Annotated in this window: 102 protein-coding genes, 1 pseudogene and 1 riboswitch (1 of these 104 cut by a window edge); of the genes and pseudogenes, 52 read left to right on the top strand and 51 right to left on the bottom strand. The window is 67.0% G+C overall.

Annotated features, from left to right (window positions below):
* Window positions 1-574 carry the 3' portion of a hypothetical protein gene (locus AC1DXI_RS09755; RefSeq protein ID WP_476938422.1) on the top strand. The gene continues 86 nt to the left of window position 1, outside the view, so only the last 574 of its 660 coding nucleotides appear in the window; the start codon falls outside the window, past its left edge; its stop codon occupies window positions 572-574.
* Between the two features lie 42 nt (window positions 575-616).
* Here the strand turns inward: AC1DXI_RS09755 and AC1DXI_RS09750 are convergent, their stop codons facing one another.
* The 9 genes from AC1DXI_RS09750 to pdxT form a co-directional block, all read right to left on the bottom strand.
* Window positions 617-2,935, bottom strand: coding sequence for a RelA/SpoT family protein (locus AC1DXI_RS09750; protein WP_476938431.1), 2,319 nt, complete (start codon window positions 2,933-2,935; stop codon window positions 617-619).
* Between the two features lie 215 nt (window positions 2,936-3,150).
* Window positions 3,151-4,170 (bottom strand): protein translocase subunit SecF, encoded by a 1,020-nt coding sequence (gene secF / locus AC1DXI_RS09745; RefSeq protein WP_476938421.1) that lies wholly within the window; start codon window positions 4,168-4,170, stop codon window positions 3,151-3,153.
* Window positions 4,171-5,946 (bottom strand): protein translocase subunit SecD, encoded by a 1,776-nt coding sequence (gene secD, locus AC1DXI_RS09740; protein ID WP_476938420.1) that lies wholly within the window; start codon window positions 5,944-5,946, stop codon window positions 4,171-4,173.
* Window positions 5,947-6,051: 105 nt separating this feature from the next.
* Entirely contained in the window at window positions 6,052-6,474 is a 423-nt protein-coding gene (yajC, locus tag AC1DXI_RS09735) for a preprotein translocase subunit YajC (RefSeq protein WP_476938430.1), read from the bottom strand.
* Window positions 6,475-6,736: 262 nt separating this feature from the next.
* A complete protein-coding gene (gene ruvB, locus AC1DXI_RS09730; RefSeq protein WP_476938419.1) occupies window positions 6,737-7,861 on the bottom strand; it encodes a Holliday junction branch migration DNA helicase RuvB in 1,125 nt (374 codons plus the stop codon).
* Window positions 7,854-8,498 carry a Holliday junction branch migration protein RuvA gene (gene ruvA, locus AC1DXI_RS09725; RefSeq protein ID WP_018773177.1) on the bottom strand — a complete coding sequence of 215 codons (645 nt, stop codon included), beginning with the start codon at window positions 8,496-8,498 and terminating at the stop codon, window positions 7,854-7,856. The genes ruvB and ruvA overlap by 8 nt, the downstream gene beginning before the upstream one ends.
* Window positions 8,499-8,623: 125 nt before the next feature.
* Window positions 8,624-9,211, bottom strand: coding sequence for a crossover junction endodeoxyribonuclease RuvC (gene ruvC, locus AC1DXI_RS09720; protein WP_476938418.1), 588 nt, complete (start codon window positions 9,209-9,211; stop codon window positions 8,624-8,626).
* 48 nt (window positions 9,212-9,259) lie between these two features.
* Window positions 9,260-10,015: a YebC/PmpR family DNA-binding transcriptional regulator gene (locus AC1DXI_RS09715; protein ID WP_018773179.1), complete on the bottom strand. Its 756-nt coding sequence runs from the start codon at window positions 10,013-10,015 to the stop codon at window positions 9,260-9,262.
* Between the two features lie 3 nt (window positions 10,016-10,018).
* Window positions 10,019-10,720 (bottom strand): pyridoxal 5'-phosphate synthase glutaminase subunit PdxT, encoded by a 702-nt coding sequence (gene pdxT / locus AC1DXI_RS09710; protein WP_476938417.1) that lies wholly within the window; start codon window positions 10,718-10,720, stop codon window positions 10,019-10,021.
* A 102-nt stretch (window positions 10,721-10,822) separates the two neighbouring features.
* Here pdxT and AC1DXI_RS09705 point away from each other — a divergent pair, with 102 nt between their 5' ends.
* The 3 genes from AC1DXI_RS09705 to AC1DXI_RS09695 are packed head-to-tail and all read left to right on the top strand — an operon-like array spanning window position 10,823 to window position 13,400.
* On the top strand, window positions 10,823-12,112 hold the full coding sequence (locus tag AC1DXI_RS09705) for a MurT ligase domain-containing protein (RefSeq protein ID WP_476938416.1): 1,290 nt from the start codon (window positions 10,823-10,825) through the stop codon (window positions 12,110-12,112).
* A complete protein-coding gene (locus AC1DXI_RS09700) occupies window positions 12,109-12,906 on the top strand; it encodes a type 1 glutamine amidotransferase (protein WP_476938415.1) in 798 nt (265 codons plus the stop codon). The genes AC1DXI_RS09705 and AC1DXI_RS09700 overlap by 4 nt, the downstream gene beginning before the upstream one ends.
* A gap of 5 nt (window positions 12,907-12,911) precedes the next feature.
* Complete coding sequence (locus AC1DXI_RS09695) at window positions 12,912-13,400, top strand: GNAT family N-acetyltransferase (protein WP_476938414.1); 489 nt, start codon at window positions 12,912-12,914, stop codon at window positions 13,398-13,400.
* Window positions 13,401-13,551: 151 nt separating this feature from the next.
* On the opposite strand, the gene AC1DXI_RS09690 is transcribed toward AC1DXI_RS09695, so the two are convergent.
* From AC1DXI_RS09690 to AC1DXI_RS09680, 3 genes are read right to left on the bottom strand one after another with little or no spacing between them, the layout of a single operon-like run.
* Window positions 13,552-14,136, bottom strand: coding sequence for an alpha/beta fold hydrolase (locus AC1DXI_RS09690; protein ID WP_476938413.1), 585 nt, complete (start codon window positions 14,134-14,136; stop codon window positions 13,552-13,554).
* Between the two features lie 12 nt (window positions 14,137-14,148).
* Complete coding sequence (locus AC1DXI_RS09685; RefSeq protein WP_476938412.1) at window positions 14,149-15,003, bottom strand: alpha/beta fold hydrolase; 855 nt, start codon at window positions 15,001-15,003, stop codon at window positions 14,149-14,151.
* An 11-nt stretch (window positions 15,004-15,014) separates the two neighbouring features.
* Entirely contained in the window at window positions 15,015-16,319 is a 1,305-nt protein-coding gene (locus AC1DXI_RS09680) for a CapA family protein (protein ID WP_476938411.1), read from the bottom strand.
* Between the two features lie 82 nt (window positions 16,320-16,401).
* Here AC1DXI_RS09680 and AC1DXI_RS09675 point away from each other — a divergent pair, with 82 nt between their 5' ends.
* The gene (locus tag AC1DXI_RS09675; protein WP_476938410.1) at window positions 16,402-18,414 is read left to right on the top strand and encodes a M3 family metallopeptidase; all 2,013 of its coding nucleotides are present in this window, start codon (window positions 16,402-16,404) and stop codon (window positions 18,412-18,414) included.
* A gap of 233 nt (window positions 18,415-18,647) precedes the next feature.
* Here AC1DXI_RS09675 and pdxS read toward each other — a convergent pair whose 3' ends face one another.
* The 6 genes from pdxS to AC1DXI_RS09645 form a co-directional block, all read right to left on the bottom strand.
* The gene (pdxS, locus tag AC1DXI_RS09670) at window positions 18,648-19,574 is read right to left on the bottom strand and encodes a pyridoxal 5'-phosphate synthase lyase subunit PdxS (protein ID WP_026266390.1); all 927 of its coding nucleotides are present in this window, start codon (window positions 19,572-19,574) and stop codon (window positions 18,648-18,650) included.
* A gap of 209 nt (window positions 19,575-19,783) precedes the next feature.
* Window positions 19,784-20,422, bottom strand: a complete 639-nt coding sequence (pgsA, locus tag AC1DXI_RS09665) for a phosphatidylinositol phosphate synthase (RefSeq protein ID WP_018773189.1) — start codon at window positions 20,420-20,422, stop codon at window positions 19,784-19,786.
* Entirely contained in the window at window positions 20,415-21,068 is a 654-nt protein-coding gene (locus AC1DXI_RS09660) for an HIT family protein (RefSeq protein ID WP_476938409.1), read from the bottom strand. Before AC1DXI_RS09660 ends, pgsA begins: the two co-directional genes overlap by 8 nt.
* A 19-nt stretch (window positions 21,069-21,087) precedes the next feature.
* A complete protein-coding gene (gene thrS / locus AC1DXI_RS09655; RefSeq protein WP_476938408.1) occupies window positions 21,088-23,097 on the bottom strand; it encodes a threonine--tRNA ligase in 2,010 nt (669 codons plus the stop codon).
* A 158-nt stretch (window positions 23,098-23,255) separates the two neighbouring features.
* Window positions 23,256-26,768, bottom strand: coding sequence for a DNA polymerase III subunit alpha (locus tag AC1DXI_RS09650; RefSeq protein ID WP_476938407.1), 3,513 nt, complete (start codon window positions 26,766-26,768; stop codon window positions 23,256-23,258).
* Window positions 26,765-27,100 (bottom strand): DUF6504 family protein, encoded by a 336-nt coding sequence (locus AC1DXI_RS09645; RefSeq protein WP_476938406.1) that lies wholly within the window; start codon window positions 27,098-27,100, stop codon window positions 26,765-26,767. Before AC1DXI_RS09645 ends, AC1DXI_RS09650 begins: the two co-directional genes overlap by 4 nt.
* 178 nt (window positions 27,101-27,278) lie before the next feature.
* Between AC1DXI_RS09645 and AC1DXI_RS09640 the strand changes: the two genes are divergently transcribed.
* A complete protein-coding gene (locus tag AC1DXI_RS09640) occupies window positions 27,279-27,665 on the top strand; it encodes a hypothetical protein (protein ID WP_476938405.1) in 387 nt (128 codons plus the stop codon).
* Between the two features lie 21 nt (window positions 27,666-27,686).
* Here the strand turns inward: AC1DXI_RS09640 and AC1DXI_RS09635 are convergent, their stop codons facing one another.
* On the bottom strand, window positions 27,687-28,013 hold the full coding sequence (locus AC1DXI_RS09635) for a chorismate mutase (RefSeq protein WP_018773195.1): 327 nt from the start codon (window positions 28,011-28,013) through the stop codon (window positions 27,687-27,689).
* Between the two features lie 14 nt (window positions 28,014-28,027).
* Between AC1DXI_RS09635 and AC1DXI_RS09630 the strand changes: the two genes are divergently transcribed.
* Window positions 28,028-28,450, top strand: a complete 423-nt coding sequence (locus tag AC1DXI_RS09630; RefSeq protein WP_476938404.1) for a VOC family protein — start codon at window positions 28,028-28,030, stop codon at window positions 28,448-28,450.
* Window positions 28,451-28,507: 57 nt separating this feature from the next.
* Here the strand turns inward: AC1DXI_RS09630 and AC1DXI_RS09625 are convergent, their stop codons facing one another.
* A complete protein-coding gene (locus AC1DXI_RS09625; RefSeq protein WP_476938403.1) occupies window positions 28,508-29,254 on the bottom strand; it encodes an SOS response-associated peptidase in 747 nt (248 codons plus the stop codon).
* Between the two features lie 162 nt (window positions 29,255-29,416).
* Here AC1DXI_RS09625 and AC1DXI_RS09620 point away from each other — a divergent pair, with 162 nt between their 5' ends.
* From AC1DXI_RS09620 to AC1DXI_RS09595, 6 genes are all read left to right on the top strand, one after another.
* On the top strand, window positions 29,417-29,674 hold the full coding sequence (locus AC1DXI_RS09620; protein ID WP_011692168.1) for a mycoredoxin: 258 nt from the start codon (window positions 29,417-29,419) through the stop codon (window positions 29,672-29,674).
* 145 nt (window positions 29,675-29,819) lie between these two features.
* Window positions 29,820-30,905, top strand: a complete 1,086-nt coding sequence (locus AC1DXI_RS09615) for an S-(hydroxymethyl)mycothiol dehydrogenase (protein ID WP_018773198.1) — start codon at window positions 29,820-29,822, stop codon at window positions 30,903-30,905.
* Entirely contained in the window at window positions 30,902-31,564 is a 663-nt protein-coding gene (locus tag AC1DXI_RS09610) for an MBL fold metallo-hydrolase (RefSeq protein WP_476938402.1), read from the top strand. The genes AC1DXI_RS09615 and AC1DXI_RS09610 overlap by 4 nt, the downstream gene beginning before the upstream one ends.
* A gap of 67 nt (window positions 31,565-31,631) precedes the next feature.
* Entirely contained in the window at window positions 31,632-32,132 is a 501-nt protein-coding gene (locus AC1DXI_RS09605; protein WP_476938401.1) for a DinB family protein, read from the top strand.
* 774 nt (window positions 32,133-32,906) lie between these two features.
* A complete protein-coding gene (locus AC1DXI_RS09600; RefSeq protein ID WP_476938400.1) occupies window positions 32,907-33,668 on the top strand; it encodes a VOC family protein in 762 nt (253 codons plus the stop codon).
* Between the two features lie 57 nt (window positions 33,669-33,725).
* The gene (locus AC1DXI_RS09595) at window positions 33,726-35,168 is read left to right on the top strand and encodes an AAA family ATPase (RefSeq protein WP_476938399.1); all 1,443 of its coding nucleotides are present in this window, start codon (window positions 33,726-33,728) and stop codon (window positions 35,166-35,168) included.
* Between the two features lie 28 nt (window positions 35,169-35,196).
* Here the strand turns inward: AC1DXI_RS09595 and AC1DXI_RS09590 are convergent, their stop codons facing one another.
* A complete protein-coding gene (locus AC1DXI_RS09590; protein ID WP_476938398.1) occupies window positions 35,197-35,985 on the bottom strand; it encodes a GNAT family N-acetyltransferase in 789 nt (262 codons plus the stop codon).
* Window positions 35,986-36,079: 94 nt separating this feature from the next.
* On the opposite strand from AC1DXI_RS09590, the gene AC1DXI_RS09585 reads away from it, so the two are divergent.
* On the top strand, window positions 36,080-37,711 hold the full coding sequence (locus tag AC1DXI_RS09585) for an FAD-dependent oxidoreductase (protein ID WP_476938397.1): 1,632 nt from the start codon (window positions 36,080-36,082) through the stop codon (window positions 37,709-37,711).
* A gap of 54 nt (window positions 37,712-37,765) precedes the next feature.
* A complete protein-coding gene (locus AC1DXI_RS09580; RefSeq protein ID WP_476938396.1) occupies window positions 37,766-39,025 on the top strand; it encodes a cytochrome P450 in 1,260 nt (419 codons plus the stop codon).
* A 182-nt stretch (window positions 39,026-39,207) separates the two neighbouring features.
* On the opposite strand, the gene AC1DXI_RS09575 is transcribed toward AC1DXI_RS09580, so the two are convergent.
* On the bottom strand, window positions 39,208-39,696 hold the full coding sequence (locus tag AC1DXI_RS09575; protein WP_476938395.1) for a hypothetical protein: 489 nt from the start codon (window positions 39,694-39,696) through the stop codon (window positions 39,208-39,210).
* Window positions 39,697-39,728: 32 nt separating this feature from the next.
* The gene (locus AC1DXI_RS09570; RefSeq protein WP_476938394.1) at window positions 39,729-42,275 is read right to left on the bottom strand and encodes an AMP-binding protein; all 2,547 of its coding nucleotides are present in this window, start codon (window positions 42,273-42,275) and stop codon (window positions 39,729-39,731) included.
* Between the two features lie 214 nt (window positions 42,276-42,489).
* Here AC1DXI_RS09570 and efeO point away from each other — a divergent pair, with 214 nt between their 5' ends.
* The 3 genes from efeO to AC1DXI_RS09555 are packed head-to-tail and all read left to right on the top strand — an operon-like array spanning window position 42,490 to window position 45,460.
* Window positions 42,490-43,416, top strand: a complete 927-nt coding sequence (gene efeO / locus AC1DXI_RS09565; RefSeq protein WP_476938393.1) for an iron uptake system protein EfeO — start codon at window positions 42,490-42,492, stop codon at window positions 43,414-43,416.
* Entirely contained in the window at window positions 43,413-44,807 is a 1,395-nt protein-coding gene (efeB, locus tag AC1DXI_RS09560) for an iron uptake transporter deferrochelatase/peroxidase subunit (protein WP_476938392.1), read from the top strand. Before efeO ends, efeB begins: the two co-directional genes overlap by 4 nt.
* Window positions 44,804-45,460, top strand: a complete 657-nt coding sequence (locus AC1DXI_RS09555) for a hypothetical protein (protein ID WP_476938391.1) — start codon at window positions 44,804-44,806, stop codon at window positions 45,458-45,460. The genes efeB and AC1DXI_RS09555 overlap by 4 nt, the downstream gene beginning before the upstream one ends.
* Before the next feature lie 18 nt (window positions 45,461-45,478).
* Here the strand turns inward: AC1DXI_RS09555 and AC1DXI_RS09550 are convergent, their stop codons facing one another.
* On the bottom strand, window positions 45,479-46,012 hold the full coding sequence (locus AC1DXI_RS09550) for an N-acetyltransferase family protein (protein ID WP_476938390.1): 534 nt from the start codon (window positions 46,010-46,012) through the stop codon (window positions 45,479-45,481).
* Window positions 46,013-46,268: 256 nt separating this feature from the next.
* Between AC1DXI_RS09550 and AC1DXI_RS09545 the strand changes: the two genes are divergently transcribed.
* Both AC1DXI_RS09545 and AC1DXI_RS09540 read left to right on the top strand, forming a co-directional pair.
* A complete protein-coding gene (locus AC1DXI_RS09545; protein WP_476938389.1) occupies window positions 46,269-46,526 on the top strand; it encodes a hypothetical protein in 258 nt (85 codons plus the stop codon).
* 336 nt (window positions 46,527-46,862) lie between these two features.
* Window positions 46,863-47,408, top strand: a complete 546-nt coding sequence (locus tag AC1DXI_RS09540; protein ID WP_476938388.1) for an N-acetyltransferase family protein — start codon at window positions 46,863-46,865, stop codon at window positions 47,406-47,408.
* A gap of 35 nt (window positions 47,409-47,443) precedes the next feature.
* On the opposite strand, the gene AC1DXI_RS09535 is transcribed toward AC1DXI_RS09540, so the two are convergent.
* Complete coding sequence (locus AC1DXI_RS09535; protein ID WP_476938387.1) at window positions 47,444-48,769, bottom strand: carboxylesterase family protein; 1,326 nt, start codon at window positions 48,767-48,769, stop codon at window positions 47,444-47,446.
* A gap of 6 nt (window positions 48,770-48,775) precedes the next feature.
* On the bottom strand, window positions 48,776-49,483 hold the full coding sequence (locus AC1DXI_RS09530) for a FadR/GntR family transcriptional regulator (RefSeq protein ID WP_476938386.1): 708 nt from the start codon (window positions 49,481-49,483) through the stop codon (window positions 48,776-48,778).
* A 124-nt stretch (window positions 49,484-49,607) separates the two neighbouring features.
* On the opposite strand from AC1DXI_RS09530, the gene AC1DXI_RS09525 reads away from it, so the two are divergent.
* The 3 genes from AC1DXI_RS09525 (at window position 49,608) to AC1DXI_RS09515 (ending at window position 53,963) form a co-directional block, all read left to right on the top strand.
* Window positions 49,608-51,017, top strand: coding sequence for an SLC13 family permease (locus AC1DXI_RS09525; protein WP_476938385.1), 1,410 nt, complete (start codon window positions 49,608-49,610; stop codon window positions 51,015-51,017).
* Between the two features lie 85 nt (window positions 51,018-51,102).
* On the top strand, window positions 51,103-52,356 hold the full coding sequence (locus AC1DXI_RS09520) for a CaiB/BaiF CoA transferase family protein (protein WP_476938384.1): 1,254 nt from the start codon (window positions 51,103-51,105) through the stop codon (window positions 52,354-52,356).
* Complete coding sequence (locus tag AC1DXI_RS09515; protein WP_476938383.1) at window positions 52,350-53,963, top strand: carboxyl transferase domain-containing protein; 1,614 nt, start codon at window positions 52,350-52,352, stop codon at window positions 53,961-53,963. Before AC1DXI_RS09520 ends, AC1DXI_RS09515 begins: the two co-directional genes overlap by 7 nt.
* Here the strand turns inward: AC1DXI_RS09515 and AC1DXI_RS09510 are convergent.
* Window positions 53,936-54,682: a lipoate--protein ligase family protein gene (locus AC1DXI_RS09510; RefSeq protein WP_476938382.1), complete on the bottom strand. Its 747-nt coding sequence runs from the start codon at window positions 54,680-54,682 to the stop codon at window positions 53,936-53,938. The two genes, AC1DXI_RS09515 and AC1DXI_RS09510, sit on opposite strands and share 28 nt — an antisense overlap.
* 16 nt (window positions 54,683-54,698) lie before the next feature.
* On the opposite strand from AC1DXI_RS09510, the gene AC1DXI_RS09505 reads away from it, so the two are divergent.
* Window positions 54,699-55,088: a DUF2177 family protein gene (locus tag AC1DXI_RS09505; protein ID WP_476938381.1), complete on the top strand. Its 390-nt coding sequence runs from the start codon at window positions 54,699-54,701 to the stop codon at window positions 55,086-55,088.
* Here AC1DXI_RS09505 and AC1DXI_RS09500 read toward each other — a convergent pair.
* Window positions 55,085-55,888, bottom strand: coding sequence for a thioesterase family protein (locus AC1DXI_RS09500; protein ID WP_476938380.1), 804 nt, complete (start codon window positions 55,886-55,888; stop codon window positions 55,085-55,087). The genes AC1DXI_RS09505 and AC1DXI_RS09500 overlap by 4 nt on opposite strands.
* A 176-nt stretch (window positions 55,889-56,064) precedes the next feature.
* Here AC1DXI_RS09500 and AC1DXI_RS09495 point away from each other — a divergent pair, with 176 nt between their 5' ends.
* The gene (locus AC1DXI_RS09495; protein WP_476938379.1) at window positions 56,065-56,784 is read left to right on the top strand and encodes an endonuclease/exonuclease/phosphatase family protein; all 720 of its coding nucleotides are present in this window, start codon (window positions 56,065-56,067) and stop codon (window positions 56,782-56,784) included.
* Window positions 56,785-56,827: 43 nt separating this feature from the next.
* On the opposite strand, the gene AC1DXI_RS09490 is transcribed toward AC1DXI_RS09495, so the two are convergent.
* Window positions 56,828-57,943, bottom strand: a complete 1,116-nt coding sequence (locus AC1DXI_RS09490; RefSeq protein WP_476938378.1) for an alkaline phosphatase family protein — start codon at window positions 57,941-57,943, stop codon at window positions 56,828-56,830.
* A 151-nt stretch (window positions 57,944-58,094) separates the two neighbouring features.
* Between AC1DXI_RS09490 and AC1DXI_RS09485 the strand changes: the two genes are divergently transcribed.
* Window positions 58,095-59,135 carry an isopenicillin N synthase family dioxygenase gene (locus AC1DXI_RS09485; protein WP_476938377.1) on the top strand — a complete coding sequence of 347 codons (1,041 nt, stop codon included), beginning with the start codon at window positions 58,095-58,097 and terminating at the stop codon, window positions 59,133-59,135.
* Window positions 59,136-59,206: 71 nt separating this feature from the next.
* Here AC1DXI_RS09485 and AC1DXI_RS09480 read toward each other — a convergent pair whose 3' ends face one another.
* The 3 genes from AC1DXI_RS09480 to AC1DXI_RS09470 all read right to left on the bottom strand — a co-directional run bounded on the left by AC1DXI_RS09480 (window position 59,207) and on the right by AC1DXI_RS09470 (window position 62,002).
* Window positions 59,207-59,674 (bottom strand): SRPBCC family protein, encoded by a 468-nt coding sequence (locus AC1DXI_RS09480; protein ID WP_476938376.1) that lies wholly within the window; start codon window positions 59,672-59,674, stop codon window positions 59,207-59,209.
* Between the two features lie 79 nt (window positions 59,675-59,753).
* Window positions 59,754-61,439 (bottom strand): DUF5671 domain-containing protein, encoded by a 1,686-nt coding sequence (locus AC1DXI_RS09475; RefSeq protein WP_476938375.1) that lies wholly within the window; start codon window positions 61,437-61,439, stop codon window positions 59,754-59,756.
* A complete protein-coding gene (locus tag AC1DXI_RS09470) occupies window positions 61,436-62,002 on the bottom strand; it encodes an LpqB family beta-propeller domain-containing protein (protein ID WP_476938374.1) in 567 nt (188 codons plus the stop codon). Before AC1DXI_RS09470 ends, AC1DXI_RS09475 begins: the two co-directional genes overlap by 4 nt.
* A gap of 104 nt (window positions 62,003-62,106) precedes the next feature.
* Between AC1DXI_RS09470 and AC1DXI_RS09465 the strand changes: the two genes are divergently transcribed.
* Window positions 62,107-63,561 carry a DUF5129 domain-containing protein gene (locus AC1DXI_RS09465; RefSeq protein WP_476938373.1) on the top strand — a complete coding sequence of 485 codons (1,455 nt, stop codon included), beginning with the start codon at window positions 62,107-62,109 and terminating at the stop codon, window positions 63,559-63,561.
* 54 nt (window positions 63,562-63,615) lie between these two features.
* Here AC1DXI_RS09465 and AC1DXI_RS09460 read toward each other — a convergent pair whose 3' ends face one another.
* The gene (locus tag AC1DXI_RS09460; RefSeq protein WP_476938372.1) at window positions 63,616-63,810 is read right to left on the bottom strand and encodes a DUF1918 domain-containing protein; all 195 of its coding nucleotides are present in this window, start codon (window positions 63,808-63,810) and stop codon (window positions 63,616-63,618) included.
* 295 nt (window positions 63,811-64,105) lie between these two features.
* On the opposite strand from AC1DXI_RS09460, the gene AC1DXI_RS09455 reads away from it, so the two are divergent.
* The 3 genes from AC1DXI_RS09455 to AC1DXI_RS09445 are packed head-to-tail and all read left to right on the top strand — an operon-like array spanning window position 64,106 to window position 70,906.
* Entirely contained in the window at window positions 64,106-67,300 is a 3,195-nt protein-coding gene (locus AC1DXI_RS09455) for an efflux RND transporter permease subunit (protein ID WP_476938371.1), read from the top strand.
* Window positions 67,297-67,764 carry a hypothetical protein gene (locus AC1DXI_RS09450; RefSeq protein WP_476938370.1) on the top strand — a complete coding sequence of 156 codons (468 nt, stop codon included), beginning with the start codon at window positions 67,297-67,299 and terminating at the stop codon, window positions 67,762-67,764. Before AC1DXI_RS09455 ends, AC1DXI_RS09450 begins: the two co-directional genes overlap by 4 nt.
* A gap of 1 nt (window position 67,765) precedes the next feature.
* Window positions 67,766-70,906: an efflux RND transporter permease subunit gene (locus AC1DXI_RS09445; RefSeq protein ID WP_476938369.1), complete on the top strand. Its 3,141-nt coding sequence runs from the start codon at window positions 67,766-67,768 to the stop codon at window positions 70,904-70,906.
* Window positions 70,907-70,917: 11 nt separating this feature from the next.
* On the opposite strand, the gene AC1DXI_RS09440 is transcribed toward AC1DXI_RS09445, so the two are convergent.
* Window positions 70,918-72,000: a serine hydrolase gene (locus AC1DXI_RS09440; protein ID WP_476938368.1), complete on the bottom strand. Its 1,083-nt coding sequence runs from the start codon at window positions 71,998-72,000 to the stop codon at window positions 70,918-70,920.
* Between the two features lie 153 nt (window positions 72,001-72,153).
* On the opposite strand from AC1DXI_RS09440, the gene AC1DXI_RS09435 reads away from it, so the two are divergent.
* From AC1DXI_RS09435 to AC1DXI_RS09415, 5 genes are all read left to right on the top strand, one after another.
* Window positions 72,154-72,711 carry a dihydrofolate reductase family protein gene (locus AC1DXI_RS09435; RefSeq protein ID WP_476938367.1) on the top strand — a complete coding sequence of 186 codons (558 nt, stop codon included), beginning with the start codon at window positions 72,154-72,156 and terminating at the stop codon, window positions 72,709-72,711.
* A gap of 121 nt (window positions 72,712-72,832) precedes the next feature.
* Window positions 72,833-73,642, top strand: coding sequence for a phosphatase PAP2 family protein (locus AC1DXI_RS09430; RefSeq protein ID WP_476938366.1), 810 nt, complete (start codon window positions 72,833-72,835; stop codon window positions 73,640-73,642).
* 2 nt (window positions 73,643-73,644) lie between these two features.
* Window positions 73,645-74,388 carry a DedA family protein gene (locus tag AC1DXI_RS09425; protein WP_476938429.1) on the top strand — a complete coding sequence of 248 codons (744 nt, stop codon included), beginning with the start codon at window positions 73,645-73,647 and terminating at the stop codon, window positions 74,386-74,388.
* Window positions 74,389-74,393: 5 nt separating this feature from the next.
* Complete coding sequence (locus AC1DXI_RS09420) at window positions 74,394-75,071, top strand: response regulator transcription factor (protein ID WP_476938365.1); 678 nt, start codon at window positions 74,394-74,396, stop codon at window positions 75,069-75,071.
* Window positions 75,064-76,071: a sensor histidine kinase gene (locus tag AC1DXI_RS09415; RefSeq protein WP_476938364.1), complete on the top strand. Its 1,008-nt coding sequence runs from the start codon at window positions 75,064-75,066 to the stop codon at window positions 76,069-76,071. The genes AC1DXI_RS09420 and AC1DXI_RS09415 overlap by 8 nt, the downstream gene beginning before the upstream one ends.
* A gap of 145 nt (window positions 76,072-76,216) precedes the next feature.
* Here AC1DXI_RS09415 and AC1DXI_RS09410 read toward each other — a convergent pair whose 3' ends face one another.
* The gene (locus AC1DXI_RS09410; protein WP_476938363.1) at window positions 76,217-76,900 is read right to left on the bottom strand and encodes an NlpC/P60 family protein; all 684 of its coding nucleotides are present in this window, start codon (window positions 76,898-76,900) and stop codon (window positions 76,217-76,219) included.
* 4 nt (window positions 76,901-76,904) lie between these two features.
* Window positions 76,905-77,107, bottom strand: a riboswitch (cyclic di-AMP (ydaO/yuaA leader).
* A 201-nt stretch (window positions 77,108-77,308) separates the two neighbouring features.
* Between AC1DXI_RS09410 and AC1DXI_RS09405 the strand changes: the two genes are divergently transcribed.
* A complete protein-coding gene (locus AC1DXI_RS09405; protein ID WP_476938362.1) occupies window positions 77,309-77,557 on the top strand; it encodes a hypothetical protein in 249 nt (82 codons plus the stop codon).
* Window positions 77,554-78,759 carry a cation:proton antiporter gene (locus AC1DXI_RS09400; protein ID WP_476938361.1) on the top strand — a complete coding sequence of 402 codons (1,206 nt, stop codon included), beginning with the start codon at window positions 77,554-77,556 and terminating at the stop codon, window positions 78,757-78,759. The genes AC1DXI_RS09405 and AC1DXI_RS09400 overlap by 4 nt, the downstream gene beginning before the upstream one ends.
* A gap of 89 nt (window positions 78,760-78,848) precedes the next feature.
* On the opposite strand, the gene AC1DXI_RS09395 is transcribed toward AC1DXI_RS09400, so the two are convergent.
* Complete coding sequence (locus AC1DXI_RS09395; protein WP_476938360.1) at window positions 78,849-79,568, bottom strand: DNA alkylation repair protein; 720 nt, start codon at window positions 79,566-79,568, stop codon at window positions 78,849-78,851.
* Between the two features lie 344 nt (window positions 79,569-79,912).
* On the opposite strand from AC1DXI_RS09395, the gene AC1DXI_RS09390 reads away from it, so the two are divergent.
* Complete coding sequence (locus AC1DXI_RS09390) at window positions 79,913-81,007, top strand: glycoside hydrolase family 16 protein (protein ID WP_476938359.1); 1,095 nt, start codon at window positions 79,913-79,915, stop codon at window positions 81,005-81,007.
* Between the two features lie 87 nt (window positions 81,008-81,094).
* On the opposite strand, the gene AC1DXI_RS09385 is transcribed toward AC1DXI_RS09390, so the two are convergent.
* On the bottom strand, window positions 81,095-81,748 hold the full coding sequence (locus AC1DXI_RS09385) for an aspartate/glutamate racemase family protein (RefSeq protein WP_476938358.1): 654 nt from the start codon (window positions 81,746-81,748) through the stop codon (window positions 81,095-81,097).
* A gap of 322 nt (window positions 81,749-82,070) precedes the next feature.
* On the opposite strand from AC1DXI_RS09385, the gene AC1DXI_RS09380 reads away from it, so the two are divergent.
* Window positions 82,071-82,391: a hypothetical protein gene (locus tag AC1DXI_RS09380; RefSeq protein WP_476938357.1), complete on the top strand. Its 321-nt coding sequence runs from the start codon at window positions 82,071-82,073 to the stop codon at window positions 82,389-82,391.
* 9 nt (window positions 82,392-82,400) lie between these two features.
* Here AC1DXI_RS09380 and AC1DXI_RS09375 read toward each other — a convergent pair whose 3' ends face one another.
* The 3 genes from AC1DXI_RS09375 to AC1DXI_RS09365 form a co-directional block, all read right to left on the bottom strand.
* Window positions 82,401-83,174: a glycoside hydrolase family 16 protein gene (locus AC1DXI_RS09375; RefSeq protein WP_476938356.1), complete on the bottom strand. Its 774-nt coding sequence runs from the start codon at window positions 83,172-83,174 to the stop codon at window positions 82,401-82,403.
* A 42-nt stretch (window positions 83,175-83,216) separates the two neighbouring features.
* Window positions 83,217-84,188: a dienelactone hydrolase family protein gene (locus AC1DXI_RS09370; RefSeq protein WP_476938355.1), complete on the bottom strand. Its 972-nt coding sequence runs from the start codon at window positions 84,186-84,188 to the stop codon at window positions 83,217-83,219.
* 122 nt (window positions 84,189-84,310) lie between these two features.
* A complete protein-coding gene (locus tag AC1DXI_RS09365) occupies window positions 84,311-87,823 on the bottom strand; it encodes a choice-of-anchor D domain-containing protein (RefSeq protein WP_476938354.1) in 3,513 nt (1,170 codons plus the stop codon).
* 283 nt (window positions 87,824-88,106) lie between these two features.
* On the opposite strand from AC1DXI_RS09365, the gene AC1DXI_RS09360 reads away from it, so the two are divergent.
* Window positions 88,107-88,802 (top strand): maleylpyruvate isomerase family mycothiol-dependent enzyme, encoded by a 696-nt coding sequence (locus tag AC1DXI_RS09360; RefSeq protein WP_476938353.1) that lies wholly within the window; start codon window positions 88,107-88,109, stop codon window positions 88,800-88,802.
* Between the two features lie 106 nt (window positions 88,803-88,908).
* Window positions 88,909-89,949, top strand: coding sequence for a Gfo/Idh/MocA family protein (locus AC1DXI_RS09355; protein ID WP_476938352.1), 1,041 nt, complete (start codon window positions 88,909-88,911; stop codon window positions 89,947-89,949).
* A gap of 49 nt (window positions 89,950-89,998) precedes the next feature.
* Here the strand turns inward: AC1DXI_RS09355 and AC1DXI_RS09350 are convergent, their stop codons facing one another.
* Both AC1DXI_RS09350 and AC1DXI_RS09345 read right to left on the bottom strand, forming a co-directional pair.
* On the bottom strand, window positions 89,999-91,117 hold the full coding sequence (locus AC1DXI_RS09350; RefSeq protein ID WP_476938351.1) for an aminotransferase class V-fold PLP-dependent enzyme: 1,119 nt from the start codon (window positions 91,115-91,117) through the stop codon (window positions 89,999-90,001).
* Window positions 91,118-91,130: 13 nt separating this feature from the next.
* A complete protein-coding gene (locus AC1DXI_RS09345) occupies window positions 91,131-91,646 on the bottom strand; it encodes a mycothiol transferase (RefSeq protein WP_026537180.1) in 516 nt (171 codons plus the stop codon).
* Between the two features lie 205 nt (window positions 91,647-91,851).
* On the opposite strand from AC1DXI_RS09345, the gene nicT reads away from it, so the two are divergent.
* On the top strand, window positions 91,852-92,961 hold the full coding sequence (gene nicT, locus AC1DXI_RS09340; protein ID WP_476938350.1) for a Nickel transporter NicT: 1,110 nt from the start codon (window positions 91,852-91,854) through the stop codon (window positions 92,959-92,961).
* Between the two features lie 22 nt (window positions 92,962-92,983).
* Here the strand turns inward: nicT and AC1DXI_RS09335 are convergent, their stop codons facing one another.
* Entirely contained in the window at window positions 92,984-94,306 is a 1,323-nt protein-coding gene (locus tag AC1DXI_RS09335) for a right-handed parallel beta-helix repeat-containing protein (protein WP_476938349.1), read from the bottom strand.
* A gap of 423 nt (window positions 94,307-94,729) precedes the next feature.
* Between AC1DXI_RS09335 and AC1DXI_RS09330 the strand changes: the two genes are divergently transcribed.
* The 4 genes from AC1DXI_RS09330 to AC1DXI_RS09315 all read left to right on the top strand — a co-directional run bounded on the left by AC1DXI_RS09330 (window position 94,730) and on the right by AC1DXI_RS09315 (window position 99,758).
* Window positions 94,730-96,949: a transglycosylase domain-containing protein gene (locus tag AC1DXI_RS09330; RefSeq protein ID WP_476938348.1), complete on the top strand. Its 2,220-nt coding sequence runs from the start codon at window positions 94,730-94,732 to the stop codon at window positions 96,947-96,949.
* Between the two features lie 38 nt (window positions 96,950-96,987).
* Complete coding sequence (locus AC1DXI_RS09325; RefSeq protein ID WP_476938347.1) at window positions 96,988-97,638, top strand: hypothetical protein; 651 nt, start codon at window positions 96,988-96,990, stop codon at window positions 97,636-97,638.
* Between the two features lie 2 nt (window positions 97,639-97,640).
* Window positions 97,641-98,189, top strand: coding sequence for a hypothetical protein (locus AC1DXI_RS09320; protein WP_476938346.1), 549 nt, complete (start codon window positions 97,641-97,643; stop codon window positions 98,187-98,189).
* 270 nt (window positions 98,190-98,459) lie between these two features.
* Window positions 98,460-99,758, top strand: coding sequence for a wax ester/triacylglycerol synthase domain-containing protein (locus AC1DXI_RS09315; protein WP_476938345.1), 1,299 nt, complete (start codon window positions 98,460-98,462; stop codon window positions 99,756-99,758).
* Between the two features lie 89 nt (window positions 99,759-99,847).
* Here the strand turns inward: AC1DXI_RS09315 and AC1DXI_RS09310 are convergent, their stop codons facing one another.
* The 4 genes from AC1DXI_RS09310 to AC1DXI_RS09295 form a co-directional block, all read right to left on the bottom strand.
* Window positions 99,848-100,372 carry a hypothetical protein gene (locus tag AC1DXI_RS09310; protein WP_476938344.1) on the bottom strand — a complete coding sequence of 175 codons (525 nt, stop codon included), beginning with the start codon at window positions 100,370-100,372 and terminating at the stop codon, window positions 99,848-99,850.
* Between the two features lie 204 nt (window positions 100,373-100,576).
* A complete protein-coding gene (cls, locus tag AC1DXI_RS09305; RefSeq protein ID WP_476938343.1) occupies window positions 100,577-102,043 on the bottom strand; it encodes a cardiolipin synthase in 1,467 nt (488 codons plus the stop codon).
* Window positions 102,044-102,523: 480 nt separating this feature from the next.
* Entirely contained in the window at window positions 102,524-102,712 is a 189-nt protein-coding gene (locus AC1DXI_RS09300) for a hypothetical protein (protein WP_018773281.1), read from the bottom strand.
* A gap of 75 nt (window positions 102,713-102,787) precedes the next feature.
* Complete coding sequence (locus AC1DXI_RS09295) at window positions 102,788-103,258, bottom strand: MarR family winged helix-turn-helix transcriptional regulator (RefSeq protein ID WP_476938342.1); 471 nt, start codon at window positions 103,256-103,258, stop codon at window positions 102,788-102,790.
* Between the two features lie 81 nt (window positions 103,259-103,339).
* Between AC1DXI_RS09295 and AC1DXI_RS09290 the strand changes: the two genes are divergently transcribed.
* Window positions 103,340-104,050 (top strand): hypothetical protein, encoded by a 711-nt coding sequence (locus AC1DXI_RS09290; protein WP_476938341.1) that lies wholly within the window; start codon window positions 103,340-103,342, stop codon window positions 104,048-104,050.
* Window positions 104,051-104,072: 22 nt separating this feature from the next.
* Here AC1DXI_RS09290 and AC1DXI_RS09285 read toward each other — a convergent pair whose 3' ends face one another.
* Complete coding sequence (locus AC1DXI_RS09285; protein ID WP_476938340.1) at window positions 104,073-104,537, bottom strand: hypothetical protein; 465 nt, start codon at window positions 104,535-104,537, stop codon at window positions 104,073-104,075.
* Between the two features lie 179 nt (window positions 104,538-104,716).
* Window positions 104,717-105,097, bottom strand: coding sequence for a DUF7793 family protein (locus tag AC1DXI_RS09280; RefSeq protein WP_476938339.1), 381 nt, complete (start codon window positions 105,095-105,097; stop codon window positions 104,717-104,719).
* Between the two features lie 163 nt (window positions 105,098-105,260).
* On the opposite strand from AC1DXI_RS09280, the gene AC1DXI_RS09275 reads away from it, so the two are divergent.
* Both AC1DXI_RS09275 and AC1DXI_RS09270 read left to right on the top strand, forming a co-directional pair.
* Window positions 105,261-105,563, top strand: coding sequence for a DUF4193 domain-containing protein (locus AC1DXI_RS09275; protein WP_018773286.1), 303 nt, complete (start codon window positions 105,261-105,263; stop codon window positions 105,561-105,563).
* A gap of 306 nt (window positions 105,564-105,869) precedes the next feature.
* Window positions 105,870-107,348, top strand: coding sequence for a M1 family metallopeptidase (locus AC1DXI_RS09270; RefSeq protein ID WP_476938338.1), 1,479 nt, complete (start codon window positions 105,870-105,872; stop codon window positions 107,346-107,348).
* A 12-nt stretch (window positions 107,349-107,360) separates the two neighbouring features.
* Here AC1DXI_RS09270 and AC1DXI_RS09265 read toward each other — a convergent pair whose 3' ends face one another.
* A complete protein-coding gene (locus AC1DXI_RS09265) occupies window positions 107,361-108,095 on the bottom strand; it encodes an NUDIX hydrolase (RefSeq protein ID WP_476938337.1) in 735 nt (244 codons plus the stop codon).
* A gap of 107 nt (window positions 108,096-108,202) precedes the next feature.
* Between AC1DXI_RS09265 and AC1DXI_RS09260 the strand changes: the two genes are divergently transcribed.
* Complete coding sequence (locus tag AC1DXI_RS09260; protein ID WP_476938336.1) at window positions 108,203-109,264, top strand: SPFH domain-containing protein; 1,062 nt, start codon at window positions 108,203-108,205, stop codon at window positions 109,262-109,264.
* 9 nt (window positions 109,265-109,273) lie between these two features.
* Window positions 109,274-110,173 carry a diacylglycerol kinase catalytic domain-containing protein gene (locus AC1DXI_RS09255; RefSeq protein ID WP_476938335.1) on the top strand — a complete coding sequence of 300 codons (900 nt, stop codon included), beginning with the start codon at window positions 109,274-109,276 and terminating at the stop codon, window positions 110,171-110,173.
* Between the two features lie 50 nt (window positions 110,174-110,223).
* On the opposite strand, the gene ggt is transcribed toward AC1DXI_RS09255, so the two are convergent.
* Window positions 110,224-112,050, bottom strand: a complete 1,827-nt coding sequence (gene ggt / locus AC1DXI_RS09250) for a gamma-glutamyltransferase (RefSeq protein WP_476938334.1) — start codon at window positions 112,048-112,050, stop codon at window positions 110,224-110,226.
* 336 nt (window positions 112,051-112,386) lie between these two features.
* Between ggt and AC1DXI_RS09245 the strand changes: the two are divergent.
* Window positions 112,387-113,083, top strand: a pseudogene (locus AC1DXI_RS09245) (HNH endonuclease signature motif containing protein); the annotation flags it as partial.

Genomic DNA, 113,083 nt, shown 5'->3' with positions numbered 1-113,083 from the left:
AAACTGCGAGCTCTACTCCCCCGGCGCACTGTTCTCCTGGCCCGAGCTGCAGGCCATGGCGGCCGACGGCGTGCTGACGCAGCTGTATCAGCGCGGCTACCTGCCACCCGGGGCCGATGCCAGTCCGCAGCTTCGCGCGCGTGCCGCGTCCCTGGCGGTGGCGCCGGCGATCCGGCAGCGCGTCGTGGCGGGCCGGATGACCGCGGCATGGATCTATGCGTGTGCCCCGGAGCCGGACCGTCTGGCGCTGCTGGTTGACGCCAACCGGCGGATTTCCAGCCTGCGGTCCGTGCGCGGCTGCACCTTCCACGAAGTTCGGCTGGGGCCGTTCGACGTCGTGAGCATGGGAGGCCTGATGGTGTCCAGTCCGCTGCGCACGGCCGTGGACGTGGCGATGCACGTGGATGAGGAACGGGCCCTGCCGGCCCTGAGGGCGCTGCTGGCTCGTCCCGAGCTGGGCGTGCGCCTGCGGCTGCTCCGGCTTGCCGTTGACGCGAGTCCGCGCGTCCCGCACAAACGGGCGGCCCTCGCGAAGCTCGCCGCCCTCCTGGCAGAGCCGGCGGCGCCGGATTGACCCCGTCCTCTAAAGGGTCGGGCCGAGCCGTGAATTGCCGGGTCAGCTGCGGCGGCGGTTTCCGGTGGTGCGGTACACGTCGAAGACGCCGTCGATCCTGCGGACCGCGCTGAGCACGTGACTGAGGTACTTGGGGTCGCCCATCTCGAAGGCAAACTTGGAGATGGCCACCCGGTCCGTGGACGTGTGGACGCTCGCCGCCAGGATGTTGACGTGGTTTTCCGAGAGCACCCGGGTGACGTCGGAGAGCAGCGATTTGCGGTCCAGCGCCTCGACCTGGATCTCCACGAGGAACACGCTGGACTGTGTGGGCGCCCAGTCCACCTCCACGATCCTGTCCGGCTGGTCCATCAGGCCGCTCACGTTCGTGCAGTCGGTCCGGTGCACAGAGACCCCGGAGCCGCGCGTGACGAAGCCCAGGATCGGATCCGGCGGGACCGGCGTGCAGCACCGGGCCAGTTTCACCCAGACGTCGTCCACGCCGCGGACAACAACACCGGAATCGGAGAAGCGGGCCTTGCTGACCTGGGTCGGGATGGAGACCTCGGTGAGGGCATCGTCCGGGTGCTCGTTCCCGCCGAGGCTCTCCACCAGGCGTTCCATCACGGACTGCGCGGAGGTGTGGCCGTCGCCCACACCGGCGTAGAGCCCGGAGATGTCGGCGTACTTGAAGTCCTCCGCGATCGCCGCGAGGGCGTCGTGCGTCATGAGCCGCTGCAGCGGGAGGTTTTGCTTCCGCATCGCCTTGGTCAGCAGGTCCTTGCCGCGGTCAATCGCTTCCTCGCGGCGTTCCTTGCTGAACCATTGCCTGATCTTGTTCCGTGCCCGGGCACTCTTGACGAAGTGCTGCCAGTCCTGGCTGGGGCCGGCGCCTTCGGCCTTCGACGTGAAGATCTCGACCCAGTCGCCGTGGTTCAGTTCGCTGTTGAGCGGAACGAGCTTGCCGTTGACGCGCGCACCGATGGTCCGGTGGCCCACCTCGGTGTGCACCGCGTACGCGAAGTCAACGGGCGTGGACCCGGCGGGAAGGGCCATGACCTCGCCCTTGGGGGTGAAGACGAACACTTCCCGGGCATTGATCTCAAAGCGCAGGGAGTCAAGGAATTCGCCGGGGTCCGACGTCTCCTGCTGCCAGTCCACGAGGGACCGCAGCCAGCCCATGTCGCCGTCGCGCGGGCTGCCCGGCCCGGCCGCCGTCCGGTTCGGCTGGTCCTTGTACTTCCAGTGCGCGGCGACGCCGTACTCGGCCCGGCGGTGCATCTCGTGGGTGCGGATCTGGATCTCCACCGGCTTGCCGCCGGGACCGATCACCGTGGTGTGCAGCGACTGGTACATGTTGAACTTGGGCATCGCGATGTAGTCCTTGAACCGCCCGGGCAGGGGGTTCCAGCGCGAGTGCATCGCACCCAGGGCCGCGTAACAGTCCCGGACTGAATCGACCAGGACGCGCACGCCCATGAGGTCGTTGATGTCGTCGAAGTCTTTGTCGCGGACGATCATCTTCTGGTAGATCGAGTAGTAGTGCTTTGGCCGTCCGGTGATCGTGGCCTTGATCTTCGCGGTCCGGAGGTCCTCGGTGATCTGGTTGCGGATGACCGCCAGGTTCTTCTCGCGCTCCGGGGTCCGGTCCCCCACCATGCGCACGATTTCCTCGTACACCTTCGGATAGAGGGCAGCGAAGGACAGATCCTCCAGCTCCCACTTGATGGTGTTCATGCCAAGCCGGTGGGCCAGCGGCGCGAAGATTTCCAGCGTTTCGCGCGCTTTCCGGGCCGAGGACTCGGCCGAGACAAAACGCCAGGTGCGGGCGTTGTGGAGCCGGTCGGCGAGTTTGATCATCAGGACGCGGATGTCCTTGGCCATGGCGACGACCATCTTGCGCACAGTCTCGGACTGGGCCGCCTCACCGAAGCTGACCTTGTCCAGCTTTGTGACGCCGTCCACCAGCATGGCCACTTCCGGGCCGAACTCGGTCTTGAGGTCGGCAAGGGTGTAGGAAGTGTCCTCGACGGTGTCGTGCAGCAGGGCCGCGGCCAGCGTGGTGCCACTGAGGCCGAGTTCGGCGAGGATGGTGGCCACTGCGACCGGGTGGGTGATGTATGGGTCACCGCTCTTGCGCTTCTGGCCCCGGTGGCAGCGCTCTGCAACCACGAAGGCGCGCTGGATGAGGTCGAAATCCTCTTTGGGGTTGTTGGCGCGCACCGTGCGCAACAACGGCTCCAGGATCGGCGAGTATGCCGGGGCACCGCGGCCCGTCAGCCGGGCAAGGCGGGACCTCGTGCGTTCGCGACGGCCGGGGAAGGTGGGCCGGGCACCGGAATTGTCAACCGGCACGGGAACATCGGGGCGTCCGGGAACCACCAGGCCAGTCTGTGACCCCTGGCCTTGGCCCTTGTCCGCTGGTGCCTCCGGCACCGGCGTCGAACGTTCTTCCAATGGAGCACCTCTCGCGACCGGTTAATTATTCAAGTGTATTCCCGCAGCAGGATACTTCGATAACCGGCGGGGATACGGCGACGGGCCGGAGGCCGTCGAAAGGGACGGTCTCCGGCCCGTTTGTGGCCGCTTGGGACGGTTCAGGCCGTGGCGGGCGATGCCGGCGACGCGGTCTTGGCTGCCGCTTCGGCGCGCCTCTGCTCCACCCGCTTGGCCTGTTTGACCAGGTCGGGTTCGCCCTGCCGCAGCGCGGCGTACAGCGGAGCCGCGATGAAGATCGTGGCGGCAGTGCCGACCAGGATGCCCACGAACAGGGCCAGGGACAGGTCCCGCAGGGTTCCGGCACCGAGCAGCCCGGCCCCGATGAAGAGGATCGCGCCGACCGGCAGGATGGCCACCACCATGGTGTTGATGGACCGCACCAGGGTCTGGTTGATGGCGAGGTTGACCTCTTCGGCGAAGGTCCGCCGGGTGGAGGCCTGCATGTCCGAGGTGTTCTCCCGGATCTTGTCGAACACCACCACGGTGTCGTACAGCGAGTAGCTGAGCACCGTGAGGAAGCCGATGATGGCGGACGGGGTCACTTCGAAGTCGCTGAGGCCGTAAACACCGGCGGTCATGAACATCGTTACGGCCATGCCGACAAGTGCCGAGAGCGACATCTTCCAGGTCCGGAAGTAGAGCGCCATCAGGACCGCGGCCAGGCCCACAAAGATTGCCAGGCCCATCAGCGCCTGCTTCGTGACGTCCGCACCCCAGGTGGGGCCGACGAAGGTTGACGTGACTTCGTTATCCGTCACGCCGTAGGCCTTGGTGAGGCCTTCCTTGATCTGCAGCGTCTCGTCGTCGGAGAGCTTGTCCGTCTGGATCCGCATGGTGGTGCCGGCGACATTCGCCACGCGCGGCACGGACCCCGACACGACGTCCTTGACGGCCTTCTCGCCGAGGGAGGCCTCGGTGGTCTTGACGTTGGAGACCGTGAACTCGGAGCCGCCGCGGAACTCGATGCCGAGGTTGAATCCACCCTTGGCGACCGGGATCAGGATTGAGAGCGCGACGGCGATTCCGGCGATCAGGAACCAGATCTTCCTGTAGCCGACGAAGTCGTACGAGCGCTTGCCCGTGTACAGCTCATTGCCGAATGTTGAGAAGTTGACCATTTACTTGCCCTCCTTGGACGCGCTCTTGGAGGTACCGGCGAGCTGTGCCTGTTGTGCCTGGTCCTGCTTTTCGGCGAGACGGCGTTCTGCAATGGTCATCCGGCGCTCTGCCTCGGCGGCGGCACCGGTGTTCTTCGCCCGCACTACTGCCACGGGCTTGTCCTCCGGGGTACGCATCCGGCCGGCACCGCGGTACAGCGGGACGGCGCCGAGGCGCTTCGGGTCCAGGCCCGAGAACCGGTGGCCTTCGCCGAAGAACTTGGTGCGGGCCAGCAGCTGCAGGGTGGGGTGGGTGAACATGAAGACGACGATGAGGTCGGCGATCGCGGTGAGGCCGAGGGTGAACGCGAAGCCGCGGACGTTGCCCACGGCCACAAAGAACAGCACGACGGCGGCGAGGAGGTTCACGGCCTTGGACGCGAGGATGGTGCGCTTGGCCCGCTTCCAGCCGTTTTCGACGGCCGAGACCAGGCCGCGGCCTTCGCGGAGCTCATCGCGGATGCGCTCGAAGTAGACGATGAACGAGTCGGCCGTCTGGCCGATGGCCACGATCAGGCCGGCGACGCCGGCGAGGGAAAGCCGGTAGTTTTCGGTCCAGCCGAGGATGGCGATGGCCAGGAACGTCAGCACCCCGGCGATCACGAGGGAGGCCACGGTCACAAGGCCAAGTGCCCGGTACTGGAATAGCGAGTAGACAAACACCAGCAGGAGGCCGATCACGCCGGCGAGCATACCCATGCGGAGCTGCTCACCGCCGAGGGTCGCCGAGATCTGCTGTTCGCTCTGGATTTCGAAGCTGATTGGCAGGGCACCGAAACGGAGCTGGTCCGAGAGGGCCTTGGCCGACTCCTCGGTGAATCCGCCGGTGATCTGCGGCCGGCCGTCGGTGATGACGGCAAGGGAGCGCGGGGCGGAGATGACCTGGTCGTCCAGGACGATAGCGAACTGGGATTTCGGATCCGAGCCGGTCTGGCCGCCGCCGGCGGCGTAGAACTGGTACAGGCGCTCGGTGATTTCCTTGAACTTGGTGGTGCCCGCGTCATCGAACTGGATGTTGACGGCCCATTCATTGGTCACGGCGCCCTGGGCGCCGCGCTGCAGCTGGAACGAGGAGGACTTGATGTTCGAGCCCTTGACCTCCACCGGACCGAGGATGTACTTGATGGCCGGCGAATTGGCCGACGCCGGCTCGCAGGTCACCAGGGGCTTGGTCGGGTCGGAGCGCTGCTGCTTGTCCTGGGAGGGGTTGTCGCAGTCGAGCGCCTCGAACTGCTTGTAGACCTCGGGGGTAATCCAGTTCTCGTCACTGCTGTTGGCGGGTGCGGCAGTCGGCTTCGGCAGCTGGGCGTCCGGGGTCCTGGACGCGGCGGGGACCGCTGCGCCGGGACCGGTCTGGATGACCGGGCGGAAGTTCATGTCGGCGGAAGCCTGGATCAGTGCACGGGTTTCCTTGGCAGGGGTTCCCGGGAGGCTGACGACGACGTTGCGGCCGGACTGCGTGCTGATTTCCGCTTCCGCAACACCTGAGCCGTCCACGCGCTGGCGAATGATCGCCACGGCCTGGTTGAGCTGGTCTTCGGTGATGCCCGAACCGCCCTCAACCTTGGGCGCCAGGATCATCTGGGTGCCACCTTCAAGGTCCAGTGCGAGCTTTGGAGCCCAGCCCGCCTGGCCGGCCATCGTGCCGCCCGCCAGGACAGCCGTCATGGCGGCGATGATTACGCCAAGCCAGACCAGCATCCTGATGGCTGAGTATTTGGGGCCAGTTCGTGCCATTGTCGATCTTTCTATTATTTACGGCGGATCCGCCAGCGCGGGCTCTGGGCCCCCGCCGGCGGATGCCCGCAACCGTTGCTTCGCGGGATAGCTCAGGAAGGCAGACTAGCTGTCTTTTTTGCCTTCGTCGTTGAGGCGGCGCAGGGTTTCCTCGGGCGTTTCGGTGCGCGGCGCGTCGAGGACCGGGGCGCTGGCGTCCGTGCCCTCAGCACCCAGCTTCTCGGTGGTCAGCGAGGACGCGTCGTCGGGAACGACGGTGGGCTCTTCGGCCGCGACAACCGGCTCCACAATTTTGGTGACGGCCTGGCGGTGCACGGTGGCGGTGTTCCCCGGGGAGAGCTCCAGCGTGACCTTGTTCTCGGCCTCATCGATGTTCACGATCCGGCCGAACAGCCCGAAGCTCGTCATGACCTCTACACCGGGCTCGAACTTGGACTGAAGCTGTGCCTGCTGCTGCTGGGTCTTCTTGTTGCGGCGGAACATCATGAAGACGAAAAGTCCGAGCATGACGAACAGGAGAATCGTCATGATGTCGATGCCGCCGCCGGCCTGCGGCTGGGTCTGGGCAGAAATAAGTCCGAACACAGGGATTGTTCCGTTCTGTACTTGCATAGCTGTTTTTCAGCAACGTCCGTTTGCTCCGGGCGGCGCGGGCAGGGGTCTGCGCAGCAAACTGGCAGCGAGACCGTCCCCCAGACCGCCGGCGGCTACCTGCTCTCCGCCCACGGAAACAAAACCCGAACGTGCCGAGCGTCATACCAGTCTAAAGGGAAAAGCTGAAAGAACGGTGCTAGCGGCTGTTTGGGATCCATTGAGGATCGGTTTCTTCGCCAAGATCCCCGCCGGGCCCGCCCATCGGGCTCTGGCCCAGCTCGTCGGCCTGGAACAGCTCCAGCGGGTCCTGGCCGAAGGCGCCGGCTGGAACGGCGAAGCCCAGGTGCGTCCATGCCGGCGCCAGGGCAATGCGGCCGCGCGGCGTCCGGCCGAGCAGTCCCTCCCGCACCAGATAGGGCTCGGCGACCGTTTCCACGGTCTCCGTTTCCTCGCCGACGGCGATCGCGAGCGTGGACAGGCCGACCGGCCCGCCGCCGAACTTGGTAATGAGGGCCTCGAGAACGGCACGGTCCAGACGGTCCAGGCCGCGCTTGTCCACCTCATACATGTCCAGGGCCGCAGACGCCGCCCGCGCGTCGATTTGCTCAATGCCGTGCACGAGCGCCCAGTCCCGGACGCGGCGCAGGAGCCGGTTGGCGATGCGCGGCGTGCCCCGGGACCGGCCGGCGATCTCGCTGAATCCGGCGGAATTGACCTTCAGGTCCAGCAGGCCGGCGGAACGGCGCAGGACCAGTTCGAGCTCCTCGACTGAGTAAAACTCAAGGTGGCCGGTGAAACCGAAGCGGTCCCGCAGCGGCCCGGGCAGGAGGCCCGCCCGCGTGGTGGCGCCGACGAGGGTGAAGGGCGGCAGCTCCAGCGGAATGGCCGTGGCGCCGGCGCCTTTGCCGACGACGATATCAACGCGGAAATCCTCCATCGCCATGTACAGCATTTCCTCGGCCGGCCGGGACATGCGGTGGATTTCATCCAGGAACAGGACCTCGCCCTCAGAGAGCGAGGAAAGGATGGCCGCGAGGTCACCCGCGTGCTGGATGGCCGGGCCGCTGCTGATCCGCAGCGGGACGTTCATTTCGGCCGCGATGATCATGGACAGGGTGGTCTTGCCCAGGCCGGGAGGGCCCGACAGCAGCACGTGGTCCGCGCTGCGGCCACGCATACGCGAGGCCTCCAGGACGAGGGAGAGCTGCTTGCGGACCCGGTGCTGGCCCACGAAGTCGTGCAGGTTCTTGGGCCGCAGGGCGGCTTCGATGACCCGCTCCTCCGGCTCCTCTCCCCCGGCGACGATCGACGGCTCAGCCACGCGCGCCTACCCGGTTTCCGGCGCGGGCGCCGTCCTGGCCCAGCCAGCGCAGCGTCGCGCGGAGAATCTCCGCCACATTGCCGTTGGCGGCAAGGTCCGGGGAATCGGCCAGAGACTTGTCGATGCTGGCCGTGGCATCCTTTTCGGACCAGCCCAGGCTGGTCATCGCGGCCACCACCTGTGGCTTCCAGACTGATTCCGCGGACACGGCCGCGACGGGCGCGCCGGCAGTGCCGTGCGGCACAAGCTTGCCGGCGAGTTCGAGCACGATCCGGCCGGCTACCTTCGGTCCGATGCCGGGGACTTTCGTGAAGGCCTTGCCGTCGCCGGAGTGTGCGGCCACCCGGATGGCTTCCGGCTCGTGGACGGCCAGCACGGCCAGGGCGAGGCGGGGACCGACGCCGCTGACGCTGAGCAGCACGTCAAACACCTCGCGCTCGTCATCGCTCGCGAAGCCGAACAGGGTCAGCGAGTCCTCCCGCACGATCAGGGACGTGAACAGCTTTCCCTCCTCACCCACCCGGAGGCCACTGAGGGTCTGCGGTGTGGCGTTGACGCTCATGCCGGCGCCGTTGAGGTCGATCACGGCGGAGGACAGGCCAACATGCGCAACGGTTCCGCGAAGAAAACTGATCAAGGCCGGGCTCCTGGTCTAACTGGCGTCTACAACTGGGGGACTAAAGAAAGTACGGCCGGGCACGCCGGCTATCCGAACATATCTACGAATACCCTACCAAGCTCCGCGGCGCCACAGCCGGACATTCAGCGCGCACGGCGCGCTTTTGCCTCCGCGTCCGCCCACGCCCGCTGGGCCGGAGTGAGGGACTGGCTGCCCGGCCCCGTCGTCACTGCATCCTTGGTGGAAGTGCCGCCGCCGGACCGCCAGGCGTGCGTGATGGCCAACGCGAGGGCGTCGGCGGCGTCGGCCGGGCGCGGGGGCGCGTCCAGCCGGAGGATCTTGGTCACCAGCTTGGTGACGGCGTCCTTGTTCGAGGTCCCGCTTCCCGTCACGGCGGCCTTGACCTCCGACGGGGTGTGCAGCGCCACCGGGATGCCACGGCGCGCGGCGGCGGCAATGACCACGCCGGAGGCCTGCGCCACCCCCATGACCGTGCTGACGTTGAGTTGGGAAAAGACCCGTTCCACGGCGAGGACGTGCGGCTCGTACTTGTCCAGCCACTCATCGATGGATGTGGCGATGACCAGCAGCCGCTGGTCAAGGCTCTCCTCGGGGGAAGTTCCCACGACACCGAAGGCCACCATGGTGGCCCGCCGGTTCCGCTCGACGTCGACGACGCCGATCCCGCAACGGGTGAGGCCCGGGTCAACCCCCAACACGCGCAGCGTCACGATTGGGCCGTCAAGACCGGGCCTCAACGTCTCGGCGAGTTGAGCGCGTCACTCAGCTTCCAGTGCGGCCTGCACTTCGTCGCTGAGGTCGGCGTTGCTGTAGACGTTCTGCACGTCGTCGAGCTCTTCCAGGGCGTCCACAAGCTTCATGAACTTCTTGGCGGCGTCGAGGTCCAGCGGCACCTGCATGGACGGCACAAACTCGGCCTCGTCGGTGTCGTACTCGATGCCGGCTTCCTTGAGGGCATCGCGGATGGCCTGCAGGTCGGTCGGCTCGGAGTGGATCTCGAAGCTGTCGCCGTTGTCCTTGACTTCCTCTGCCCCGGCGTCGAGGACTGCCATCAGAACGTCGTCCTCGCTGAGGCCGTTCTTCGGCAGCGAAACGACGCCCTTGCGGGAAAAGAGGTAGCTGACGGAGCCGGGATCGGCGATCGTGCCGCCGTTGCGGGAGATGGCGAGCCGGACCTCGGAGGCGGCACGGTTCTTGTTGTCCGTGAGGCACTCGATCAGCAGCGCCGAACCCTGCGGGCCGCGGCACTCGTACATGATTTCGGTGTAGTCGACGACCTCGCCGGTGAGCCCGGCGCCGCGCTTGATGGCGCGGTCGATATTGTCAGCGGGCACCGACGTCTTCTTGGCCTTGGTGACGGCCAGTTCCAGGCTGGGGTTGCCGGAGAGGTCAGGGCCGCCCATGCGCGCGGCGACTTCGATGTTCTTGATCAGCTTGGCGAACGACTTGGCCCGGCGGCTATCAAGGATGGCCTTCTTATGCTTGGTCGTCGCCCATTTGGAGTGGCCTGACATGCTTTACGCTTCTCCTCTGATCATTCGAATAAACAGTTCATGCACGCGCTTTTCCCCCGTCACTTCCGGGTGGAAGGAGGTGGCCAGCAGCTTGCCGGAACGCACTGCAACAATTCTAGCCGTCCCGTCCAGGGATTCGGGGTGGCCGGCTTTGGACGGTTCCACCTGGGCGAGGACTTCGACGCCGTCGCCGACGCGCTCCACCCAGGGCCCGCGGATGAAGACGGCGTGGACCGGGGCCACTGCCCCGCCGGCGGCGCTGAACCCGAGCCCCCTGAAGTCCAGGTCCGTCTCGAAGGATTCGCGCTGCCGGCCGAAGGCGTTGCGGCGCACTGTGATGTCGAGTCCGCCGAACGTCTGCTGCGGGTTTCCGGCAAGGTCCGTCGCCGGGTCCGCGATCTCGTCCGCCAGCAGGATCATCCCGGCGCACGAGCCGTAGACGGGCAGGCCGGCCTGGATGCGTTCGCGCAGCGGATCCCGGAGCCCGAAGATCCTGGCGAGTTTGTCGATCGTGGTCGATTCGCCGCCGGGGATGATGAGCCCGTCCAGGCCGTCGAGTTCGGCGGGACGCCGGATCCCGACGCCCGCGGCACCGGCGGCTTCCACGGCATGCAGATGCTCCCGGAAATCGCCCTGGAGTGCCAGGACGCCAATCCGGAGGCCCGAACCCGCGCGGGATTCAGGGGAAAAAGAGGGGGTGGTCATCCCCACAGCATAATGCGCTGCGCTGCACTGTACGCATGGAAGGCGCATGCGACGGCCCCGGGCGTCCGGGTTCCATGCCGCTGCTGGGATATATTACAGAGCATGCTTTACTTCAGCGTTCCGCTCGGCAAGTTCGTCCGCCGGGTCTCCCGGCTCAGGGGCGGAGGCTCGGCCCTCCCCGGGCTTGTGGTCGAAAAAATCGACCCCGATTTCATGCGGCGGACGTTGTCCACGCTGCCGCTGGGGGTCGCCGTCGTCAGTGGCACGAACGGCAAGACCACCACCACCAAGATGGTGGTGGAACTGCTCGAGAGCCAGGGGCTGAAGGTCTTCACCAACCGCACGGGCAGCAACTTCACCCGCGGCGTGGCCGCGGCGCTCCTGGGCGAGGTGGACTGGCGGGGCCGGCTCGATGCCGACGTCGCTGTCCTGGAACTGGATGAGGCGCATGCCGTGCACTTCGTCAACAAGGTCCCGCCGCGGTACAGCCTCCTGCTCAACGTCCTCCGCGACCAGCTGGACCGTTTCGGCGAAATCGACAAGACCGCCGAGTTGCTCCAGCACATCGCATCCAAGACCACCGGGACCGTGGTCCTGAACCGGGAAGACCCGCGCGTCGCCCGGATCGCGCTCACCCTGGACGGGCCGGAGGTGCTCTACTTCGGGCTGGATGATTCCCTGCTGAGCACCTTCCCCAACGACGACGACATGCGCGCCGCCCCGGGCAGCCCGGTGCCGGCCGCCCCCGCCCGGCCCGCCGCCGACGTCGTGTTGCGCCGCGTGGGCGCCGACGACGCCGACTTCGAGTACGACGGCGCGACGGTCACCACGGGAATGAAACTGCGCGGCGTCTACAACATCTTCAATGCCGCCGCCGCGCTGACCCTGGCCCGCGGCGTCGCGGGCGCCCGCGGCACCGGGACCGACCAGGCAGGCCTGCTCACGGCACTGTCCAAGGTGGCGCCGGCGTTCGGCCGCGGCGAAAGCCTCGTGGTCGATGGCCTCCCGCTGGAACTGGTCCTGGTCAAGAACCCCAGCGGTTTCCGGCTCGGCCTCAAATCCTTCCCGGCCGCGGGGTACGCCACGATGATCGCGATCAACGACAACTACGCAGACGGCCGGGACATGTCCTGGCTGTGGGACGTCGAATTCGACACGCTCCGCGACGGCGGCGTGGACCAGCTCACGGGCTCCCGCGCGTATGACATGGCGCTGCGGCTGCAGTACGACGACGTCGCGATCGGCGCCGTCGACACGGACATTGCGCCGGCGCTGGCAGCGTTCATCCGCGGCGGCGAGGGCAAGCCCAAGAGGATTTTCTGCACCTACACGGCCATGCTGGCCATCCGCCGCGAGCTGTCCAAAATCACCACAGTGGAGGTGGTCTCATGACCCCCCGGTCCCCCGAAACCCCGCACGAGCTGTCCTTTGGGCACGAACTTCCGCCCGAAGATTCCGCGGCCCCCAGTAAGGGAAGCATCCGGGTCCTGCAGCTCTACCCGCGGGACATGAACATCTACGGCGACTGGGGCAACGCCCTGGTCCTCGCGCAGCGGCTGCGCTGGCACGGCTACACGCCGGAACTGCTCGAATACAACGTTGGTGACCCGTTCCCGGCAGACGTGGACCTGATTGTCGGTGGCGGCGGACAGGACAGCGGACAGCTCGTCATCCAGGACGACCTCCTCTCGCGCGAGTCCACCCTGAAGCAGATGGCCGACGACGGCACCCCGATGCTCGTGATCTGCGGGCTGTACCAGCTGTTCGGGAAGTTCTTCAAGACCCGGCTCGGGTCCGTCCTGCCGGGCATCGGCATCCTTGACGTGGAGACCCACGGTACCGATGAGCGCCTGATCGGGAACGTCACGGTCTCCTCCCCCGAGTTCGGCAGCATCCTGGGCTATGAGAACCACAGCGGCCAGACCACACTGGGACCGGGCGTCGAACCGCTCGGGACCACCGCCAAAGGCACCGGCAACAACAGCACCGACGGCCAGGAGGGCGCCCGCTACCGCAACATCGTGGCGAGCTACCTGCACGGCTCGCTGCTGCCCAAGAACCCTGCCCTCGCGGATTTCCTGATCCGGACCGCCGTCGAACGCAAATACGGCAGCTTCACCCCGGGCACCCCGGACGACTCCTACGCGGTGCTGGCGCGCGAACACGCCGCCCGCCGGCCCCGCTGACCCGGATGGCAGGCACCGGCGGCGGCACGATCCGGATTGGGCGCGACACCCCGGGGCGGGAGGACGTCCTGCAGCTGCTGGGCGAGCACCTCGCCGACATGTACGCGACCTCCCCGCCGGAAAGCGTCCACGCCCTTGATCCCGCCGCGCTGGCCGGCCCCGACATCAGCTTCTGGACCGCCCGGGCGGACTCACGGCTGTTGGGCTGCGCGGCGCTGAAGCACCTGGCTCCCGGCGACGCCGAGATCAAGTCGATGCGCACCGCGAATGCAGCCCGCGGGCGCGGTGTGGCCTCGGCACTGCTCCGCCACCTTCTGGCGGAGGCCCGGGACAGCGGCTACGAACGCTTGTTCCTGGAGACGGGCAGCCAGGAGTTTTTCGCTCCCGCGCGGCGGCTGTACGAACGGCACGGCTTCGTGGGCTGCCCGCCTTTCACCGGCTACGAACCCGACCCCAACAGCGTCTTCATGAGCCTGCACCTCGACGCCGGGTAACAGCCCGGCCGCTTTCCACAGGCCCAGTCTGCCGGTACCGGCCCCCATTACCGGCTCCGGACGAAGGCCAGGACGTCGCGCGGCACCCGCCTGCTCGATCCCGCCCGGAGATGGCCCCACCGCTCGTAGACGATCAGGGTGCAGTCTGGAATCAATCGCGCGGTCTCCTCCGCAACCGTCTTCGGGAAGAACGCGTCCCGCCCGCCGCAGAGCAGCAGGACGGGCGGGCGAATGAGCGGCAGCACCGCCCGCGCATCGAACGCCAGCTCGGCCCGCGGGCCGCGACGGCGGCGGCCATCCGCTCGTCCACGTCCTTGCCCCACGCGCTCAGTTCGGCCGCCGTGACCACCATCGCGATGTGCCCGAAGGACCGCGGATGGCGGGCGGCCAGGTACTGCCCGATCATCCCGCCGAATGACTCGGCCACCACCAGGTCAACCCGGCCGCCGAACTCCTCGGCGATCAGCCGGGCATAGTCAGCCGCCATGTCGGCGCTGGTGTGCGACTCCGGCATGTTCCGCCGGCGGGTGACAATCCAGATGGCGTACCCGGCCTCCTGATAGGCGGCGAACTCCCGACGGAACACCCCGCGCAGCACCCCCTGGGGCACAAAGCTCCCCGGTCCGCCCTGGACGAACAAGAGCGTCTTCGGGCCCGGGCCCCACGTCAGGTAGTCCATCCCGTTGGGGAACGTCCCGCTCCGGGATTCCCGATCCCGCCGGCCTGCCCGCGCCATGACGAGGCCTGTCTACGGCGTCGTCGTGGGCTGCGGCTGCCGCAGCAGCTCCGCGAACTCCGCCGGCCGGGATGCCGGCCACCAGTGGCCGCTGTCCACCCGGATCACCGTGAGGTCATCCACCCAGGATTCCAATCCTTCCACGAGGTCCGGCGACAGGAAGGAATCCTTCAACGGCACCACCACCTGGACAGGCAGCGTCACGCGGCCGCCTGGCGGCCAGTTCACGGCCGAGAAAAAATTGGCGCGGTAGAGGGCCAGGCCGCGGATGGGATCATCGCCGACGTCGCGCTTCGCCGTCTGCGCGTAGCGTTTGGTGAGGAACAGGCGCCAGGCGGCCTCCGGCAGCGTCGGCACAAGGAACGCAGCGATGTACCAGCTGCGGGCCAATTGCCCGGCCAGCTGGGGCCACGCCCGTGGACGTGCATACCGGCTTCGCACCCAGCGGGCGAAGTGCCGCAGGTCCGGGCCGGAGATGGACGTGTACCGGCCGATCAGGCCCGCGGCCCTGGGGTCCTGGACTGCGGCCCAGCCCTGGATCGATCCCCAGTCATGGCCCACAAGATGGACGTCCCTGGTCCCGACGGCGGCCAGCACGGCGAACATGTCATCCACGAGCGTCTTCAGGGTGAAGTCCCCGGGGAGGCCGGTGACGGACGCGCCCGCGTTCCGGGTGTCGTAGGCGACCACGTGGTGGCTTCGGGCCAGATCACGGATGGCCGGCAGGTAGACCTGATGGTCATCCGGATAGCCGTGTACCAGCAGCAGCGTCGGCACGTCCGGTCCCGGCTCCCTGCCATACTCAAACACGGCAAGCTCGGCCCCGTTGGACGCGACGGTGCGCCGCCGTTCGTTGATCATCTCCATGCCGCCCAAGCTTAGGGCCCCGGGGTGAGAATAAGCTCATGGGCGCCCGCCGCCGCGGCGCCCATCGACTCCAGCACGGCCGTGGTGCGCCGGCGCGTGGCCGCGTCCGCCGCCGTTCCGGCACAACGGCCCTGCGGCGCGTCGGCCGCCACCGAACACCAGCGGTAGGGTCCGCGGACCATCACCGACGGCGCCCAAGCCAGGTCTGAGGCGGCCCAGGACCCGGCCGCGTCCTGGCTGAACTGCACCCGGACCAACAGTCCCTCGTTGTTGACGACGAACGACGGCGAGAGCTCGGTGATGCCGTTCCCGAGCCCGTACACAATCCAGGTTCCCTTGTACTTCTCGATCGGCAGCACCGAGTGGCTGTGGTGGCCGTAGACCAGGCTGAACAGGCCGCTGTCCACGAGCGTATGGGCGACGTCGCGCTGCTGGGCGTTGGGCCCGTTTGAGTACTCCTGGCCGGCGTGCATGACCCCCAGCACGATGTCCGCGCCCAAAGCCCTGGCCTTGCGTGCCTTGGAAATCATGGCAACGGGATCGAGCAGGTCAACCTGCCAGGGCTGCTCGGCGCGCAGCCCGTTGAGGCCGTATGTGGCATCAACGACGGCGATTTTGGCCGCGGCAGTCTGCAGGACCAGGATGCCCTGCGACTCCGCCTCGGTCCGGTACGAGCCCGTGTGCCGGAGTCCGGCGGCGTCGAGCGCGTCCAGGGTGCGGATAAGTCCCGCGGTGCCGCGGTCAACGGTGTGATTGCTGGCCGTCGTGCAGGCCCGATAGCCCACGCCCCGCACGGCGGTGATGATCTGCGGCGGAACGTTGAAGGAGGGATATCCGGAGAATGGACCGTCCGGACCGGCCACCGGTGTCTCCAGATGGCAGATCGCCACGTCGCTCTGCTCGATGTAGCGCCGCTGGCCCGCCAGCAACGGCCCGAAGTCCAGCCCCGCCGCGCCGGCAGCGCGGGCGTCCTCGCTGGCCTGCCGCCAGAGCTGGGGGTGGACCAGCATGTCCCCGCTGACGAGGACGGAGGTGCACCGGGCGGCCGCACAGCCTGGCCCCTTCCCGGGCGTCGGGGTGCGCGTCGGCGTGGGCGTCGGTGTGCCCGACGGCGGCTGCGTCGGCGTGGGCGTCGGTGTGCCCGACGGCGGCTGGGCAACGTCAGCCGCTCCCCCGGTACCGCCGGCTCCCGCCGTGGGACCCGGGGGGTTATCCGGCCCGGCAAAGAGTCCGCAGGATGCCAGCAGAGACGCGAGAACAACGGCCGTGGCGACAGCCAACATCCGGCCCCGCTGCCTTGCGGTCGTGTTCCCCATGCCGCTCATCCTATGGTGGGCGGCATCACAACACACGGAGGCGATCGTTGAGAAGCGGCCGCCTGCATGAAAGAGTCATTTCATGACCAATCCCCTCCTGAGCCCCAGCACCCTGCCCTATGGACTGCCGCCATTTGCGGATATCGAAGACGCGCACTACGCCGAGGCCGTGGAGGCCGGCCTGGCCGAGCACCTTGCCGAAATCCAGGCCATCGTGGACACCCCGGCGGCCCCGACCTTCGAAAACACGGCTCTCGCCATGGAGCGCTCCGGCCGGCTCCTGGACCGGGCCGCCGCCTCCTTTTTCACCCTGGTTTCCGCAGACGCCTCGGACACCATCCGGGACCTCGAGACCCGCCTGTCCCCGCTCTTTGCCGCCCACCAGGACGCGGTCTACCTCGACCGCGGGCTCTACGAGCGCTTCGCGGCGCTGGACGCAACGGTCCTGGACGCGGAGTCCGCCCGGCTCGTGGAGGAATACCTCAAGGAGTTCCGGGCCTCCGGCATCCAGCTTGACGGCGCCGGCCAAGAGCGCCTCAGGGACGTCAACGCCGAGCTTTCCCGGCTTGGCACCGAGTTCGGCCAGCGCGTCAAGGAGGGCATGAAGTCCGCTGCCCTGCTGCTGGATGACGCCGCCGACCTCGCCGGCCTGCCCGCCGACGACGTCGCCAGCGCCGCCGAGGCTGCCCGGACCGCCGGGCACGAGGGTAAGTTCCTGCTGACCCTGATCCAGCCGAGCAACCAGCCCGCCATGGCCGCGCTGGCGAACCGGGAAATCCGCCGTCGCCTCTATGAGGCCTCCATCGGCCGCGGCAGCGACGGCGGCAGCTTCGATGTGCTCGATCTGGTCAAGGACATGGTCCGGCTCCGCGCCGAGAAGGCCAGCCTTCTGGGGTTCGCGAACTTCGCCGAACTCAGCGTGGACCGGCAGACGGCACCGGACTTCCAGGCCGTTCAGGCGATGATGAGCCGGCTGGCCCCGGCCGCCGTCCGCAATGCCGACGCGGAGGCCGAGGCGCTGGCCGAGGCCGCCGGCCACCCGCTCGAGGCCTGGGACTGGGCGTACTACTCGGCCAAGGTCAAACGGGAGCGGTATGCCGTGGACGAGCAGGCCCTGCGCCCCTACTTCGAGCTTGACCGGGTTCTGAATGATGGCGTGTTCTTCGCGGCGAACGCCCTGTACGGCGTCACCTTCCACGAACGCGCCGACCTCGCCGGCTACCACCCGGACGTGCGCGTCTGGGAGGTGAAGAATTCCGACGGAACGGACCTGGGCCTGTTCCTGGGCGACTACTACACGCGGGAGACGAAGCGCGGCGGCGCGTGGATGAATTCCCTCGTGGAGCAGTCCGGGCTGCTGAACACCCGTCCTGTGGTGATCAACAACCTCAACATCTCCAAGCCGCCGGCCGGCGAACCCACCCTGTTGACGCTGGACGAGCTGCGCACCACCTTCCACGAGTTCGGCCATGCCCTGCACGGCTTGTTTTCCGCAGTCACGTATCCGCGGTTCTCCGGTACGAACGTGCCGCGGGACTTTGTTGAATACCCTTCGCAGGTCAACGAAATGTGGATCATGTGGCCCGAGGTCCTGGCCAACTATGCCCGGCACCACGCCACCGGCGAGCCACTGCCGCAGGAGACCGTGGACAAACTCAACGCCGCGCAGCTGTGGGGCGAAGGCTTTGGCACCACCGAATACCTCGGCGCTGCGCTGCTGGACCTTGCGTGGCATGTCCTGGACGGCTCCGACATCCCGGACGACGCCGTCGAGTTTGAAGACAAGGCCCTGGCTGCGGCCGGCGTGGCGCATAGCCTGATCCCGCCGCGCTACCGGACCGGCTATTTCCAGCACATCTTCGCGGGAGGCTGGTACGCCGCGGGCTACTATTCCTACATCTGGAGCGAGGTCCTGGACGCCGACACCGTGGAATGGTTCAAGGAAAACGGGGGCCTCAGCCGCGCCAACGGCGACTACTTCCGCGCCGAACTGCTTTCCCGCGGCAACAGCCGGGACCCGCTGGAGTCCTTCCGCGCCTTCCGCGGCCGGGACTCGGATCTCGGGCCGCTGCTGAAGCGCCGCGGCATCGACTGACCCCGCATCGATTGCTCCGTGGATGCCCTTTTGAACGCTCAAAACGTCGGTTACGGAGCAACCGACGGGGAAAACGTACGACGCCGGGCGGCCACCCAAGAAGGTGACCGCCCGGCGTCGTGGTTATTGCTCTGGCGAGAATCGCGCCCAACTCTCTTGGCTTAATAAGAGAGGGCGCAGAGGCTCAACGTTCGGGGCGCCCAGCGCCACGAACGTTGAGAAGCGCCCGAACGTTACCAGCCGCGCTCGGCGAGGCGGTGCGGCTGCGGGATCTCGTCGACGTTGATGCCGACCATGGCCTCGCCCAGGCCGCGGGAGGCCTTGGCGATCTCGTCCGGGTCGTCGTAGAAAGTAGTGGCCTTCACGACGGCGGCGGCACGCTGGGCCGGGTTGCCGGACTTGAAGATGCCGGAGCCGACGAACACGCCGTCGGCGCCGAGCTGCATCATCATCGCGGCGTCGGCCGGGGTGGCGATGCCGCCGGCGGTGAACAGCACCACCGGGAGCTTGCCGGTCGCGGCTACTTCCTTGACCAGTTCGTACGGGGCCTGCAGTTCCTTGGCCGCGACGTAGAGCTCGTCCTCGGCCATGCCGGCGAGCTTCTTGATCTCGGCGCGGATCTGGCGCATGTGCGTGGTGGCGTTGGAGACATCCCCGGTGCCGGCCTCACCCTTGGACCGGATCATCGCCGCGCCCTCGTTGATGCGGCGCAGGGCCTCGCCCAGGTTGGTCGCACCGCAGACGAACGGAACGGTGAAGTTCCACTTGTCGATGTGGTTGGTGTAGTCGGCCGGGGTCAGGACCTCGGACTCGTCGATGTAGTCCACGCCGAGGGACTGCAGAACCTGCGCCTCGACGAAGTGACCGATCCGGGCCTTGGCCATGACCGGCACGGACACGGCCGCGATGATCTTGTCGATCATGTCGGGATCGGACATGCGGGACACGCCGCCCTGGGCGCGGATATCGGCCGGAACGCGTTCCAGCGCCATCACGGCCACGGCACCGGCGTCTTCGGCGATGCGGGCCTGCTCGGCGTTGACGACGTCCATGATGACGCCGCCCTTGAGCATCTCAGCCATGCCGCGCTTGACGCGGCTGCTGCCCGTGACGTTCTTCGCGGACGCGCCGGCTTCGCTGCTTACATCAGGTGTAGACACAAAAACCCCTATGGGTAGATAGATGACCTCGCCGGGGGCGCGGACGGCACGTTCATGCCGTGTCTCGCACACACCGGATTACCGGATCCATTGGCCGGTAAGGCTAATACTATCCCCCGGCCGGGGCACGGCAGAATTCGGGTTACAGCAGTCGAATCTCGCGCGGGGACAGGGATTCGGCGCGGCCGCCGGGGCACCGCGTGGCGCCGTCAGGCGGGACGTTCCGTGGCGGTACCTTCGGGTTCCCCAAGCGACTGGCGGTGCACTGTCACGATGCGCTGGATCACGGTCACCAGGCTCGCCGTCGCGAGCAGGCACAGCGTGACCAGCAACACCACGGAGGGCAGGCCCAGGCCGGTGAGTCCCGTGACCACCAGCACGGACACGAGGCGCTCGGCGCGCTCGGCGATGCCGACGTTGGCGTGAAAACCCAGGGCTTCGGCCTTGGCCCGCGCATAGGAGACCACCATGCCGAGCACCAGGCAGAGAATGGCGGCGACGGCGATCGCCGGGTTGGCGCCGCCGGTGAAGAACCAGACAGCGACGCCGGCGAACAGGGCGCCGTCAGCCACGCGGTCAAGGGTGGAGTCCAGGAAGTTGCCCCACCGGCCGCCGCGCTGCTGCATCCGGGCCATGATGCCGTCGATGACGTCGGAGAAAATGAACGCCGTGATGAACACGGTCCCCCAAAAGAGCTGCCCGAGCGGGTAGAACACGAGGGCGCCGACCACGACGCCGAGCGTGCCGACCACCGTCACGGCGTCGGGAGAGACCCCGATCCTCAGCAGCCAGCGGGCAACCGGGGAAAACAGGGCGGTGAAGAAACCCCGGGCGTGCCTGTTAAGCATCCTTCTCCCCGGCTGTTTCCTGGTGCGCTGGTATTTGCTGCTTTGGTGTTTCCTGCGGCGCGGGCGTTTCCTGCGGCCATGCGTCGGCGACCTGTTGGCGGACCTCGCCGAGGGTCTGCGTGACAGCCTTGGTCTGGGCAATGATGGGGAAGAAATTTCCGTCCCCGCCCCAGCGCGGCACCACGTGCTGGTGCAGGTGGCCGGCGATGCCCGCCCCGCCGGTGACTCCCTGGTTCATGCCCAGGTTGAAACCGGAGGGGTTGGCGACTTTGCGCAGCACCCGCATGGCCGTCTGCGCCAGTTCGGCGAATTCCGCCGTTTCCTCGACCGTGAGATCCGTGTAGTCGGGGATGTGCCGGTAGGGGCAAACCAGCAGGTGGCCGGGGTTGTACGGGAAGAGGTTCAGCACCACGTAGCTGGTGCGGCCCCGGTACACGATCAGGGAGTCCTCGTCCCCCCGCTCGGGTGCGGCGCAGAACGGGCAGTCGTTGGGGTCCTTGAACTGGTGCTGGCCACCCTTGATGTACGCCATCCGGTGCGGGGTCCACAGGCGCTGGAAAGCGTCCGGGACCCCGGCCAGGCCGAAGTCGTCCGTCACGGCGTGGTCGCCCGGATACTCCGGCCCGGCCCCTGTCGATTCCTGCACGCGCTGCCCTTCCGTCTGCCTAGCTGGTCCGGTTGCGGACGGCGTCGACGATCCGCTGGACGGCCTCGGCGACGGGCACACCGTTGTCCTGGCTGCCGTCGCGGAAGCGGAAGGACACCGCTCCCGCCTCGGCATCGTCCCCGCCGGCGATCAGCACGAACGGGATCTTGTCCTTGCTGGCCGTGCGGATCTTCTTCGGGAAACGGTCCGAGGAGATGTCCACCTCGGCGCGGATGCCGGCCGCCTTGAGCTGGTCCACGACGTCGAACATGTAGTCGTTGAAGGCCTCCGCCACCGGGATCCCCACCACCTGGACGGGTGCCAGCCAGGCAGGGAAGGCGCCGGCGTAGTGTTCGGTGAGCACGCCCATGAAGCGTTCCACCGAGCCGAACAGGGCGCGGTGGATCATCACGGGCCGTTGCCGGGTGCCGTCGGCGGCCTGGAACTCGAGTTCGAAGCGTTCGGGCAGGTTGAAGTCCAGCTGGATGGTGGACATCTGCCAGGTGCGGCCGAGCGCGTCCTTGGCCTGGACCGAAATCTTGGGGCCGTAGAACGCGGCTCCGCCCGGATCCGGGATGAGCTCGAGCCCGGAGGCTTCGGCCACCTCGGCAAGGGTGCGGGTGGCTTCGTCCCACGCGGTGTCGTCGCCCACGAACTTGTCTTCGTTCTTGGTGGAGAGCTCGAGGTAGAAGTCGTCCAGGCCGTAGTCCTTGAGCAGGCCCAGGACGAAGTTCAGCGTGCTGGTGAGCTCGTCCTTCATCTGCTCGCGGGTGCAGTAGATGTGGGCGTCGTCCTGGGTCATGCCCCGGACGCGGGTCAGGCCGTGCACCACGCCGGACTTCTCGTAGCGGTAGACCGAGCCGAATTCGAAGAGCCGCAGGGGCAGTTCGCGGTAGGACCGGCCGCGGGAGCGGAAGATCAGGTTGTGCATGGGGCAGTTCATCGGCTTGAGGTAGTAGTCCTGGCCGGGCTTGCGGACCGTGCCGTCCTCGTTCAGCTCCGCGTCGATGTGCATCGCCGGGAACATGCCCTCCTTGTACCAGTCCAGGTGGCCGGAGACCTCGTACAAGTGGCCCTTGGTGATGTGCGGTGTGTAGACGAAATCGTAGCCGGCATCGACGTGGCGCTGGCGGGAGTAGTCCTCCATGGCCTTGCGGATGATGCCACCCTTGGGGTGGAAGACCGGCAGGCCCGAGCCGAGCTCGTCCGGGAAGGAGAACAGGTCCAGCTCCGCGCCAAGCTTGCGGTGGTCACGGCGCTCGGCTTCGGCAATGCGCTCCTGGTAGGCCTTGAGCGCGTCTTTGGTGGGCCAGGCGGTGCCGTAGATGCGCTGCAGCTGCTGGTTGTTCTGGTTGCCCAGCCAGTAGGCCGCCGAGGACCGGGTCAGCGCGAAGGCGTTGGAGATCAGCTTGGTGTTCGGCAGGTGCGGGCCGCGGCACAGATCGCACCAGACGCTGTCCCCGCTCTTGCGGTCCACGTTGTCGTAGATCGTGATGTCGCCGGCGCCGACCTCGACGCTGACGCCCTCGCCGGCCCCGGCGGCGTCATTCTTCTTGCCCAGCAGTTCGAGCTTGTAGGGCTCGTCCTTCATCGCCTCGCGGGCCTCGTCCTCGGACACGACGCGGCGCACGAACTTCTGGTTCTGGTTGATGATCTTCTGCATCATCTTTTCGAGCTGGCGGAGGTCTTCCGGGGTGAAGGGTTCAGCGACGTCGAAGTCGAAGTAGAAGCCGTCCGTGATGTAGGGGCCGATGCCGAGCTTCGCGTCGGGGCGCAGCTGCTGCACGGCCTGGGCCATGACGTGGGCCGTGGAGTGGCGCAGGACGTTGAGCCCGTCCGGGGAATCAATGGTGACGGCCTCAACATTGGCGTCCTCCGGAAGGGGCTGGTCCAGGTCCTTCAACTCGCCGTTAACGCGGGCCACAACGACGTCGCGGCGCTCAAAGAAGAGTTCCGCGCCGGTGGTCCCGGTAGTCACCTTGGTCTCTTCGCCGTCGACGAGAAGGGTGATCTGCTGGGCATCTGACACGGGTGTCTCCTATTCAAAGTTAAGGCTTCGTAGCTTGTGGCGTACGGGGACCACAGCCAGCCTCGTCCATGCTATCGGTTTCTCCAGAGGCCAACCAACGCGCCACGGGCGCAGCGGCGCCGCAGGCGCAACGCTATTGCGGCCCCGCCGCGGGCCGGTCAGCCGCCCAGCCCGGTGATGGCGAGGTTCCTGCTGATACCGTCCAGGGGGCTGGACAAGGGGCTGGACAGATAAGGCTCCTGCTGGCCGGCGACGCCGGATTCCGGCTCCGGGAACGGCAGGGTCTCCGGGCGGCTGAGGTCCCAGGCCATGGAGGCGCTGATACTGATCCCCCGCGGCCCGGTCCGGCGGGTGGTGCCGCGGATCAGCAACAGGCGGGTGCCGAACAGCAAGGATCCGGACTGCTCCTGTGCTTCGTGGAAGAAGACCGAATCCACGCAGCCCGTGCCGTCGTCGACGCTGATGAACACCACCCGCCGGCCGCCGCGCATGGGCGGGGTCTGGGTGGCCACCCGGACACCGGCAACCAGCACCTCCGTGCCGTTGCGCAGGCCCAGCAGCTTGTCCGCGGTGGTGACGCCGAGCCGGTCCAGCAGCGGGCGGTGGCTGGTCATGAGGTGCTCGCTGACGTCCACGGCCATGAGGTCCAGCTCCGCGCGGACGTTGTCCACCATGCTGGGTGCGGGCAGCGCCGGCAACAGGTTCGTCAGCTCCACGTCCCCCAGCGGCAACGCCAGCTGGCCCTCAATGACCTCCACGCCCTTCCGCAGGGGGCGGGCCTGGAGTTTCTGCAGGTGCTGGACCAGATCCGCCCGGTTGGCGTCTCCCCCGGACGCCCGGTGCAGCGAATCGAAGGCCCCCAGCTGGGCCAGTCGCTGGATGCTGGGCCGGCTGAGGCGCGACCTGGCCCGCAGGTCCGCCAGGGAGTCGTAGGGCTGGCCGGCCACAATCCGTTTCAGCTCGGCGCCGGAGAGTCCGAAGATGCCGTTCAGGCTCAGGCGGATGCCCAGCCTGCCCCGGTCCGGTCCGGATTCCACCCGCTCCACCCGGTACTCGGCCTGGCTCCGGTTGATGTCGAGGGGAAGGATGGGGATCCCCAGCCGGCGGGCCTCGGCCACGAGCAGGCGTTTGGGGTACATGCCGGGGTCGTGTTCCCAGAGCCCGGCGAGGAAGGCCTCCGGGTGGTGTGCCTTGAGCCAGGCGGACTGGTAGGTGGGCACGGCGAAGGCGGCCCCGTGGGCCTTGCAGAACCCGAAACTGCCAAAGGCCTTCAGCGTGCCCCAGACCTTGTCCACCACCTCGGGACTGTAGTTCCGGGCCCGCGCCTCGTTCCGGAAGAACTCCTCCACCCTGGCTTCAAGCACCTCATTGCCCAGCGCACGGCGGAACTCGTCGGCGCGCGCCAGCCCGCACCCGGTCATGACGTCGAAGGTCTTGAGGATTTGTTCGTGGAAGACCGTGACCCCGTGGGTCTCCTTCAGGACCGGCTTGAGGTCGGGATGCGGGTAGACCTCGGGGGCGAATCCGTGCCGGTGCTCCAGGAAGGGCCGGACCATGTCGGATTTCATCGGACCCGGGCGGAACAGTGAGATGTCAATGATGAGGTCGTTGAATTCCCGGGGGGCCAACTTGCCGATCAGTTCGCGCTGGCCAGGGGACTCGATCTGGAAGCAGCCCAGGGTGTGGGTGCTGCGGATCAGTTCAAAGGTTGGCTCATCATCGAGCGGGACCGCGTTGAGGTCGATGTGCCCGTCCCCTGAGATGTAATCCGGCCCGGTCCCGTCAGGGCCGGCCGGATGCGCTCCGGCGGCCACCACCTCGGCTTTGGACGGGTGGAGCCGGATGACTTCCCGGACGGCGAAGGCCATGGCGCTTTGCATCCGGACGCCCAGGACATCGAGTTTGAGCATGCCCATGGGGTCCATGTCGTGCTTGTCGAACTGGCTCATGGGCAGGCCCAGGCCGCTGGGCTGCACGGGGGTGCGGTCCAGCAGGGTGGCATCGCCGAGGATGACCCCGCACGGGTGCATGGAAATGTGGCGGGGCAGCCGGTCCAGCCGCTCCGTGAGGTCCACCAGCAGGTCCAGCTGCTGGTTTTCGGTGAAGCCGCGCTGCTCCACCCGGTCCGCGAATTCCTTCAGCTCGGGTTTCTCCACGAGGGCTTCGCGGAAATGCCGGGCCGAGAACCGCCACAGCTGCTTGGCGATTTCCCCGACCTCGCCGTCGTCCATGCCCAGGGCCAGGCCGGCGTCGCGCACGGCACCGCGAGCGCGGTAACCGTTCTGCATGCTCATCAGCGTGACGCGTTCGGCTCCGAAGCGCTCAAAGATCTTCCGGTAGACGTTGTGCCGTTCAGCGCTTTCGACGTCGATGTCAATGTCCGGCAGCGTGGCTCGGTCCCGGGAGAGGAAGCGTTCAAAGATGAGGTCGTGCTGGAGCGGGTTCACTTGGCTGATGTCGATCAGGTAGTTGACCAGGCTGGAGGCGCCCGAACCGCGCGCGGCCGCCCGGACGCCCAGGTCCAGGATCATCCGGGAGACCTCTGCGACGGTCAGGAAGTAGGAGGCGAAGCCGAGTGAGTCGATGATCCGGAGCTCGTGCTCCAGCCGGGCCCGCAGCTGCTGTTCCCGCTGCCCCGAAATTCCCGGGAAGCGGCGGCCGATGCCGGCCTCACAACGCAGGGTCAGTTCGGCGAGCGCGTCGCCGTCGATCCCGATCACGGAGGCCTCCGGGACCACGGGCTGTTTCCAGCCCATGTCGGCTTCTGGATCCATGCGGCAGCGGTCCGCGAGCGCCTCGGTCTGGGCCAGGAGCCGCTTGAGGTCCGCCGTGCCGTAGCCGGCGGCGTGGATGATCTCCTTGCCCAGCTGCAGCATCTGGGCCGCCGATTTCAGCCAGCCCTGCCCGTTGGGCTGCAGCAGCGGGGCGGCGGAGAGCTCGGGGAGGGATTTCAGCGTCCGGGCCGAGTCCAGCACATCGGCGGTGGCCGCACCGTCCTCAGCCACATACCGCACGGCGTTGCTCAGCACGGCGGGCACCCCGTGTTCAGCGGCGAGTTTGAGCATGCGCACCGCATGGGCGGTGCTCAGCGGTTCCCCGGGCGGGCTGAGCTGGGACACAACCTCCGCCGCGAGGGTTCCGGGGGGCATGGCGTCCAGCCAGCGTTTGAACAGGGTGCGGGGCCGCAGGTAGCGCCGGCCGCCCATGGCCCGGCCGACATCGGAGTCCGGTCCGATCAGCACTGTCAGGACCGGCTGCAGGGTTTCCGGGTGCAGGGTGCGGGAGGCCAGTTCCGCCCGGGTGACGGCCACCGGCACTATTCCCCCGGCCTTGCCCGTGGTGCGGGCATGGGCGTCGGAGATCAGCCGGCACAGCGCCCGGTAGCCGGCGCCGTTGTTGTGTCCATGCGCCAGCACGACGACGCGTCCCCCGAGCTGGGTGCGGTGGTCGCCGTCGTCGTCAAAGACCGCAAGGTCCACCCCGACGACCGCATCCAGCCCGGCGGCCATGCACGCCTTCAGGTGCTTGACGGTCCCGTACAGCCCGTCACGGTCCGTGCAGGCCAGCGCGGTGGCGCCGTCTGCGGCGGCCGCGGCGGCCAGTTCATCCGGCCAGGAGACGCCATAGTGGGCGCTGAAGGCGGTGGAGACGTGCAGATGGGTGAATGTCATGCTGATTCGGGCTTCCGGAGGGGCTGCAGGGCGTCGTGGATCTTCAGGAGCCGCCACCGGCCACTGCCTACGTGCCGGGTCAGGTCAAGGGTAAGGGTCGAATCCGGGGCGTGATCCCCGGCCGCACGCACCTGGACCCGCCAGATCTCGTGATCCACCAGGCCAGGACCGCTCCCGAGCGGCGCCCGGCGTTCCTCCGCCCACCACTGTCGGCGTTCATACCAGCGGACGGGGTCAGCGCAGACCGTATAGCGCCGGCCGGCCCAGTCCAGGCGCAGGGGCTGGCCGGAGGGCGTGCAGACGACATCCACGGACTCGCTGAAAATGCCCACGTTGCCTCCCGACCCAGTCCGGGCTGGAGCCGGCCCAGTCCCCGCTTCTGCCAGCGCTTCTGCCAGCGCCGTCACTTATATTCGAACATATATTCGAATAAAAACAGTCTACGTCGGAGTGGCGACAAAACCCAGATCGGGGGTGGACGGACGCAGATGCAGGTAGCAGGATTGAGCCATGAGCTCCCATAACGCACTACTGAAGCACGTAAGCATCGCTGCCAAGGATTCAATCTTGGTGGCGACTTTTGATATAGACGGAAACATTCCCGGCCAGGGCGCCTACGTGGTGGGCCTCTTGGCTGCAACCCCGGACTATTCCCATCAGCGAAGAATGGGAATCGAGTTCATGAACGGCGAGGCTGTGTCCTTCTACTGCTTCAGCCATGACGGCACCGAAGAAAATTTCGACCTCAAAGGCGTGGAACACTCGGGAAACACCATCACCGGGAACTTTCCCATTGCGACTGTGCTTGGCCTGCCGAAGGGCCATCTCATGACGGCCTTCAGCGATTGTGACGGCCGGGACTACCAGGCCAACGTGCCTGTCGAAGAGGCCCTCTAGGCAACTTCTTACAGGCTCCCGCTAGGAAGTGGACTTGTACACTTCCAGCTCGAGCGTGATGAAGGCATCGATCATCGCCCGGTAAGTCTTCTCGACAAGTTCGACGTCGATGTCCTTCTTTTCCGCCGTGGCGCGGACATGCTCGATGACCCGCTCCACACGGCCGGGCGCACGGACCTCGGCGCTGTCCGCCTTGAGGGTCCCCGCGATCCGGATCAGCCGTTCGCGGCGCCCGATCAAGGACACAATCTGCTCGTCCACCTCGTCAACAGCCACCCGCACGGCGGCGAGCTGTTCGCGGTCGGCCTGGGCGGCCTTGTCGTCTGCGTGATTTGTGGGCATGTGCATGACAGTATCGAAAGATGCAGCCACGAGTCGACTTCATATCGCTAGGTGTCCGCAGTGTTGACGCCTCACGCCGCTTCTACGTCGAGGGCCTCGGCTGGCCGGCCCACCGGGAAGTCCCCGCGGAGGTGCTCTTCATCCAGGTCAACCACGGGCTCATCCTCTCGCTCTGGGACGCGGGCCAGATGCAGTCCGAAGCGGCCACCGATCCCCCTGCCGGCATTGCGAGCATTACGCTCAGCCACAACCTGGCCAGCACAGCGGAAGTCGACCGGGTGATGGCCGAAGCCGAGACCGCGGGAGCCCGCATCGTTGCGGCACCGAAGACCCAGCCCTGGGGCGGCTACACCGGCTACTTCGCCGATCCCGACGGCTACCGTTGGGAAGTCGCCTTCAACCCCGGCTGGTCGGTCGACGGCGGCGGCAAAGTGACGATCTGACCTCAGGTGCCCAACGCCCCCACGCGGGGGCAGTCGCTGGATGTGCCGGGGCACCCGCTAGAACAGGTTCCCGACCGGCTGGATGAGTTCCGGTGAGTCATTCTTGACGTTCCCGACGGCGGTGCCGACGGCGTCGATCGTCCAGCCTTCCGCCACGTCATGCGCCCCGGCCCGGACCAGGTCCACGAGCCCGGCCGCGTCATCGGCCTGCGGGTCCAGCCAGGTCTGCATGGTCTCGCGGTTCATGGGCAGCGGAACCCTGTCATGCAGCGCGGTCAGCTCGGCCAGCATCCCCCCGGCGTAGCCCTCCGGCGGCGAGTCGGTGGTCATGATCGAGGTCGAGAGCATCCAGCGCTCCGGGTCGCCCTCCGCCTTGGACGGGTCCCGCCACCATTCATAAAGCCCCGCGAAAACAATGGGGCGTCCGTCCTTGGGATGGACGTAGTAGGGCTGCTTAGTGCGGCCCTCACCCTTCCACTCGTAGTAGCCGTCCGCCGGGACGGCGCAGCGACGTGCGCGGGTCGCTTTCCGGAAGGCCGGCTTCTCCAGCACGGTCTCGCTGCGGGCATTGATCATCTTGGACCCGATGCCCGGGTCCTTGGCCCAGGACGGCACCAGGCCCCAGCGCGCAATGTGCAGTTGACGGACCGGCTCCCCCTCCACCAGCCGTTCGAGCAGGATCGGCACATCCGCCGTCGGGGCCACGTTCCACGACGGTGGAATCGCGATCTCATCCTCCAGCCCGGCATCGAATTCGGCCAGCAGGTCTCCGACGGCCCGGGCCATCACGTAGCGTCCACACATGGCACCAGCATGCCACCGCACGCATCCCATGTCATCCGCCCCGTCTCCGTCACGCGCCTGCGGGAATAGCGGGCTGCGGGGTACGGTTGTTGGAAGTGACGTACGACTTCAGTGGGGCCGGCCCTTTGCGCCGGCCCCACCCACTTACTTGAGGAGAACTTCGTGGACTTCACCCCCGAATCCGGCACCATCACCATGTTTTCGACCACGTGGTGCGGCTACTGCAACCGGTTGAAGAAGCAGCTGGACGCGCAGGGCATCGGGTACACCGAGATCAACATCGAGGAAGTCGAAGGCACCGCCGATCTCGTCGAGCAGCTCAACGGAGGCAACCGCACGGTTCCCACCGTGCTGTTCCCGGACGGCACCGCCGCCACCAACCCCTCCGCAGCAGAGGTCAAGAGCCGGCTCGCCGCCTAGGCCCTTCCTGCATCCAAGGACACCACCAAACCACGACGGCGCGGCCTCCCAAGGGCCGCGCCGTCGCCCGTTGCGCCAGTAAGTTGCGCCAGTACCCAGTAAGTTGTGCCAGTAATCCGCGTTCCAGAGCAGAGGAGCTTGTTTCATGGTCCATAAAGTCAAGGCCGCAGTAGTCCGTTCCAAGAATGCCGACGTCACCCTGGAGACGATCCTGGTGCCGGACCCCGGCCCCGGCGAGGCCCTCGTGGACATCCTGACCTGCGGTGTCTGCCACACCGATCTGCACTATAAGCAGGGTGCCATCAACGATGACTTCCCCTTCCTGCTCGGCCACGAGGCCACCGGCGTTGTCAGTGCCGTGGGACCGGATGTCACCGAGGTTGCCCCCGGGGATCGTGTGGTGCTGAACTGGCGGGCCGTCTGCGGCGAGTGCCGCGCCTGCCGCCGGGGCCAGCCGCAGTACTGCTTCAACACCCACAACGCCACCCAGAAGATGACGCTGGAGGACGGCACGGAGCTGACGGCCGCGCTGGGGATCGGTGCCTTCGCCGAGAAGACCCTTGTGGCGGCCGGCCAGTGCACCAAGGTGGACCCCGATGCCGATCCCGCCGCCGTCGGCCTGCTCGGCTGCGGGGTCATGGCCGGCATCGGCGCGGCGATCAACACCGGAAACGTCCAGCGCGGCGATTCGGTCGCCGTGATCGGCTGCGGCGGAGTCGGTGTGGCGGCCGTCGCCGGCGCGGCGCTCGCCGGCGCCACCACGGTGATTGCCGTCGACATCGACGCCAAGAAGCTCCAGCGCGCCAAGGACCTCGGCGCCACCCACACGGTGGACTCCTCCGCCGGCGACCCTGTCGAAGCGATCCGCGAACTGACCGGCGGTTTCGGCGCCGATGTGGTGATCGACGCCGTCGGCCGCCCGGAAACGTACAAGCAGGCCTTCTACGCCCGGGACCTCGCCGGCACGGTGGTCCTGGTGGGTGTGCCGAGCCCCGAGATGACACTTGAACTGCCGCTGCTGGATGTGTTCGGCCGCGGCGGCTCGCTGAAGTCCTCCTGGTACGGCGACTGCCTGCCTTCGCGCGACTTCCCCACGCTCATCAGCCTCTACCGGCAGGGCAAGCTGGATCTGGACGCCTTTGTGACGGAGCGGATCACGATCGACCAGATCGAGGAAGCCTTCACGAAGATGCATGCCGGCGCCGTGCTGCGCTCGGTGGTGGAGCTGTGAACGCCGGCTCTGTGAGCATCCGGATCGACCGGCTGGTGACCTCCGGGACGTTTTCCCTCGATGGCGGGACCTGGGATGTCGAGAATAACGTCTGGATCCTCGGGGATGACGCCGAATGCGTCATCATCGACCCGGCCCACGATCCCGCTGCCGTGGCCGCCGCCGTCTCGGGCAGGAAGGTCACGGCAATCCTGCTCACGCACGGCCACGATGACCACATCCGCGCGGTGGGCGAGGTCCGGTCGCTCGTGGACGCGCCCGTGTACCTGCACCGGGACGACTGGATGCTGTGGGAGCGGGTGTTCCCCGGCACCGAGCCGGACCACGCCATTGCCGACGGCGACACGATCGACGTCGCAGGGGCAAGGCTCGTGGCACTGCACACCCCCGGCCATTCGCCGGGTTCGGTGTGCTTTCTTCTCGAGAGCGAAGGCACCGTGCTTGGCGAAAAAACGGTGTTCAGCGGGGACACGCTGTTCCAGGGCGGCCCCGGGGCGACGGGCCGTTCCTTCAGCGACTTCCCGACCATCATCGAGTCCATCCGGACCCGGCTCCTCCCGCTCCCGGCCGGCACGACGGTCCGGACCGGCCACGGGGATCCGACGACGATCGGCGCCGAGGCACCGCACCTTGAGGAATGGATCGCGCGGGGACACTGACCGCATCCAGGCAAAGGCCCGGTCCACCGCTTCCGGACCGGGCCTTTCCGCCATAGGATGTGACGCCATGAGCTCTCTCCCCAGCAAGGATCCGGCAGTACTGACCGCGGACCTACGGACCCAGTTCGATGCGTTCCTCGATGAGCATCGTGCGGACCTGCACGCCTGCCTGGACGGGCTCACCGAAGAGGAGGCCCGGGCCTCGCTGGTGCCGTCGCGGACCACCCTGCTGGGGCTGGTCAAACACGCCGCCTTCGTGGAGAAGGTCTGGTTTGATGAGGCCATCACGTGCCGGTCCCGGGCGGAGATCGGCATTCCGGCCACCCCCGACGAATCGTTTATCCTCGCGGAGGAGGACACCATCGCCGGCCTCCAGGCCGCCTACCTCCGGGCCTGCGAGGACTCACGCCGTCGGGCCGCTTCCCTCGATCTTGACGACCTTGTCAGGGGCAACCGGCGCGGCCCGCTGCCGCTGCGGTGGGTCTATCTGCACATGCTCAGGGAACTCGCCCAGCATTGCGGCCACGCGGACATCCTGCGCGAGCAGATCCTCGCAGCGCGCACCTGACGGCACCGGCCGCCCGGGTCGGGGATCTACACCAGAAGAGCGGCAATGCACAATGGGTGCGGGTGAGCGCGGATGCGGCCACCCCCGATTGGTTTTCACAGGGCCGCATCCGCGCTGGTCTAGGGAAGGCCGGGTTCCAGCTCTGGTCCCGCGGGCCGGCGGCGTAATCGCGCCCCGGTCAGCTCAGACACCACAGTGGGGGCGCGCGAAGAACCGGGCCGGCCGGATGTCGTGCGCGATCCAAAGACGAACGCCGTGAACGGGGCGACGGCACTGCCGGCGACATCGACTCTGGTGGCCATGAGATAGGAACTCCCGCAACGAAGTGAGCAGCCTCTGCCTGACCAAAGTCAGAATATCAATTGCATTTGCCGCACAAAAGGAAAAGAGAGTAACAATCAATAGGCGGATTTTCCGGCCGGTAAGCCCGTAGCTCCCCCGTGCCCGCCCTCACCATCCGCTGAACGACAACATGCTCCGTACGTCCTCGTCAGAAGACCGGGTGCTGTTCCAGACCCCAGAACGAGCAGTGGAGTGAGCGCCACGGCCGCAATTCCAGTTTTCGTTCCCTTATTCATGGTTCCCCAATTGGCCGGAAATATGTTGGCGAGCCTGCCGCACGGGTGTCAGGTTTCCCGGGCGACGGTGATTTCCCACTCGGGCATGGAGTTTCAGCAGTTTGCCTCGGCGGAATCTCCAGTTCGGTCTTGATCGACTCCGCGGCCGTGGGAAACAATGTTCGCGGCGTAACGGTCCCCGGTGAAAGGGTTTTCAATGACAGCGCGGGATACCTCCTCAGTCGGTGTGCCGTGCTGGGTCGATACCTGGCAGCCAGATGCCCGGGCCGCCAAAGATTTCTACGGTCCGCTCTTCGGCTGGACTTTCGACGTCCCGGCTCCGATGCCGTCCGGTCTCGACGGCGACTACTATTACGTTGCCCGCCTCCGCGGTCAGCTGGTGGCCGGCATCGGACAGGCGCCGCCGCAATCGCCGCCGGGGTGGATCACCCATGTGCGTGTCGAGAACGTCGGGGAAGCCCTGGCGCGTGCCGAGCGGGCGGGAGGCAAGCGCCTGGCGCCGTTTGATGCCGGCGCGGATGTCCGTCTTGCTGTGCTCGCCGACGCCACCGGTGTCCCGTTCTGCCTGCGTAAGGCAGGCGGGAACGACGGCGCCGAACTGGCGAACGAGCCGAATTCCTGGGCCATGAGCTCGCTGCACACCACAGATCTCGAACGGGCCCAGGCGTTCTACGGCGCTATGTTCGGCTGGGAACTCGAATCTGTCCCGGACGCTCCGTTCTGGCGGTGGCTCCGCTCCGGCCGGGTCGTGGCGGTCGTGGCAGCCACGGACGGCGCCGCGGTTCCGCCGCATTGGAGCGTCAATTTTGCTGTCCGCGACGCGGACGCCGTCGCCCGGCATGCCGTAACACTGGGTGGCGGCATCTTGATGGCACCGATGGACACACCGGGATTTCGCAGCGCCGTGATCAGCGACCCCCAGGGCGGCACCTTTGCTGTCAGCGCAGCCGCCGGCTGACGCTTGCTGGAGAGCATGAGTGCCACACCCGATTTGCGGCGCTGGTAGGGTCAGCGCATGGATGAAATTTTGGGGAAGTTCATCGACAATTTCGCACGGCTCGTGGAGCTTGCGCAGTCCGGGCAGCAGCGGGTGCAACCGGGAACCCAGCTGCTGACTACGCTGACCGAGCATTTGGCGGTCCGGGCCGAATCAGTGTCCGTAGTGGTTGAGGAGATTCCGCCGCACCGGTTCGTGGACGCAGACATCCTCATGGAGGAGCTCGCCGCGGAGGATCCTGAGTTCCGGCTCGTGGGCATCGGCGGCGGCGACCAGCGACACCATCACTCGCTGAGCGACATGTTGCAGCAGTCCCAGCTATTTCCGCAATTCCCCCTGTCCCAACCGGACTACGCCAACCTCGCTGTCGGGCCGGACGAACAGCGGCAGGCCGTGGCCCTGGGGCTGTGGCTGTTCAGCCACGGAGGCAGTCCCATCGCCGTGCTGCAGCGGGACGCCAACCCCCGGTATGGCCGGCAGTCAGCGTCCCTTGAAGTTTTGGCCGGCGCCACAGATAAGGCCGCCCGCTTCCTCTCGGAGTTCCGCCGTCGGATGGAGCACCGCAGCGTGCTCAAGGGGCAGGTCATTTCCCTGGTGATGGGTGAGTATGGTCCCAGCGCGGCCGGGGTGACCTTTCATGCGCGGCCGGTCCTTGCCGGTTCGGATGTCATCCTGCCGGATGGCCTGCTGGAGAAAGTGTCGGACCACGCACTGGGTATCGCCGAGCACCGTGAGTCTCTGATCAAGTACGGCCAGCACCTCAAACGCGGCGTCCTGCTCTATGGCAGGCCGGGGACGGGCAAGACCCATACGGTGAGGTATTTGTTGAGTCGGAGCGAAGGTGTCACAGCAATCCTTCTTTCGGGCGGATCGCTCGCCAGAATCTCGGAAGCCGCCACCATGGCCAGGGCGCTGCAGCCCTCCATCGTGGTTCTTGAGGACTGCGACCTCATCGCCGAGGACCGCAGCTTCGGGCACGGGCCTCAGCCGCTGCTGTTCGAGGTGCTGGATGCCATGGACGGTCTGGCCAGCGACGCCGATGTGGCGTTCGTCCTCACCACCAACCGCGTGGACATGCTCGAACGCGCCCTGGCACAGCGTCCGGGCCGTGTGGACCTGGCCGTGGAAATTCCTGTACCCGCCCAGACGGAGCGGGTTGCGCTGATCAAACTGTATGCCCGTGGTATTCCCTTCAGCCCGAACTCGATTGAAGATGCCGCCGCCCGCGCTGAAGGCACCACCGCCTCGTTCGCGCGCGAACTCGTCCGCCGTGCGGTCGTTGCCGGCGCATTGGAAGGCGTGCCGGTCGCGGACATTCATCTAGAGAGGGCTGTGGATGACCTGATGGCCGACAGCGCCGCCCTTACCCGAAGCCTCCTCGGCAGCGGCGCCGGCGGCGACACTGAGGGCATGGGAGGACCGTTCCCCGGACCGCCGGCGACCTTTCATCCCGGGGGCTAGGAAGGACCGCGCCCTTGCGCTTGGGCCGTCAGCGCCGCCACCGGTACGGCGTGGTTGTGGACACCCGGCGCAAACCATAGCGGTCCAGGATTGGTCGCGAATACTCAGTCGAGTCACTGTGGATGAGTTTCTTCCCGAGCGTTAGCGCGGCTCGGGCCCGGGCGGCGGTGAGGGCCCGGTAAATACCCCGGCCGCGCCATTCGGCCCGCGTTGCCCCGCCCCAGATGCCCGCGAATTCTGTGTCCGGCACCGGTTCGAGGCGGCCTGCGCTCACGATCAGGCCTTCGTGTTCGGCTACCCACAGTTGCATTCCGCCGTCGTGTGCCACCCGACGCAGGATTGCCTCAGCGTTGCCGTCGGAGACGTCGGCGCCGAAAACCTCGTCCTGCATGGCGGTCATGGCACGGATGTCCCGTTCTGCGCTCACCCTCCGCAAGCTGACGCCGGGCGGGAGTGGCACGTCCATGTTCAGCAAGCGGGCCGGCCCGATCATGATCGACTCGGTCTCATCAGGTTCAAATCCGTTGTCGAGCAGTGCGCCATGGAGTCCAGGCGCATGATCGTGACCACGGGTTTTCCACTCGACCCGGGCGATTGCGGGATCCTCGCGATAAAACGCGAGCGCTTCGGCCACCCAACGCGCGATCGTCCGGGCACTGGCCCCATCGAGGTCCTGATACGTCACGAAGCCGCTGCCGCCCGCGAACGTCACCAGGCGCAGCGGGCCCAGCCGTTCGACGCCGATGGCACCACGGGTCTCGGCATCCGTGCGGAGTTGCCGGTCGTACGCCCTAAGAAGTTCGTCAGAAAGAGTCATCGGCGTCCACGGTACAGCCAGAGAACTACCTCTTCCACGGCCAGCCGCCGAGGCTTAGACTCGATTCGCTTGACCAAACAGGGAGAAGTCCGGCATGAGGCTCGTCGTCGATCTCACTAAATGCCAGGGTTACGCACAATGCGCCTTCCTCGCCCCGGACGTCTTCACGATCCAGGGGGACGAGGCCCTGACGTACGACCCGGACCCTGACGAGGCGCAGCGCACGAGGATCCGGCGGGCCGCCGCGGCGTGCCCTGTACAGGCCATCCGACTCGACCAGCTTGAGGAGCCGCGCAGCCTGCGGACTCCCATAGAAGCCCCGGGAACGGCAGCCGCAGGCGGGGGCAACGGGGGCATGTTCAAACGATCCGGAAGGATCGTCATCGTGGGCACGTCACTGACCGGGCTCCGCGCGGCGGAGCGGCTGCGCGAGGAAGGGTTCACAGGCTCGCTGACCCTCATCGGCGAGGAAACGCACGAACCGTATGACCGCCCGCCGCTGTCGAAACAGGTCCTGACCGGTACGGTGCGCTCCGATGACACGTCGCTGCCACGCCGCCGGACAATCGACGCAGACTGGCGTCTGGGCGTCGCCGCCACGGGTCTGGATCTGGCCGCCAGGCAGGTGCATCTCGCCGACGGCAGCCGGATCGGATTCGACAAGCTGTTGATCGCCACCGGCGTGCGGGCCCGTTCCTGGCCAAACGCGGCGGAGGCGGCGCTGGCAGGCGTGCTGACCTTGCGAACCCGGGAGGACGCGGCAACGCTTCGGCAGCTCCTGGCCGCGCGCCCTCGCCGGGTTCTGGTCATTGGCGCCGGGTTTATCGGCTGCGAAGTCGCTTCGGTGTGCCGCGAACTTGGCCTCCCCGTCACCGTGGCAGAGGCGGGCCCGGCACCGCTCGGCGCGGCGCTCGGCACTGTGCTCGGTGCAATTGCCGGCGAGCTGCAGATGGAGAACGGTGTGGATCTGCGCTGCGGCGTCAGGGTCGTGTCGCTGGAAGGCGATGCCGCCGGACAGCTGTGCCGCGCCCGCCTCTCCGATGGCACCACACTTGAGGTGGATGTCGCGGTCGCCGCGCTCGGGACCGTCCGCAACGGAGAATGGCTCACCGGTTCCGGATTGGCGAGCGGTGTGTGGGGCGTCGCGTGCGACGCCGGCTGCCGCGCTTTCGACGCCAACGGGCTGGTCACCGATGACGTCTTCGTCGCCGGCGACGTGTCCCGCGCCCCGCAGCCGATGTTCGGCTACCAGTTCCTCGCCGTCGAGCACTGGGGCAACGCGATCTCCCAGGCCGAGGTTGCAGCGCACAACATGGTGAGCGGCGAGACCGAACGGTGGCCGCACCTGGCGGTGCCTAAGTTCTGGTCCGTCCAGTTCGGCACCGAAATCAAGAGCGTGGGCGTGCCATCGGTCGCCGATCAGGTCGCCATCGTGCAGGGATCGGTTGCCTCGCGCCGGTTCCTGGCGGTTTACGGCTACAAGGGCCGCATCGTGGCCGCGGTGGCCTTCAACCAGAACAAATGGCTTGACTTCTATGAACCGCTGATCGAGCAGGCGGCGTCCTTCCCGCCCTCGTTCCACCATGTTGACGAGCCCGCCGATGCGCAGCCGGTGCCGGCCGGGTTCCAGCCCGCCGCCAGCCCGACTCAGGATGCGACCGTCGTGGTGACCGGCCACTATCCCAATGAGCGGCGCGCCAGATTGACTGACCGCCGCCTCCCGTAACGCGCCGCCCGGTGACCGGCACCCACCGGCCCCACTACCCTAGGAGCCTTCGCCATGGCCCAACCCACCATCTGGGAGCAGATCCTCGACACCGCCAACCGGGCGAACCCCTACCCGTTCTACGAGGAGCTCCGCAAGACCCCTGTGACACGTCTTCCGGACGGGAGCTATCTGGTGAGCACCTACGCGGAAATCGCCGCCCTGTTGCACGATCCGCGGGTCAGCTCAGACATCGCCAGGAACCCGGCAGCCGCCGCGGCGGGCGCCGCCGCCACCGGCGAGGACGGGGACGGGGACGGCGCGGGCATGACGCCGACTTTCCTCAGCATGGATCCGCCTGATCACGACAAGTTTCGACGGATCACCATGCGGCACTTCGGCCCGCCTACGACTCCCGGCAGGGTGGCCGGGATGGAGGAGCGGATGGCGGAAATTGTCACCGACCTCGTCGACAACATGGCGGACCGCAGCCGGATCGACGTCGTCGATGACCTGGCGTATCCGCTGCCCGTCACGGTGATCTGCGAACTTCTCGGTGTGCCCCTGGGCGATGAACAGCGCTTCCGGATTTGGGTGGACGTTGCCCTGCAATCCACGGATCCAGGTCTCGATCCCGAAACCCAGCAAAAGAAGAGACTCGAGGCCGGCAAAGAACTGCGCGCGTTCATGCAGGAGCTGGTGGACGCCCACCGGCGGGCACCGGGGAATGACCTGCTTTCAGCGATGGCCACCGATGATGGCCCCGAAGGGCGCATGCCGGACGAACAACTGGTGAGCACCGGGCTTCTCCTGCTCATCGCCGGGCATGAAACCACCGTGAACCTCATCTCCAACGGCGCACTGACGTTGCTCCGTCACCCGGCGGAGCTCCAGAGGCTGCGCGATGACCCCGGTCTGGTCATACCGATGGTCGAGGAGCTGCTCCGCTACGAGCCGCCCGTCCATTTCATCCCGTTCCGCACCGCCCTCGACGACATCGAGATCGCCGGCACCACCATCCCGGCCGGCGCCTCCTTGACCCTGGTCCTGGCCGCGGGCAACCGCGACCCCGCCCACGTCGCTGATCCCGGCCTCTTCATCCCAGACCGGCGCAACAACCAGCACCTCGGCTTTGGTGGCGGCGTCCATCTTTGCTTCGGGGCGCCCCTGGCCCGTCTGGAAGCGCAGATCGCCCTCACCCAATTCGCCACCAGGCTGGAGAACCCGCGGCTGGTCTCCGACCCGCCGCCGTACCGGCCGAGCCCTTTCCTGCGCGGCCCCTCCCACCTTCCGATAGACATCGACGGCGTCCTCGCCCCTGGCCTGGGGAACTGACGGTAGACGGTGGCGTTGCCAACGCCGGCTTCCCTGATGATCTGGTCCCTGTTCGAACGCATCGGCGCCTTTGATCACCTGGTCCTGTCGGCGGGCCCGGGTGCGATGGGTTCGGTGCGCGAACTCTCTTCCGCCGCCGCCCGGCTAAGCCTCTGCTCGCGTCACCCGCTGGGGAGTGCACTTCAGCGGGTGACCGTCAGCGGCTTCATTGGCGCCGCACAGGACACCAGTGCAAGGCCGACCTCGCCAGCGCCTGCCACGCGGTTGTTCCTGCCGGTGTCATCGCACCAGTCAACGTTGTAGGGCATAGCGGTTACGACGGCATCCCCCTCGGCCGTCTGGGCGGGTACGACAAATGTGTACGTGAACCCGCCGGCGTCGTTCATGGCGGCGGTGGTGTTGACGACTTCCACCCCTGTTGCGTCGGTGACGCTCACCTGGATGCGCGCATTCTTGCCGTAGCGGGGATTGCAGTCAGCGTCCGGCGCTGCCACCGTCACGCTTTGCCCAGGCGCGGCCGTCGTCGGAGTCAGCGAATAGGCGGGCGGGAAACACGGCGGTTCCCCGTCAGTGGAGGACGCGCACCCCGAGATCGAGGCAATGAGTACCAATGCGCCCACCGTGGCACTGATCGCGGAGTGCCGGCCACGGTCCTTCCAATGGAGAGCCATGCCGTCAGTGTCGCTGGTACGGCACCCTACGCCTACTGTTGTGCTGAATTCGTGCCCGGATCGTTGCCTGCGCGTGTCCGCCACCGGGTGATTGCGCCCATCACCCGCCCGCATAGCGCCGAGTAGGCCACGCCCACGGCCAACGAGCCTGCCACGGCCAAGGCGGGGCTGATCGCGGCCAGCGGCGGGTAGACCACCCAGTGGACCAGATACGCGTAGAGGGAGGCGCTGGCAAGCACCACCATGAGGCGGCGGAGGACCTTCGGCACCGGAATGCTGGGCAGCCAGATGAGCAGCAGGATCCCGGCGAGCAGCGTGGCCTCCCGACCCGGATTCTCGAAGAATCCCGGAACGGTCGCTGCCGCAACGACAGAGACCAGGCAACGCTGGGCGATGGTCCGGGACCGTGCAATAGCCCAACCCAGCGCGAAGAGCCAGAGCGCAGGCGCCGTGTGCGGCACCCCGGGGTTCACCAGCTCATACCGGGTCAGGAGCCCCACGCCGGTCAGCGCCAGCGGAAAGAGCAGGGGGAAGCGCCGCTCGGCGCGGTCCGCCCACGGAATGGCCAGCAGTGCCGTCGCCGCGAGAAGCAGGTAGACGAGAATTTCGATGAACCAGAAATGCCACTGGGTGCTCACCCTCTCCGGCCCGAGGACGGCGTTGAGCAGCAGGATATTGGCGGGTGCGTAGTTGTCGGTGATCAGGTACGCCACCGCAATGAACGCCATACTCGGCGCCACGATTCTTGCCACGCTTGACAGCTGCCGCCGCAGCCGCGGGACCCGCTTCCCGGAGAGCTGGAAGCGGGCGAAATTGTAACCGGCTACCGCCATGAGCACGTGGGCCGCACCCTGCCAGCTGAACAGACCGACGTGCGTGCTGACGATCAGAACGATCCCGACGGCCCGCAGCACGACGCTCGTTTCCACGGGCGCAACGAACCGCCGGCGCTTCCGGACCGGTGCAGTGCGCGGCGGCGGCTCCAGGTCCCGGACCGGCGTCACGTGCCAGTTGGGCGGGAGATGGCCCAGGGCCTGTTCCAGCCGCACCGAGGCGGCCACGTAGGACAGTGAGTCCCCGCCCAGGGACACGAACGTGTCATTGGGCGCGATGTCGGCGCACTCCAGCGCGTCCTCAAAGATCTTCCGGACGCTGTCCGGAGGACTATTGTCCGGGCCGCCGGTTTCCGCCACGGCGGCGGGTTCCGGCCGGGACAGGGCCAGGACAGCCTGGTAGTCGAGCTTGCCCGTTGCCAGGCGCGGGAGATGTTCGACGGCGTGGACCTCCAGGGCCGCACGCGGCAGCCCCATGCCCTGGGCGAGGACCTTGCCCAGCAGGTGCGCGTCGTGGTCGCCTTCGACGGCGACGACGACGCCGTCGTCCGTCCCGGCGCTGGCAGCCTGCACACCGAGATCCGCCAGGAGCCGCTCGACCTGTCCCAGGTCAACGCGCAGCCCCACGATCTTGACGAACCGGCTGCGCCGGCCCACCACTTCGTAGACGCCCGCCGGGTGCAGCCGGGCGAGGTCGCCGGTGCGGAGCTCCGCAACGGTCCGGCCCGCGGCGAGGTCCGCCGGGCATTCGGCATAGCCAAGCATGACGTTGGCGCCGCTGTAGACAAGTTCGCCGTGTTCCAGCCCCGGCACGGGGTCGATCCGGAACGAGCCGCCGGGCACCGGGATACCCACCGCGCCCGGAACTTCGGCCGCCAGTTCCGGAGGCAGGTACGCCATCCGGGCCGTCGCTTCGGTCTGGCCGTACATCACGAAAAGCTCCCAGCCGTTGCGGCGGCCCAGTTCGGCGTATTTCCGCACCGATTCCGGCCCCAACCGGCCCCCCGCCTGGGTGACGTAGCGGAGGCCGGGCAGGTCCATGTCCGCGAACCCGACCCGTTCCAGCAGGTCAAAGGTGTACGGAACGGCCGCGAAGGACGTAGCTCCCCGGCGTCGGAAGAGCTCCCAGAAGCATGGATCAACCACGGAAAGGTCGGTCAGGACCAGCCCGGCGCCGCGGAGCAGGTGGCTGTTGATCACGGACAGTCCGTAACAGTAGGACGTCGGCAGCGTCGTCGCCGCACGGTCGTCGGGCCCGATGTTCAGGTACTCGGCAATGGACTCGGCGTTGGCCTGCAGGTTCGCATGAGAGAGCCGGACGAGCTTGGGCGAGCCCGTGGATCCGGACGTGCTGAGCAGGAGGGCCAGGTCCGGGTGAAGCTCGTGGCGGGTGCCGGTCCGGCGTTCGTCCATCAGGAGCTGCCCGGTGCCGGACCGGACAACGACGTCAGGGTCGTAGGCCGCAACGAGGGATTCCAGGGTGGCCGGCTTGTCCTCCGGCAGGAGAATCAGCGGGTGGCCGCCGGCCAGGGCTGCCAGATAGACCACCAGGGAGTCCAGATCGTTGGCTGCGGCGAGCGCCACGAGGCGCCGGGTGGTGCCAAGACGGAGGGAGAAGGCATCGACCCTCTCCGCCAGCTCCCGGTACGTCATTGCCAGGGTGTCGGTAAGGATGGCAGGGCTGTCCCCGTGGCTCGCAAGATCGGCGGCAAAGGGCACCCGCATGAAGTCAAGCTGCGTGGTCACCCGGATCACTTTATTAGATTAGGCTTACCTAAACCAAATTAGGGTACGAAAGGTTTGCGTAATCCCCGCCGATGGGTATTCTCCTTACTTAGGGGTGCCTAAGTCGGGCTTGCGTCGGTGGTATTGCCGAGGGAAGCCCACACGGCCCCGCACCCCCCCGGCTTCCGCACCCCAGCACAGCACCGTTCCACCCGTCCGATCCAAGGAAACACCCATGCCCAGCATCCCCCTGCCCAAAACCACTCCCCGGCTCCGGAAGACTCTTGCCCTGTTCGCCGCGGCAACCGCCGTTCCGCTTGCCCTGGCCGGCTGCATGGACACCCCAAAGACCCCGGGCGGCGCCGCCGCCGGGCCCGTCCAGGTCAGCAGCAGTCCCGCCGTCGACGCCAAACTCCAGGCCCTGCTGGACACCGGCACCCGGCAGTACTCCGCCTATGTCAAGGACCAGACCGATCAGCTGCTTGACGGCACGAAGGCGTTCGCGGCGGCTTACGCCGCCGGGGACGCAACGAAGGCCCGCGGGCTCTACGCCGACACCCGCATGCACTGGGAGCGCATCGAGCCGGTCGCCGAGTCGTTCGGGGACCTCGACCCCAAGCTCGATGCCCGTGAAGCCGACCTCGAACCCGGCCAGGAATGGACCGGCTGGCACCGGGCCGAAAAGGACCTGTTCCCGCCGGCCGGCTACACCCCCCTCACAACGGCGGAGCGTGCCGCCATCGCCACTCAGCTCGTCTCCGACACCGAGGACCTGGCCCAGCGGACCCGCACAGTGGAACTCTCCGCGGACAAGATCGGCAACGGCGCCAAGGAACTCCTGGACGAAGTAGCCACCGGCAAAGTCACCGGGGAGGAAGAAATCTGGTCCCACACCGATCTCTGGGACTTCCAGGCCAACGTTGACGGAGCCCGGACCGCCTTCGACAGCCTGAAGCCGGTGCTGGCGCAGAAGGACCCTGCCCTGGCCGCAGCGCTCGAGGCCAAGTTCGCAGCCTTGCAGGCCGGGCTCAAGCAGCACTCCACCGGCGACGGCTTCACCTACTACAACAAGCTCAGCCAGGCCGAAGTCCAGCAGCTCGCCTCCCTGGTTGATGCCCTGGGCGAGCCGCTCGCCAAGCTCACGTCGGCAGTAGTCCTGTGAGCGGCTGCCCCTTCGGCGGCACCGCAGGCCAGACCCCCGATGGCGGCACGCCGGAATCAGCCAAGGCAGCGGGAGCCGCTGCCATGCCCGCACCGCCGGCAGCCTCCGGTCCGGGAAAGGGCCGGCTGTCCCGCCGCGGGCTCCTGTCCCTCGCAGGAGCCGGCGGCGCGGGCGCCGTCGCCGGTCTGGCGGCTGGCTTCCTCAGCCACGACGCCGTGGCGGAAGCGGCCGCTCCGCTGGCAGCGCCCGGCGACATCATCCCCTTCCATGGCGACCGCCAGGCCGGCATCGTCACGCCTGCCCAGGACCGCCTTCACATTGCGGCCTTCGACGTCGTCACGGAGGACCGCGCCGAGCTCATCCGGCTCCTGAAGGACTGGACGGCGGCCGCCGCGGCCATGACCGCGGGGCGCAGCACGGGCAACAGCGGTGCCGTCGACGGCCCCTACGACGCCCCGCCCGAGGACACGGGAGAAGCCCTGGACCTCGGGGCCGGCAAACTCACCCTCACCTTCGGGTTCGGCCCCGGCCTGTTCGAGAAGGACGGCAAGGCCCGCTTCGGACTCGAGGGGCGCCGCCCGGACGCACTGATCGACCTGCCGCACTTCCCCGGCGACGACCTCCAACCCGGACGCACCGGCGGCGACATCGTGGTGCAGGCCTGCGCGGACGACCCCCAGGTGGCCGTCCACGCGATCCGCAACCTTGCCCGCATCGGCTTCGGGCAGACCCGCGTCCGCTGGTCCCAACTGGGCTTCGGGCGGACGTCCTCCACGTCGCGGGCCCAGACCACCCCGCGGAATCTCTTCGGCTTCAAGGACGGCACCAACAACCTCAAGGCAGAGGACACCGCCCTGCTCGAGGAACACGTGTGGGCCGGTCAGGGAACGCGCCCGGAAGAGGGCTGGATGGCCGGCGGCACTTACCTCGTAGCGCGCCGGATCCGGATGCACATCGAAATCTGGGACCGCACCTCGCTGCGGGAACAGGAAGCGCTGATCGGGCGCACCAAGGGCGCAGGGGCACCGCTCTCCGGCGGCGAAGAATTCACCGCCCCGGACTTCCAGCTCCAGGGGCGCAGCGGGGAACCGCTGATCCCGCTGGACGCCCACGTCAGGCTCGCGCACTCAAGCCAGAACGACGGCGTCAAAATGCTCCGGCGCGGCTACAACTACACCGACGGCTCGGACGGTCTGGGGCACCTCGACGCCGGACTGTTCTTCATCGCGTTCGTCACGGACCCCAGGACCCACTATGTGCCCATGCAGCTGGCCATGGCGAAGGAAGACACGCTTGCTGTGGAATACCTTAAACACACCGGCTCGGGCCTGTTCGCGGTTCCGCCGGGAACCAGGGCGGGGGGCTTCATCGGCGAAGGACTCTTCGCATGACGGCAGCCGTCACCGATGCCGGACTTCCGCCCGGCACCGGTGAAGCGGGCCAGCCCGATGGCACGGAACATCCCGGACGCGGCATCAGCGGGTCCGGCAGGCCCGCCGGCAAACCAACCCTGAAACTCGCGCTGCTGGCCGTGGGGTGTTCGGCAGCGTGGCTGGCCTCCGTGCTGATCGGAGGGTCCTTCGACCCCGGGGTGCAGATCCACCGGGTAGCCCTCGCCGCCCATATCCTGGCCCTCGTGCTGTCCTTCGGCGCCATCCTGGTGCTCGACTGGGTCGGCATGCTCTGGCTCCTTGGCCGCCGCGACGTCCACGACACACGCCGACTCGATTCCGCCGCGCAGCCGCTGATCTGGGGCGGGCTGGCGATCCTGCTCATCTCCGGGGCGCTGCTGCACCCCGATCTCTCCAGCCCGCCGACGGCAATCAAACTCGTCAGCATCCTGGTCCTCATGCTGAACGGGCTGGTCCTGACCAAAACCATGAAGCAACTGCACCGGCTGCCGCCGGAAACCTTGTTCACGGCCATGGCAGCCGGGCTGCGGGCACGCTTGCTCGCGGCCTTGTGCATCTCGCAAACCTGCTGGTGGACGTCCGTGCTGGTCGGACTGCTCAACAGCACGCTGCGGCGCTGGACGGGAACCTGACGCCGGCGGGTCCTTTGACTACCGCGCGGGCGAGAAGATCCGGCTGTGGCGTTTCTCTGCCACAGCCGGATCGAATCTGGTGTCTTCCAGTGTCCCGCCGTCGTCGAGCCACCGGCGGTTGGTGTAGAAGCTGATGGCCCGATTGTTGCCTTTCTCCACCCAGAGAAATGCCCGGTCGTAGCCGAGTTCGATCAGCTGTTGTTCCACGGCCGCGAACAGAACGGAACCTGCGCCCTGCGCCCACCAGTCCGGATGCACATTGATCGCGTGGAGCTGACCGGTTCCCGGATCCGGGGCGCCGGCGGCCGGGCCGAGGATAGCGAAGCCCACAACGTTATCGCCGCTCTGGACGACGAGGTGAATGGTCCCGTCCCCGGGCTCCAGGATATTCCGACGCCACGCAGACGCTGCCCGCCCGGCGTCGAGACCGTCAAGGTACTCATCGGTCATGACGCCGCGGTAAGCGGCCCGCCAGGCCGCAATATGGATCTCGGCCAGCCGTGCGGCGTCGTGCACGGTTGCGGCCCTAACGCTGATGTCCGGAGTGGTCACGGTCCAGAATCTATCAACCCGGCTCAGCGGTGCCGTGCGGCGCGCACGAGACGGCGGAAAAGGTAGAGGATAACGACGACGCTGGCTGCGGCAAGGAGCCACGTGCCCGCGGATCCAAGGGCCGGGCCGCTCACACTAGGGCCGATTCAGTCAGCGCGGTACCCTGCAATAACACCGTGCCGGCCTCCCCCGGCCAAGTCGCCCTCCTGCGGTCCGGACCGGCTAACGGAACCGTTTCTTTGGAAAGGTCCACGCAATGTCAGAATCTGATCTTTCAGCACTCCGGGAGCGTGCTGCCCGCGGCGACAACGACGCCATCGGCGAGCTCATCGAGCTGGCCGCGGAGAGGGAAGATTTCGAAGAGCTGCGGCAACTTGCCGACGGCGGCAGCCGCGACGCTGAGGATCAGCTGGTTGAACTCGCAGCTGAGAAGGAAGATTTCGAAGAGCTCCGGCGGTTGGCATCCGCCGGAAATACGGACGCCGCCGACATCCTGGCCGAACTCAATGAGTAAGCACTCCCGTGCCGCGGGAGGATCTCCGCAGCTGAAAATTGACTAGGTGAATATTCGCTGAAGCACCTATGCTGCGCTGAGTCGTAAACGCGGCATCGATACTGGGGGTTTGAAATTGGATCTTGGCTTGCTCGTTGCGGCCCTTTACTGGGCTTTTCCCGTGGCAGCGTTTTTCGTTCTGGCGCGAACCGTGTTCCGGCTGAACACGTTTCTGAAGTTGCGGATCGCCCAGCTTCGCGCAGAGGCCTCGGCCGCCGAGGCAGCAGAGCTTCCGCACTAATTTCAGCTCGCTGGATTGACTCCATATCGGCGAATAGTTCAAGGGAAAGAGCGCCCGTGACGACGAAAGGGCTGGTGGTGCGCGCAGCGAGGGCGGAGGACACGGCTGAGGTGCGTCGGTTGTCCATTGCCTTCACCCCAGCCGCACAAGAGGTTCCGCCGGGAGTTTTCCATAGCCGTTTCGCTCAGTTCGTGGCCGACGCCTCATGGTGCCTCCCCGTGGCACACGCACTGGGAAGCGGCAGTCTGATCGGCTATGGCCTGGCCCAGGACTTCGGGCCAGGTCTGCGGGCTACGTACACCACAGGTCGCGTACATGACCTCTTTGTCGATCCTGACACACGCCTGGGCGGCACCGGCAGGGCCCTCATGAACTTTATCTTCGACTGGTCGCGGGCCCGGCCACAGCCGATGATCCTGGACTGGCAGGCAAGTCCGTCAGCCATCGGCTTCTACGAGGCTCTTGGTTTCACCCCCGATCGTGTGGGCGACTTTCCCGAGCACCCGGGCTTCACCCTTGACCACCGAGTCGGACACGGCGTGCGGCACATTGCTCTGTCCTCGACGACGGCTCGGGCGATTGAGGGGGACGGGCGCCGGTAGCTCCCCGGCGCCCGTGGCCCCTGGCCCCAGGGAGTTCAGACCGAGCGGTAGCGGAGCGAGCCGGGAATCTCGCCGCGGGACCCGAGACCTTCCCCGTAGGCGAATCGTGCCCACAGTGCCCGCATCGCCCGGCCGTGGGCATTGATCTCCTCCCACGTCGCTCCCGCCAGGAGCCCGGCACCCTCCCACGTGCGCTGGTGGCCGAACAGCAGGGGCAGGTCTACCGTGTGCGCGGCGCCGTAATGATTTCCCGGTGCGCGCCAGGACAGCACGTAGCTGTGCGCCCGCCCGCCCGCCCGCACATGCCGCCTGGCAAACCGCCGCGCCGCTTTGCCGTACACCATTTCGGTGACCACCCATGTGACTGCCTTGAGCACGGCGCTGCCGACTACGGGAATCCTCGCCACCCGGCTCAGGCGCGGGCTTCGCGGCAGAAACAGGCGGGCTTCCTCCGCCGTGTGGCCGATCAGGATGTCGATCCCCGGGGCAGCGGCGTTCCAGGCCCGGTCAAGCCCGGATTCCTCTGGCAGCGGTGAATGCCCGTACTGGATCCCGAACGGCATGGCAGCCATCAGCCCGAACTTCCTCGCCGCCCGCGCCACGTCCTCTTCGACAGCAACGACGTCCATCGCCGGCGTCGCGGCGGTAACCGCCTCCGCGGCCACCCCCATGGCGGCGTTCATCCTTTCCCGCCCCCGCGTTATGCCCAACGGAGCACTTTGAATGATGGCGCGCTGGAAAAGCGACGCCGCGTCAGGGGTCGCCATGAGGTGCGCGACGGCGTCGCCCCCTGCGGATTGCCCGAACGCCGTGACGCGGCCCGGATCGCCGCCGAAGGATCCGATGTTGCGCTGCACCCACCGGAACGCCTCGATCTGGTCCAGCAGGCCCAGATTGGCGGGCCGGCCGGTGCTGGTGGACAAATATCCGAAGAGGCCCAGCCGATAGGTCACCGAAACGACGATCACCCGGGTTTCGGCAACCAGCGCTGCCGGGTCGAAGATCGCCAGATCCCCGGAACCGGACGTGTAGGACCCGCCGTGCAGCCACACCATCACCGGCAGCCGCTCACCATCGTCGAGATCGGCAGGCAGGGCGATGGACAGGCGCTGGCAATCCTCGCTGCCCGGAAGTTCGCCGTAGCGGGTGCCGAGCACGTCATCCAGGAAGGGCACCGGCGCCTGCGGGCACGCCGGAGACAGGGATGTCGCCTCGAGCATCCCGGTCCAGTCGGTTGCCGGCTCGGGCGGCTGAAAGCGCTCCGCGGTGGCGTAGGGAATGCCGGTGGCACGCACGACGGCGCCGTCGCGCCATCCGGTGATCGGCCCACAGGGCGGATCGAAGGAAAGGTTCACATTCATTCCGGCCTAGCTGTTCTTCAGGAGGGCAACATCGGAGACAAGGTCAATGTGCTCGAGCATCGCCGCCGCGGCGGCCGCCGAGTCCCGGGACCTGATCGCGTCGGCGATCTTGCGGTGGGAGGCGAGCGACTGCTCCGGCCGGCCGGGCTGTCCGAGCGATTCGAGGCGCGTTTCCAGCACCATTCCGGCAATGAAGGACATTAACTGGGCCAGAACTGCCGAGTGGGCCGCGGCGGTGACGGCCTGGTGGAACAGCTCGTCGCCGCGCGCACCGCGGTCCCCCGAGGCGACTTCTTCCGCCATGGCTTCGAGGGCGTGATCAATGGCGTTCATGTCCTGCTCCGTGCGGCGGGCAGCCGCCAGTTCGGCCAGTTTGACCTCCAGGGTGCTGCGCGCTTCAACGATCTCGGGCAGACGGCTGCGGTGCTCGCGGAGGCCTTTGATCACGGACGGAACGTTGGGCCGGTAAACCAGCACCGCTCCGGTGCCGTGCTGGACGTCGATCACGCCGAGCACTTCGAGGGCCACCAGGGCCTGGGCCAGGGTGGCACGCGAAACCCCCAACCGCTCGGCAAGTTCCCGTTCAGCCGGCAACGTGTCCCCGGGACCCAGCTCAGCGGACTCGATGAAGTCCATAATCTGCTCCACCAGCTGCTCGTAGAGCCGGGGCCGCGAAACGCGGGAAATCTGATGCGTTGCCGCCTGCTTTGCCATGCGCGTCCTTCCAGCCTGCCCTGACCCCTAAGACTACCGGAGAACTATTGACAAAGACACCTAGTGTCTAGGAGGCTAGGCCACTAAGCCAGTAAGTGACCCACTTCGATCCGGAGGAACAACGATGTCCGCTCCCGTCCTATCCATCATCATCCTGGCGGTGATGTTCCTTCTGGCCACGGTGCTGCCGCTGAATATGGGTGCCTTGGCCTTTGTAGGCGCCTTCCTGCTGGGCTCCGTGGTGCTGGGGATGTCCACCAACGACATCCTGGCCAACTTCCCCGGCGGCCTGTTCCTGACCATCGTCGGGGTCACCTATCTGTTCGCCATCGCGCAAAACAACGGCACCATCGACCTGCTGGTCCGGGGCGCCGTCCGGCTGGTCGGCAACAAGGTTGCCCTGATCCCGTGGGTCATGTTCGCCATCACCGCGGTGATTACCGCCGTCGGCGCCCTCTCCCCGGCCGCCGTGGCCATCATCGCGCCGATCGCCCTGAGCTTCGCCGCCAAACACAAAATCAATCCGCTCATGATGGGCATGATGGTGATCCACGGCGCGCAAGCCGGCGGCTTCTCCCCCATCGCCGTCTATGGCGTCACCGTCAACAGCATCATTGCCAAGACGGAGCTGGATGCTAACCCGATGGCGATCTTCCTGGCGAGTTTCCTCTTCAACCTGGCCATCGCGCTGGTGCTGTTTGTCGTCCTCGGCGGCGGCAAACTGCTGTCCACCCCGGGCGGGCGATTGGTGGAACAGGCCGCAGAAAAGCGCATGTCCGTCAGCGTGGGTGCCCGCGCGGCCGGCGTCACGCTGCAGGGATCCGGATCCGACATCTCCGCCGCCGGCGTCTCGGCCAAGGGCACCTCCGGCTCCGGTGCATCCTCGGCAGCCGGTCCCGCCGGGGCCGGCGTACCTCCGGCCAGCGGCGCCCGTGCATCCATTCCCCAGCTCATCACCATCCTTGGCCTGATCGCCCTGGCCGTCATCTCGCTCGGATTCAAGGTGGACGTCGGCTTCGTTTCGATCACCATCGCAATCGTCCTCGCCCTCGTGTCCCCCGCAGCGCAGAAGGGCGCCGTCAACAAGATCAGCTGGTCCACCGTCCTGCTCATCTGCGGCATGCTCACCTTCGTGGGCGTCCTCGAAGAAGCCGGCACCATCGCATTCGTGTCCGGCGGCGTGGCGGATCTTGGCATGCCCCTGCTCGCGGCCCTGCTGATCTGCTACATCGGGGCCATTGTCTCGGCCTTCGCCTCCTCCACCGCCATCCTCGCGGCCCTCATTCCACTGGCGGTGCCGTTCCTGGCCACCGGCGAGGTCGGCGCCGTCGGCGTGATCGCCGCCCTGGCCGTGGCCTCCACGATCGTGGATGTTTCCCCGTTCTCCACCAACGGCGCCCTGGTCCTGGCCAACGCCCCGGAGGACGTGGACAAGGACAGGTTCTACAAGCAGATCCTGGCCTACAGCGGCATCGTCGTCGCCGTCGGGCCGGCCATCGCCTGGCTGGTCATGGTAGTCCCCGGCTGGATGTGACCGCTGGATGTAGCCGGCAAATCAACCAGCCGGGCGAGCACACCGATCAGAGCCCGCAAAGACCGACCAGAGAAGGAACACGCCCATGAGCACCGAACCCACGCCCGACGCCCAAGGCCCCCTCACCGGCTATCTCGTGGTGGACCTGAGCCGTGCCCTCGCCGGCCCGCATGCCGGCATGATGCTGGCGGACCTCGGCGCGCGGGTGATCAAGGTGGAAAACCCCGGCACCGGAGACGACACCCGCGGCTGGGGCCCGCCATTCGTGGGCCCCGAGGATGATCCGCAGGCCACGTACTTCCTCTCCTGCAACCGCAACAAGGAATCCATTGCCCTGGACCTGAAGAGCGACGACGGGCGGGCAGTGCTGCGTGAGCTGCTGGAACGCGCCGACGTGGTCATCGAGAACTTCCGTCCCGGCGTCCTGGACCGGCTCGGGTTCTCCGCTGCGCAGATGCATGCCCTGAATCCGGCGCTGGTGGTCCTCTCCATCACCGGCTTCGGGCACGACGGGCCCGAATCCCGGCGCAGCGGCTACGACCAGATCCTCCAGGGCGAGGCCGGGCTGATGTCCCTGACCGGACCCGGGCCGGACGATCCGCAGCGGGTCGGGGTCCCCATCGCCGACCTCCTCTCCGGCATGTACGGGGCGTTCGGCACCCTCGCGGCGCTGCTCCAGCGTGAGCGGACCGGCCAGGGCCAGATCGTCCGCACCTCATTGCTCGCGGCCCTGATCGGGGTCCACGCCTTCCAGGGCACCCGGGCCACGGTTGCGGGCGAAGTGCCCAAGGCCCAGGGCAACCACCACCCGTCCATCGCCCCCTACGGACTGTTCCACTGCCGGCAGGGCAGGGTGCAGATCAGCGTGGGAAGCGAAAAGCTCTGGAGAACGTTCGCATCGACGTTCGGGATCGACGCCGCGCGGCCGGAGTTCGCCACCAATGCGGACCGCGTGCGCAACCGCGAGAAAGTCATCGAAGAAGTGCAGCGGGTGTTCTCCGATTTCGAGGCGGAGCCGCTGCTCACCAAACTCAACGACGCCGGCATCCCTGCCGGCAAGGTCAGAACCCTGGACGAAGTCTATGAATGGGAACAGGTCCACTCGCAGGGTCTGGTGATCGACGTCGAGCACAAAATCCTCGGGACCGTGAGCCTGCCTGGCCCGCCGCTGCGGTTCTTCAGCGCCGCCGGCACCACTGAAACCACGTTGACGTCCCACACCGCGCCGCCGCTGCTGGACCAGGACGGGGAGCAGATCCGGCGGTGGTTGGGGCTGGCAGCCGGCACCCGAGCCGGCGCGGCGACAGTCACGGGCCAGAAGGGTCCCCGGGCATGCTGACCCAGCAGAAGGTCCGGCACCTTAACGCCACCGAACTCATCGCCGCGGTCCTCGATCCCGGGTCCTACCGCAGCTGGGACGCTCCCGTGCTGGACCCTGATCCCGGCCCCGGGTACCGGCAGGAACTGGCCGCCGCCCGGGCCAAGTCCGGCGTGGACGAATCCGTCCTCACCGGCGAGGGCCTCATCCGCGGCCGCCGGGTGGCCATCATCGTCAGCGAGTTCCGGTTCCTCGCCGGCTCCATCGGCCAGGCCGCCGCGGAACGGATCGTCACCGCCGTCGAACGGGCCACCCGCCAAGGCCTGCCCCTCCTCGCCGGCCCCGCGTCGGGCGGGACCCGCATGCAGGAAGGGACCATCGCGTTCCTCTCCATGGTCAAGATCAGCGCCGCCGTCCGCACCCACCGCAACGCCGGGCTGCCCTATCTGGTCTACCTGCGCCATCCCACCACGGGAGGCGTCATGGCCTCGTGGGGGTCCCTCGGCCACATCACCGCCGCCGAGCCCGGCGCCCTGCTCGGCTTCCTCGGACCCCGGGTCTACGAGGCCCTCCACGCCACCCCGTTCCCGGAGAACGTCCAGACGGCCGAGAACCTCTTCGACAAAGGGCTGATTGACGCGGTGGTCCCGCCCTCGCAGCTGTCCGACGTCGTCGACCGCGCCTTGGGCATCCTGGTCACCGGCCCCCGCCCGCCGGTCGCCACGCCCGCCACGCTGTCCGTGAAACCCTCCGGCGCCGGCGCCTGGGAGTCGATCGGCATCTCCCGCGACCCCCGCCGGCCGGATGTCCGGCAGCTGCTGGCGCACGGGGCCCGGGACGTGCTCCCGCTCAACGGCACCGGCCAGGGCGAAAAGGACCCCGGCCTTCAGCTGGCCCTGGCCCGTTTCGGCCAGGAATCCTGCGTCGTGATCGGCCACACCCGGCCGCGGGCCMCGCGGCCGACGGGCATGGGACAGACGGCACTGGGACAGACGGCGATGGGGCCGGCGTCCCTCCGGGAAGCCCGGCGCGGCATGCGCCTTGCCGAGGAACTCGGGCTGCCGCTGGTCACCATCATCGACACCGCCGGCGCCGCCCTGTCCCAGGAAGCCGAGGAAGGCGGCCTGGCCGGCGAGATCGCCCGCTCCCTGCACGACCTCATCGGGATCAACGCACCCACGGTGTCCGTGCTGCTCGGCCAGGGGGCCGGCGGCGGGGCACTGGCCCTCCTGCCCGCGGACCGCACCATCGCCGCGCAGCACGCCTGGCTGTCGCCGCTGCCGCCCGAAGGCGCCAGCGCCATCGTCCATCGGAGCACCGGCTTCGCCGCGGCCATGTCCGAGGCCCAGGGCGTCAACGTCGCGTCGCTGCACGCCAACGGACTCGTGGAGCACATCGTGGACGAACGCCCCAATGCCGCCGACGAGGCTCTGGCCTTCTGCAGCCGCCTCGGCCGCGCCATCGAATACGAACTCGCCACGCTCTCCAACGCAGGAGTCGACGAACTGCTCCCCCGGCGCCTGGCAAAGTACCGCAACCTGGGCAGCGTCCTTGCACCGACGGAGGGACGCCGCCCGGCCGGGTCACCTCTAGATGAGGCTCAGAGCAGGCTCGAAAACTCCGCGTAGCTGAGCGGGGCGTAGCGGCCGTAGGCGGCGATCACCGCGGCCTCGACCGCATCGACGTCGAGGCCCGGCACGAGGTCATCGGCCGCGCCGGCCGTCGCCGGGTCCCATTCGAGGCCGAGGGCGGCGTAACTGGCCTCCAGGACCGCGCGGATCGGGGCCGAGTCCGCCACTACGATCACGGAGCTGAACAGCCAGCCGCCGGCGACCACCCGCTGGGCGGTGCCGACCAGCTTGATCCGGTGTTCGGGGAACTCCGGGTCGCTGCCGTGCACGCTGAACTCCCCGGGGCAGTACTCCCCCGGGATCTCACCGACGCCGGCATCCACGCCGGCGTCGCGCAGTGCCCCGGCGAGCAGTTCGCCGAAACGCGAAAACCGTCCCTTGGCCCCGGCTATCGCGTCCGCATCGGGTTCCAGGTGGTCAATGACGAGCGTTCGCTCGTGGTACGCCGCCGCGCGGCCGCCGGCCTTGCGGACCAGCGGCTCGAAGCCCAGCTCCCGGCAGGCGTTGGCGGCGGCTTCGAAGCCGGGCAGGTGCGTGTCGCGCTGGCCGAAGGCGACCGTGGGAACCGGCCGGTACAGCCGCAGCGTGGGGCCCAATGAACCGGATTTGACCTTCTGGAGGAGCCCGAGCGCGAAGTCGAGGTCGGCCGCGGCACCGAGCGATTCCTGCTGCCGCACCACCGTCAGAGTCCGGGACCCGGCAGGCGCCTGCGGCATGTTGTTATGCTCCCTTATGGTCATTCTGCAATTCCTCGTCGTAGCCGCCGCATTCGCCATCATCGACGCCATCTGGCTCAAGACGATGAACCCGTTCTACCGCCGCCAGATTGGTGAGCTGATGGCCGACAAGCCCAATCTAGGGTACGCGGTGGTGTTCTACGTCATCTACATTGCCGGGATCGTGTTCTTTGCCCTGACGCCAGCGCTCGACGGCGGCAGCTGGCTCACCGCTGTCGGCTACGGTGCCGCCCTGGGCGCGTTTGCGTACGCCACCTACGATCTCACCAATGCCGCCACGCTCAAGACGTGGCCGTGGCAGCTGATCGTCGTCGACATCCTGTGGGGTGCCGCACTGACGGCACTGGCCACGCTGGCCGGCTGGCTTGTCTTCCACACGAACTAGGACTTGCGCAGCGTCAGGATCTGTTCCGCGCGTCCGAACGGGCCCGTGAGGTCATGCAGCACCGTAGAGGTGAGCCCGATCCCGTCCGTGCCGAACGTGACTTCGTTGTCCAGCCCCAGCCACTCCCCCTCCGGCTGCCGGTACATGTGGATCTGCAGGTCCAGGTTGGGGAAGGCGTAGCTGCCCTTGCCCGGCGGGACCCGGGCGGCAATGCCGTTCGCTGTGTCCACGAGGCCGACCAGCCGGGCGAGGTCGCCGCTGTCCGCCCGGTCTGTCAGCGGATAGTCGGTGCGGAGCCACACTGTTCCCGAGCCCGCCCGGTGACCCTCGGCGATCCGCATGTGCAGTGAGGCGATGTAGCCGCCGGGCCAGATCCTCGCGGCGTCGTACGGCTCGCAATCCTCCGGCGCGGGAATCCGCTGATCCTCGAAAGCCGCGATGGCGGACGTGTCCGAGGTGATCATCCGCCAGGCCGTGGCGCGAATGGCCGTGCGCCCGCCGGCCACGAGCTCGGCCTGCACCAGCTCGATGGTCCGGCCCGGGCGCAGGGTGGACGTCACGACCTCGAACTCACCGCCGGGGATCAGCCCGAGTATTTCATAGCTGAGCCGCGCCATGCGCATATCCTCGCGGGGCTCATGCCGGGCCAGGCAGTCGGCCATGATGCCGGAGGCGGGGGCCATGTGCTGCTCGTGTTCGTTCCAGGCGCCCTGGGCATGGATCGTGGAGCGGAACCGCCCGTCCCCCAGGACCTCGTAGTAGAAATCGCCCTCGGCAAGTTCCGGTAGTGCAGCAGTCAACGTCCGCCCTTTCGCATGGCTGGTGATTCCAGAACACACTATCCTGCTGCGCTTTTCGCAGCTCCCGGCCGGCTCCGATCCGGCGCGGACCCGGGACGCGCGTTCCGGTTGTTCCCACTCGATCCGCTCTGACTGGGTAGACTCGGGTGAGGTTTTAACGACTATTCACCGAAGAGGTGCTCCCCCTGCTTAGAGTCATCAGCTACAACCTCCGCAAGCACGCGGCCAGCGGCGAGCTGGTCGATCTGGCCCGTGATTTCGAGATTGATGCTTTGTGCCTCCAGGAGTGCGACACGGACGATCTGCCCGAAACCATCGGGGATCTGCATCTGGCCGATTCCACCAAGGGCAACCGGCTGGGCCTGGCGATCTATTACCGCATGAGCCGTTTCACGGCCTACGAGACCAAGACCTTCGCCCTCAAGAAGTCCATGCACGACCGTGTCCTCTCCCCCGCGCACGAGCGGCTCATCGGCACGCGGGTGACCGACAACGAGACCGACCACGGTCTCGTCATCGCATCGTTCCACGCGGCGCCGCTGACGGCGTCCAACTCACTGCGCCGGAACCAGATCCATGCCGCCCACGCCGAGCTGCTCAGCATGGGCGGCGGACTGATGTCCCTGATGGTGGGTGACTTCAACTATCCGTTCTTCACCAAGTCCCTGACAGCGCAGATGAAAGACGCCGGCTACGACCTCACCATGAGTGACCGACGGACCTACACCCGGTACAAAGTCTTCAAGGGCCATTTCGACTTTGCCACGTCCCAGGGCCTCGAGATCGAAAGCGTGGAAACGCTGGCCCGGGGCGCCTCGGACCACCTTCCCATCCTGATCACGGCCGAATATGGCCAGGATGGCAACGGCAACGGTGCGGCACCCACGACCAGCTGACGGCCGCTCCTGCCGGGCAGGTGCTGCCGGGCAGGTGCTGCCGCTAGGAGCCCGCATTGAAGACGTCCCCGCCGAAGCCGTTCAGCCCCGGCGCCCCGGCGTACCCGAGGCGCGGAAGCGAGAACGCGTCTTCGATGCTGGCCAGGAGGCTGAAGTGGTTGTAGGCCCGGTCCGACGTCGTGCCGGCCTTCGTGAACGGCGAGAGGACCAGTGCACCAATCCTGCCGCCGGCCGTCCCTCCGGGCAGCAGGCCTGAGGGCCCAACTGTCTTGCCCTCGGACTCGTCGAAGGTGATGACCAGCATCCCGTCCTGCCGGAAGGCCGGGGAGTCCAGGATGGCCGGGACCTGCTGGCTCAGCCAATGGTCGGCGGTGGCCAGTCCGCCTGCGCTGCCATCGACGCAGGGGTTGTCGTGGCCGTCATTGCAAAGATTGGGCGAGATGTAGGACAGGTTCGGGGTGGTGGCTACGGACTGGAGGTCGCCGCGGAGTTCGCTGAAGTCCACCACATTGCTCTGGCAGTCCGGTGACGAGGTGATGGCCTGGAAATACACGAACGGGTTGTGCCGCGTTGCGTATTGGTCACCCACCTTGGCGCCCTGGCTGCTGTCCTGCCCGCCGAGTTCGGGATGCCGGCACGGCGTGCCCATGTCTTCCATGTAACCCTTCCAGGTCTTGCCGGCGGCGCTGAGCTGCCCGGCGACCGTGGGGACCGAGGCCGGATAGACGCAGCCGGTGCCCTCCGCCAAGCCGAACGCGCCGGTCCCCGTCAGCTCAAACGCGGCGTAGGTGGGGCAGTCGGCGCGGGTCATCGCGTTGGACGGCTGCCCGGAGATCTGGGCCAGGTAGTTCGGGTTCGAATTGTGGGCGATCCCGTAGTACTTCGAAAGCAGGACGCCCTGGCTGCGAAGCGTCTGCGACAGGTAGGGGGCCTCAGAGCCTGCGCCCCACACCTTGTTGTAGCCCTTGTTCTCGAGATTGATGACGAACACGTGCCCGGGCTTCGACGCCGCCCCCGTCGTGGCGGTGCCCCCCGTAGTGGGACCCGGGTTGCTACCCGGCGGCGCCGGCTCGCACGCCGCTGCCGACACCACCAGGACTGCTGCAGCAAGCAGCCGCGCGGCGATTCGTCGATGAGTTTTCGTGGCAGTCCGGCTCATGGATTCCGGCTTTCTGATTGACCGATCAGCGTGGCCTTGGCGGCTTCAGTGTTTGCACTCTTTCACACCGCGGTAAAGAAAACCCGCGAGGACCCTGCACAGTTGCTGGGAATGAGTTCAGTAGTGAATGCTGCGGTGGTAGTTTGCACTCATGGGCGCACCATCGGATTCCATTCCGCTCCTGGACCTGAGTACCGCCAGGGGGCGCGACGGCACGTTCGACCCGGCGTTTATTGATGCACTGCGCGACGCCACGCACCGGGTGGGCTTCTTCCAGCTGACCGGCTACGGGGCCTCTGCCGCCGAGGTGGATGAGCTCTTCGACGTCACGCGGCGGTTCTTCGAGCTTCCGCTTGAATCACGGCTGGAACTGGACAACCGGCTCTCACCCCATTTCCGCGGTTACACCCGGCTGGGCCACGAAATCACCCAGGGGCGGCCGGACGCGCGCGAGCAGCTGGATTTTGGACCGGAGCGGCCCGCCGTCGCAAACTACCCACCGGATCAGCCGTATTGGCTGGTCCAGGGGCCGAACCTGCTGCCGGACCGGGCGCTGCCCGAGCTGCGCACCGTGTGCATGGCCTGGGCGGAGCAGATGTCCCGCGTCGGAGCCGAATTGCTCAGCGCCATCGCCGTGTCGCTGGAACTGCCAGAGGGATACTTCGACGAACCGTTCCGGGACTCACCGGCCTGGATGGCCAAGTTGGTCCACTACGTGGGCGGCGTTGTCGCGGATGCCGGACCGCAGGGTGTCGGCGCGCACGCGGACTACGGCTTCGTCACCTTGTTGTTCCAGGACCAGGTCGGCGGCCTGCAGGTTCTCCCGCCGGGCACCGATGCCTGGATATCGGTCGAACCTATTCCGGGGGCTCTGGTGGTCAATCTGGGCGAAATGCTCGAAGTCGCGACCCAGGGCTACCTGGCCGCCACCATCCACCGCGTCGAGGCGCCCCCGGCCGGCGTCGACCGCTATACGGTCCCCTTCTTCTTCTCGCCCCGGCTGGACGCCGTCATTGAGCCAGTGCCCCTGCCGCCCGCGCTGGCGGCCCGCTCCAGGGGGGTCACCGATGCTCCGGACAACCCGATGCTCGCGTCCTACGGCGCCAACGTGCTCAAGGGCTGGCTGCGGGCCCACCCCGAGGTCGCCCGGATCCATCACCCCGAACTTATCCGGACCGCCGGGCCATCCTGAACGGCCGCAATTCACCGGCCAACGTGCCGGGAATGGCGGGCCGCCGCAGGGCATCCCGGCGGCGTCCCCGCTCAGGCCTTTCGCTGTGCGACGGCGCCAGCCAGCGAGGCCAGGCCCTTTTCGAAGTCGGCGCCGACCATCTTGTCCATATTCATGAACAGGGCAAAGACCTTGCCGATGCCCTTGTTCTCCCCGGTCATCGTCCAGGTGACCTGAGTGCCGTCACCGGAAGGCGTGAACGTGAAGGAGGTGGGGTTGACCGCTTTGAAGGGCTTGGTGAACTCCAGACGGATCTTGATGTTGCGCGGCTCGGCGGTGTCCACGATTTCCATCGTGCCGGAGCCGGCCTTGCGGTTCCCGCTCCAGGCGTATTTGGCGCCGACCCCGGATTCGCTGCCGGAGTAGCTCCGTTCCATGGCAGGGTCAACTGACTCCCACGGCGACCACTTGGTCCATTCGCGGAAGCTGTTGACCAGCGGAAAGATGTCCTCGGCCGGTGCGGGAATGACTGCGCTGCGGGTAACTTCGTAGGTAGACATGCCGCAATCCTAGAAGGTGATCGGCCCCACCGGGCGCAGGACAGGCGGGCGCAGGATAACCGGGCCCGGCACAGGCAGGTCAGCCCTGCAGCGGGATGACCTCAATCCCCCCGCGCTGATCGGCAACGACCAGAACCCGGGCCGCCGCCACACCCTCCAGTGCCGCCGCCAACCGGTTCTCCTGGGTCCCGGCATCGCCCGCGGCTTCCCCACCGGCAACGCCGGCAACGCCGGCAACGCCGGCAGCACTGGCAGCACTGGCAGTACCAGCACCGCCGTCGGCCCGCTTCCAGACGGTGACGCCGGCCCCGGTGACCTCGTCGATGACGCGCCGCAGCGGTGCGGGGTCGGATCCCGCCACGAGGAACACGTGGCCGATGGTTCGCGGACGGACCGGACCGGCCGCGGCGAGCGCGGCGCGGTCCTGCCGCCACACGGCAAAGTGGTACCCGAACACGAGTCCCGTGGCGACCAGAAGCCCCAGGGGTGCGCGGATCCGGTCCACGAGGCTTCCACCGCTGACCTCGCCCAGGAAGAACTCGAACATCCGGAACCCGATCACCAGCAGGGTGACCACCGCCACCACCGCGCTCAGGCCGAACACGGCCACCAGGTAGATCCGGCGCGCGTTCAGTCCGGCGCCGGTCGCCGCCGACTGCTCCACGGGCCGCCATGCAAGCCACCAGACCGGCCCGCCAACCAGGAGCGAGCTGATTCCGGCAAGCAGCAGCGTCCGCGCCCCGGCGCCGGCCAGCGGCGTCGCCGTCATCGCGAGGACCGAGTTGACGATCACGCCGATCCCGGACGCTGCCGCGACCAGGGCGACGCCGGAGGTCACCAGCCTGCCGCCCTGCAGCGTTGCCTCTGTGCGCCCGCGCGCGATGTTGCGGTGGTAGACCCAGACGAGGCAGCCGAGGGCGGCCGCGGACACAGCCGGCGCGAGGGGCTCCAGCAGGAGCTCCAGCGGTTCGGAACGGTCAAACAGCAGGCGAAGGACCACGAAGAGCGCGACACCGGCTCCGCCCAAGGTGAGAATGCCGGCGCCGAGCACCCCGACCGTGATGAGCGCGACGTCGGCCAGCCCGGTCTGCAGCCTCCGGCCGCCGTCGTGCTTCCAATGCCACCACCAGATAATGGTTCCGCCGACGGCCCAGACCAGGGATTGCAGCGCCGAAACCCACCACGGCTTGCCCACCGACACCTCAGTCGCGGTTCCCCGCAGGGCGGCATCCAGCAGGGTGGATAGGGCTGAGACGGCGCCGCCCACGCCCAGCACGAGCCCCAGCACCGAGCCGAGCACCGTGGGGACGTCGGAGAGGTCTGTCGGATTCTTCCGGGGGTGATGCCACATCCACCGGTGCCAGGCCAAGACCGCGGCCCACACCAGACCGGTGGCCAGCGACAGCCGCCATTCCAGCCCCTGCCCGCCGATCAGCGAGGACAGAGAGTTCAGCACGTTGGTGGCGGCGATGAGCAGGGCGAGCAGGTAGGCGCCAGCCAGGTAGAGACCCCAGCCGATGGCGGACCGCTCCTCCGGGTCGTCGAGCCGCCGCCATACCGCCCGCCACAGAAGGGCCGCGAGCGGCCCGCCAATCAGGGCGAAAGCCAGCGAGCGCGCGAGCCCGGCGACGTCGTACGAGGCCAGCTCCGTCCCCGCCACCAACAGGCGGCCCAGCAGTCCGCTGAGCCCGACGGCGGTGATCACCACCAGCGCGAACAGCAGCGCGTAGGTGATGAGCCGGCGCACAGTCCGTTGGGCGCTCACTGCTTCACCTGGCCCGGGCACACCGTCAGCTGCCAGGGTGCGGTGTCGATCAGCCAGCCGTTGCCCGACCGAACGAGGTCGAATGCGTCCTCCACCTGGTATTCGGCGCTGCCGAAGGGGCCGCCCGGCTCGGACACAGTGATGAGCACCCTCACGTCCGCGGATTCCGGCCGCTCGGTGGTGGATACCAGCGTGACGCGCAAATTCCGGGCCGTGGGGCGGGCGTCGGGTGTGCACTTGCTCCGGGCGGTTGGCGTCAGGTAGGCGGAGGCGGCCGCCTCATCCCCGGCAATGACGGCGGCGGCATAGCGCTGCGCGACGCCGGCGGGCGTTGACTCGGCCAGGGGCGCGGGTTCCCCGCGGGTGAAGACAACTGCCAGCGCGATGATCACGATCACCGCGATCGCGGCCAGGATGGCCAGCAGGGTCCGGTCAGGCCTGGTGCGGCGCGGCTCCCCCGGCTTCTCCGGCTTCTCCGGCTCCCCCGGCTTCTCCGGCTTCTCCGGCTTCTCCGGCTTCTCCGGGCCGGGTTCCTCCGGCGGTCCTTCAGGCTGCAGGCTCATGCCGCAAGTATGGACGCCGGTCCAGCGCACGGTCACGATGTCTTTCGTCCCCTTTCCGCGGCGTCCGCGTCGACGCAGCCGAAGCCAGCCACTACGCTCGGAAAATGGGATTCATGCGCAAAGCCCTCGCCGCTGCGGTTGTGCTGATGGCCGGCCTTCTCGGCGGGGCCCCCGCGGCGCTCGCCGTGACGCCGACCGCCGTCGTGGTTGAAGACCGCGCCGGGGTCTTGGACCAGCGGACGCTGCTGCCGGCGGTACAGGCCACCGACTTTTATGAGCCCACCAAAGTTGCGATCTACACGTACAACGGCACGGCCGCCGACAATCTGAACGAAGAAGTCCTGCGGTTCGCCCGCACCGAGCATCCCGAATGGATCAGCGCCGACGGGCAGAAGTGGGCAGACGGGCTGTTCATCTTCGCCCTCGATCCGGTGGGCCGGCATGTGGGGACGTACATGGGCGAGGACCGGAAGGTCTCCCCTGAACAGCGCGAGGACATCCAGAACGCCGCCAAGGAACTCCTTCGCGATGCGCAGTGGACCGAGGGCACCATTGCCGGGATCCGCCGCGGTGCCGAACTCATCAATCAGCCGTGGTACCGGTCCACGGCTTTCCTCGTCACGGCCTGGGCGGCAGTGGCCGCCGCTGTCTGCTCAGCCGCGGCATGGCTGATCGTGCGGTGGCGGACCAGGGTGTCCAGCCGGAAGGAACTGGGCCGGGGCGAGGCCAGCTACGCCAATGTCAGCATGGACCTGCAGGTGACCGAGCTCAACGCCAGCACTATTCCCGAGTCGTCCCGGTACGGGAGCACGGTGCTCGAAAAACACCGCACATTCGTGAACCGCTACGGTACAGCCACCGAACTATCCAACCAGGTACACGCCCTCAGCAGCCGGGACCTGAGCCGTCGGCCCAACCTCAAACTGGTCCGGAGTTACGCCGACACCGCCGCCGAACTCGACGCGCTGGATGACGTGATCGCCGATACCAATGCCTTGCTCAACCGAGGCTCATCCTGGCCTGCCGCCTGGGACCGCCAGCTCGCGCCGTTCCGCAGTGACCTGGACGGCGTGGAAGACCTGCTGAGCCAGCGCCGCGCCGAGGGAACCTCAGCGACGGCGGCGGCCCTGCGGTCCTTCCGCGACGAAAGCCGACGTGACATGGAGCGCTGGTCGGCGGAACTGGCGGACGGCTCAATCACACCCGAAACGGCGCTGGACCGGTTGCGTGACGCCCGGACCCACCTCTCGGAGCTGTTGAAGAAGCACGCCGACACCCTGATCCAGGCTTATGCCCGCAATGAGAAGGAAGCCGGGCTGATGCGCGAGGAAATGGACAGCGCGCAGGCGGGAGCGAAGGCAAAATACGGCCGCACATACGAGCCGAGCATCCTCGGAACGGTGTACCCGTCCTACTACTTCTTCTCGGTCCCGAGCTTCAACACCGGCTTCAACAGCGGCGTCAGCAGTGTCAGCAGCGCGCGCGGCGGCGGCACCACCACCGGGTATGGGTCCAGCGGCGGAAGCTTCTCCGGGTCCGGGAGCTCATCAAGTTTCTAAGGCCAAGTTTCCAGGGCCGTACTCCCTGCGGCCTTACTCCTGGGGCCCGTGCTCCTAGGGCCCCGTCCCGGGCCGTTCGACGATGAAATCACCACCGGGAAACATGATCGTCTCGTGCCCGTCGTCAAACCTGACGAGGTACGGCGGAGCACCATCGACCCCCCTGACCTCAAGGATCTGGCCGTGTCGGTCCGTGGATTCGACCGTGGTCCCCCGGATGACGATGCGGTCCCCTGCGACTGCTTTCATGGCGATCACCTGTATCTCTATTGACGCCTCTGTGCCCGAAGATCATTATGACTCTTGACGGTGGGGGGCGCCATGGCCTTGGACTGAGGAGCCGTGCCGTGAACACCATCCAGGCATTTTCCACAGCAGAAAAAGCATTCTGCACCGATTTCCCCGAGTTCGGCTCCGCCGCCGGAACGCGTCGCCCGATCGCCTCGTTTCCCGGGCTCGTCGGTCCGGGCCACCAGCGACGCCGGCCCGGTGATCGCCACTCCGCGGGCCCGGCCAACATGGTGGAGCCTGCGGGGTACCGGCCATGATGGGCGCAATTCTCCGGTGGGTTCTGCAGTTCCGGATTCTGGTCCTGGCAGCGGCCGCGGGAATCCTGGCCCTCGGGCTCACCAGCCTGCCGAGCATGTCCGTGGACGCTTTCCCGGAATTTGCCCCGCCCCAGGTGGAGATCCAGACCGAAGCCCTGGGACTCTCAGCCGCCGAGGTTGAGCAGCTCATCACCTCACCTATGGAAGCCGACCTGCTGAACGGGGTCGCCTGGGTGGAGGCCATTAGGTCCAAATCCGTCCCCGGCCTGTCCTCGATCCAGATGGTTTTCAAGCCGGGGACCGACCTCCTCCGCGCACGCCAACTGGTCTCGGAACGGCTGACTCAGGCACGCGCACTGCCCAACGTTTCGGCGGCGCCGGTGCTGATGCAGCCGTTGTCCTCGACCAGCCGGGTCATGATGATCCGGCTGACCTCGAAGGACATGTCGGCCATCGACATGTCCGTCCTGGCCCGCTGGACCATGAAGCCCGAGCTCCTGGCCGTGCCAGGCGTCGCCAACGTGGCAATCTGGGGCCAGCGCGACCAGCAGCTCCAGGTCCTGGTGGACCCGGCGCGGCTCGAAGCCAAGGGCGTCACGCTGGACGAAATCATCAAGACGACCGGCAACTCCGTGTGGGTCTCGCCACTGAGCTACCTGGAGGCATCCACACCCGGCACCGGCGGCTTCTTCGAGACGGGCCACCAGCGGATCGGTGTCCAGCATGTCCTGCCGATCACCACACCGGAGGACCTGGGCCAGGTCCCGGTCCAGGGTGCGCCAGGCCATCTCCTGCTCAAAGACGTGGCCACAGTGTCAACGGATCACCAGCCGCTGATCGGCGACGCCCTGCTGAGCAAGGAAGCCGAGTTGTTGCTGGTCATCGAGAAATTCCCGGAATCCAACACGATGGACGTGACCCGGGGCGTTGACGAGGCCCTGCACGCCCTCCAGCCCGGCCTGCCAGGGGTCGCGATAGATACCAGCGTCTACCGGCAGGCGTCCTTTATCGACGAGGAGATCGGGACGCTCGGCGCCGCTGTGCTGGTGACGCTGCTGCTCATTGTCGCCATGTTTGGGGCCTTCTTCCGTTCCTGGCGCACCGCCTTGATCAGCCTCATCACGATCCCGGTGTCGCTGACCGCGGCGGCGCTGGTGCTCGATTGGCGCGGCACCGGGATGAACACCATGGTCATGGCCGGCCTGGTGCTGGCCCTGGCGGTCATCGTGGGAGACGTCGCGGAAGACCTCAGCGGCATCGCCCGGGCACGGAGGGCCGAGACCAGGTCCCGCGGCGAAACTTCCGACGGCGGGACGGAGTCCACGCCGGCACAGGATAGGCAGCCGCGCGATTCAGTGATCCCGGCCGCCCTGCGGGCAGCCCGCACACCAATGCTCTACTCACTGCTGATCATGGCTTTGGCCCTCACACCCGCGCTGTTCATCCCGGGTGAGAACGGTGCCCTGTTCGGACCTCTGGTCCAGAGCTACCTGGTTGCCTTGGTTGTCTCGATGATCACCGCCCTCACGGTCACGGCAGCCCTCGCGTTCGTCCTTCCTGCGGCATCCAAGGCCCCGGAGCGGCGGTCCCTCCGGCGGCTTGAAGGCGCTTACGGCAGGTACGTGAAGCGTTTGGCAGGGAGAACCCGGTGGGTATTCGCCGCCGCCGCGGTGGTGGCGCTGGCCGGACTGGCGCTCGCTCCCCAGCTGGCCGGGACCCATCCCGTGGTGCCCGTCCTGGCGGACAAGACCCTGGTGGTGCACTGGAGCGCGATAGCCGGCACCTCGGACCGAGAAATGAGCCGGATCACCGAGGCGGCAGCCGACGAACTGCGAACGTTGCAGGGGGTGGCCAACGTGGGAGGACACATCGGACGCGCGATCACCTCCGACCAGGTTGGCGACGTCAGCTCCGGCGAGCTGTGGGTGACCGTGGCCCCCGATGCGTCGTACGCCGACACGGCCGCCGCCGTCGACCGCGTGATCGCCGGCTATGCGGGCCTGACCAGCAAAGTCTCCACCTATCCGCAGGAACGCATCGACCAGATCCGGGAAGAAGCCAACGGCGGCTTTGCCGTCCGGGTCTTCGGACTCGACCCGACGATCCTGCGGCAGAAGGCGGCGGAGGTCCAAACAATCCTGGAGCACACCGCCGGAGTGGCCAATCCCCACGTCGACCTGCCCGCCGAACAGCCCATCGCGGAAGTCAAGGTGGACCTCGCCGCGGCCCAAAAGGCCGGCGTCGTTCCCGGCGACGTCCGACGCGCGGCAGCCGCCCTGCTGCAGGGCATCGAAGTCGGCAACCTGTACGAGCAGCAAAAGGTCTTCTCCGTCATCGTCAAGGGCGCCGCGGCCACCCGCAGCAGCCTGGACAGCGTCCGCAACCTGATCATCGACACTCCCGACGGCGGCCACGCCCGCCTCGGCGACATCGCACAGGTGACCATGGTCGGGTACGAGTCCGTGATCCTGCATGATGACACCTCGCGCCGCATCGATGTGAAAGCCGACATCCAGGGCCGCCCCCTGGGCGACATCCAGCGTGACATCAACGCGGCCCTGCAGCAGATGCAGTTCCCGATGGCGTACCACGCCGAGATCCTCACCCAGTATGCCCAGCAGCAAAGCAACTACCAGTGGCTCTGGCTGCTCGCGGCAGTCGCCGCGGCCGGGATCCTGGTGTTGCTGCAAACGGCGACGGGGAGTTGGCGGCTCGCCGCCCCGCTCTTCCTGGGCCTGATCCTGGCACTGTCCGGCGGCGCGCTGGCCGCCCAGGCCACCGGCGGCGTCAACGCGCTGGTCGCCCTGGTCGCCTTCGCTGCAGTCCTGGGAATCGCTGTCCGCGGCGCCCTCCTGCTGGCAGGCCACGTCCGGGGCCTGCGGGCAACAAATGCTTCGGCCCCCTGGCAGGCTCTGGTGGTCCGCGGAAGCAGGGAGCGGCTGGGACCTGTCCTGATGTCGACCGTGATAACGGCGCTGGCGCTGTTGCCCCTGGTCCTGCTGGGCGGGGTCGTCGGAACGGAAATCATCCTGCCGCTTGCCGTGATCATCTGGGGCGGCCTGCTGACAACAACCTTCTTCACCCTGTTTGTGGTGCCCGCTGTGCTGCTTCGGTTCGAGCCCCAGCAGGCACCCAGCCCGCCGGCCGGCCAGGGCACCGCCGCACCAACTGAAAGCCGGGATGCGTCATGAACTCCACACTTTCGCCGCGGGGTAACAAGGTCACGGTTTTCATCATCGCGCTGATCGTGTCGGTGTTCACGGCGCTCTCGGCCACAGGTTGCGCCCAGGCGCCGGAGGCCGCACCGTCCGAAGGCGAACCGGCGGAGATCGCTGAAGTCCCCGGCACGGATCTTCACCGGCTCACCCTCACCGACCACGCCGTCGAACGGGTCGGGATCGCGACAGCGGTGACTGCAGTGGATCCCCAAACCGGCAAACTCACTGTCCCCTACGGAGCCATCCTGTACGACAGCTCAGGCAAGGCGTGGGTCTACACCAACCCTGAGCCCCGGGTCTACGTCCGCCAATCCATCACGGTCCAGCGCATCAACGGCGACGTTGCCGTCCTGACGGACGGGCCGCCGGCAGGGACCGTGGTAGTCACCACAGGTGCCGAGGAACTTCTCGGCACCGAATTCGATACGGCCGAGTGACATGCGCTGGCTCATCGGGATCAGCCTCCGTTTCAAGACGGTTGTAGTCGCCCTCGCGTGCGCCGTGATGCTGCTAGGTTCCCTGCAGTTGGGGGCCGCATCCGTGGATGTCTTCCCGGAATTCGCCCCGCCACGCGTGGAAATCCAGACCGCATGCCTCGGGTTGACCGCCCAGGAAGTCGAAGAGCTCGTCAGTGTGCCGATCGAGGCCGCCGTGAGCGGCATGCCGGGCCTGGACGAGATTCGGTCCAAGTCCGTACCCCAGCTGTCCTCGATCGTACTGCTCTTCCATCAGGGCACTGACCTGCTCAACGCCCGTCAGCTCGTATCGGAACGGATGGCTTCGGTGACCGCGGCGCTGCCCACGTGGGCGGCCCCGCCGGTGATGCTGCAGCCGCTGTCCGCGACCAGCCGCGTGATGAAGATCGGGATGACGTCGTCGGAACATTCGCTCATCGAAATGTCCATGCTGTCCTACTGGACCATCCGGGCCCGGCTCCTGCGGGTCCCCGGGGTGGCCAACGTGGCCATCTGGGGCGAGCGGCTCCAGATGCTGCAGGTCCAGGTGGAGCCTGACAAGCTCAAGGCCCAGAACGTCTCCCTGAACCAGGTCATGGAAGTCACTGCCGGCGCCCTCGACGCCGGGCTGCTGAAGTACTCGCCCGGACGCTTCATCGGCACGGGCGGCTTCATTGACAGTCCGACCCAGAGGATGGGGGTCCGCCACGTCCAGCCGATCCAGACGCCCGCGGATCTGGCCCAGGTGACGATTCGGGAAAAGAACGGCGTGGCGCTGCATCTGGGCGACGTTGCCCAGGTTGTCGAGGATCATCAGCCGCTGATTGGTGACGCCGTGATCAACAACGGCCACGGGCTCATGCTGATCGTCGAGAAGCTGCCCTGGGGCAACACACTGGACGTGACCAAAGGTGTGGAGGAGGCCCTCCACGAGCTGCAGCCGGGCTTGCGCGGTATCAACTTCGACACCACGATCTTCCGGCCGGCCAGCTTCGTTGAGGAGGCGATCTCCAACCTCAGCATCGCGCTGTTGCTGGGCTGCCTGCTGGTGGTCATGATCCTCGTCGCGTTCCTCTTCCAGTGGCGCACCGCCCTGATCAGCATCATCGCCATTCCGTTGTCCCTGCTTACGGCCGCACTGGTGCTCTACTTCACTTCCAGTTCCATCAACACGATGGTCCTGGCGGGGCTGGTCATTGCGGTGGGCGTCGTGGTCGATGACGCGATCATCGACGTCGAGAACATCATGCGCCGCCTACGGCAGCGGCGCGCTGCGGGCAGCGACGAATCTGCGGCATCGGTGGTTTTGAAAGCCTCCCTGGAGATGCGGAGCCCGATCGTCTACGCGACCCTGATCATTGTGGTCGCCGCCGTACCGATCTTCTTCCTGGACGGGCTGACCGGCGTCTTCTTCCGGCCGCTGGCCGTCTCCTACACCCTGGCCGTCCTGGCCTCCATGTTCGTGGCGCTGACAGTGACGCCGGCCCTTGCCCTGATTCTGCTGGGCAACGCCAAACTGGAAGAACGCGATGCGCCGCTGGTCCGGGTGCTCAAACGCGGCTACCACGCCGCCTTGTCCAAGGCTATGAACCGGCCCCGGTTCGGTTATGCAGGCTTTGGCGTGCTGGCGGTGGTGGGCCTGGTCCTCGCTCCCCTGATGGGTTCTTCCCTGTTCCCCACGTTCAAGGAACGGGACTTCCTGATGCACTGGATCTCCGAACCGGGAACTTCTGCCGCCGAAGAGTTCAGGATTTCCCAGCGCGGCTGTGAGGAATTCCTCAAGGTCCCCGGGGTCCTGAACTGCGGCACGCACATCGGGCAGGCATTCGCCGCGGACGAGATCGTCGGTGTCAATGCGGGCGAACACTGGATCAGCATCGACCGCCACGCCGACTACGACGCGACGGTGGCCGCTGTGGAGGAAGTGGTCAACGGCTACCCGGGGCTGCACCGTGACGTCCAGACCTATCTGAAGGAGCGGATTGAAGAGGTCATCACCGGCGCCAGCGAACCCATCCTGGTCCGCGTCTACGGAGACGACCTCAACGTGCTCCGGGAACAGGCGCAACGGGTCAAGACCATCATGGACTCGATCGAGGGCACCGAGGACCCGCATGTTTCGCTCGAGGTGGAAGTCCCCCAGATTGCCGTGACGGTTGACCTGGCCGCGGCGCAGAAGTACGGCCTCAAACCGGGCGACGTCCGGCGCGCGGCCGCGACACTCGTGGCTGGCGAGGAGGTCGGCGACGTCTTCCGGGACGGCCGGGCCTACGACGTCCAGGTCTGGAGCACCCCGGCCACCCGTTCCTCCGTCACCAGCATCGAGGATCTGCCCATCGATACGCCCAGCGGAACGCGGGTTCGCCTCGCCGACGTCGCGGACGTGAGCCTGCAGGCGACGCCGAACCAGATCGACCGCACCAACGGTTCCCGCCGTGTCGAGGTGGGATCCTTCCTGGCCAACGGAGCGGACATGGGAACAGTGGTCGGCGAGCTGAAATCGCGGCTGGAGAGCCTGGAGCTCCCCACCGGCTACAGCGTGCAGCTGCTCGGCGAATACACCGAACGCGAGGCGGCAACGAACCGCCTGATGATCTACTCCGCGGCGGCACTTGTGCTGATCCTCCTGCTGCTGCAGGCGTCCTTCCGCAGCTGGCGGCTGGCAGTCCTGTCGCTGCTGACGCTGCCCGTAGCCCTGGTGGGCGGGGTCATAGCCGCCTACATGACCGGCGGAGTCCTTTCCCTCGGGTCCCTCGTCGGCTTCCTCACGGTGATGGGGATCGCTGCCCGCAACGGCATCCTGCTGATCAACCACTGCCAGCATCTGGAAACCTATGAAGGCCAAACCTTCGGCCGCGCCCTGGTGATGCGCGGGGCGGCGGAGCGGCTCTCGCCCATCCTCATGACCACCCTGGCCACCGGGCTGGCCCTGGTACCCCTGGTGGTCATGGGCAACATCCCGGGCCATGAAATTGAACACCCCATGGCCGTCGTCATCCTGGGCGGCCTGGTCACCTCCACCCTGCTCAATCTGTTCATCGTGCCCTCGCTCTATCTCCGGTTCGCCAAGTCCAGGAAGACCACCGAGAGGGAACGCGCTGCCGCCGGGCCGGCGACCGTCTGACGCGGCCAGACTCAGAACAACGCGGCGGTCACAGTCCGGGTGAGCTGCTGAATGATCTGGGTGCGGGGGCCCATATCGGAATAATTCTTGCCCCGGGTGTACACGACGAACACGAAGGCCCGGCCGTCCTTGTCCAGGACGGCCGCGTCATGCAGGCTTCCGAACAGCAGTCCGTACTTATGGTGAACCCCTACCCCGGGCGGAACCGCCGGCGGGATCAGTGTCTCAAAGTTGGTGTTCTGCATATAGGACAAGAGCTGGGCGGTGTTACGGGCATTGAGTAGCTGTCCCGTGTAGAGCAACTGGAGGGTCCTGGCCATTTCTGCGGGCGTCAGTAGGTTGACCGTGCGGTCGTAGGTGATCCCGATCGAGGCGGCGTACTCCGTGATGCCCCGCTGGCCGACCGCCCGCAGGATCAGCGCCCACGACGCGTTGTTGCTCTGCTGGACCATCTGGCGGATCTGGGCGCCGGCCGTCGAGGCGCCCATCCGGGCGGTCAGCGAGGCGCGGCCGGTTTCCACGAGATGGTAATACGCCGACGCGGCCAGGATCTTTGCCGTGCTGGCGGCCACAAACTTGCCCTGGGCCCCATAGCCGTGGACCACGCCGTCGGAGACATCGATCAAGGACACCCCCAGCGCATAGGCGCTGTTGGCCGCGATGATCCCGTTGATCTGGCTCTCCAGTTCCGGGTCAATGGCCGGGACCGCGACGGCAGGCACGGCGGGGAGCTCAGCCGGTTTCCCGGCGGCCGCCGAGACGGTGCCCGCCACGGGCGAAGCAGTTGCGGGCAGGTCAGATGCCGGCGGAACGGTCCGGCCGGCATCGGTGGCCGGCGCCGTCGCCGCAGCGGCCGGCGGCTCAGATGGCAGCCCTGCCTGGACGCCCGCATAGACGCCGGCGGCTACAAGGGCAAGTGCGMCGGCGGCCGCCGTCGCATACTGTCGCCGGATCCTCCCCTCACGCCGGGCGAGGGACCGCGGGCCGGGCTGGGACCCGTCGCTTGCCCGGTGCCCGCCGGAGCGGTAGTGGCGCGGCGTCGGCTCAGGTATCCGGACCGGCCCCGTGCTGTTGTTCGAATCGTTCGCAGGCATCGTACTTCCCCGAAGGTGACTGACCGCGGTGGGGCCATAGACTTCCAGCATTCTTCCCGCTTGCGGTATCCCGCGCAAGGGCACATCTCGGGGAAAAAGTGGTTCTGCCATCCAAAGCCGCGGCGTACTGTGGAGAAAACGTGAGGAGCGGAGATGCGAAAAATCGTCCTGGCCATGCAGGTGTCCCTCGACGGATTCTTCGAGGGCCCGGACCGCGACATCAGCTGGCACATGGTCGACGACGAGCTGCACCGCCATTTCAACCAACAGTTGAGCACCATGGGCGCCTTCCTTGACGGCCGCGTCACGTACGAGCTGATGGAAGGGTTCTGGCCCACCGCGGACAAGGACCCAGCCGCCGGCCCAGTGATCGCCGAGTTCGCCCGGATCTGGCGGGACATGCCCAAGATCGTCTACTCCCGGACGCTGACATCAGCCGCCTGGAACACCACCGTAGTCCGGGATGTGGTGGCGGAAGAAGTGCTGGCCCTGAAGGCGGAGCCGGGCGGGGACCTGGCCCTTGGCGGGGCAGAACTGGCCGATACCTTCCGGCGGCTCAGGCTGATCGACGAATACTGGCTGTACGTCCATCCGGTACTGATTGGCCGGGGCAGACCCCTGTTCAAGGCTGCGGACAGCAGAGCCCAGCTCCGGCTGCTGGAGACACAGGCTTTCGGCAACGGAGTGGCGCTGCTGCGCTACGCCGCGTAGCCGGTGCGGCGGCCCCCAGCGGCGACCGCTGCTGCACTTTCTTAAGCATTTCTTAAACGGCTGACGGAAGAGTGGAAGTTGTCGCCTGTCCGGGCGCCCTTGTCCCGAGCCGGAGGATCCCATGACTGGACCTGCCCCTGTTAAGAGCGATACGCCGCCGGGCGGTGATGGAGCACCAAGCCGCAGTGGAGTACTGCGCCGTCCCGACGCCGTGCCTCCCACTGCGGGGCCCCGGCTGTGGGCCCTCCCCCAGGTGCGCCACTGGCTGGTGCTGGGCATTCTGCTGTCCGCCGCCGTCGTGGCGCTGGGCCTGGCGGCGCAGCTGACACCCGGCTTTAGCGCCACCGAACTCGGGATCGATCAGGACCTAAGCCGGCACCACGCCGCCGCCCTGACCGCCGTCGCGGTGGCCCTGAATGTCGTGTTTGGCCCGGTGGCGGGCCTCGCGCTGATCGGCGCCACGGCGCTGTCCATCTGGCTGTTCCGCGGCGGCCTGCCCAAGGCGGTTGCTTTCGGCCTCGTGGCATCATCCGGCTGGGTGGCTAGTGAAATCTTCAAGCTCATCGTGGCCCGCCAGCGGCCCAACCCTGCCCTGCTGTTCGATCCCCTGGCGCCGGAAACGGGTGCCAACAGCTTCCCCAGCGGCCACGTGTCCTTTGCGGTGGCACTGGGATTCGCCGTGTACTTCCTGGCCCGCGGAACCCGCTGGGCCAAGGTCACGGCCGCCGGGGCGGCGGCGGTGGCCCTCGTCGTAGCCTGGTCACGGCTGTATATCGGCGTCCACTACCCCACCGACGTCGCGGCATCATTCCTGGCCGCGAGCGCAGCCGTGGTCTTGCTCGCGGGACTGTGGAACCTTGTCTGGCCGCGGATGGCGGATCGGATTCGGGTGACGTCCGGCAGCCGGCCGCTGGGCGCTGAGGAGAAATGAGAATGTCTGCCCTGGACGTTCTTGCCGTCCTTCCGGCCGCCCACGCCGCCGGAACACCGTCCCTGCTGGACCCGGCAAGCCTGCTCGCCGGGTTGGGTCCGGCCGCCTTGGGTGTGATCGCGGCCATGGTCTTCATCGAATCGGGCGTGCTCTTTCCCTTCCTGCCCGGCGACTCCCTGCTGTTCACCGCAGGCCTCCTGCACCAGCAGCTGCAACTGACGTTGCCCGTGCTGATCGGCGTCGTCACCGCGGCCGCGGTCGCCGGGGACCAGGTCGGCTACATGCTCGGACGGAAATTTGGCCGGCGCTGGTTCAAGGACGACGCCCGGGTCCTGAAGACAGCGCACCTGACCACCACGGAGGACTTCTTCCGCCGCCACGGCGGGGCCGCCGTCGTGCTGGCCCGCTTCGTCCCCATGGTCCGGACGTTTGCTCCCCTGACCGCCGGGATCGCGCGCTATGACTACAAATCCTTCACCCTGTGGAATATCACCGGCGCCGCGGCATGGGCGGCCTCCGTGACGATGCTTGGCACCTGTCTGGGGCACTTCGACATCATCGCCAGGAACATCGACGCCATTGTCGTGGCCATGGTGCTCGTCTCCGTCGTGCCGGGGGTGGTGCAGCTCCTCAAACGCCGCCGCAACTCCCGCGGCGCAGCCGCATCCGCAGCCAACGCCGCCGGCGACACGGCGGAGGAACCCGGGGGCGGACGGCGGACTGAGGAAATGGCCGCGGAAGAATAGCTGACATGACTTCCGCTGACCGTCCCTCCCTGCTGCTCGTCGAGGACGACGCCGTCCTGGGACCGCTCATCGCCGAGCTCCTGGACCCCGACTACCGGGTCCAGTTGTTCACCAACGGCCGCGATGGCCTCCACCAGGGGCTGACCGGGAGCTGGGATGTCATGGTGGTCGACCGCGGGCTGCCCGCCATGGACGGCATCGCCCTCATCACGGCTTTGCGGTCGAAAGGCATTGCCACGCCCATCCTGATCCTGACCGCGCTGGGCGATCCCGACGAAAAGGTCAGGGGACTGGACGCCGGCGCCAACGATTACGTGACCAAGCCGTTCGACGCCGGCGAACTGGCAGCACGCCTGCGCGCACTGACGCGTTCCTTCCCGCCCCCGGCCCCGGCACCGGTGGCGATCGGGGACTGGGAACTGGACCCGACGCAGCGCTCCGTCCGTTCCGTCTACGGGCAAACGGTGCCGCTGACCGCGAAGGAAGGCCAACTGCTGGCAGCCCTGGCCGCGGAACCGGACCGCGTCTTCACCCGGGACGAGCTCCTCGCGGCGTGCTTCCACGCCTCGGAGCAGCCCGGCGTGATCGATACCTATGTCCATCACCTGCGCCGGAAGATCTCCAAAGCCGTGATCCGCACGGTGCACGGCCTCGGATACCAGATCGGCGAAGCTAATGAGTGACGGCCGGCAGGCCGGCGGAAATCCGGACCACTCCATCCTGCGCAAGGCCTCCCTCAAGGTCGCGCTGCGGATCAGCGCCGCGTGCGCGGTCATGGTTCTCGGGCTGCTCGCCGCCACGGCGCTGTACCTCACGAACCAACTGGCCCATCCTGAAGTGCCGGGTTCGGCGGCGGCCGGGGCGGCCTACACATACCTGGATTCCAAGGATGTCCTCGAAGCCATGATCATCGCCGGGGTGGCGGGAATCCTGCTGGCCGGCATCGTCGGGTGGCTCAGCGCGCGCAGCGCCATCCGACCCCTCGGTGAGGCCCTGGCCAGGGAGCGGCGTTTCGTCCAGGACGCGAGCCACGAATTGCGCACCCCATTGACCATCCTGGACACCAGGATCCAGCTGGCCCAACGCAACACTGTGCCCGGCTCCCGGCAAAGCCAGGACCTGGCCCGGATCCGGGAGGACGCCGCGACGCTGACCGGGATTGTCAACGAACTGCTCCTCGCAGCTACCGCGGAGGCCCCGGCCCACTCCGCACCTCCTGCCGACCTGGCCGACGCTGCCGCCAGCGTCGCCGGCAGCCTCCAGCCGGTGGCAGAGCAGCGGAAGGTGCGCCTGGAATTCTCTGCCGATGCCCGGCCGCTGGCCCGGATCGAGAAGAACGCGCTGCGCCGTGCCGTGCTGGCCCTGGCGGACAACGCCCTGGCCCACACGCCTCCGGGCGGCCGCGTGTCCATCACGACCTCAATCGAGCAGAAGCGCGCCGTGATCACCGTGGCGGACTCGGGGACCGGAATTACCGGCGTCGATCAGGCCCGGATCTTTGACCGGTTCGTGCGGACCGCCAGCACCGGCACCTCACAGGGACAGCGGAGCTTTGGCATCGGGCTGGCCTTGGTCCGGGAGATTGCCGTCGCTGCCGGGGGCACTGTCGAGGTGGCCGCGACCGGGGACGAGGGAACCGTCATGAAGCTGACGCTTCCGCTCAGTGAGAGCGGGAATCCCTGAGGATCCTGTGCTGCAGAAGGCGGTGCCGCCGGGAGCCCGGACCCCCAAAATGCGGAGACAGAAAAGACCGGCGATCGATTTGCCCCCAAGGGAAATCGATCGCCGGTCTTTCCGGACTGTCTGGCCCCGGTCGGGGCCATGCGGCTTAGGCGCGGACGAAGGTCACGCCGCCGGTCGCGGTGAGCCAGGACAGCGGGTGCACCATCGTCTGGTTCGAGCCGTTCATGCCGCCGCTGACCACCTGGCCGTTGCCGGCGTAGATGCCCACGTGGCCGGACTGGACCACTATGTCACCGGGCTGCGGCGTGGCCACAACGGCTCCAAGGCCAAGGAACGCGCGGGGACCGATGTCGCCAACGGGCTTACCCGCGGCGCCAAGGGCCTTCTCCACCATGGCGGTGCAGTCCTGGGTGATGCCGACCTGGCTGTAGGCGGCCGAGAGCATGATGGCGTTGCGTCCGCCGGCAGCGGGCGCCGCGGCCGGCGCTGCTGCCGGAGCGGCCTGCACCTGGACGGTCGCCTTGGGCGCTGCCTTGGGCGCTGCCGCCGGGGCTGCAGCGGGAGCCAGAGCCGGAGCCGGAGCAACGGGCTGCTCGATGACCGGCGCGGCAACAGAATCCACTGCGGGGCGCTCGAAGCTGATCTTGACGCTTGAATCGGCGCTGACGGGGGCGCTGACCTGTCCGGTGACGTCGATGTTCGACGCCGGAGCGGAGTCACGCTGCACGGGGGCGGTGGCGGCGTTGGCAGCCATTCCGCTGGTCAGGACCAGGCCGGATGCGGCGGCGAGGACGGCGGCATGGCGCGCAAAAGTATTGACTGAAGTCATGAATGTAGCCTCTCCCAATGCCTGCGAGGTGAGCTGTCGGATTCGGATGGGAGGCACCCGGCCGCACTCCCGGGCCCGTCGTGGCGGGCACTGTGCGGCTTCACCCCAAGACCTGCATATCAGCAGGTCAAAAGTGGTTTCCCCGTCTCTGCCGGACGTTGATGCGAGTTACCCCCGGGCCGCGGCAGAGTTAGGCAATCGGCTGGGGAGCGCCCGTATCGGAGACAACAGGCACTCATCAACCGTAGCGCGAACCGCACCCGAAAGTCACATTCAGGTAACGGAGGCGGTGATGCCGTGCCGCAATTTACCCATAGGGCGGCGCCGCTTCCGAACATAGGATGATGCCATCAGCACCACCGGAAGCGGAGGCCCGAAATGAACAGCCATTGTGTCGCCATCTGCCAGTTGAGCACTCAGCCCCAAGAGGATTTCGACGTCAACACCGAGCTGCTGATCCTGGACGGCGGGGACGTCCACGTGAGCACATGGGACGCGGAACCACGCGACGGAGGCTTCGACGAGCACGTCCTGAATGACCGGGTGGACGCGCTCGGGTACATGGTTGTCAACGACTGGGCCTTCCTGGACGGGAAGGCCTACGCAGTAGTGGAACGGCGGTCGGGAACGGCGCCGGCGGGCCGCGGCGAACCGTGACCTTCCTGTCCCTGGCGCTGATCGCCGTCATCGCCCTGGCTGGCCCCCTGCTGGCCCTGCCCGTGCGCTGGCACTTGCCTGTCATGCTGGGTGAGCTGCTGGCCGGCATCGCGATCGGGCGCTCAGGCCTGGCCCTTGTGGACCCCGCGGACCCGACGTTCACCCTGCTGGCCAATATCGGGTTTGCGCTGATGATGTTCGTGGCAGGCACCCACGTTCCCGTGCGGGATCCGCACATCCGTGGCGCCCTCGGCAGGGGCTCCCGCCGGGCGATTGTGGCCGCAGCGGCAGCGGTGGTGGTCGGAACCGGCATCGGGCTGCTGTTCGGGACTGGACATGCTCCCCTCTATGTCGTGCTGCTGGCGTCCTCGTCGGCCGCCCTGGTGCTTCCAATCGTCGATTCCCTGCGCCTCGGCGGGCCAGATGTCGTTGACATGACCGCGCAGGTGGCAATAGCCGACACAGCCTGCATAATGGCGTTGCCGCTCCTGGTGGATCCGCCCCACGCAGTCCAGGCGGCGCTGGGCGTCCTCGTGGTGACCGGGTGCGCGGTAGTGCTCTTTGTCGGCTTGCGCTGGCTGGAGCGCCGGGGAATCCGCCGGCGCGTGCACCGGCTCTCGGAAAGCCGCAAGTTTGCCCTGGAGCTGCGGATCCAGCTGGCCGTACTCTTCACCCTGGCCGGTGTCGCAACGTGGAGCAATGTTTCTGTGATGATGGCAGGCTTTTCCTTCGGCCTGGTGATGGCTGCCGTCGGCGAACCGCGGCGGCTGGCCCGGCAACTGTTCGCGCTCAGCGACGGCTTCCTGGGTCCGCTCTTCTTCGTCTGGCTGGGTGCCTCGCTGACGCTCAGGGACCTGGCCGGACACCCTGACATGATTGCCCTCGGCCTGGCACTGGGGGGCGGGGCCCTGCTGGCGCACGCCGACCTGGCTTTCCTGGGACTCCCGCTGCCCCTCGGGGTGCTGTCGGCGGCCCAGCTTGGCGTACCGGTGGCCGCGGCGAGCATCGGCACGCAGCTTCAGGTCCTGCTCCCGGGCGAGGCCGCGGCCCTGCTGGTGGGAGCGCTGGTCACCATAGCCGCGGGCGCCGTCGCCGGGTCACGGGCGGCGAGGACTTTCGCGCTGCCGGCAGGTGCCGGCGGCAAGTCCGGGGATTCCGGCAGCACCGTCGGGCAGGACGATCCGGGAGATCCGAAGGCCTGACAGTCCGGATGTCTGAATGTCCGATTTGCCTGAGTGCCTGAGTGCCTGAGTGCCTGAACCAGCCGATCCGGCGGCGAAGGTCCGGATCGTCATGCTCCAACGGACGTGAATTGCAGTTCCGGCCTCCGCTTTGCCATCTCCGCCAGGACCCGGGAGACCGCGTCCCGGACAGCCATGCCGTCGGCGTCGAACTTCCCGTCAGGCTCGCCGAGCACCGCGTTGGCGTGCCGGACAAACCTCTCCCAGTCCCCCGCGCCCGCGCGCAGCGCCAGCAACGGCGAGAGCAGCGCGGCCCGGCGCAGCCAGGCATCCGGCTCGCGCACCCATCGGTCCAGCACGCTGTCGGCCCGCACCCTGGCCAAGACATCGAGCCCGTCCACCAGGGGCCCGACGACGTCGACGGCGAGCGGATCCACAAGGTCCGGCACACGCGCCTGCCGGATGAACCCCTCCAGCCGGGTGAGGTCGGAGTTGGTCAGCAGCTTCACGTTGTTCTGCAGCAGGACCACGGCTGCCAGCCGGCGCTCGAAAACCGGCGCCGCCCCCAGATCGGAGCCCTCCAGATCGGAGCCCTCCAGTTCCGAGCCCCACAGTTCGGAACTCAGCGCAGCGACCTCATCACGGGAGAGTCCGGGATAGCGGCGGCCGGCATCGCGGACCGTGCCGCGCACGGCACCCACGGAGGTGCCGTAGAACCGAAGGCCGCTGCCCGCTGGCGCCGTTTCCAGCCGCGACTGCAGCTGCTCAGCGCGGCGCCAGGAAGCTTCCCGCTGCAGGGAGAGGTCGATGAATTCGCCGGCTTCACTCACAGGTCCATTCTTTCCCGTCGCAGCTCACGGTGGAAACGCGGTGCCAAGCCGTCCTGGGCGGCGGGCGTGGACCATCCAGATCCCCGCCGGCCCTGCTTGGCGGGTCACCACTATCTTCGCGGGAGGTTTGCAGGCTGAGGTAACGGTCCGGTAACGTTGGCCGCTGGCCGTGAGGCCCGGCCCGAATGCAGGGCCCCGGACCGCCCCTTCGCAGGGCCCCGTTGCGCCGTTCGGCGTCTGCTCGCCCATGCCTTGCGGCAGGGGCCGGATGAAACTTTCCGCACTATCCGCCGCCCTGGCAGCGTCGGTTGTGTGTGCCAGCCACGAAAGCCCGGAGGGGTCCGTTGTTCAAGAAGACACCGCTGTTCAATAAATCAACGTTCAAAGATGCACGGCCGGCGGCACGCCTCTCGGCACCACAGCTGAACAAGGTAGCGATTGCGCTGAGCCTGGGAGCACTGTCCCTGACCGGCTGCAGCGCTGGTCCCACGTCCGGCGCCGCAGCCGTTTCCCCGGCCACCGAGGCCGCGCATTCTGCTGCGGACTCCACGTCCTCGGCGGCAACCCAGGCTTCGCATCCTGCCGCGAAGGCCACGGCCTCGGCGGCCGCAACGCCTAAGCCGGCGGCCCCCTCGGCCCCCAAACCTGTCTCCGGCACGGCCGCTGCACCTGCGGCCCCCGGAGCCGGTGCGGCACCTGCACCGGCCGCCGCGGCAGTCGCCCCGGCAGCTGGGGCACAAGCGGCAGCCGCTCCGGCGCCGGCACCGGTAACGGCGGCCGCCGCGCCCGTCGCGGCCCAGGCCGCCACGGCCCGGGGCTGGGGTGCGGTTGTTGCGGGTGACGAGTTCTCCAAGGCCGGCGCCCCCGACTCCACCAAGTGGAGCGTCTTCAAGGGATCCGGACATGCCGGCAAGGGTGTCAGGAGCCCGCAGGCGTGGTCAGTCGCCAACGGCGTGGCCACCGTCAGCGGCGACTCGGCCGGCACCACGGGCGGCATGTCGGCCAAATTTGCGCAGCAGAAATACGGCAAATGGGAGACGCGCATGCGGACCAACGCCCGGGACCCCGAGTACCACCCCGTGCTGATCCTGTGGCCCAACAACAACACCTCGCCCAACTGCGCCGAGATTGACTACGCCGAGGGCAGCGCCAACACCACGCAGATCAAGTTCTTCCTGCACTACGCCTGCGGCGGCTCGAACTTCCAGACCACGGCGGCCAAGACGATCGACACCACCCAGTGGCACAACTACGCAGTGGAGTGGACTCCTGCCGGCATCACCGGTTACATCGACGGCGTGAAGACCTTCTCCGACACGAACCCCGCGCACCTGCCCTCCGTGGGCATGCATCAGACGTTGCAGCTGGACTGGTTCCCCGACGGATCGGCCACCAAGCCTTCACAGATGCAGGTTGACTGGGTCCGCGTCTACAAATAGGACCGACACCAGGCAGCCCCGCGCCCTACTGCGGCGCGGGGGCTGCCATGGCGTTGGCCGCTGGTACGCCGCCACAGGCGGCAGGACTCAAACCTCCTGAAGTTTCCGGGCGAGAACCGCTGAGACGAGCATCGAACCGGCCGCCGTCACGGCGTCGATCACCGGAACCCCGAGCCGGCGGCGGAGCACGTCCGCCATGCCGATGCTGCTCAGGCCCGTGCTGGCCTGGACGATCACGTCGGCACCGGCGTCGACCAGCATGTGGGCCGCAGCGAGGGCGTCGAAGATCCCGGCAGGCATGAGGAATGCGTCGGGTGTTTCGACACGCCCCTGCCCGTCAATGAGCAGCATGCGGTCGCCCAGTGCATCCGAAATCGGGCCCGGCACGTGTGCGCCGAGTCCCAAAACTCCAATCCGGCCGCCGAAGGTCAGAGCCGCGGCCGCGGCTGCGGAGCCCGCCCCGATGACCGGGATATCCACGGCTGCCCGGGCGGCGGCCAGCCCGGGGTCGGACGCGCAGCTGACAATCAGGGCGTCGGCGTCCCCCGCCATGTCCCGCGCCAGCTGGACAACCTTGGGTGCCGCAGACTCGAGCGACGCCTGGTCGTAAACGCCGGACGGCTGGTCCGGAATACAGCGCGAGGTGACGGTAAATCCGAATGCTTCCCGGAGGAGTTTCCCGTGGGCGTGAAGCAGGCGTCGGTCCGACGTCGTCATCACCCGGATCAGTCCAACACGCATGGCGTACTACCTTTCGAACGGATTGCTTGGTGCGAGGCTACCCGGCGAGTATTTCCGCGTCTTTTCGGGCAGATGACCAACACAAGCGCTGCAGCGGATACGGCCCGTGGCGCCGGCAGCCGTTAGCATTCCGCCGGCAGCGGCACCGTGACTTGTGCATGAAACTTGGCGAAAACTTCGCTCCCGTGTGGGGTTGGCGGCCCGGCGTCGTTGTAGGTTTGTCACGGTGGCCCGTCTTAGGACCCGGGTACAGTACCCGGGATTGGGGGAAGGCGGCAGGCCGGTTCCGGACTCAGCCGGAACGTTGATCAAAGGAATAGCCATGTCGGTGGAGCCGTCGTCCACTCCAGGACGCCTCGAAGAACAGAATCCCGAGAACCTGGTATCCGGTGCGGAACATGCCGCATCTGCCGCCGGAATCCGACATCAGGCCGCTAGAATCATTGACGCCGTCCTCGACGACACTGCCCCGGAACAAACCCGCGCCCGGGAACTGCTGCGCCAGCAGTTGGCTGCGCATCCCGGACATCCGGAACGGGCCCTGTTGGAGCACCTTGCGGCGTTAAAGGCTTTGGACTGGCCCCGCGAAGGGACGTCGGAGGCTGGCGGCCCGTTCCGGCCGGAATTTGCCTCGGGCGAGTAAGCGCAACGCTCACTTGTAAACGCGGATCCAGTCGACCTGCATCTGGCTGGGTTTGGTGGGCGTCCCGTTGGGAAACCAGTCCAGTTGCACCGTTTGGTGCATGCCCACCGTGGGCTGATGCGCCGGGTTCGTATCCGCAAACCACAATGACCCATCGAGGTATCCGGTAATTCCGGCGGGGGTCCACTCGACTGCATAGTTGTGCCATTGCGTCGTGTCGAGCGGCCGGGCTGCCCGGGTCTGGAAGCCCGGTCCGCTGCAGGCGTGGTGCAGGTTGAACCTGATCAGAGTGGTGTTCGCAGTGCCTTCCGCATAGTCGACCTCGGCACACGTGGGTGAACTGTTGTTGTTCGGCCACAGGATCAGGACCGGATGGTATTGCAAATCCCGCGCACTCGTTTTCATCCTGGCCTCCCAGCGGCCGTACCGCTGATTGGCAAACCTGGCGGACATTCCTCCCGTGGTGCCTGCCCCGTCGCCGCTGAGGGTCACGACGCCGCCGCCCACTGCAAGGGCATTCGGACTTCGGATCCCCTTGCCCGCGTGCCCCGGGCCGTTGTAGACCTTCCATTTCGCCGGGTCAGGCGGCCCTGCATAACTAAACTCATCCCCGGCCACCACCGGTCCCCAGCCGCGGACGACGGCGGCCTGGGTCCCGTTTGAGGCCAGCGTTATGGCCGTGGCGGCTTCGGCCGGCCGGTCCATGCCCGGCGCGGCGCCATACCCGCCAAGAGTCAACGCGCCCGCCGCGGCCAGGGCCGCCGTCGTTCGTCCTACGGTCATCGTTCCTCTATCCGGTCGGGAGCTATCTCCGGGCCCTGTCGCTCATACGTACTTGCCGAACCAGGCGAGCGTGTCGTTCCATGCGGCCGTGGCCTGCTCCTGTTTGTAGCGCGGTCCGGTGTCATTGTGGAAGGCGTGGTCCACGCCGGGATAGATCTTGAGCTCGTTACGGACGTCGGTTTTGGCCAAGGCATCCCGGAGCGCCGGCATGGCGCCGGTGATCCGCTGGTCCAGTTCGGCGTAGACGCCGAAGACAGCCGCCTTGATGGCGGTGACCTTGTCCAGGTCAGGTGCGGGTCCATAGAATGCTGAGATCGCTTTCAGTCCCGGGATCGCGGTCGCCGACTGCCACGTGATGCCGCCACCGAAGCAGAAGCCGTTCATGGCGATGCGACCCTGATCAACGAAGTCCTGGGCGTTCAGGTAGTCAAAGCCGGCTGTGAAGTCGGAAACGTGACGCTGCGCCCCGGCCTGGGTCAGCGCGCCCGGGACAGCGTCCGGGTCCATACCCGCGGTCCCGCCCTCCCGGCTGAGCAGGTCCAGGGCCAGTGCGGCGTATCCGGCTTTGGCGAAGCGGCGTGCCACATCCTGGATATGGGGTGTCAGCCCGCGGTTCTCGTGGCAGATCAGCACGGCCGGCCCGGCGGCCCCCTGTGCAGGCCGTGCGAGATAGCCACTGATATCGGTGCCGCCCGAGGCGAATTGCACGGTCGCCGTTGTTAGTCCGGCCGCTCCCTCCGGGACCGACAGCGGGCTCTTGGCCCCCGGCACCGCACCCGCGGACGCGGCGCCGGACCCCGGAGCGGACAGTGTCGGCGTCGGCATGGGATCGGTACTGCGGGGAACCTCGTCGGGCGCGCAGCCCACCAGGAGCATCGCCGCCGAGGCCGCTGCCATGCTGCCCATGATGAACGCCACACGGCGCGTGAACGTGTGCTGGCTCATGGCGCCGGCGCGGTAGTCGTCGAAGAATTCCTCGATCAGATACTTCTCAAACTTGCCGAGCTGGGTCATGACGGGCCTCCTCCAGTGTGCCGATCATCCTCCTCCGAAGTCAGAATTCCGGCAAGGGTCCTGCACGGATTCCGTCTCATGAGGCCCAACGCGCCACACGTCCGGGTTGGCCCGCGCGTTGCCTATCCGGTGACCTTCTTCAGTGTTGCGTTCCACGTCAGCCGCCCATATTGGAAATCCGTCGCCCGACCGACGGATACCGTGTACGAGTCGCTCGTGGGATATCCCAGCCGGCTCGTCTCCCAGCCCAGTGACGCCCACTTAGACCGGATCGCACCGGTCACCGGGTGCGCCAGGGTCTTCGGCGTCCAGTAGATCGACGCCGAACCGGAGAAGTGATTGTAGCGCCCCACTTTATCCGGGGTGCCCTTCTCGTCCGTGATCGGGTAACGCAGCGGGCCGGTCTCCCAGCCAAGTGCCGCCCATTTGGACCGGATGGCACCTAAGACAAAGTGCGCCCCCGTCGTCGGCGACCAGAAGATCGAGTTTCCACTTCCACCTGAGAAGTGGTTGTACCGTCCCACCCCGTCCGCCGACGCCGTAGTGTCGGACGTCGGATAGCCAAGTCCGGTCTCCCAGCCCAGCGACGCCCACTTGGCGCGGACGGCCCCTGTCACCGAGTGGGCCTTGGTTGTCGGTGTCCAGTAGATCGACGCCCCACCCGCACCGGAGAAGTGGTTGTACCGTCCCACCCCGTCCGGGGCCCGTTTCTCGTCGGTGATTGGATAGCCCAGCGGTCCTGTCTCCGCGCCGAGCGCCCTCCATTTGGACCGGATCGCACCGGTCACCGCGTGCGCCCCAGTGGCCAGTGAATAGTAGATCGAGGTCCCGCACGCACCAGAGAAGTCGCTGTACCTCCCCACCGTGTCTGGCGACACCTTCTCGTCCGAGGTCGGGAAGCCGAAGCGACCTCCCGCGCCGCCTTCGGCCTTGTAACGCTTGTAGATTTCATTGAGGACTGCATGGGCCCCGGTCTTGGGCGACCAGCAGATCACCCCTCTGGTGTAGTCCTGGCATTTGCCCACGCCCACGGCGTACTCCGCGGTCAGTGACCGGCCGAGGCTCGACCCGGGGCGGCCGGCATTAATCTTCCATGCGTAGGCAGCGATGGGGTCATCGGTACCGTTCCCGGTGAGCATGACCTTCTGGGCAGATTGGCCGTCGTCCGCCGTGATCAGGTAGTAAGTTTCGGAAGTTCCGGCCTGCCCGACGGCCGTGGGTGCGAAGGTTACGGTCTGATACGCGGTTTCACCGGCGGGAATTTTCAAGCCCTCGGAGATGGGATTCGTAGTGGAGAAGACGCCCTGCGGCGCTTTCGCCTTCGTGATGGTCATTGGGATGTTGCCGGTGTTCTTGATCTCGAAAGCCCGCGTAACCGACGTCCCGGCGGGGACGTCACCGAAGTCCAAAGAGCGCGGCAACTCCAGGTGCGCTGCGCCTGAAACTGCGGTCGCGGCCACCTTGACGGTCACCTTCCCTCGGTCACTGGCGACTACGAGCGTATCGGTCACCGGACTCGCCGAGGTGGGACTGAACGTCATGGACACCGCCACCGACGCGAGGGGCTGGATGCTCTGGCCGACGGCCGGCACCGTGGCGGCGTCAACGCGGAGCTGTGCGTTGGCCGGCAGAGTGACGCCGGTGATCTTGGCGATGGTGGTGCCCGTGTTGACGATGTTGACGGTCTGCCGGCTGACAGTGTTTGTCGGGACGTCGGTGAACTGGACCGTGGCCGGAGTCGCGCCCAGGCCCTCCTTCGTGCCGACGCCGTGGACGCCGAGGAGGACGGTCTCGCCGTCGGCTGTCTTGACCCTCAGGGTGCCATCCGCCTGTCCTGGAACGGCCGGCGAAAAGGCCACAGGTACCGTCATGCTTCCGCCCTTGGCCAAGGTCCGGGGCAGGGTGAGCGTGGTTCCGATCCTGAACGGGGTGCTTGTTGTGATGGAGCTCAACGTTACAGCCCGCGACGCGGTGATCGTCACGTTGCCGGTCACGGTCTTCCCCACCGCGACGGTACCGAGGTCGGTGTTCTTTGCCCCTACCGCTGATGTTGTCGGGGCGCCGAAACCGAGGACGTGCCCGTCCCGGGTGCCCACGTAGACGCGGCCTTTGTCCGTGGCCACCGAGGAGAACTTGGCCCCTATACCCAGTGGTGCGCTAAACACTTCCTTGAGGTTCCCGGTACTGTCCGGAATTGCACGGTAGGCGCGCAGTTCTGCCCCGGCCCCGGTGCCTCCGCTGACATAGACCACCCAGACCAGGGCGGAGGACCCGTCCGTGCCGGAGGACGTCACCACCGGCGAACCGGAGCTGAACCCGAACGTGCCCGCAGAGGTCCCGACGGCAGCGAGGCTGACCCCGCCATTGGCGCCAGGCACGAGCTTGAAGGCGCGAAGGTACCCGTTGCTTTCGACGACGTAAAGGTAACCACCGTTGCTGGTCCCGAGAAACGCTGGCTTTCCCCACACTCCGCTGTATGGACCGGCCTTGTCCAGGACGGCGTCGGTGCCGCCGGCCCCCTGCGCCATGCCCCCCAGGTTGTCCCGGTCCAGGAGGTACATGGTGCCGTCTTTACCGATTTGGGCCAACAGGTGGGGGTGTGCTGCGGTGCCATAGCCGTCCGGGATCGCGACAGGAGCGCCGGAGCCCAGATCGGCGTCGTTCCGGTTAAGTTTTGCGTTGTCGGCCGGGCTGAAGAAGTCGGTGGCTTTCAGATTGCCGTCACTGCCGACCCGGAGCCGGACCACCGCCTCCGCCAGTGTGGTTGGGGGATTCGATCCCGGGCCGGGCTTCGGGGAAATGCCGTTCCCTGTGGTGAGCAGGATGTTGGCGGGACCGTCGGACACCAGTCCTCCGCCGGATTGCCAGATTCCGCCCTCCGCGTTGGCGTTGCCTGATTCGGTGGCCCACATCGTCGTCTGCCGGCCGGCGGTCGATACGCCGACGACGTAGCCGACGAAGGGGGTGTAGTCGCAGTGGCTGGCAAATCCTGCATATACGACCCCGTTCAAGAGCAGCAGCCCTGGGCGCTGCATCGCCGTCATCGGGTTGAACGGGCGGGCAGGGTCATTTGTCGGGGCGCCTTGGATTTTGACGGGGAATCCGGGTTTCTCCGCGCCGGTCGCCACATCCAGTGCGTGCATGTACCAGTGCGGGAACAGCTTACTTGCCCCGTCATTCGTCTTGGCCAGCAGGTAGACGCTTTTCGTCGCCGGGTCGTAGACCGGAGTGGACGTGATTCCGATGTTGGGAGTGAGGTCACCGCAGCTCACCGTCGACGCCGGCCACGCCGGCCCGAGTTTGCGCGTCCACTTTGCTACGCCCGTTGCGCTGTCCAGCCCGTAGACGGCATTGTTTTCCGTCGCGGCAATCACGGTGGTGCCGACTACGAGCGGCTGGGCGTAGACCTGCCCGTCCACGGTTGCGGAGAACAGTTTGCCGAAGTTTGATGATGCGACCGCCGACGGCGAGAGCCCGGGCTCGTCGCGGTCCCATCCGGTCCGCAGGGAATCGTGGGCGATGGTCCCCACGTCCGCGACGGCGGTCCCGCCGACCGACAGGCCGGCGAGCGCGAGCGTTGCCGACAGCAGCGACGCCCACGCGCCCCGGGACCACCCGCGGTGTCGGGGCGACATTGCGTGGATTGCGGCCGCCCGGTGCTTCCGGGGATGCGGTGGCCCACCCATCCGTTTACTGCGCAGACGGCCCTGAAAATGGCCGGACGACACTCGAGATTCTGTTTGATCATGCATGGCTGAGACCCGATCCTGACCATTACATTGACTTTATTAACCCAGTACTTTGGAGCCTAGAAGCGGGGGTTGGTGAGCGCGCGAGTGGAGGGTACTCGACTTTTCGCGTGCGATTCCGCGCCCGCCCGGGCCGCTGACTGCCCCGGCGTCGCGTTAGGCTCCTCTCATGTCGCCCGATCGATTCCTGGCCGAGCTGGCCAGCTCCCTGGACCACCTCGGCACGCTCGCCCGGCAGCCGCGGGACACGCTTGCCCGCACTGTTCCGGCGTGCCCCGGCTGGTCGCTCGAGCAACTCTTCGGGCATCTCGGCTCAATCGAGCGGTGGGCAGCAGCTGTGGCTCGGACGGGCACCTTTGTCCAGGAACCGGCACCGCCGGCCGAGGGCGCCGCGGCCTGGTTCCTGGCGGGCACCGCACCCTTCCTCGAGACGATGACGGGCCTTGATCCCGGGAAAGAATGCTGGAACTTTGGCCCGCGGCCGCGCACCGCCCGGTTCTGGCTTCGGCGACAGGCCCACGAACACGCCATCCACCTCGTCGACGCCTGCCAGGCACTTGGCCTGGAGATCCCCGCGCTGGCGGATGACTTCATGCTCGACGGTGTCGACGAGGTCCTGGCAATGTTCACGCCGCGGCAGCTGCGGCTGGACCGGATGCCGCACCCGGACAAAGCCGTGACCTTCCAGGTGCCGGGGGCCACCAGTTGGACGCTGGGCCCTGGTCCCGCCGTGGCATCGATTTCCGCCCCGTTGCCGATGATGTATCTGGGTCTTTGGGGTCGATCCAACCTGGCACACAGCGCCCTCATTGAAGGTGACGCCGCCGCGGCCCTGCGCGTGCTTCGGGGTCCGCTCACACCGTGAGTCCCGGTTTTCAGGCTTAGGATACGAACACGTCCCGGGAAGCCGTGGACACTCCACGAGCCGCCCGATGCTTTCGTCACCGCATGTTCGAAGGGAACCCAAACGCATGTCAGAGCACGCCACAACCGGCACCGCAGATCTCTCCACGCCCGTGGCCAGATGGGGAATTCTCGGCACCGGGTTCATCGCCGGGCTCCAGACGCCGGACCTGATCGACAACGGCTCAGTGGTCCAGGCCGTGGGCTCCCGGACCCTGGCATCCGCGACCGAGTTCGCGGCCCGGTTTCAGATCCCCACGTCCCATGGAAGCTACGAGGACCTCGTGGCCGACCCGGACGTCGATGTTGTCTACATTTCGACGCCGCACCCGTTCCACCACGAGAATGCGCTGTTGGCCCTGGACGCGGGTAAACACGTGTTGATTGAAAAACCCTTCGCCATGAACGCCTGGCAGGCCCGGGAGATTGTGGAGCTCGCCGAGGCGAAGGGACTGATCGCCCTTGAGGCCATGTGGACCCGCTACCTTCCGCACATGGTCCGTATCCGTGAGCTGATCCGGTCCGGTGCCCTGGGCGAGGTCCGGACAGTGATCACGGACCACAACCAGAATCTGCCCAGAGACCCGGCGCACCGCCTGAACGACCCGGCGCTGGGCGGCGGAGCGCTCCTGGACCTGGGCATCTACCCGGTGTCCTTCGCCTTCGACGTCTTCGGGGCGCCGACCGGCATCCGCGCTACGGCCAGCATGACTGAAACCGGTGTGGACCGGCAGACCGCGATGATCTTCGAGTATGGTGACGGTCAGCAGGCCGTGCTGCAATGCGCGCTGGACACGGCAGGACCCAACCGGGCCGCGATCATCGGAACCGAAGGCCGGATCGAGATCCCATCAGTCTGGTACACGCCGTCGGCCTTCACCAGGTACGACGCCGACGGAAACGTCGTCGAGCGCTTCGATGAACCAGTCGCCGGCCGCGGAATGCAATACCAGGCACGGGAAATGGAGCGGCTCATTGCGGCCCGCGCCATTGCCAACGACATCCTGCCGCCCCGGCAGAGCGTTCAGGTCATGGAGGCCATGGACGAAGTCCGGCGCCAGATCGGCCTCGCCTACGCCAGCGACGCCAAGGACCACGGGCGCGCCTAGTACCGGTGCTGCGGCGGCCCCGGTGTCCAGAGGCACGGCCCGCCGCCGCTCACCCGCGCCCGATCAACCCGGCCACGCGATCGAGTTCGTCGTCCAGATTGTAGAAATGTACCGCCAGCCGGATCCTGCCCTCGCGGACCGATGCCACCACGTTGGCCTGGCGGAACCGCGCCAGGACCGCCTCGGCGTCTGTCACGGGCACGGAGAAGATCGTGGAACGGTGCTGCTCGGCGAACGGCCGGAACGCGGAGCCCTGCGCCACCAGGGCCTCCTGCAGACGAAGGGCGAGCCGGGCGTTGCGATCGAGCAGGGCCGTGATGCCGAACCGGGTGAAGATGCCGAGTGCCGCCTGCTCGGCCAGGGCGGGAAACCACGCCAAGGAGGCATCGAGCTTCGAGGCCGTGGGTGAGAGGTCCATAGCCGGTCCGTAGAAGCTCTCGGCGGGGTTGCGCGCGGCCTTCCAGCCGGGACCGACGGGCTGGATCCGGTCAAGCAGCCCGCTGCGGACATAGAGGTAGCCCATGCCCCTGGAGCCGAGCAGGAACTTGTGGCTCGCGGCGGCCAGGAAATCCACGCCGTCGCGCACCACATCCAGCGGCACCGCGCCCGCGGCCTGGCAGGCGTCGACGAAGAACCAGGCGCCGGAGCGGGCCGCGACCCGGCTGAGCGCGGCCAGGTCGGCCCGGTAGCCGTTGGCCGAATGAACGGCGCTCACCGCGATCAGGCGGGTGCCGCCGTCGGCCGCCTGGCCAAAGGCCTCGGCCGTCACGCCGTCGCCGCCCGGCGCCAGAGCCCGGACCTCGTAACCGCGGTTCCGGAGCAGGAGCCAGGGGTAATAGTTCGAGGCGAATTCGTTCCCGGCGACCACGACGTTCTCCCCGCGCTTCGCGGGCGGCAGGTTGGCGGCCACTATCCCGGCGGCGGAGCTCACGGCCGGGACGATCGCGATCTCCCCCGCCGTCGCCCCGACGATCTCCGCGAACATGCTGCGGGCCTCCTCCCCTGCCCGCTCGGCATCCATCCAGTCGAACTTGCCGGCGGACCAGCGCTCGACGGCCAGCTCGTAGGCCTCGCGGGCGGGGGCGCAGCCGACGTTCATGGAGGCGGTGTTGAGATAGATGGTGTCGTGTAGCCCCGGGAAGAGCCCGCGAATATCGGCCGCCTGCATGGCCGGGTCCGCCCTAGCCGTGCCCGTGCACGGAGTTCAGGCCCTTGGCGTAGGCCGCCTGCCCCACATGCTGGAGGCAATCGGCAATCGTGCTCACCAGCCGCACCCCGAGGGTGACGGGCGGGTCCCAGCGGGTATCGACGATGCGGTCGAAGTCGTCGTCGCCGAGGTTCGCCAGGAAATTCGCGGTCTGCCGGTGGACCGCGTCGTAGTATTCGAGCAACAGTTCCGGCGGTGCCTGCACCGCGTCCACCTGGGCGCTCGTATGGCCGTAGCCGGTGTCCCGCTTGGAGAGCGGCAGGCCGAAGCGGGCGGCAAACCCCTCCGAGGTCCACACCTGGTCCAGGCCCGCGGCGGAGGCGACTTGGGCGTCCTCGACCCTGCTGAGGTGCCAGATGAGCCAGGCCATTGAATTCCCGTTGCCTCCGGGTCGTCGGAGCAGGGCGGCCTCATCGACCCCGGCCAGGGCCGCGGCCACCGTCTCACGGATCCGGCCGAAGGCATCCAGCAGCAGTTCATTGGATTTCATCGAGTCCCCTCGCTGTGCGTGATCGAAGTGCTGTGCATGATCGGTGATCCCCATGCTTGCATGGAGGCCGCACCGGCGGATAGGGCCGCGCGTCTCCGTGCCAAGGGCGCAGGCGGAGACCCTCCCGGCGGCAACACTGCCGCGCGCAGTTCCGCAGTCCGCGAGGTCTTGGCAGCGGCGACCCCCGCGCCTACCCTTACGGATTATGAGCAACTTGTTGCCTGTAGCGCAGCCGGTGCGGGCGACGTCCAGTCGTTGGGAACGCCGGGACAAGTTCCATCTCGCCGGCATCACCGGCTTCGTCCTCCTGCTCAACGTCGTCGGCTGGAGTGTGTTGACCCTGGCCGTGGCTCCACAGAACTTCGCGCTGGGCCGCTCCGGTGTGTACGGGGTAGGGCTGGGCGTCACCGCCTTTCTGCTGGGAGTGCGGCACGCGTTCGACGCCGACCACATCGCCGTCATCGACAACACCACCCGCAAGCTGGTCGGCGAGGGCAAGGCCGCGCTGGGGGTGGGCTTCTGGTTCTCGCTGGGCCACTCGACCGTAGTGTTCGGCGCGGCGCTGCTCCTGGCCCTCGGCGCGAGGGCCATGGCCGGCACCGTGCAGGACGGGGACTCGGCCCTGATGCAGACGCTGGGACTGGTGGGAAGCGTCGTGGCCGGAACGTTCCTGATCCTGATTGGTCTGATGAACCTCGCCTCGGTGATCGGCATCGCCCGGGTGTTCCGCGGGATGCGGACCGGGGAACTGGACGAGGCCGAGCTTGAGCACCAGCTCAACAACCGGGGCTTCCTGGCGCGGCTCCTCGGCGGAACCATCCGGCGGATCACCAAACCATGGCACATCTATCCCGTCGGCCTGCTGATGGGCCTGGGATTCGACACCGCGTCCCAGGTTGCCCTGCTCGTGCTCGCGGCCGGTTCCGCGGCCTTCTCCCTGCCCTGGTACGCCATCCTGGTCCTGCCGGTGCTGTTCGCCGCCGGAATGAGCATTTTCGACACCGCCGACGGTGTTTTCATGTCCCGGGCTTACGGGTGGGCGTTCCTGAAGCCGGTCCGCAAGGTCTTTTACAACCTCACAGTCACGGTGCTCTCGGTGATTGTGGCCCTGGTGGTCGGGGTTACCGTGCTGCTCGGGGTCGTGGCGGACAAGATGGGACTCGAATCCGGGCCGGCTGCCGCCATTGGCTCGCTGGACCTCGGAAACGTCGGGTACATCATTGTCGGACTATTCGTCATCATCTGGCTGATCGCGCTCGCCGTCTGGAAATTTGGCCGGATCGAGCAACGCTGGAGCCGGGCCGGCACCAGCTGAGCCACTTCCGGCGCAAATTGGGTCAGCAGTTGGGCGAGTCGAACTCGTAGGCCCCCGAATCGGCAGCGGCCGTTCCGTTGCAGTCCCCGTCCTGGGGCACCGCACTTCCGGCAAGGTCGACGGCGGACAGGCTCGTTCCAGCGCGGTCGATGGCCGGGCTGGTGCCGGTCAGGTGGAGATCGGCCGGTGCGTTCACGAAGCGGGCAGACGCGGTGGTGGACGTGCTGTTCGGGACAAAGTTGAGCGGGCCGTTGAGGACGTTCTGCTTCTCGGTCCAGCCCGAGCCGTTGATCCACAAGGAGTTCTTGACGCCCGTCAGGATGTTGCCACGGATCACGGTCGATGCCGGGCAGCCCGCATGGCAGACGACCGCCTGGGATTGCGGGCCGTTCAGATACACGGTGTTGAACTCGAACACGGTGCCGTTCGTCGGCCCGAAGGACGTCCCTGCACCGCGGGCGATCAAGCCCTTGGCCTGGGCACAGTTGGCACCACAGGTCGACCGGACCAGGTTGTAGCGGTAGGTGTTGCCGTCCGCAGTTCCGGAGGACCGGCCGATCTCCGAGAAGTTGTTGTTGTCCAGGGACACGTTGTGATGGATGTAGTTCCGGCTGCCGTTGTAGATTTCGAAAGAACCGCCGTCGCGCGTGTAATCGTAGGAAAACGCGGTGGAGCCGCTGACCGTGTTGCCGGAAAGTTCGTTGTCATTGCCGTTGACCAGCACACCGGAAGCGCCAGAATCGTCACTGCAGTTCACCGCCTGGGGTGTCCCGCAATTCGTGCCCTGTGTCAGGACGTTCATGATGTTGTTGTTGGTCAGCACATTGCCGGTGTATTTCCCGAAGTCAGACCCGGTCCCTGCTTTGATGCCAACGGCATTGTTGGAGGCACTGGAATTGCGGACCGTATTGCGGTCGCCGGTGACGCTGATGCCCGCGTAGCCGCAGGAGACACCCCGAAGCCCGTCAACGGTGGTGAAGTTGCCGTTGATCCTGATGCAGTTTCCTGATTTGCCGCCCGTAATGGTCGGAGCGTTGCCGGGCCCGTAGCCGATCAAGGTGATGGGCGCTGCCTCGGTCCCGCTCTGGGTGGTCACGACACCGCCGGTCCAGGTGTCGCCCCTGCGGAAACTGACGGTGTCGCCGGGCATGAGGACGATCGAGTTGACCTTCGACAGTGACTTCCAAGGTGCAGCGCTTGACGTTCCGGAATTCGTATCGCTCCCGGCCGCACTGACGAAGTACGTGGTGCCCGCGGCCTGGGCCGGCGCCGGGAGGCCCACCGCCGACCAGCCGGCCGTCAGGAGCAGGGTGGTCAAGGCTGTGAAGGCGGAATTGATTCTCATGGCCATCCTCGCGGGTTTGTGGGTGAACGGAGGAGAGCTCCGCGACCTTGAGTGTGTCCGCTCCGGCGCTTCGACCATAAGTCGAGACAGGTCATCCGCCGACCCTAGTGGGCCGGGGTTGTAAAAAGCTGGGGACAGGTCCGGGCACAGCCTGATCCCAGGCCGTTCTTCCGAGTGGCCCGCGGACCATCCGGTTCGGGTGAGGCGGCGGCCGGAGGAGCGGTCCTATGGTCAGGGAATGGGACTACTGCGGCACCGGAGTACGAGATCGAACGCGACGGCCATACGGTCGCCACGATCTCCAAGAAGCGGTTCCGCGTGCGCGAGTCCTACGGCGTCGCAATCGCGGGCGGCCGAGGACGTTCCGCTCATGCTTGCGATCACCGTCGCCATCGACTCGTTGACCTAGCCTGGCCAGGCACCATGGCGCCCAGGAAACGCACCCGATCCCGGCTAGCCGTGACCCTGTGGGGGCTTTTCGGCTTCTTCACAGCGAGCGCGGTCTGCGGCGTCCTGGCCGCCAGCCTCCTGGTCCCGACCGTGGCCGCCGCCGGCGTCGCCGTCAAGGAATCGATCGTCCTGTTCAACAGCCTCCCCTCGGAACTGACCGTTGATCCGCCGTCGGAGTCGACCAGGGTGCTCAGCGCCGACGGGAAACCGATCGCCACCTTCTATGCGGAAAACCGCGTGAAGGTCCGTCTCGACCAGATGTCCCAGTACATCAAGGACGCGATCGTCGCGATCGAGGACCGCCGCTTCTACGAACATGCCGGCATCGACCCCCAGGGGATTCTCCGGGCCCTGGTGTCCAACCTGACCAGCGGCGGCAGGCAGGGCGCTTCCACCCTGACCCAGCAGTACGTCACCAACGTGCTCAACGAATCCCTCGTGTCGGCGGACCGGGGCGATCAAATTGTCCTCAACGGGCAAAAGAGCATGGCCGACAAGATTCGCGAGATGAGGCTCGCCGTTGAACTGGAGAAGAAGTACACCAAGGACCAAATCCTCGAGGGGTACTTGAACATCGTGTTCTTCGCCCGGGACGCCTACGGCATCGAAGCCGCGTCCCGCTACTTCTTCAACACCACGGCCAAGGACCTCACCCTGCCGCAAGCTGCCCTGCTGGCCGGCCTCGTGAACAGCCCCAGCTTCTACAATCCTGACGTCCATCCGGAGAACGCCGTCCAGCGACGCAACCAGGTTCTCGCCAGGATGCTCAGCTACGGCGCCATCTCCCGGACCGAGCATGATGCGGCCGTCGCCGCGCCGGTGGATCTCAAGATCACCCCCGGCAGGCAGGGGTGCGCGGGCGCGGAAATGGCACCGTACTTCTGCGACTACGTGTCCCACCTCATCCTCAACAATCCGGCCTACGGCGCGGATATGGCCGAGCGGGAGCGGAAGCTGTTCCGCGGTGGCCTGACTATCACCACCACCCTGGACAGCCGGCTCCAACTGGCCGCCCAGGCGCAGGTCGATGCCACGGCCGGGGCCAACCCGGACAAATGGGGCGCGGCGATGGTCTCCATCGCACCCGGTACCGGCAAGATCCTGGCGATGGCGCAAAACACCGTCTTCCTCCCGGCGCCCGGGAAATTCGATACGCAACTGAACTTCAACGTCGATTCCAAGGATGCCAACGGCAACGACCTCAACGGCGCCGGCGGGTTCCAGCCCGGCTCCACTATGAAGCCGTTCACGTTCGCGGAATGGCTCAACGAGGGCAAGTCCCTGGCCGCTATAGTCGACGCGTCCCGTCGATCCTATCCGCTCGGGTTCCGCTGGAGATCAAGCTGCGGCAGGGTGCTCGGGGCCTACAGCACCAGCCAGAAGAGCCTCGGCGCGGCGGACGACCTCCAGAACAACGACGCCGGGTACTACCGCCGCATGCGCGTGGACTACGGGCTGTATAACTCCATCAACACCGCCACCTTCGCCGAAGCCGCGCAACTCGACTTCTGCGGCATCCAGAAGATGGTCGATGCCGCCGGGCTCCACAGCGGCGTGGACAACGCCCAAATCAACATGCACCAGCTGGGCAATCTGCTGGGCGCCATCGGGGTGGCGCCGCTCCATCTGGCCAACGCGTTTGCCACGTTCGCCAACGACGGCAAGTACTGCGCACCGATCGCCATAGTGTCCGTCACTGATGCGGCGGGACGAAAGCTTCCGGCCGAGGCCAGCGCCTGCCGTGATGCGTTCAAGCCCGAGGTCGCCCGGGGCGTGAACGCCGTGCTGCAGGACGTGTTGAAACGCGGGTCCGGCGTTTACATCAAGCCCAAGGTCCAGGAGCGGTTCCCGGTCGCGGCCAAGACCGGCACTTCCAATACCAACGGCGCCACCTGGGTGGTGGGCTACACCAGCGGCCTCGCGACGGCTTCCTTCTTCGGCGACGCCCTGGAGGGCCAGAAGCGGCCAGGGCAAAACATCACCGTCAACGGCAAGTTCTATAAGGCCATTGACGGGTACATGCTCGCCGGCCCGCAGTGGGCGAACTACATGCTTCAGGTCGCCCGGTATTACCCCACCGCCACCTTCCCGACGCCGCCGGAGTCCATGACCCGGACGCCCTCCTCGAGCCGCACGCCCCGTACGACCCGCACGCCGTGCTTCCCCGTTGTTGATGGGACGTTGTGTCGCTGACACGGGCCCGAAATCCTCTGGATCCAAAAGCGCACTCTATGCCAACGGGGCCCGGAGCCTCTATCCTCTTGCCATGGGAGACGGGATCAATTTCCGGCGAGGGGAAGCGCGCCACCGCGCGCGAGTGGCTCGTGAATCCCGATAGCGCCCAGCCCCACGACAATTACGACGCCTTCCTGTCGAGGCTGGACGCCGCTACAACCAGCCTGAGCACCCGGGCCGCGTCGCTGGACAAAGCACTGGCAGCCGTTTCACTCCTCTTGGGACCATCTGAGTCAGCCGTCCGGAAATGGGAACGACGGCGCCATTACGTCAGTGAGCAGCTCGCCGTGCACTCCGGGTCGCCGCAGTCCTACACCGCGCTGTGCGAGCTCCACGTCGTGGCAGGAAAAATGGAATCGATGCTCCGCGGCCGTGTCCAGCGTGTCACCGAGAAGCTGGCAGTCATGCAAGGGCGTCGAGAGGCCATCGACAAGTCACTGTTGGAGCTTGAGCTGAGCAGAATTAAGCTGACCTCATCCCGGATGCTGTCACAAGACCGCGAAAAGTTGAGCAGCATCTTTTCCGAAATCGCCGGCTCCACCGTGGCCACAGGAGCCATTCCCGATATGGGGTTGCTGAGCGATCTCAAGGAAGCACGCGAGGCAATCATCCTGGCCGAAGCGCTCATGGAAGTGAAGGGGTACTAATCATGGATATTTCACGGCGCGATCAGCCCCGAAAGGACATCGTCGCTCTTGTTCGCTGGTCAAAGAAACCGGGCGAAAACCCCGTTTTCAAATTCATCATGTCGAGTATTTTGGGATTGATTCTCTGCCTGTTCCTGATGATCTTTCTGCCCTTCCTCAGAAGCTTCGGTGCCTTGGTGTTGTTCACCCTCTTCTTCGCCGCGCTTCTGACGGTGCGCACGGTCACGGCCCAACGCCGCTTCATGCGGGGGCTGACCAAGAGGATCAATGACACCCTCGCCGAGGTCACGAGCAGCCCGGGCGACCAACTGTCGGTCAGGCAATTCCGGCACATGACCAAGAGCGGCGAGCAACTTCCGCTCCTTGTCAGCGGCGTACCCGGGCTGAACCTGCATGTGGCCCGGGCATCAACGCTGGAGAAACATGCCCCCGAGAAGTGGGTTGCGGTCTTCACGGTTGTGCCTCCGGAGAACGGGACCGCCAGCTTCGACCGCCTGGTGGCGGCGGCCATCAACGCCGGCCCCGGTACCACCAGCGCGAAGGCCTCCTAGCGGCTGGAGCTTGCCCCCGTCGTCACTCCAAATTTTTCAGCGCCGCTGGTGGCCGGCTCCTCGGCCATGCAGAGCGGCCAAGTGGGACGTTCTGCCCTAGCGTCTAAGCCATATAGGCCCAACAGTGAGGACATGACGACCAAGTCGGGTCGCAGGCTGTCTCTGCTCAGCAAGTTTTGGGCTGCTGTTTTCTTCCCTCCAAGGAGTACAGAGAATTCAGAGATCTGGTTCCGGGGACCGAAAATGACGCCAAGACAACATGTTGACCGGGTGAGTGCCGAGGACATGATGTCCCTGGACGCCGATATTGGCTCAGCACCAATGCAAGTCGGGGCCATCCTCATGCTCAGCGGGGAAGGCGGCGAAGATCCTGCACCCCTCCTGGATGCACTGGCGCGTCGACTCGGCGCTGTCCCCCGGCTGCGTCAACGGCTGGTCTCTGTCCCCTTCGGCTGCGGGCGGCCCATTTGGGCGGATGATTCCGGCTTTGATCCGGCACATCACATGGGCGTGATCGCCTGTCCGGCCGGCGGCGAGGAAGCCGTGCTCAACATCGCAGCCGAAATGCTCGCCACGCCGCTGTCCCACGACCGTCCTCTCTGGTCAGCCAAGCTCATTACCGGCGTGAACCAGGACGTGTCAGCGCTTGTTGTCGTTTTTCATCATGTCCTCACGGATGGAATTGGAGGTCTCGCCGTCCTGGAGGCCCTGGCCGCCGCGGAAGACGGGTGGGATGGCCGCCGGGAGACAGAGATCCCATACTCGGCGCTGCACCTGGCCATTGATGCTGCAAGGAGCCGATTCAACGCACTGGCCCGGCTGCCGGCCGCACTGCGGACCGCAGCCGCCGGAGCCTCCGAGTTGCGACAGACGGGCAAACCCCGGGCTGCCCGCACCTCACTCAACCGCCCGACGGGTCCGCAACGGACGCTTGCTGTCCTCCGCTGCGACGTGGAGGCCGTCAGAACCGCCGCACACGTGCAGGGAGCGACGATCAACGATCTCATCCTCACCGCCGTCGCGACGGCCCTGCACCGCGTGCTGCTGGCGCGGGGCGAATATGTCGAAGAGTTCGTCATCTCTGTGCTGTTTTCGGCACGCCGTCACACAACAGTCACCTACTTGGGGAACCGGAGCGGCATCATCCCGGTGACCGTTCCCGCGGTCGGTCCGACCAACAGACGGCTGGCAACAGTGGCCGCAACAATGATGAGTGTCAAGCAGCGGCCTCCCGGGGCCTCCACTGCAATCATCGGCCCCGTATCCCGGATCGCAGCGCACCTTGGCGCCTACCGCTTCGTCATAGACCACCAACACCTTGTCCACACATTCGTCACGAACCTGCGGGGGCCCGAACGCGCCCTGGTGATCGCGGGCCGGCCGGTAACCGGGATCATTCCGCTCGGAGCGATCAGCGGTAACGTAACGGTTGCATTTGCAGTCCTCTCCTACGCCGGCACGCTGACCATCACCACAATCGCCGATCCCGAGACATGCCCGGACCTGACACGTTTGCGTGACGAACTTTCCAGCGCACTTGAAGCTCTGATGGAGACTGGGCCCGCATAAGCTTCGACCCGGGAATATCCGGCCATGCAGAGCAGACGGCCGGGCGCATACTGCGCGGGTGGGAACCTAAGGGACTGACCTGGCGCTGGCTAACGGCGTTTATCCAAGCGTTCACGGAGCTTTGTCCAGAAGCCCTGACCGGCGCCGTCGTGATTCATCCGCCCGGTCCAGTGGCTCTTCGAGATGTCCCTCCGGTAGACATGACTGTGAACGGTTGGGTCCGTACTCAGCAGCCAGTCCACGACGCCCCAGAATTGGGCCAGCAAGTCCTGCTGGAGCGCTTCCTCGCGTGAGAGTTTGTGGCCCCAAAGGGGTGAGTCAGGATATGGCCGGGCTGCGTCCACCACAGTCGCCGCCGGTTCTGCGGTTCCCGCTATGGGACCGACTCTGCAGCCGAAGCTCACTCGCCCGCCGGTGGAGTCGTCCCCGAATGGGCCGAATATGACATCGATCCACGCCTCATGTTCGTCGCCATGGTGATGAAGTGCTGACTTCGCAATGGCATGGGTGCGGCCATCCATCAGGATGAAGTGATCCACAACGACAAAGGTCGCCCCGCAACAGGAGCATTCCTGCTCACGAATGTCCGGCGCGCCATCCAAGCTCAAGGTCATGCCCCGACCCTAAGCGATGGACTGGGTATCCTGCCTGCAACCGGGCCATAACTTTAAGTATCCGGGCCGCGCGGCCGGCGCCTGGCCTCGACTGTCCTGGCCATCGCCCTCGCCGGTGCCGTGGTCTGCGTCAGCACCGCCCCGTCTACGGTTTCCGTGCAAGGGCTTCGGTGTTTGCGGCGCTGTCGGGGCTGAACCTGTTCCCTATTGAAGGGATGCGGTCAGGCGCGCCAGATTGTCGAATACTTTTTGGGCTATGGGCCGCCGGATCCAGTCCTCGAGCTGCAGCTCGCGGCTTTCCACGCGGTACCCGTCTTCGATCCCGCGAATGGCGTCCACAAAATCGCGCCCGTGCACAAGTACCGATACCTCCATGTTGAGGCTGAAGGAACGGACATCCATGTTGCTGGACCCAATTACCGCAACCTCCTCATCGATGGTGAAGTGCTTGGAGTGCAGCACCTTGGGCGAGCGGTAAAGGTAGATCCTGACGCCGGCGCGGAGCAGTGCTTCGTAATACGAACGCTGCGCGTGATAGACCATGCTCTGGTCTCCGACCTCGGAAACAAAGAGCTCGACGCTTAGCCCCCGCCCAGCTGCCGTGACAATAGCCATGAGGATGGATTCGTCCGGGACAAAGTATGGACTGGTGATGCTGACGCGGCGCTCAGCTTTGTGGATAAGGGTCGCGTAGAGCTTCAAATTGTTGTCGTTGTCGAAGCTGGGGCCACTGGGCAGGACCTGTGCGTCAATGAGCGCAGAATGATGGCTGACGCCTATGGCGCTGGAATCCAGTGGCAGTATCACATCCGTTTCGCTGTACCAGTCCGTCGCGAAGACCGCATCCAGCTCCCGGACCACTGGTCCCTCAACGCGCACCATCAGTTCGTGCCACCGGAGCCCGCGCTTCAGGTTGCCCTTCGTGTCGTAGCTTGCGTCGATGAGGTTCTGGGACCCAGTGAATCCCACGCGGCCATCGACGACGAGGATCTTCCGGTGATTGCGCAGGTCCGGCCTCTGCCATTCGCCACGCCACGGCCGGACGGGCAGCATGGGGCGATACTCCGCCCCCATCTCCTGGAGAAACTCCAAGGTTTCCTTCCGGCCGGGGAATTTCAGGCCAGCCAGATGATCGGACAGAACCCGCACGTCAACGCCGCGCCGTCGTGCCCGGGCCAGCGCTTGAAAAAACGGCGCCGTCGTTGCGTCCAATACCAGGATGTAAAACTCCACGTGCACGTAACTGGTGGCCGAATCAATCTCGGCGATCATGGCATCGAAAGTGCCGTTGTAGTCGCCCAGCAGGGTCGCACTGTTGCCCTCGACCATTGGGAGCGCCCCGAGGTTGCTGTTCAACACCACCGCCGAATGCAGCCAATCCGGCCAGTCAAGGCCGCGGCTAATGAGCGGGCTGCCTTCAGTCCGGGCCAGGACCAGAGCGTTGACTTCGCGCTGTTTGTCCCGGCGCGCCTTGGGCAGTTTCGAGTAACCAACAAAGAAATACGCGACGGCACCAAGGATCGGTATGAAAATTATGGCGAGCACCCAGGCAATGGCAGAGGATGGACGGCGATTCATTGACACCAGGACAGCTGCGACGGTCACGAGTAATATGTGGGCCGCCAGAAGGAGCAAGGCGAACGTTTCGGCGTCCTGGAAGAATCCGCGCACGGCTGCCTAAACGTACTTCGAGGCACGAACGCCGTCAGGCCGGCACCCGGCTCTTGGTTTCTTCGAAATATCCCAAAAGTTCTTCCGGAAACTCATTTGTCTTTCCTGCTCTCAAAAGAAGCGTTCTCGTTTCCGGGACGGCCTGTCCCTCAGCCCTCTCTGTGGAGGGTATGACCATTGTTTGCATCAAGCCAGGCATGGGCCTCACCCGCTGCGGGTGAAATTTCCTGAAATGCAGAGCGCGAGTTCCGAGTCATGTTCGACCAGCCGGGCCTGCAGGCGACTGATATCCCGGACCCGGTCCGCGGAATAGTCCGCTCGCCGGGCTGCAAGGATCCGCAACCTGTTCCGAAGCCGCGGCAGGGCCTACGGCTGCGCCCGAGGAGTCGTCGCCGTTAGCAGTGGCCGCCAAATAGACGGACGCAGAAAGGAAAGGCAGGCACCCGAAGGGCGCCTGCCTTTCCGTCGCCCATGCCGCGCTCAGTGGCTCTTGCGTGCGTCCTGCAGGTGCCGGTCGAGCTTTTCTTCGGCTTCGCGGCGCCGCTGACCGATGATGCGCAACTGCTGCGTGATCGGATTTCCGTAGCCATCAACGTCGCGGTGATGCGTGCCCTTCAGGCGCTCCGGGCCGGAGGGCAGGGTCAACCGCGGTTCAGTATTTTCGCCCATACCGGGATGATCCCACACTGCCCGCCGGCTGAAAAGGGACTGTTTTAGCCTCGAAAATTGGCCGGCACGCCTGGTTCACTCCCGGCTCGTGTCCCGATGCAGGTCCGTGTCGAGGGCATGGCCGCTGGCCAGCCTGGCCAGCAGGAGCCCCAGCTGCGCAGACTGTTCGCTGGTAAGTGGGGCCAGGAGGTCGGCCTCGTGCCGTTCGGCGATTCCGCGCAGTGCTCCGAGCACCTTCGTGCCCTCGGCTGTCAGCCGGAGCTCGTAGTTCCGCCGGTCGGCGCTGCTGCGCACGCGCGCCACCAGGCCCCGCGTTTCCAGCGAGTCGATGAGGGGAACAACCCGGCTCGGCACCGCTCCCAGGCGGTCGGCCAGGGACCGCTGGCTCAGCCCGGGGGTGCGGCCGAGCAGGCGGAGGACACCCGCGTCGCTGGGGGTCAGGCCGAGCTCGCGGGTGCGTTCGGCGAAGCGTGCCGATGCCAGTGCCCCGAGCTGGGACAACAGGAAAGCGGTTCGCTTCGGCCGCGGCGGATCCGGTGAGTCCATGCCCCCATATTACGCCATTGACAGAATCATTCAATAGGTGAATCATTTTAGTTGTGACGTAATTATCGGAAAGAAGCGATCATGACCGACCTGTCCTCCCCCCACACCGTTCCCTCGACGCGGTCCGGGGGCCCCAACCCGGGCATCCTGGCGGCCGTGAGTCTGGGACTCACGCTCGGAGCCCTGCTCAGCAGCACGATCCTCACCAACGGGCAGACGTACGTCTCGCCCTTCTCCCCAGCCGGCCAGGTCGCGGCATATTTTCACGGGAACCCCGACGCCGTGCGGCTCGCCAGCCTGTTCCAATTCGGTTCAGCGGTGCCGCTCGGCATCTTTGCGGCCACCGTTTACGCCCGGCAGCTGCGGCTTGGCGTGCGCGTCCCCGGGCCCGCCATCGGCTTCTTTGGCGGCATCACCGCCTCGGTGTTCCTCATGGTCTCGGCCGCCGTGGGGTGGGTCCTGAGCCGCCCGGAAATCACCACCGACGTGACGCTGACCCACGCACTGTCGTTTCTCGCGTTCATCACCGGCGGCGTCGCCTATGTCGTCGGCCTGGGTCTCCTCGTCGCCGGAATCGCCGTCCCCGCCCTCATCCTGCGCTTCGTGCCGCGCTGGCTGGCCTGGGCTGGTCTGGTCATCGCCGGCCTGTCCGAGCTGAGCTTCCTCTCCATGGTGATCGAGCCGCTCCAGTTCCTGTTGCCCGTCGGGCGGTTCGGCGGACTCGCCTGGCTCGTTGCGGTCGGATTCCTGTTGCCGCGGAGCCGGGCTGCCGCTAATCGACGGGAACCCTGAGCCTCTCGCTGGCTTGCCCGGTCTAGGCACCATCCCCGGAGAGGCCGCCGAGCACTGCCCCGTCGGTGCGGCCATAGCGCACGCGCTCAGTGGGACGATGATGCAGGAGGGGTTGGCGGGCGCCCGAACGGCGACCTGGCGACCGTCCGGCGCCTGGCCTCGAGGGCTGCGCGGGCGTTTCCGCCGCCGCTTCATCCGTGACGAGTGTCAGGTCGGTTCGCCGGCCCTGGGCAGCTTCTTCCCGGAGCGCGATCAGGTGTTCCGCCAGCGCAACTTCCGGCCGGCCCGGGTTGGCCTGCAGAAAACGGCACAGCTGATCCCGGGCACGGGCCTGCCCCGGCGAAGAATCTGACAACACTTCGGCGATGATCTCGGTGGCCTGCAGGCGTATCCCCCGCGCCCGGCCGTCCTCCGGCTCGTTGACCCACGGGTCCGTGGGCGTGTTTCCGTGTGATGGTTCCGCACGGGACGTCAACTCAATGGACATTGGCTATTCCTTTGTTCCCGTTCCGGCAGAGCCCGGAACCGGCCACGATCCCTGGAGTCCTGCGTACATTCCTGGAGCCAGCGGGGCGGAAGACCGTGAAGACACATTACAACGGGAAAGACCGGTCTGTCTCGGATCGGGGGCGGATTTGATTGCGGCGCCAGGCCCTGTGGCAAAGCTTAATCGCGGCTCTGGATGACTTCCTGCAGCCATGCGATTGCGTCGGTCCTGGATGTAAAGAACTCGTGCGGGTACTTGGTCTCCCGGCTCGTGGCGGAAGCGATGACCCTGTCGACTGTGCTGGATCCGAGGACCGCGATGGCCACCACGCCCCTGCTCTGCGCGAACTGGTATCTGGCCGCCGCGCTGAACACCACGTCGGTCATCTCCGAGAGCATTGGCATCGGCGTCCCGCCACTGATCCGGTCCACGGCGAGCATGGCGTCCCGGGCGTCGTCGGCGTCCACAAAAGAACCCGGGCGCCAGAGGCTCCTGAGTATCCCTGCATCGACGCTGAGCGAGTTCTTCCCGTCAGCGGCGTCGATTGGTCCCTGCATCATGCCGTTGATCCTAGGCCCGAACTGCGCCGGCGCCCCGCACCGCGCCCATGGCACAGCCGGCGAACGCCGCACGGCGTGGATTCTGCCCTGGCTGCGGAACAACCGCGGGGTGCCGGACGTTGCACTTAGCCTAGTTAAGACTCGAGAAATGAGAACAAGCCACGTGGCAACCGATTACGACGAAGTCCGCTCGGACGTCAAGGAAACCCAGGAAAACTCCCTGGAAGCGCTGCAGTCCGCCAACGCGCCGGACGCCCGCAGCGTCGTCCAGGAACTCGACGAGGCCGACGGGCTGGATGGGGCCGGAGTCCCGGGCGGCGAGTTCATCGCCGAAGAGCTGATTGTCCAGGTCATCCCGCAGGCTAACGACGAGTTCACCTGCAGCTCCTGCTTCCTGGTCCGGCACCGTTCCCAGATCGCCCGGCAGTCTGGCAACGACATCTACTGCACGGACTGCGAGGGCTAAAAACAGGCTGCCCTGGCCGAGGCCAGTGACGCGAGGGCATGATCCCCTGCCTGAGGTGTGGTTCCGGACAGACCATCGGCATGCCTTCGCCGGCCTCCTGCCATTCCCTCGGACAGGCACCAAGGTTTTCCAAAGTTGCTGTGGGGATCATTGGCGACATTCCACAACTGCATTGGGGGCGCGGTCATGACTTCTCAGACCGGGGCGGTTTCTGTTCGGGACAACGGGCGTGCTGTTTCACCCAAATGGACATTCCGGGGCATGGATAGAGGAAAGCCGGTGATGAGGCAGCACTTCAGAAGGCTCATGCGTCGTACAGCGGTCATCGTCGTGCTGGCCGTGGCCAGCGTCGGCGCAATCGGCGGGACTGCGCAGGCCGCCCCCAGCCACCACAGCCCCCATTACACGGCCGGCGCTTCCGGCAGCGGCGACGAGTACTTCCCGTTCGCCGGCAACGGCGGCTACGACGTCCTGAACTACGACCTCGCGCTCCGCTATGCGCCACCGACCAATCCCGCGGTGCTCGCAGGCCGCCTCAGCGGGGTCGCGACTGTCACCGTCCGTGCGAAGCAGAACCTGGAGTCGCTCAACTTCGACCTGCGCGGCCTCGGCGTCACCTCGGTCCGGGTCGATGGCAAAACCGCCAAGTGGTCCCAAGTGCAAAACGACGCGAACCGGATCTGGGAACTCACCATTGGGCTGCGGCCGAAGCTGAAGGCCGGACAGACGACGTCGATCGTGATCGAGTACGGCGGAATCACCGGCCGGCCGCTCGACACCACCGGGGCGCTCTACGGTTGGGTCACCACCGCTGACGGTGCCATGGTCGTCAACGAGCCCGAGGGTGCGGCGACCTGGTACCCCGTGAATGACGACCCTGAAGACAAGGCGACCTACACGTTCCGCATCACGGTGCCGGCTGGGAAGACGGCTGTGGCGAACGGCCTGCCCGTCGGCAGGCCGGCGACGAAGGCCGGATGGACCACATGGACGTGGAAGGCCTCGGACCCGATGGCCAGCTACCTGTCGACGGCGAACGTCGGCGACTTTGCCCTGTCGTACGACGTCGGTCCGCACGGGCTGCCCATCATCAACGCGATCGATGCGGACGTGACGGGCGCGGCACTGGCCGAGACGAAGGCGTCGCTTGCGTTGCAGCCCCAGATGATCACATTCCTTGAGGGCCAGTTCGGGCGGTACCCGTTCGAGGCCTTCGGTGCGATTGTCGACGACGACACGGTCGACTATGCGCTGGAGACGCAGACGCGGCCGGTCTACTCAGAGGTCGCGGACGAATACACGGTGGTGCACGAACTCGGGCACCAGTGGTTCGGCAACGCGGTGAGCCCGTCCGACTGGCAGGACATCTGGCTGAACGAGGGCTGGGCGACGTACATCGAGTGGCTGTGGGCCGAGCACCAAGGCACGGCCACGATGCCTGAACAGTTCGGGGACGCGGTGGCATACCTCGACGCAAACAAGCGCTGGGCGCTCAACATCGCAGACCCGGGCCGCGACAACTTGTTCGCGGGACAGGTCTACCTCCGCGGGGCGGCTGCCCTCTACGCGCTGCGCGCGGAGATCGGCGACGCGGCATTCCTCAGCGGCACCCGGATGTGGCTGAGCCGCTACAACGACTCGACGGCGACGACGGAAGACTTCGAAGCCGTGATGGAAAAGGCCTCGGGCCAGCAGCTCGACGCGTTCTTTGACGACTGGCTGCGCGAAGGCGACCGCCCGGCGATGCCACAGCAGGCGGTAGCGGGCCCGCACCATCAGCCCTGACTGCATGGGGCGTCAGGCGCGCGGGCGCATGAGCGGTGGGTTGAGCACGGCCCGTACTGGCTGACCTGCTGCCTGGCGGGCTGCTTCAGCGAGCCGGAAGAGCGCGGCAGGGCGGCCGGCGTCCCCTGTCGTCATCCGCCCGGTGTCTTCCAGGAAACCAGGCGTTCCCGTGGCCTTGCGGTGGAAGTTCCGGGGGTCCAGCCGCGTGCCCCAGACGGCCTCGTACACGGCCCGGAGCTGGGCAATGGTGAACTCGTCGCCGCAGAAGGCCGCCCCCAACGGCGAATATTCGAGCTTTGACTTCGCCCGCTCCAAGGCGTCGACGAGGATCCGCTCGTGGTCGAACGCGAGCTGCAATTCGCCGTCCAGCGCCTGGCTGACCGGGTACCAGGCAGCGTGCTCGGCGTCGCTCCCGGCGGACAGGACGGGGAAGTTGGGCGCGAGCAGCAGGTGCGCCACCGTGAGCACATCCCCCCGCGGGTCGCGCCCCTTCGGGCCGTAGCTCCCCAGTTGTTCCAGATGGCCAGGGACCCCCACGACGCCGGTTTCCTCGGTCAGCTCACGGCCCGCCGCCGTCACCAGGTCCTCCCCCGCCAGCACGAAACCGCCGGGCAGGGCGAGCCTGCCGCGGAAGGGCTCAATGAGGCGGGTGATGAGCAGGACCTTCAGGACGTCGTCGGTCACGGTGAGGGCGACGACGTCGACCGTCACCGGGAAGCGCGCGGGCGCCGGGTGGGATTCAGGCATGAACCCATCGTAGATATTTATCGTCATATTGACAATAAATATCGCAAGGCCCTACAGTTTATTTATCGTCAAATTGACGACAACATTGGACGGTTTAGGAGAATCCCATGGCCAGCATCAAGCGCTACCCCTGGATCAGCCACTTCCTGGGCAGCCCCACCGGCTATGTCGTGCACCTGCAGAAGGGCGAGGTCAAGCACCAGGGAGTCGGCCAGGCCTTCTGGTTCCGGCCGGCGAACTCAGTGCTTAGCGAGGTTCCCGTGGATGATCAGGAACTGCCCACCCTCTTCCACGCCATCACCCGTGACCACCAGGACGTCAGCGTCCAGGCCAACGTGACCTACCGCTTCATCGACCCGGTGGCAGTCTCCAACCGGCTGGACTTCGGCCTCCAGCCGGCCGGCGCGGCGCCGGCGACCGGGAAGGAGCAGGTGGCCACGATTATCGGCCAGCTGTGCCAGAGCCACGCCATAGACCAGATCGCCACCACGACGCTTGCCGAGGCGCTGGAACGCGGAGTCAGCCAGCTCCGTAACGTCCTCACCGAGGCCCTGCGCGCTGACACCCGGCTCCTGTCCACCGGCATCGAGATCCTTGGGGTGCAGGTCCTGGCGGTCCGGCCGGAGTCCGACGTCGAACGGGCCCTGCAGACGCCGGTCCGTGAGCAGCTCCAGGCCGAAGCAGACCGCGCCGTGTACGAACGCCGGGCAGTCGCCGTCGAGCGCGAACGGACCATCTCCGAGAACGAGATGGCGAGCCAGATCGAACTGGCAACCCGTCGCGAACACCTGGTAGCCCAGGAAGGCGCCAACGCTCGGCGCCAGGCCGAGGAAAAAGCCGCAGCGGGACTCATCGAGGCGGAGGCTTCGGCCGAACGCAAAGGCATCGGCGCCTCCGCCGAAGCGAACCAGATCCGTCTCGTAGGCCAGGCAGCAGCGGCCCGTGAGGCCGCCACCATGGAGGTCTACAGCGGCATGGAACAGGCCACTCTGCTGGCACTGGCCCTGCGCGACGCAGCCGGATCACTGCCCAACATCGGCAACCTCACTATCACGCCGGACCTGCTCAGCGGGGCACTTGCCGGGCTGTTCAGGGAGCCCGCGGGCGGCGCGGTTCCGGCTCCTGCCGCCGGCATGGTGGCAAGCACCACCGGCAGCTTCGAGAACTAGGATCCTGACATGGCAAACCCCCGCCTCGTCATCGTCCACCGCCGGACCGAACTCCAGGAACTCCTGGACCGGCACGCCACCCGCGGCCAGGCCGAATTCTTCCTCCGCACCCGCGGCCGCACCCTCCAAGACGTGCAGGAGCGCCACGACCGGCTCAACGCAGCACTGGCGACCGTCCGCGCCGCAGTTCCGGCCGAATGGCGGCACGCCGAAGTGGAACGCGCGGACCTCAGCAGGTTCCTGCTCACACCGGAGGACGTCATCGCCGTTGTCGGTCAGGACGGGCTTGTGGCAAACACGGCGAAGTACCTCAACTCCCAGCCCGTCATCGGGGTCGACCCGGAACCGGAAGCAAACCCGGGCGTCCTGGTTCGACACACACCCAAGGAGGCAGCCAGGCTCCTGCACGAGGCCGCTGCCGCCGGGACTGTGGAGCGGCTGCAGTGCCAGGAACTCGCGACTGTGACGGCACGGCTCGACGACGGGCAGGAACTCTCGGGGCTCAACGAGGTTTTCATCGGGCACGCCTCTCACCAATCGGCCCGATACCGGCTCACGACCCCGGCGGGCCGGGCCGAGCGCCACTCTTCGTCGGGACTGATCGTCTCGACGGGCACGGGCGCCACGGGCTGGTGCGCATCCATCGCCCTCGACCGCGGCGGACGCCCCCTGCCGGCGCCAACAGACCCCCGACTGGCATGGTTCGTCCGGGAGGCATGGCCCTCCCCCATCACAGGAACCTCCTTGACCGAGGGGGTCCTGGAGGCAGGCGAAACACTCCGCATCACTGTTGCATCCGACCAGCTCGTGGTGTTCGGTGACGGGATGGAAGACGACCGCCTCACCGCATCCTGGGGACAGGAAATCACGGTCCAGTTGGGCGCACGGCCGCTCCGGCTGGTGGGGTAGAGCCCCGCTGACGCCCCTTCGCCGACTTCCCCAAGCTGCGCGGCCTGGCCCTACCTCCGCGAAGACTTGAGGGCCATCGCGGATCCGCCGCCGCGCCGCACGGGCTCGGCGGCTGCGACCATGCCGCCATCGGGCAGGAACTCGATGGCGGTCGCGGCGCCGATCTCCGCTGCCGAGGTGAACGCATCCCCCGACGGCGTGAACTGATGGCCAAAGGGTGCCAACTGACTGCCGTACTTGGCGATGAACTCCGGCTCGGCCGTGACCTTGGCCGTGTTCCGTTGCGAGGCCCGCGGTGCCGCGATCGCCTCGGAGATGGTCATGCCCAGGTCCACCCGGTTCAGGATGGTCTGCAGGACGGTGGTGATGATGGTCGATCCGCCGGGCGAGCCGAGGGCGAGGAACGGTTTGCCCTCCTTGAGGATGATGGTCGGCGACATGGACGAGCGCGGGCGCTTTGCCGGCTCGATCCGGTTCGGGTCGGCCGGGTCGTAGACGGTCGAGAAGTCGGTCAGCTCGTTATTGAGCAGGAAGCCGCGGCCGGGGACCACCATGCCGGATCCGCCGGTCTGCTCGATCGTGAGCGTGTAGTCCACCACATTCCCCCACTTGTCCGCGACGGTCAGGTTGGTCGTCGAGATGTTCTCCGTGTCCAACTCGACCGCAGGCGCGACGGCGGCGGCCGGGCACGCGCCGTCGTACGCGGACACGTCCCCCGGCGCAACCGGCTTCGCCGCCGCGTGCAGCGGGTCGATCCGGCAGGCGCGCTCCTTGCCGAACAGAGGGTCAGTGAGCGCGGCGGTGGGGACGCCGACAAACGCGGGGTCCCCCACGTACTTGCCACGGTCCGCGAAGGCAAGCGCGCTGGCCTCAAGGTAGTGATGCAGGGCGCCCGGAGTGGACATCCCGGACAGGTTGGAGGGGTCCAGGATGTTCAGCGCCTCGCCTACCGTGGTGCCGCCGCTGCTGGAGGGCGCCATGCCGTAGACGTCCAGGTCGCGGTAGTCCACGTGCGTGGGCGCCTGGTCCAGGGCGCGGTATGCGGCGAGATCCGCCGTCGTCAGGTGGCCTGCCGGAACGGGCAGCTGTGTTTTGGAAGTCGTAGGCGGAGCCTGCACCGTGGCCGCGATCTCGGCCGCAAGCGGCCCGCTGTAGAAGCCGCTGGTGCCCTTTTTCGCGAGGAGCCGGTATGTCTCGGCGAGGTCGTGGTTTTGGAAGACACTGCCGACGGCGGGGGCGTCGCCGCCCGGGAGGTAGAGGCTGCTGGTCGAGGTGAAGGCCTCGAACCGGGACTTGTTGTCGAGTGTCTGCTGGCGGAACGTCTTGTCGACCACGAACCCGCGGGTCGCCACGTTGATGGCGGGTTTCAGGGCATCGCCGAGGCTCAACGTGCCCCACCGGTCCAGGGCACGTGCCCACGTGGCCGGGGTGCCCGGGACGCCAACGGAGACGCCGCTTGTGACGAGCTCGGGTGTGAAGCGATAGGGCTGCCCGGTCGCCGGGTCGATGAACGCGTCGTGCGGCATGCCTGCCGGCGCGGTCTCGCGGCCGTCGATCGTGCCCACCTTGCCAGTCTTCGCGTCGTAGAACACGAAGTAGCCCCCGCCGCCGATTCCGGCGCTGTACGGCTCAGTCACACCAAGGGTCGCCGCTGCGGCGACGGCGGCGTCCGCCGCGTTGCCGCCCTTGCGGAGGACCTCGATCGCCGCAGCGGATGCCTCAGGGTCCACGGTGCTCACCGCACCGCCGTACCCAGTGGCGGTTGACGTCTTTGCGATTTCCCGCGGATCGGCCTGCGCAGGGGCGAGGACGCCGCCCGTCACGCTCAATGCCAGGGCCGCCGTCACAGCCACCAGCCCACGTGTCATATGTGCCATGATTACTCCCGAGTCCGTGTTACGCCTGTTGACAGTTCTTGTCACGCTACTACGCGGGCGTGCGCCACTCAACACTCGCGTCGACGGCATTGGCTGCCCTTTCGCTAGCCGTCAGAAGGGGCTGCCGGCTGCTCGGTGGCGTCGGCGGGGTCCGGGGCGCACTCCCGGTCAACCCCGCCCCCGGCGGCATTTACAGTCTCTCCCGGCACTCTGCCCGCGTTGGTTGTTGGCGGCTTGCCGCAACTGAAATCCGCGGACGTAAGTCAGTGCCTTACTCATGTGGCTACAAGACCGGTCTCATCAAATATTGTCGGTGGCTCGTGATCTGCTTGGGGTATGGATCGCAGGACAGCACGGGATGCGGAGACGTGGAGTGCGGAGAGCGGGGCGGCCGTGGAGGCCGTCGCCAAGTCCGCTGCTGCGCTGGCTGCCTTGGCCGGATCGGGCGCTGACCGATCCGGTCCGCCCGTTGCCTGCCCGCTGGAAGACGGCGATCCGTTGCGGCGTCTGGCGGACGGTTGCCTGGACGGGCTCGCCGAGGTTGCCCGGCTGGAGGCCCGGACCGCGGCGCTGAAGGTTCAGCTGGCCGCCGACTACGCGCAGGCGGCCAGGTTCCTGGCCCCACCCGCGGCGTCCGCGCGGGACCGTGCCGCGCAGGAGATGGCCCTGGTGGCCGAGGTCGCGTGTGTCCTGACGGTCAGCGAACGCAGCGCCGGCGCCCTGCTGGCCGAGTCCCGGGCCCTGACGACGGCGCTGCCGCTGACCTTGGCCGCGCTGCGGGCCGGCACGGTCTCCTGGGCCCACGCCCGGATCCTCGTGGAGGAAACCGCCGGCCTGGACCGGGCCGGCGCGGCCGGGCTCGAAGCGCACTTCCTGGACCCCGGCGCGCCCAACGCGGCCCGCGGCTGCCCGGCCGGGGACCTCGTTCCGGCCCGGTTCCGGGCCAAGGCACGCACCTGGCGCGAACGCCACCACCCGGCCAGCATCGAGACACGCCACGCCACGAGCGCCGCGGACCGGCGGGTCGAGTTCG

The organism is Arthrobacter sp. P1_H7 (genome assembly GCF_056405215.1).
Note: the sequence above shows the minus strand (reverse complement) of the source record. Positions and strands in the feature narration are given on the sequence as shown.

Excerpts from the sequence above, each read along its gene's own strand:
- secF (WP_476938421.1), bottom strand. The coding sequence starts at position 4,170 with ATGGTCAACTTCTCAACATTCGGCAATGAGCTGTACACGGGCAAGCGC.
- secD (WP_476938420.1), bottom strand. The coding sequence starts at position 5,946 with ATGGCACGAACTGGCCCCAAATACTCAGCCATCAGGATGCTGGTCTGG.
- yajC (WP_476938430.1), bottom strand. The coding sequence starts at position 6,474 with ATGACGATTCTCCTGTTCGTCATGCTCGGACTTTTCGTCTTCATGATG.
- AC1DXI_RS09715 (WP_018773179.1), bottom strand. The coding sequence starts at position 10,015 with ATGTCAGGCCACTCCAAATGGGCGACGACCAAGCATAAGAAGGCCATC.
- pdxT (WP_476938417.1), bottom strand. The coding sequence starts at position 10,720 with ATGACCACCCCCTCTTTTTCCCCTGAATCCCGCGCGGGTTCGGGCCTC.
- AC1DXI_RS09705 (WP_476938416.1), top strand. The coding sequence starts at position 10,823 with ATGCTTTACTTCAGCGTTCCGCTCGGCAAGTTCGTCCGCCGGGTCTCC.
- AC1DXI_RS09700 (WP_476938415.1), top strand. The coding sequence starts at position 12,109 with ATGACCCCCCGGTCCCCCGAAACCCCGCACGAGCTGTCCTTTGGGCAC.
- AC1DXI_RS09695 (WP_476938414.1), top strand. The coding sequence starts at position 12,912 with ATGGCAGGCACCGGCGGCGGCACGATCCGGATTGGGCGCGACACCCCG.
- AC1DXI_RS09690 (WP_476938413.1), bottom strand. The coding sequence starts at position 14,136 with ATGGCGCGGGCAGGCCGGCGGGATCGGGAATCCCGGAGCGGGACGTTC.
- AC1DXI_RS09685 (WP_476938412.1), bottom strand. The coding sequence starts at position 15,003 with ATGGAGATGATCAACGAACGGCGGCGCACCGTCGCGTCCAACGGGGCC.
- AC1DXI_RS09680 (WP_476938411.1), bottom strand. The coding sequence starts at position 16,319 with ATGGGGAACACGACCGCAAGGCAGCGGGGCCGGATGTTGGCTGTCGCC.
- AC1DXI_RS09675 (WP_476938410.1), top strand. The coding sequence starts at position 16,402 with ATGACCAATCCCCTCCTGAGCCCCAGCACCCTGCCCTATGGACTGCCG.
- pgsA (WP_018773189.1), bottom strand. The coding sequence starts at position 20,422 with ATGCTTAACAGGCACGCCCGGGGTTTCTTCACCGCCCTGTTTTCCCCG.
- AC1DXI_RS09650 (WP_476938407.1), bottom strand. The coding sequence starts at position 26,768 with ATGACATTCACCCATCTGCACGTCTCCACCGCCTTCAGCGCCCACTAT.
- AC1DXI_RS09640 (WP_476938405.1), top strand. The coding sequence starts at position 27,279 with ATGAGCTCCCATAACGCACTACTGAAGCACGTAAGCATCGCTGCCAAG.
- AC1DXI_RS09635 (WP_018773195.1), bottom strand. The coding sequence starts at position 28,013 with ATGCACATGCCCACAAATCACGCAGACGACAAGGCCGCCCAGGCCGAC.
- AC1DXI_RS09630 (WP_476938404.1), top strand. The coding sequence starts at position 28,028 with ATGCAGCCACGAGTCGACTTCATATCGCTAGGTGTCCGCAGTGTTGAC.
- AC1DXI_RS09625 (WP_476938403.1), bottom strand. The coding sequence starts at position 29,254 with ATGTGTGGACGCTACGTGATGGCCCGGGCCGTCGGAGACCTGCTGGCC.
- AC1DXI_RS09615 (WP_018773198.1), top strand. The coding sequence starts at position 29,820 with ATGGTCCATAAAGTCAAGGCCGCAGTAGTCCGTTCCAAGAATGCCGAC.
- AC1DXI_RS09605 (WP_476938401.1), top strand. The coding sequence starts at position 31,632 with ATGAGCTCTCTCCCCAGCAAGGATCCGGCAGTACTGACCGCGGACCTA.
- AC1DXI_RS09600 (WP_476938400.1), top strand. The coding sequence starts at position 32,907 with ATGACAGCGCGGGATACCTCCTCAGTCGGTGTGCCGTGCTGGGTCGAT.
- AC1DXI_RS09595 (WP_476938399.1), top strand. The coding sequence starts at position 33,726 with ATGGATGAAATTTTGGGGAAGTTCATCGACAATTTCGCACGGCTCGTG.
- AC1DXI_RS09590 (WP_476938398.1), bottom strand. The coding sequence starts at position 35,985 with ATGACTCTTTCTGACGAACTTCTTAGGGCGTACGACCGGCAACTCCGC.
- AC1DXI_RS09585 (WP_476938397.1), top strand. The coding sequence starts at position 36,080 with ATGAGGCTCGTCGTCGATCTCACTAAATGCCAGGGTTACGCACAATGC.
- AC1DXI_RS09580 (WP_476938396.1), top strand. The coding sequence starts at position 37,766 with ATGGCCCAACCCACCATCTGGGAGCAGATCCTCGACACCGCCAACCGG.
- AC1DXI_RS09575 (WP_476938395.1), bottom strand. The coding sequence starts at position 39,696 with ATGGCTCTCCATTGGAAGGACCGTGGCCGGCACTCCGCGATCAGTGCC.
- efeO (WP_476938393.1), top strand. The coding sequence starts at position 42,490 with ATGCCCAGCATCCCCCTGCCCAAAACCACTCCCCGGCTCCGGAAGACT.
- AC1DXI_RS09555 (WP_476938391.1), top strand. The coding sequence starts at position 44,804 with ATGACGGCAGCCGTCACCGATGCCGGACTTCCGCCCGGCACCGGTGAA.
- AC1DXI_RS09545 (WP_476938389.1), top strand. The coding sequence starts at position 46,269 with ATGTCAGAATCTGATCTTTCAGCACTCCGGGAGCGTGCTGCCCGCGGC.
- AC1DXI_RS09535 (WP_476938387.1), bottom strand. The coding sequence starts at position 48,769 with ATGAATGTGAACCTTTCCTTCGATCCGCCCTGTGGGCCGATCACCGGA.
- AC1DXI_RS09530 (WP_476938386.1), bottom strand. The coding sequence starts at position 49,483 with ATGGCAAAGCAGGCGGCAACGCATCAGATTTCCCGCGTTTCGCGGCCC.
- AC1DXI_RS09525 (WP_476938385.1), top strand. The coding sequence starts at position 49,608 with ATGTCCGCTCCCGTCCTATCCATCATCATCCTGGCGGTGATGTTCCTT.
- AC1DXI_RS09520 (WP_476938384.1), top strand. The coding sequence starts at position 51,103 with ATGAGCACCGAACCCACGCCCGACGCCCAAGGCCCCCTCACCGGCTAT.
- AC1DXI_RS09510 (WP_476938382.1), bottom strand. The coding sequence starts at position 54,682 with ATGCCGCAGGCGCCTGCCGGGTCCCGGACTCTGACGGTGGTGCGGCAG.
- AC1DXI_RS09505 (WP_476938381.1), top strand. The coding sequence starts at position 54,699 with ATGGTCATTCTGCAATTCCTCGTCGTAGCCGCCGCATTCGCCATCATC.
- AC1DXI_RS09490 (WP_476938378.1), bottom strand. The coding sequence starts at position 57,943 with ATGAGCCGGACTGCCACGAAAACTCATCGACGAATCGCCGCGCGGCTG.
- AC1DXI_RS09485 (WP_476938377.1), top strand. The coding sequence starts at position 58,095 with ATGGGCGCACCATCGGATTCCATTCCGCTCCTGGACCTGAGTACCGCC.
- AC1DXI_RS09480 (WP_476938376.1), bottom strand. The coding sequence starts at position 59,674 with ATGTCTACCTACGAAGTTACCCGCAGCGCAGTCATTCCCGCACCGGCC.
- AC1DXI_RS09470 (WP_476938374.1), bottom strand. The coding sequence starts at position 62,002 with ATGAGCCTGCAGCCTGAAGGACCGCCGGAGGAACCCGGCCCGGAGAAG.
- AC1DXI_RS09465 (WP_476938373.1), top strand. The coding sequence starts at position 62,107 with ATGGGATTCATGCGCAAAGCCCTCGCCGCTGCGGTTGTGCTGATGGCC.
- AC1DXI_RS09460 (WP_476938372.1), bottom strand. The coding sequence starts at position 63,810 with ATGAAAGCAGTCGCAGGGGACCGCATCGTCATCCGGGGGACCACGGTC.
- AC1DXI_RS09455 (WP_476938371.1), top strand. The coding sequence starts at position 64,106 with ATGATGGGCGCAATTCTCCGGTGGGTTCTGCAGTTCCGGATTCTGGTC.
- AC1DXI_RS09450 (WP_476938370.1), top strand. The coding sequence starts at position 67,297 with ATGAACTCCACACTTTCGCCGCGGGGTAACAAGGTCACGGTTTTCATC.
- AC1DXI_RS09445 (WP_476938369.1), top strand. The coding sequence starts at position 67,766 with ATGCGCTGGCTCATCGGGATCAGCCTCCGTTTCAAGACGGTTGTAGTC.
- AC1DXI_RS09435 (WP_476938367.1), top strand. The coding sequence starts at position 72,154 with ATGCGAAAAATCGTCCTGGCCATGCAGGTGTCCCTCGACGGATTCTTC.
- AC1DXI_RS09430 (WP_476938366.1), top strand. The coding sequence starts at position 72,833 with ATGACTGGACCTGCCCCTGTTAAGAGCGATACGCCGCCGGGCGGTGAT.
- AC1DXI_RS09425 (WP_476938429.1), top strand. The coding sequence starts at position 73,645 with ATGTCTGCCCTGGACGTTCTTGCCGTCCTTCCGGCCGCCCACGCCGCC.
- AC1DXI_RS09420 (WP_476938365.1), top strand. The coding sequence starts at position 74,394 with ATGACTTCCGCTGACCGTCCCTCCCTGCTGCTCGTCGAGGACGACGCC.
- AC1DXI_RS09415 (WP_476938364.1), top strand. The coding sequence starts at position 75,064 with ATGAGTGACGGCCGGCAGGCCGGCGGAAATCCGGACCACTCCATCCTG.
- AC1DXI_RS09410 (WP_476938363.1), bottom strand. The coding sequence starts at position 76,900 with ATGACTTCAGTCAATACTTTTGCGCGCCATGCCGCCGTCCTCGCCGCC.
- AC1DXI_RS09385 (WP_476938358.1), bottom strand. The coding sequence starts at position 81,748 with ATGCGTGTTGGACTGATCCGGGTGATGACGACGTCGGACCGACGCCTG.
- AC1DXI_RS09380 (WP_476938357.1), top strand. The coding sequence starts at position 82,071 with ATGTCGGTGGAGCCGTCGTCCACTCCAGGACGCCTCGAAGAACAGAAT.
- AC1DXI_RS09375 (WP_476938356.1), bottom strand. The coding sequence starts at position 83,174 with ATGACCGTAGGACGAACGACGGCGGCCCTGGCCGCGGCGGGCGCGTTG.
- AC1DXI_RS09370 (WP_476938355.1), bottom strand. The coding sequence starts at position 84,188 with ATGACCCAGCTCGGCAAGTTTGAGAAGTATCTGATCGAGGAATTCTTC.
- AC1DXI_RS09365 (WP_476938354.1), bottom strand. The coding sequence starts at position 87,823 with ATGTCGCCCCGACACCGCGGGTGGTCCCGGGGCGCGTGGGCGTCGCTG.
- AC1DXI_RS09360 (WP_476938353.1), top strand. The coding sequence starts at position 88,107 with ATGTCGCCCGATCGATTCCTGGCCGAGCTGGCCAGCTCCCTGGACCAC.
- AC1DXI_RS09355 (WP_476938352.1), top strand. The coding sequence starts at position 88,909 with ATGTCAGAGCACGCCACAACCGGCACCGCAGATCTCTCCACGCCCGTG.
- AC1DXI_RS09350 (WP_476938351.1), bottom strand. The coding sequence starts at position 91,117 with ATGCAGGCGGCCGATATTCGCGGGCTCTTCCCGGGGCTACACGACACC.
- AC1DXI_RS09345 (WP_026537180.1), bottom strand. The coding sequence starts at position 91,646 with ATGAAATCCAATGAACTGCTGCTGGATGCCTTCGGCCGGATCCGTGAG.
- nicT (WP_476938350.1), top strand. The coding sequence starts at position 91,852 with ATGAGCAACTTGTTGCCTGTAGCGCAGCCGGTGCGGGCGACGTCCAGT.
- AC1DXI_RS09335 (WP_476938349.1), bottom strand. The coding sequence starts at position 94,306 with ATGAGAATCAATTCCGCCTTCACAGCCTTGACCACCCTGCTCCTGACG.
- AC1DXI_RS09330 (WP_476938348.1), top strand. The coding sequence starts at position 94,730 with ATGGCGCCCAGGAAACGCACCCGATCCCGGCTAGCCGTGACCCTGTGG.
- AC1DXI_RS09325 (WP_476938347.1), top strand. The coding sequence starts at position 96,988 with ATGCCAACGGGGCCCGGAGCCTCTATCCTCTTGCCATGGGAGACGGGA.
- AC1DXI_RS09320 (WP_476938346.1), top strand. The coding sequence starts at position 97,641 with ATGGATATTTCACGGCGCGATCAGCCCCGAAAGGACATCGTCGCTCTT.
- AC1DXI_RS09310 (WP_476938344.1), bottom strand. The coding sequence starts at position 100,372 with ATGACCTTGAGCTTGGATGGCGCGCCGGACATTCGTGAGCAGGAATGC.
- AC1DXI_RS09300 (WP_018773281.1), bottom strand. The coding sequence starts at position 102,712 with ATGGGCGAAAATACTGAACCGCGGTTGACCCTGCCCTCCGGCCCGGAG.
- AC1DXI_RS09295 (WP_476938342.1), bottom strand. The coding sequence starts at position 103,258 with ATGGACTCACCGGATCCGCCGCGGCCGAAGCGAACCGCTTTCCTGTTG.
- AC1DXI_RS09290 (WP_476938341.1), top strand. The coding sequence starts at position 103,340 with ATGACCGACCTGTCCTCCCCCCACACCGTTCCCTCGACGCGGTCCGGG.
- AC1DXI_RS09285 (WP_476938340.1), bottom strand. The coding sequence starts at position 104,537 with ATGTCCATTGAGTTGACGTCCCGTGCGGAACCATCACACGGAAACACG.
- AC1DXI_RS09280 (WP_476938339.1), bottom strand. The coding sequence starts at position 105,097 with ATGATGCAGGGACCAATCGACGCCGCTGACGGGAAGAACTCGCTCAGC.
- AC1DXI_RS09270 (WP_476938338.1), top strand. The coding sequence starts at position 105,870 with ATGCGTCGTACAGCGGTCATCGTCGTGCTGGCCGTGGCCAGCGTCGGC.
- AC1DXI_RS09265 (WP_476938337.1), bottom strand. The coding sequence starts at position 108,095 with ATGCCTGAATCCCACCCGGCGCCCGCGCGCTTCCCGGTGACGGTCGAC.
- AC1DXI_RS09260 (WP_476938336.1), top strand. The coding sequence starts at position 108,203 with ATGGCCAGCATCAAGCGCTACCCCTGGATCAGCCACTTCCTGGGCAGC.
- AC1DXI_RS09255 (WP_476938335.1), top strand. The coding sequence starts at position 109,274 with ATGGCAAACCCCCGCCTCGTCATCGTCCACCGCCGGACCGAACTCCAG.
- ggt (WP_476938334.1), bottom strand. The coding sequence starts at position 112,050 with ATGGCACATATGACACGTGGGCTGGTGGCTGTGACGGCGGCCCTGGCA.